General features: G+C 64.2%; 97 protein-coding genes, 1 tRNA gene and 7 pseudogenes (1 of these 105 running past the window's edge). 54 read left to right on the top strand and 51 right to left on the bottom strand.

Features of this window, described 5'->3' with window-relative positions:
* Positions 1 to 264: 264 nt before the first annotated feature.
* The 7 genes and pseudogenes from ACFSQT_RS13900 to ACFSQT_RS13870 all read right to left on the bottom strand — a co-directional run.
* Positions 265 to 513, bottom strand: coding sequence for a DUF680 domain-containing protein (locus ACFSQT_RS13900; RefSeq protein ID WP_111548716.1), 249 nt, complete (start codon positions 511 to 513; stop codon positions 265 to 267).
* Between the two features lie 210 nt (positions 514 to 723).
* Positions 724 to 1,367, bottom strand: a pseudogene (locus ACFSQT_RS13895) (TetR/AcrR family transcriptional regulator).
* Positions 1,368 to 1,551: 184 nt separating this feature from the next.
* On the bottom strand, positions 1,552 to 1,764 hold the full coding sequence (locus ACFSQT_RS13890; protein WP_379019447.1) for an SDR family oxidoreductase: 213 nt from the start codon (positions 1,762 to 1,764) through the stop codon (positions 1,552 to 1,554).
* Positions 1,765 to 1,792: 28 nt separating this feature from the next.
* Positions 1,793 to 1,891 (bottom strand): annotated as a pseudogene (locus ACFSQT_RS13885) (oxidoreductase); the annotation flags it as partial.
* 125 nt (positions 1,892 to 2,016) lie between these two features.
* Positions 2,017 to 2,136, bottom strand: a pseudogene (locus tag ACFSQT_RS13880) (oxidoreductase); the annotation flags it as partial.
* Positions 2,137 to 2,233: 97 nt separating this feature from the next.
* A pseudogene (locus ACFSQT_RS13875) lies at positions 2,234 to 3,265 on the bottom strand (phosphotransferase family protein).
* Positions 3,262 to 3,422 (bottom strand): annotated as a pseudogene (locus ACFSQT_RS13870) (MaoC family dehydratase); the annotation flags it as partial. The pseudogenes ACFSQT_RS13875 and ACFSQT_RS13870, both read right to left, overlap by 4 nt.
* On the opposite strand from ACFSQT_RS13870, the pseudogene ACFSQT_RS13865 reads away from it, so the two are divergent.
* Positions 3,421 to 3,816: pseudogene (locus ACFSQT_RS13865) on the top strand (ATP-binding cassette domain-containing protein); the annotation flags it as partial. The pseudogenes ACFSQT_RS13870 and ACFSQT_RS13865 overlap by 2 nt on opposite strands.
* Positions 3,817 to 3,945: 129 nt before the next feature.
* Here ACFSQT_RS13865 and ACFSQT_RS13860 read toward each other — a convergent pair.
* Both ACFSQT_RS13860 and pncA read right to left on the bottom strand, forming a co-directional pair.
* Positions 3,946 to 5,355, bottom strand: coding sequence for a sodium:proton antiporter (locus ACFSQT_RS13860; RefSeq protein ID WP_379019446.1), 1,410 nt, complete (start codon positions 5,353 to 5,355; stop codon positions 3,946 to 3,948).
* Between the two features lie 49 nt (positions 5,356 to 5,404).
* The gene (gene pncA / locus ACFSQT_RS13855) at positions 5,405 to 6,019 is read right to left on the bottom strand and encodes a bifunctional nicotinamidase/pyrazinamidase (protein ID WP_379019416.1); all 615 of its coding nucleotides are present in this window, start codon (positions 6,017 to 6,019) and stop codon (positions 5,405 to 5,407) included.
* Between the two features lie 364 nt (positions 6,020 to 6,383).
* Between pncA and ACFSQT_RS13850 the strand changes: the two genes are divergently transcribed.
* The 6 genes from ACFSQT_RS13850 to ACFSQT_RS13825 are packed head-to-tail and all read left to right on the top strand — an operon-like array spanning position 6,384 to position 13,667.
* On the top strand, positions 6,384 to 7,247 hold the full coding sequence (locus tag ACFSQT_RS13850; protein ID WP_379019414.1) for an FAD binding domain-containing protein: 864 nt from the start codon (positions 6,384 to 6,386) through the stop codon (positions 7,245 to 7,247).
* Complete coding sequence (locus ACFSQT_RS13845; protein WP_379019412.1) at positions 7,244 to 10,219, top strand: molybdopterin-dependent oxidoreductase; 2,976 nt, start codon at positions 7,244 to 7,246, stop codon at positions 10,217 to 10,219. Before ACFSQT_RS13850 ends, ACFSQT_RS13845 begins: the two co-directional genes overlap by 4 nt.
* Positions 10,216 to 11,751, top strand: a complete 1,536-nt coding sequence (locus tag ACFSQT_RS13840; RefSeq protein ID WP_379019410.1) for a 6-hydroxynicotinate reductase — start codon at positions 10,216 to 10,218, stop codon at positions 11,749 to 11,751. The genes ACFSQT_RS13845 and ACFSQT_RS13840 overlap by 4 nt, the downstream gene beginning before the upstream one ends.
* Positions 11,751 to 12,632 (top strand): UPF0280 family protein, encoded by an 882-nt coding sequence (locus ACFSQT_RS13835; RefSeq protein ID WP_379019408.1) that lies wholly within the window; start codon positions 11,751 to 11,753, stop codon positions 12,630 to 12,632. Before ACFSQT_RS13840 ends, ACFSQT_RS13835 begins: the two co-directional genes overlap by 1 nt.
* Positions 12,625 to 13,209 (top strand): amino acid synthesis family protein, encoded by a 585-nt coding sequence (locus ACFSQT_RS13830; RefSeq protein ID WP_379019406.1) that lies wholly within the window; start codon positions 12,625 to 12,627, stop codon positions 13,207 to 13,209. The genes ACFSQT_RS13835 and ACFSQT_RS13830 overlap by 8 nt, the downstream gene beginning before the upstream one ends.
* Positions 13,206 to 13,667, top strand: coding sequence for a MarR family winged helix-turn-helix transcriptional regulator (locus tag ACFSQT_RS13825; RefSeq protein WP_379019404.1), 462 nt, complete (start codon positions 13,206 to 13,208; stop codon positions 13,665 to 13,667). Before ACFSQT_RS13830 ends, ACFSQT_RS13825 begins: the two co-directional genes overlap by 4 nt.
* Positions 13,668 to 13,737: 70 nt before the next feature.
* On the opposite strand, the gene ACFSQT_RS13820 is transcribed toward ACFSQT_RS13825, so the two are convergent.
* From ACFSQT_RS13820 to ACFSQT_RS13800, 5 genes are all read right to left on the bottom strand, one after another.
* Positions 13,738 to 14,532 carry an inositol monophosphatase family protein gene (locus ACFSQT_RS13820; RefSeq protein WP_379019402.1) on the bottom strand — a complete coding sequence of 265 codons (795 nt, stop codon included), beginning with the start codon at positions 14,530 to 14,532 and terminating at the stop codon, positions 13,738 to 13,740.
* 89 nt (positions 14,533 to 14,621) lie between these two features.
* The gene (locus ACFSQT_RS13815; RefSeq protein WP_379019400.1) at positions 14,622 to 15,623 is read right to left on the bottom strand and encodes an LLM class flavin-dependent oxidoreductase; all 1,002 of its coding nucleotides are present in this window, start codon (positions 15,621 to 15,623) and stop codon (positions 14,622 to 14,624) included.
* The gene (locus ACFSQT_RS13810; RefSeq protein ID WP_379019398.1) at positions 15,620 to 16,453 is read right to left on the bottom strand and encodes an arylamine N-acetyltransferase family protein; all 834 of its coding nucleotides are present in this window, start codon (positions 16,451 to 16,453) and stop codon (positions 15,620 to 15,622) included. Before ACFSQT_RS13810 ends, ACFSQT_RS13815 begins: the two co-directional genes overlap by 4 nt.
* Before the next feature lie 61 nt (positions 16,454 to 16,514).
* A complete protein-coding gene (locus tag ACFSQT_RS13805) occupies positions 16,515 to 17,684 on the bottom strand; it encodes an AI-2E family transporter (RefSeq protein WP_379019396.1) in 1,170 nt (389 codons plus the stop codon).
* 124 nt (positions 17,685 to 17,808) lie between these two features.
* On the bottom strand, positions 17,809 to 18,864 hold the full coding sequence (locus tag ACFSQT_RS13800; RefSeq protein ID WP_379019394.1) for an LLM class flavin-dependent oxidoreductase: 1,056 nt from the start codon (positions 18,862 to 18,864) through the stop codon (positions 17,809 to 17,811).
* Positions 18,865 to 19,179: 315 nt separating this feature from the next.
* On the opposite strand from ACFSQT_RS13800, the gene ACFSQT_RS13795 reads away from it, so the two are divergent.
* Positions 19,180 to 19,608: a DUF6481 family protein gene (locus ACFSQT_RS13795; RefSeq protein ID WP_379019392.1), complete on the top strand. Its 429-nt coding sequence runs from the start codon at positions 19,180 to 19,182 to the stop codon at positions 19,606 to 19,608.
* 139 nt (positions 19,609 to 19,747) lie between these two features.
* Here the strand turns inward: ACFSQT_RS13795 and sugE are convergent, their stop codons facing one another.
* Both sugE and ACFSQT_RS13785 read right to left on the bottom strand, forming a co-directional pair.
* Entirely contained in the window at positions 19,748 to 20,062 is a 315-nt protein-coding gene (gene sugE / locus ACFSQT_RS13790) for a quaternary ammonium compound efflux SMR transporter SugE (protein WP_379019390.1), read from the bottom strand.
* Between the two features lie 207 nt (positions 20,063 to 20,269).
* Positions 20,270 to 20,395 (bottom strand): hypothetical protein, encoded by a 126-nt coding sequence (locus tag ACFSQT_RS13785; RefSeq protein ID WP_013528464.1) that lies wholly within the window; start codon positions 20,393 to 20,395, stop codon positions 20,270 to 20,272.
* A gap of 211 nt (positions 20,396 to 20,606) precedes the next feature.
* On the opposite strand from ACFSQT_RS13785, the gene ACFSQT_RS13780 reads away from it, so the two are divergent.
* The 3 genes from ACFSQT_RS13780 to ACFSQT_RS13770 all read left to right on the top strand — a co-directional run bounded on the left by ACFSQT_RS13780 (position 20,607) and on the right by ACFSQT_RS13770 (position 22,941).
* Positions 20,607 to 21,416: a transglutaminase-like domain-containing protein gene (locus ACFSQT_RS13780; protein ID WP_379019388.1), complete on the top strand. Its 810-nt coding sequence runs from the start codon at positions 20,607 to 20,609 to the stop codon at positions 21,414 to 21,416.
* A 117-nt stretch (positions 21,417 to 21,533) separates the two neighbouring features.
* Positions 21,534 to 22,508 (top strand): cation diffusion facilitator family transporter, encoded by a 975-nt coding sequence (locus tag ACFSQT_RS13775; RefSeq protein ID WP_379019386.1) that lies wholly within the window; start codon positions 21,534 to 21,536, stop codon positions 22,506 to 22,508.
* Positions 22,509 to 22,536: 28 nt separating this feature from the next.
* Positions 22,537 to 22,941, top strand: a complete 405-nt coding sequence (locus tag ACFSQT_RS13770) for a GFA family protein (protein WP_379019384.1) — start codon at positions 22,537 to 22,539, stop codon at positions 22,939 to 22,941.
* A gap of 7 nt (positions 22,942 to 22,948) precedes the next feature.
* Here the strand turns inward: ACFSQT_RS13770 and ACFSQT_RS13765 are convergent, their stop codons facing one another.
* The gene (locus ACFSQT_RS13765) at positions 22,949 to 24,220 is read right to left on the bottom strand and encodes a DNA recombination protein RmuC (protein ID WP_379019382.1); all 1,272 of its coding nucleotides are present in this window, start codon (positions 24,218 to 24,220) and stop codon (positions 22,949 to 22,951) included.
* Between the two features lie 103 nt (positions 24,221 to 24,323).
* Here ACFSQT_RS13765 and def point away from each other — a divergent pair, with 103 nt between their 5' ends.
* The 4 genes from def to truA all read left to right on the top strand — a co-directional run bounded on the left by def (position 24,324) and on the right by truA (position 27,335).
* Positions 24,324 to 24,854, top strand: a complete 531-nt coding sequence (gene def, locus ACFSQT_RS13760; RefSeq protein WP_379019380.1) for a peptide deformylase — start codon at positions 24,324 to 24,326, stop codon at positions 24,852 to 24,854.
* Positions 24,855 to 24,859: 5 nt separating this feature from the next.
* Positions 24,860 to 25,813 (top strand): methionyl-tRNA formyltransferase, encoded by a 954-nt coding sequence (fmt, locus tag ACFSQT_RS13755; protein WP_379019378.1) that lies wholly within the window; start codon positions 24,860 to 24,862, stop codon positions 25,811 to 25,813.
* On the top strand, positions 25,810 to 26,319 hold the full coding sequence (locus ACFSQT_RS13750; protein WP_379019376.1) for a GNAT family N-acetyltransferase: 510 nt from the start codon (positions 25,810 to 25,812) through the stop codon (positions 26,317 to 26,319). Before fmt ends, ACFSQT_RS13750 begins: the two co-directional genes overlap by 4 nt.
* Before the next feature lie 233 nt (positions 26,320 to 26,552).
* Complete coding sequence (truA, locus tag ACFSQT_RS13745; protein WP_379019374.1) at positions 26,553 to 27,335, top strand: tRNA pseudouridine(38-40) synthase TruA; 783 nt, start codon at positions 26,553 to 26,555, stop codon at positions 27,333 to 27,335.
* A 38-nt stretch (positions 27,336 to 27,373) separates the two neighbouring features.
* On the opposite strand, the gene ACFSQT_RS13740 is transcribed toward truA, so the two are convergent.
* Positions 27,374 to 28,006 (bottom strand): transporter, encoded by a 633-nt coding sequence (locus ACFSQT_RS13740; RefSeq protein ID WP_379019372.1) that lies wholly within the window; start codon positions 28,004 to 28,006, stop codon positions 27,374 to 27,376.
* A 2-nt stretch (positions 28,007 to 28,008) separates the two neighbouring features.
* Positions 28,009 to 29,202: a succinyl-diaminopimelate desuccinylase gene (gene dapE, locus ACFSQT_RS13735; protein WP_379019370.1), complete on the bottom strand. Its 1,194-nt coding sequence runs from the start codon at positions 29,200 to 29,202 to the stop codon at positions 28,009 to 28,011.
* A 116-nt stretch (positions 29,203 to 29,318) separates the two neighbouring features.
* Here dapE and ACFSQT_RS13730 point away from each other — a divergent pair, with 116 nt between their 5' ends.
* On the top strand, positions 29,319 to 30,362 hold the full coding sequence (locus tag ACFSQT_RS13730; protein ID WP_379019368.1) for a 2-dehydropantoate 2-reductase: 1,044 nt from the start codon (positions 29,319 to 29,321) through the stop codon (positions 30,360 to 30,362).
* Here ACFSQT_RS13730 and ACFSQT_RS13725 read toward each other — a convergent pair.
* The 4 genes from ACFSQT_RS13725 to dapD form a co-directional block, all read right to left on the bottom strand.
* Positions 30,262 to 31,038: a hypothetical protein gene (locus ACFSQT_RS13725; protein WP_379019366.1), complete on the bottom strand. Its 777-nt coding sequence runs from the start codon at positions 31,036 to 31,038 to the stop codon at positions 30,262 to 30,264. The genes ACFSQT_RS13730 and ACFSQT_RS13725 overlap by 101 nt on opposite strands.
* A 13-nt stretch (positions 31,039 to 31,051) precedes the next feature.
* Complete coding sequence (locus ACFSQT_RS13720; protein WP_379019364.1) at positions 31,052 to 31,429, bottom strand: DUF805 domain-containing protein; 378 nt, start codon at positions 31,427 to 31,429, stop codon at positions 31,052 to 31,054.
* Positions 31,422 to 31,784, bottom strand: coding sequence for a DUF805 domain-containing protein (locus ACFSQT_RS13715; RefSeq protein WP_379019362.1), 363 nt, complete (start codon positions 31,782 to 31,784; stop codon positions 31,422 to 31,424). The genes ACFSQT_RS13720 and ACFSQT_RS13715 overlap by 8 nt, the downstream gene beginning before the upstream one ends.
* A gap of 72 nt (positions 31,785 to 31,856) precedes the next feature.
* On the bottom strand, positions 31,857 to 32,711 hold the full coding sequence (gene dapD, locus ACFSQT_RS13710) for a 2,3,4,5-tetrahydropyridine-2,6-dicarboxylate N-succinyltransferase (RefSeq protein ID WP_379019360.1): 855 nt from the start codon (positions 32,709 to 32,711) through the stop codon (positions 31,857 to 31,859).
* A gap of 228 nt (positions 32,712 to 32,939) precedes the next feature.
* Here dapD and ACFSQT_RS13705 point away from each other — a divergent pair, with 228 nt between their 5' ends.
* Positions 32,940 to 33,785, top strand: a complete 846-nt coding sequence (locus ACFSQT_RS13705; RefSeq protein ID WP_379019358.1) for an LOG family protein — start codon at positions 32,940 to 32,942, stop codon at positions 33,783 to 33,785.
* A gap of 90 nt (positions 33,786 to 33,875) precedes the next feature.
* Here ACFSQT_RS13705 and ACFSQT_RS13700 read toward each other — a convergent pair whose 3' ends face one another.
* A complete protein-coding gene (locus ACFSQT_RS13700) occupies positions 33,876 to 34,580 on the bottom strand; it encodes a pyrimidine 5'-nucleotidase (RefSeq protein WP_379019356.1) in 705 nt (234 codons plus the stop codon).
* A gap of 161 nt (positions 34,581 to 34,741) precedes the next feature.
* On the opposite strand from ACFSQT_RS13700, the gene ACFSQT_RS13695 reads away from it, so the two are divergent.
* The 3 genes from ACFSQT_RS13695 to ACFSQT_RS13685 all read left to right on the top strand — a co-directional run bounded on the left by ACFSQT_RS13695 (position 34,742) and on the right by ACFSQT_RS13685 (position 37,372).
* Positions 34,742 to 35,503 (top strand): GGDEF domain-containing protein, encoded by a 762-nt coding sequence (locus tag ACFSQT_RS13695; protein WP_379019354.1) that lies wholly within the window; start codon positions 34,742 to 34,744, stop codon positions 35,501 to 35,503.
* 232 nt (positions 35,504 to 35,735) lie between these two features.
* Positions 35,736 to 35,936, top strand: coding sequence for a hypothetical protein (locus ACFSQT_RS13690; RefSeq protein WP_379019352.1), 201 nt, complete (start codon positions 35,736 to 35,738; stop codon positions 35,934 to 35,936).
* The gene (locus ACFSQT_RS13685) at positions 35,933 to 37,372 is read left to right on the top strand and encodes a GMC oxidoreductase (RefSeq protein WP_379019350.1); all 1,440 of its coding nucleotides are present in this window, start codon (positions 35,933 to 35,935) and stop codon (positions 37,370 to 37,372) included. Before ACFSQT_RS13690 ends, ACFSQT_RS13685 begins: the two co-directional genes overlap by 4 nt.
* Positions 37,373 to 37,432: 60 nt before the next feature.
* Here ACFSQT_RS13685 and ACFSQT_RS13680 read toward each other — a convergent pair whose 3' ends face one another.
* Positions 37,433 to 37,600 (bottom strand): hypothetical protein, encoded by a 168-nt coding sequence (locus ACFSQT_RS13680; RefSeq protein WP_379019348.1) that lies wholly within the window; start codon positions 37,598 to 37,600, stop codon positions 37,433 to 37,435.
* A 94-nt stretch (positions 37,601 to 37,694) separates the two neighbouring features.
* Between ACFSQT_RS13680 and ACFSQT_RS13675 the strand changes: the two genes are divergently transcribed.
* Positions 37,695 to 38,192, top strand: a complete 498-nt coding sequence (locus tag ACFSQT_RS13675) for a MarR family winged helix-turn-helix transcriptional regulator (RefSeq protein ID WP_379019346.1) — start codon at positions 37,695 to 37,697, stop codon at positions 38,190 to 38,192.
* A gap of 48 nt (positions 38,193 to 38,240) precedes the next feature.
* On the opposite strand, the gene ACFSQT_RS13670 is transcribed toward ACFSQT_RS13675, so the two are convergent.
* Positions 38,241 to 38,873 (bottom strand): TetR/AcrR family transcriptional regulator, encoded by a 633-nt coding sequence (locus tag ACFSQT_RS13670; RefSeq protein WP_379019444.1) that lies wholly within the window; start codon positions 38,871 to 38,873, stop codon positions 38,241 to 38,243.
* A gap of 101 nt (positions 38,874 to 38,974) precedes the next feature.
* Here ACFSQT_RS13670 and ACFSQT_RS13665 point away from each other — a divergent pair, with 101 nt between their 5' ends.
* Positions 38,975 to 39,379, top strand: coding sequence for a VOC family protein (locus tag ACFSQT_RS13665; RefSeq protein ID WP_038651191.1), 405 nt, complete (start codon positions 38,975 to 38,977; stop codon positions 39,377 to 39,379).
* Positions 39,380 to 39,492: 113 nt separating this feature from the next.
* On the opposite strand, the gene phhA is transcribed toward ACFSQT_RS13665, so the two are convergent.
* The gene (gene phhA, locus ACFSQT_RS13660) at positions 39,493 to 40,329 is read right to left on the bottom strand and encodes a phenylalanine 4-monooxygenase (RefSeq protein ID WP_379019344.1); all 837 of its coding nucleotides are present in this window, start codon (positions 40,327 to 40,329) and stop codon (positions 39,493 to 39,495) included.
* Between the two features lie 138 nt (positions 40,330 to 40,467).
* On the opposite strand from phhA, the gene ACFSQT_RS13655 reads away from it, so the two are divergent.
* The 4 genes from ACFSQT_RS13655 to ACFSQT_RS13640 all read left to right on the top strand — a co-directional run bounded on the left by ACFSQT_RS13655 (position 40,468) and on the right by ACFSQT_RS13640 (position 43,834).
* Positions 40,468 to 40,944, top strand: a complete 477-nt coding sequence (locus tag ACFSQT_RS13655; protein WP_379019342.1) for an Lrp/AsnC family transcriptional regulator — start codon at positions 40,468 to 40,470, stop codon at positions 40,942 to 40,944.
* 116 nt (positions 40,945 to 41,060) lie between these two features.
* The gene (gene bchE / locus ACFSQT_RS13650) at positions 41,061 to 42,674 is read left to right on the top strand and encodes a magnesium-protoporphyrin IX monomethyl ester anaerobic oxidative cyclase (protein ID WP_379019340.1); all 1,614 of its coding nucleotides are present in this window, start codon (positions 41,061 to 41,063) and stop codon (positions 42,672 to 42,674) included.
* A gap of 35 nt (positions 42,675 to 42,709) precedes the next feature.
* The gene (locus ACFSQT_RS13645) at positions 42,710 to 43,168 is read left to right on the top strand and encodes a RidA family protein (protein WP_379019338.1); all 459 of its coding nucleotides are present in this window, start codon (positions 42,710 to 42,712) and stop codon (positions 43,166 to 43,168) included.
* A 267-nt stretch (positions 43,169 to 43,435) separates the two neighbouring features.
* Positions 43,436 to 43,834 (top strand): RidA family protein, encoded by a 399-nt coding sequence (locus tag ACFSQT_RS13640; protein ID WP_379019336.1) that lies wholly within the window; start codon positions 43,436 to 43,438, stop codon positions 43,832 to 43,834.
* Between the two features lie 22 nt (positions 43,835 to 43,856).
* On the opposite strand, the gene argB is transcribed toward ACFSQT_RS13640, so the two are convergent.
* Positions 43,857 to 44,750 carry an acetylglutamate kinase gene (gene argB / locus ACFSQT_RS13635; protein WP_112559011.1) on the bottom strand — a complete coding sequence of 298 codons (894 nt, stop codon included), beginning with the start codon at positions 44,748 to 44,750 and terminating at the stop codon, positions 43,857 to 43,859.
* A 218-nt stretch (positions 44,751 to 44,968) separates the two neighbouring features.
* Positions 44,969 to 46,465 carry an amidase gene (locus ACFSQT_RS13630; protein ID WP_379019333.1) on the bottom strand — a complete coding sequence of 499 codons (1,497 nt, stop codon included), beginning with the start codon at positions 46,463 to 46,465 and terminating at the stop codon, positions 44,969 to 44,971.
* Positions 46,466 to 46,617: 152 nt separating this feature from the next.
* On the opposite strand from ACFSQT_RS13630, the gene ACFSQT_RS13625 reads away from it, so the two are divergent.
* The 4 genes from ACFSQT_RS13625 to msrB all read left to right on the top strand — a co-directional run bounded on the left by ACFSQT_RS13625 (position 46,618) and on the right by msrB (position 49,367).
* Positions 46,618 to 47,157 carry a sigma-70 family RNA polymerase sigma factor gene (locus ACFSQT_RS13625; protein WP_379019331.1) on the top strand — a complete coding sequence of 180 codons (540 nt, stop codon included), beginning with the start codon at positions 46,618 to 46,620 and terminating at the stop codon, positions 47,155 to 47,157.
* Positions 47,154 to 47,882, top strand: a complete 729-nt coding sequence (locus tag ACFSQT_RS13620; protein ID WP_379019442.1) for an anti-sigma factor — start codon at positions 47,154 to 47,156, stop codon at positions 47,880 to 47,882. The genes ACFSQT_RS13625 and ACFSQT_RS13620 overlap by 4 nt, the downstream gene beginning before the upstream one ends.
* A 215-nt stretch (positions 47,883 to 48,097) precedes the next feature.
* A complete protein-coding gene (locus ACFSQT_RS13615) occupies positions 48,098 to 48,655 on the top strand; it encodes a fasciclin domain-containing protein (protein ID WP_379019329.1) in 558 nt (185 codons plus the stop codon).
* 208 nt (positions 48,656 to 48,863) lie between these two features.
* Positions 48,864 to 49,367 carry a peptide-methionine (R)-S-oxide reductase MsrB gene (msrB, locus tag ACFSQT_RS13610; RefSeq protein WP_379019327.1) on the top strand — a complete coding sequence of 168 codons (504 nt, stop codon included), beginning with the start codon at positions 48,864 to 48,866 and terminating at the stop codon, positions 49,365 to 49,367.
* Between the two features lie 123 nt (positions 49,368 to 49,490).
* On the opposite strand, the gene ACFSQT_RS13605 is transcribed toward msrB, so the two are convergent.
* Positions 49,491 to 51,086 carry a DHA2 family efflux MFS transporter permease subunit gene (locus ACFSQT_RS13605; protein ID WP_379019325.1) on the bottom strand — a complete coding sequence of 532 codons (1,596 nt, stop codon included), beginning with the start codon at positions 51,084 to 51,086 and terminating at the stop codon, positions 49,491 to 49,493.
* A 22-nt stretch (positions 51,087 to 51,108) separates the two neighbouring features.
* Positions 51,109 to 52,293 carry an HlyD family secretion protein gene (locus ACFSQT_RS13600; RefSeq protein ID WP_379019323.1) on the bottom strand — a complete coding sequence of 395 codons (1,185 nt, stop codon included), beginning with the start codon at positions 52,291 to 52,293 and terminating at the stop codon, positions 51,109 to 51,111.
* Between the two features lie 127 nt (positions 52,294 to 52,420).
* Between ACFSQT_RS13600 and ACFSQT_RS13595 the strand changes: the two genes are divergently transcribed.
* Positions 52,421 to 53,155, top strand: coding sequence for a TetR/AcrR family transcriptional regulator (locus ACFSQT_RS13595; RefSeq protein WP_379019321.1), 735 nt, complete (start codon positions 52,421 to 52,423; stop codon positions 53,153 to 53,155).
* On the opposite strand, the gene yihA is transcribed toward ACFSQT_RS13595, so the two are convergent.
* The 6 genes from yihA to rpmH form a co-directional block, all read right to left on the bottom strand.
* A complete protein-coding gene (gene yihA, locus ACFSQT_RS13590; protein WP_379019319.1) occupies positions 53,152 to 53,811 on the bottom strand; it encodes a ribosome biogenesis GTP-binding protein YihA/YsxC in 660 nt (219 codons plus the stop codon). The genes ACFSQT_RS13595 and yihA overlap by 4 nt on opposite strands.
* Positions 53,808 to 54,446, bottom strand: coding sequence for a CatB-related O-acetyltransferase (locus tag ACFSQT_RS13585; protein ID WP_379019317.1), 639 nt, complete (start codon positions 54,444 to 54,446; stop codon positions 53,808 to 53,810). Before ACFSQT_RS13585 ends, yihA begins: the two co-directional genes overlap by 4 nt.
* 358 nt (positions 54,447 to 54,804) lie before the next feature.
* Positions 54,805 to 55,365, bottom strand: a complete 561-nt coding sequence (locus tag ACFSQT_RS13580; protein WP_379019315.1) for a fasciclin domain-containing protein — start codon at positions 55,363 to 55,365, stop codon at positions 54,805 to 54,807.
* A gap of 181 nt (positions 55,366 to 55,546) precedes the next feature.
* Complete coding sequence (gene yidC / locus ACFSQT_RS13575; protein WP_379019313.1) at positions 55,547 to 57,361, bottom strand: membrane protein insertase YidC; 1,815 nt, start codon at positions 57,359 to 57,361, stop codon at positions 55,547 to 55,549.
* 14 nt (positions 57,362 to 57,375) lie between these two features.
* Positions 57,376 to 57,729: a ribonuclease P protein component gene (gene rnpA / locus ACFSQT_RS13570; protein ID WP_111545239.1), complete on the bottom strand. Its 354-nt coding sequence runs from the start codon at positions 57,727 to 57,729 to the stop codon at positions 57,376 to 57,378.
* A gap of 16 nt (positions 57,730 to 57,745) precedes the next feature.
* A complete protein-coding gene (gene rpmH, locus ACFSQT_RS13565; protein WP_008833937.1) occupies positions 57,746 to 57,880 on the bottom strand; it encodes a 50S ribosomal protein L34 in 135 nt (44 codons plus the stop codon).
* A gap of 279 nt (positions 57,881 to 58,159) precedes the next feature.
* On the opposite strand from rpmH, the gene ACFSQT_RS13560 reads away from it, so the two are divergent.
* Both ACFSQT_RS13560 and ACFSQT_RS13555 read left to right on the top strand, forming a co-directional pair.
* Entirely contained in the window at positions 58,160 to 59,650 is a 1,491-nt protein-coding gene (locus tag ACFSQT_RS13560) for an ATP-binding protein (RefSeq protein WP_379019311.1), read from the top strand.
* A gap of 323 nt (positions 59,651 to 59,973) precedes the next feature.
* Positions 59,974 to 60,050 (top strand) — tRNA-Arg (locus ACFSQT_RS13555).
* 78 nt (positions 60,051 to 60,128) lie between these two features.
* Here the strand turns inward: ACFSQT_RS13555 and ACFSQT_RS13550 are convergent.
* A complete protein-coding gene (locus tag ACFSQT_RS13550) occupies positions 60,129 to 60,608 on the bottom strand; it encodes a hypothetical protein (protein WP_379019309.1) in 480 nt (159 codons plus the stop codon).
* A gap of 695 nt (positions 60,609 to 61,303) precedes the next feature.
* On the opposite strand from ACFSQT_RS13550, the gene ACFSQT_RS13545 reads away from it, so the two are divergent.
* Positions 61,304 to 61,453: a hypothetical protein gene (locus ACFSQT_RS13545; protein ID WP_379019307.1), complete on the top strand. Its 150-nt coding sequence runs from the start codon at positions 61,304 to 61,306 to the stop codon at positions 61,451 to 61,453.
* Positions 61,454 to 62,718: 1,265 nt separating this feature from the next.
* Here the strand turns inward: ACFSQT_RS13545 and ACFSQT_RS39820 are convergent.
* Together ACFSQT_RS39820 and ACFSQT_RS13535 are read right to left on the bottom strand one after the other, a co-directional pair.
* Positions 62,719 to 63,393: pseudogene (locus ACFSQT_RS39820) on the bottom strand (hypothetical protein); the annotation flags it as partial.
* 1,563 nt (positions 63,394 to 64,956) lie between these two features.
* Positions 64,957 to 67,818: an ATP-binding protein gene (locus ACFSQT_RS13535; protein WP_379019303.1), complete on the bottom strand. Its 2,862-nt coding sequence runs from the start codon at positions 67,816 to 67,818 to the stop codon at positions 64,957 to 64,959.
* A gap of 407 nt (positions 67,819 to 68,225) precedes the next feature.
* On the opposite strand from ACFSQT_RS13535, the gene ACFSQT_RS13530 reads away from it, so the two are divergent.
* The 4 genes from ACFSQT_RS13530 (at position 68,226) to ACFSQT_RS13515 (ending at position 70,918) form a co-directional block, all read left to right on the top strand.
* Positions 68,226 to 68,642: an organic hydroperoxide resistance protein gene (locus tag ACFSQT_RS13530; protein ID WP_379019440.1), complete on the top strand. Its 417-nt coding sequence runs from the start codon at positions 68,226 to 68,228 to the stop codon at positions 68,640 to 68,642.
* A 61-nt stretch (positions 68,643 to 68,703) separates the two neighbouring features.
* A complete protein-coding gene (locus tag ACFSQT_RS13525; protein WP_379019301.1) occupies positions 68,704 to 69,765 on the top strand; it encodes an alpha/beta fold hydrolase in 1,062 nt (353 codons plus the stop codon).
* Positions 69,766 to 69,833: 68 nt separating this feature from the next.
* Entirely contained in the window at positions 69,834 to 70,052 is a 219-nt protein-coding gene (locus ACFSQT_RS13520) for a hypothetical protein (RefSeq protein ID WP_379019299.1), read from the top strand.
* A gap of 74 nt (positions 70,053 to 70,126) precedes the next feature.
* Complete coding sequence (locus tag ACFSQT_RS13515; protein WP_379019297.1) at positions 70,127 to 70,918, top strand: alpha/beta fold hydrolase; 792 nt, start codon at positions 70,127 to 70,129, stop codon at positions 70,916 to 70,918.
* A gap of 236 nt (positions 70,919 to 71,154) precedes the next feature.
* On the opposite strand, the gene ACFSQT_RS13510 is transcribed toward ACFSQT_RS13515, so the two are convergent.
* Positions 71,155 to 71,565, bottom strand: a complete 411-nt coding sequence (locus tag ACFSQT_RS13510; protein WP_379019295.1) for a hypothetical protein — start codon at positions 71,563 to 71,565, stop codon at positions 71,155 to 71,157.
* Here ACFSQT_RS13510 and ACFSQT_RS13505 point away from each other — a divergent pair.
* Entirely contained in the window at positions 71,558 to 72,322 is a 765-nt protein-coding gene (locus ACFSQT_RS13505; RefSeq protein WP_379019293.1) for an SDR family oxidoreductase, read from the top strand. The two genes, ACFSQT_RS13510 and ACFSQT_RS13505, sit on opposite strands and share 8 nt — an antisense overlap.
* A 69-nt stretch (positions 72,323 to 72,391) precedes the next feature.
* Here the strand turns inward: ACFSQT_RS13505 and ACFSQT_RS13500 are convergent, their stop codons facing one another.
* Entirely contained in the window at positions 72,392 to 73,093 is a 702-nt protein-coding gene (locus tag ACFSQT_RS13500) for a GntR family transcriptional regulator (RefSeq protein WP_379019291.1), read from the bottom strand.
* 228 nt (positions 73,094 to 73,321) lie between these two features.
* Here ACFSQT_RS13500 and ACFSQT_RS13495 point away from each other — a divergent pair, with 228 nt between their 5' ends.
* The 7 genes from ACFSQT_RS13495 to ACFSQT_RS13465 all read left to right on the top strand — a co-directional run bounded on the left by ACFSQT_RS13495 (position 73,322) and on the right by ACFSQT_RS13465 (position 81,471).
* On the top strand, positions 73,322 to 74,362 hold the full coding sequence (locus ACFSQT_RS13495) for an ABC transporter substrate-binding protein (RefSeq protein WP_379019289.1): 1,041 nt from the start codon (positions 73,322 to 73,324) through the stop codon (positions 74,360 to 74,362).
* Positions 74,363 to 74,445: 83 nt separating this feature from the next.
* Positions 74,446 to 75,531: an ABC transporter ATP-binding protein gene (locus ACFSQT_RS13490; protein WP_379019438.1), complete on the top strand. Its 1,086-nt coding sequence runs from the start codon at positions 74,446 to 74,448 to the stop codon at positions 75,529 to 75,531.
* Positions 75,528 to 76,439, top strand: a complete 912-nt coding sequence (locus ACFSQT_RS13485; RefSeq protein WP_379019287.1) for an ABC transporter permease — start codon at positions 75,528 to 75,530, stop codon at positions 76,437 to 76,439. Before ACFSQT_RS13490 ends, ACFSQT_RS13485 begins: the two co-directional genes overlap by 4 nt.
* Positions 76,436 to 77,236, top strand: coding sequence for an ABC transporter permease (locus ACFSQT_RS13480; protein ID WP_379019285.1), 801 nt, complete (start codon positions 76,436 to 76,438; stop codon positions 77,234 to 77,236). Before ACFSQT_RS13485 ends, ACFSQT_RS13480 begins: the two co-directional genes overlap by 4 nt.
* Before the next feature lie 48 nt (positions 77,237 to 77,284).
* Positions 77,285 to 78,871: a gamma-glutamyltransferase gene (gene ggt / locus ACFSQT_RS13475; protein WP_379019283.1), complete on the top strand. Its 1,587-nt coding sequence runs from the start codon at positions 77,285 to 77,287 to the stop codon at positions 78,869 to 78,871.
* 90 nt (positions 78,872 to 78,961) lie between these two features.
* Positions 78,962 to 80,488 (top strand): acyl--CoA ligase, encoded by a 1,527-nt coding sequence (locus tag ACFSQT_RS13470; protein WP_379019281.1) that lies wholly within the window; start codon positions 78,962 to 78,964, stop codon positions 80,486 to 80,488.
* Positions 80,489 to 80,490: 2 nt separating this feature from the next.
* Positions 80,491 to 81,471: a 2-dehydropantoate 2-reductase gene (locus ACFSQT_RS13465; RefSeq protein ID WP_379019279.1), complete on the top strand. Its 981-nt coding sequence runs from the start codon at positions 80,491 to 80,493 to the stop codon at positions 81,469 to 81,471.
* A gap of 134 nt (positions 81,472 to 81,605) precedes the next feature.
* Here ACFSQT_RS13465 and ACFSQT_RS13460 read toward each other — a convergent pair whose 3' ends face one another.
* Together ACFSQT_RS13460 and ACFSQT_RS13455 are read right to left on the bottom strand one after the other, a co-directional pair.
* On the bottom strand, positions 81,606 to 82,094 hold the full coding sequence (locus ACFSQT_RS13460; RefSeq protein WP_379019277.1) for a hypothetical protein: 489 nt from the start codon (positions 82,092 to 82,094) through the stop codon (positions 81,606 to 81,608).
* Between the two features lie 203 nt (positions 82,095 to 82,297).
* Positions 82,298 to 83,167 (bottom strand): helix-turn-helix domain-containing protein, encoded by an 870-nt coding sequence (locus tag ACFSQT_RS13455; protein ID WP_379019275.1) that lies wholly within the window; start codon positions 83,165 to 83,167, stop codon positions 82,298 to 82,300.
* 93 nt (positions 83,168 to 83,260) lie between these two features.
* On the opposite strand from ACFSQT_RS13455, the gene ACFSQT_RS13450 reads away from it, so the two are divergent.
* Positions 83,261 to 84,805, top strand: coding sequence for a 4-hydroxyphenylacetate 3-hydroxylase N-terminal domain-containing protein (locus tag ACFSQT_RS13450; protein WP_379019273.1), 1,545 nt, complete (start codon positions 83,261 to 83,263; stop codon positions 84,803 to 84,805).
* A gap of 6 nt (positions 84,806 to 84,811) precedes the next feature.
* The gene (locus ACFSQT_RS13445; RefSeq protein ID WP_379019271.1) at positions 84,812 to 85,321 is read left to right on the top strand and encodes a flavin reductase; all 510 of its coding nucleotides are present in this window, start codon (positions 84,812 to 84,814) and stop codon (positions 85,319 to 85,321) included.
* Positions 85,322 to 85,647: 326 nt separating this feature from the next.
* On the opposite strand, the gene hpaR is transcribed toward ACFSQT_RS13445, so the two are convergent.
* Positions 85,648 to 86,043, bottom strand: a complete 396-nt coding sequence (gene hpaR, locus ACFSQT_RS13440) for a homoprotocatechuate degradation operon regulator HpaR (protein ID WP_379019436.1) — start codon at positions 86,041 to 86,043, stop codon at positions 85,648 to 85,650.
* Between the two features lie 213 nt (positions 86,044 to 86,256).
* Between hpaR and ACFSQT_RS13435 the strand changes: the two genes are divergently transcribed.
* From ACFSQT_RS13435 to hpaH, 5 genes are all read left to right on the top strand, one after another.
* Positions 86,257 to 86,643, top strand: coding sequence for a 5-carboxymethyl-2-hydroxymuconate Delta-isomerase (locus ACFSQT_RS13435; RefSeq protein ID WP_379019269.1), 387 nt, complete (start codon positions 86,257 to 86,259; stop codon positions 86,641 to 86,643).
* A gap of 11 nt (positions 86,644 to 86,654) precedes the next feature.
* On the top strand, positions 86,655 to 88,172 hold the full coding sequence (gene hpaE / locus ACFSQT_RS13430) for a 5-carboxymethyl-2-hydroxymuconate semialdehyde dehydrogenase (RefSeq protein ID WP_379019267.1): 1,518 nt from the start codon (positions 86,655 to 86,657) through the stop codon (positions 88,170 to 88,172).
* A 14-nt stretch (positions 88,173 to 88,186) separates the two neighbouring features.
* Positions 88,187 to 89,167 carry a 3,4-dihydroxyphenylacetate 2,3-dioxygenase gene (gene hpaD / locus ACFSQT_RS13425; protein ID WP_379019265.1) on the top strand — a complete coding sequence of 327 codons (981 nt, stop codon included), beginning with the start codon at positions 88,187 to 88,189 and terminating at the stop codon, positions 89,165 to 89,167.
* Positions 89,168 to 89,399: 232 nt separating this feature from the next.
* Complete coding sequence (locus ACFSQT_RS13420) at positions 89,400 to 90,272, top strand: fumarylacetoacetate hydrolase family protein (RefSeq protein WP_379019263.1); 873 nt, start codon at positions 89,400 to 89,402, stop codon at positions 90,270 to 90,272.
* Positions 90,269 to 91,075, top strand: a complete 807-nt coding sequence (gene hpaH, locus ACFSQT_RS13415) for a 2-oxo-hept-4-ene-1,7-dioate hydratase (protein ID WP_379019261.1) — start codon at positions 90,269 to 90,271, stop codon at positions 91,073 to 91,075. The genes ACFSQT_RS13420 and hpaH overlap by 4 nt, the downstream gene beginning before the upstream one ends.
* A 48-nt stretch (positions 91,076 to 91,123) precedes the next feature.
* Here the strand turns inward: hpaH and ACFSQT_RS13410 are convergent, their stop codons facing one another.
* From ACFSQT_RS13410 to ACFSQT_RS13385, 6 genes are read right to left on the bottom strand one after another with little or no spacing between them, the layout of a single operon-like run.
* Positions 91,124 to 92,158: a phosphotransferase enzyme family protein gene (locus ACFSQT_RS13410; RefSeq protein WP_379019259.1), complete on the bottom strand. Its 1,035-nt coding sequence runs from the start codon at positions 92,156 to 92,158 to the stop codon at positions 91,124 to 91,126.
* Positions 92,155 to 93,462: an aminotransferase class III-fold pyridoxal phosphate-dependent enzyme gene (locus ACFSQT_RS13405; RefSeq protein WP_379019257.1), complete on the bottom strand. Its 1,308-nt coding sequence runs from the start codon at positions 93,460 to 93,462 to the stop codon at positions 92,155 to 92,157. The genes ACFSQT_RS13410 and ACFSQT_RS13405 overlap by 4 nt, the downstream gene beginning before the upstream one ends.
* Before the next feature lie 35 nt (positions 93,463 to 93,497).
* Positions 93,498 to 94,847 carry an aminotransferase class III-fold pyridoxal phosphate-dependent enzyme gene (locus tag ACFSQT_RS13400; protein WP_379019255.1) on the bottom strand — a complete coding sequence of 450 codons (1,350 nt, stop codon included), beginning with the start codon at positions 94,845 to 94,847 and terminating at the stop codon, positions 93,498 to 93,500.
* A 19-nt stretch (positions 94,848 to 94,866) separates the two neighbouring features.
* Positions 94,867 to 95,535, bottom strand: coding sequence for an HAD family hydrolase (locus ACFSQT_RS13395; protein WP_379019253.1), 669 nt, complete (start codon positions 95,533 to 95,535; stop codon positions 94,867 to 94,869).
* Entirely contained in the window at positions 95,532 to 96,818 is a 1,287-nt protein-coding gene (locus ACFSQT_RS13390) for a Tm-1-like ATP-binding domain-containing protein (RefSeq protein ID WP_379019251.1), read from the bottom strand. The genes ACFSQT_RS13395 and ACFSQT_RS13390 overlap by 4 nt, the downstream gene beginning before the upstream one ends.
* Positions 96,818 to 97,588, bottom strand: a complete 771-nt coding sequence (locus ACFSQT_RS13385; RefSeq protein WP_379019434.1) for an IclR family transcriptional regulator — start codon at positions 97,586 to 97,588, stop codon at positions 96,818 to 96,820. Before ACFSQT_RS13385 ends, ACFSQT_RS13390 begins: the two co-directional genes overlap by 1 nt.
* A gap of 162 nt (positions 97,589 to 97,750) precedes the next feature.
* Between ACFSQT_RS13385 and ACFSQT_RS13380 the strand changes: the two genes are divergently transcribed.
* On the top strand, positions 97,751 to 99,055 hold the 5' portion of the coding sequence (locus ACFSQT_RS13380) for an APC family permease (RefSeq protein WP_379019249.1). The gene runs 144 nt beyond the window's last position; the window shows 1,305 of its 1,449 coding nt (coding positions 1–1,305); its start codon is at positions 97,751 to 97,753; the stop codon falls past the right edge of the window.

Below are 99,055 nucleotides of genomic sequence, written 5' to 3'. Positions count from 1 at the left end.
GATCGTCCAGAAAGGGCTGCGCCTGCATGCCGATGGCGACAAGGGTCTGAGCTGATGGGGGCCTGAGCTGATGGGGGCCTGAGCTGATGGGCCAACCCCACGCCGGCTTCTGATGCTTCGGCGCCAGCGGCATTGCCGGGCTACGCGTCAGCGTTCGCCTGGCCAGTTCGGTGCCGCCAACCGAGGCGGCGTCGCTTAAACAGAAATGCTCGCCAAGCCGGCTTGCGAATCGCGCCGGCCTCGGCTTGTGATCGTCAGCGGATATCAGAACGTGCTGGGCACAATCCACGGATTGATGCTGATGCCGAGCCGCGGGCCCTTGCCTTCAGCGGTGTTTTCCGTGGAGCCCTTCTTCTCGACCGAGCCGGTCGAGGCGCAATCGAGCTTCACATGGGTCCTGGTGTCGACGCAGGTCGCAGCAGGTGCCTGCTTGACCGGCTGGGTGGCGCTGGCGGCGAAGGCCGAGCCCGAAAGTGCCAGCACGGCGGCGAGGGTGAGGAGTGTCTTTTTCATCGTCAGTCTCCGTTTTTCGACCGTTGAATTTTTTCCGTACATGTACGATACGGTGTACATATACGTCCCGGAGATGCCGAGGTTCAAGACAGAAAAACGTACATGTACGACAAATTTTATTGAACTTTTATTGAATGCCGAAAATCGCGGCGTTCTGACACAGCCGAGCGTCGCAGCGGTCGATCTTGGTGATTTGTGAAGGGGTGCCGCTCAGCAGTTGACCGGCGTCTCGGTCAGCGGCGGCACATTCTGCGTGCTGAGCGTGGCAAGCGTGAAATCGCACATCCGCTTCACGAAGGCCTGCGGGTCGCCGAAGGGATAGAACGGAAAGGTGATCAGCAGTGAGATCGTGCCGTGGCCGACCGCCCACAGCATGGTGGCGATGGCGCGCGGATCGCCCTGCAACTTGCCGGCGGCGACGCAGGCCTCGACCCTGCTGATCAGCGCCTTCATCGCCGGGTTGCTCTCTTCCATGTTGTCGAGCTCCTGCCGTCCGGCAGTTGGGTCTTTTCGGTCATGAACACGGTGCGGTATTCGTTGGGATTGCCGAGCCCGAAGGCGGCATATTCCGTCATGACCGCCTGCAACGCCTCGATCGGATCGTCGGATGGATGCTCCTCGATGCGTCGGGCAAGCGTCTCGAACGCATCCTCGGCCAGCGCAAACAGGATGTCCTGCTTGTCGGCGAAGTAGGAATAGACCGACATCGGTGCGTAGCCGACCCGCTTGGCCAATTTGCGGATGGTCAAGCCTTCATAGCCTTCTTCCTGGACGAGCTTGTGCGCGGCCTGGACCAGCTCGGAGCGCAGTTCGGCCTTTTGTTTCTCGCGGCGTTTCTGGACGCTCGGCGGCAAGATCTCGTGCCTTCGTTTGGTTGGTGCGTGGCTAATTATATACGCTGTACGAAAACGAACAAGGGCGCGACAGGTTCCCAAGCGGCATGCATCAGATCGCACTGATCCCCCGTCGATGGCCAGCGCGTGGCCGGTCATGAAGGAGTTTGCCGGATCGGCGGCGAACAGGATGGCGGTGGTGACTTCATCGACTTCGGCCACCCGCTTCATCGGCACGCCGCGTGTCAGCTCGGCCCAACGCCTCTGCTTCCGGCGCGCCGGAGTTGCGCACGAAGCTGTCGACCATGGCTGTTCTGGTGTGGGCGGGGCAGATGGCGTTGATGCGCAGGCCCTTGGTGGCGTATTCGACCGCCGCCGAGCGGGTCAAGCCGATGGACGCCGTGCTTGGCGGCGGCATAGACCGAGAGCTTCGGTGCGCCGGACAGGCCGGCGGCCGAGGCGATGTTGACGATGGCGCCGCCCTTGCCGGTCGCGTTGAACTGCCGCTCCATCTGCGGGATCTGATGCTTCGTCGCATAGAACACGCCGAGCAGATCGACCTCCAGGACGCGGCGCGCCTCGTCCGACGCGACCTGCGGCAAGCGCACGAAGCTCTGGACGATGCGGCATTGTTGATGGCGACATCCAGCCGGCCGAATTTTTCGACCGCCAGCCTGACCAGATCCTCGGACAGTTTTTCGTCGGCGATGTTGCCTGCCAGGATCGCCGCTTCGGCCTGCAGCGTGCCGGCAAGGTCGGCCAGCGCCCTTTCGTCGATGTCCGACAGCACAGCCGCGCGCCGTCAGTGGCAAAGCCTTTCGCCGCACCCCGGCCAAGCCCGCCGGTCGCACCGGTGATCAGCACGGTTGCTCCCTCAAAACGGCCCATCACGCCTCCTCGTCGATCAATTTCGCGGCGAGATGCGAAAGCAGCTTCACCGCCTCGCCATAGGTTTTTGGCCTTTTCGGGATTGGAAGCGTTGCCGTCCAGCGCCCGCTTGAACACCCCCTGGCAGATCGCCGCCAGCCGGAAGAAGGAGAAGGCCAGGAAGAAGGTCCAGTTACCAATGCTGGTGAGCCCGCGCCGCCGGCAATAGGCGGCGACATAGGCGTCTTCGGAGGGCAGGCCGAGCGCGCGACGGTCGATGCCGCCCAGGCCGCGAAAACCCGAGGCGTGCGGCAGGCGCCATTGCATGCATTGATAGGCAGGTCGGCAAAGGGATGGCCGAGCGTCGACAATTCCCAGTCGAGCACCGCCAGCACCTCTGGCTGACGCAGCGCAAAGATCAGATTGTCCAGCCGGTATCGCCATGCACCAGCGAGGACGCGGCCGTCATCGGCCGGCCTATGCGTCTCCAGCCAGGCAATCAGCCGGTCCATATCGGCGACGGTGCCGGTTTCCGAGGCGCGGTACTGGCTGGTCCAGCGCGCCAGCTGGCGCTCGAAATAATTGCCCGGCCGGCCGAAATCGCTAAGACCCGCGGCCTCGACATCGACGTCGTGGAGGGCCGCAAGCGTTGCGTTCGTGGCATGGTAGATGGCGGCGCGTTCTTCGTTGTCGCGGGCCTCCGGCAGCGCCGGGTCCCAGAAGATGCGGCCGTCGAGGAAATCCATGACGTAGAACATGCGGCCGATCGGCGAATCCTCCGCCGACAGGTGCAGCATCCGCGGCACGGGCACCGCGGTGCCGGCAAGCGCGCTCATCACGGTGAATTCGCGGTCGACCTGATGCGCCGATTTCAGCAATTGCCCGGGCGGCTTGGCGCGCAACACGTAGCGGCCGCTTTGCGCGGTCAAAGGTAAGTCGGGTTCGATTGGCCCGATTTGAATTTTTCGATGGAGAGAAGCCCGGAAAAGTCCGGATTTCGCCTCGAGGTAGGGCGCGAGCGCTATCTGGTCGAGGACGTTCGGGTCGCTCATGCCGTCTCGGGCTGGCGCTCGATCAAGGTCAGCGTCAGCCAGCGCGCGGTCAGCGCCGGTTTCTTCGAACCCTCGATCTCGATCGTCACGTGATGGGCCGTCTCACCCAGCCCGAGGGCCGGACCTTGACGTCGGCCAGCACGAAACGGGTGCGGATGGCGCGCGGCAAGGGCAAGGCCGTGCGGGACAATGTCCTCGACCTTTTTCCATTGCTGCGCCAGCGGCTCAGGCAACGCTCCGGCACTCTGTCCGGCGGCGAGCAGCAGATGCTGGCCATGGCGCGCGCGCTTTGCCTGGAACCTGAGGTGCTGCTGCTCGACGAGCCGACCGAGGGGCTGATGCCGTCGATGATCGCCAATATCCGCGAGACGGTGTCGACGCTGCGCGACATGGGCGTCTCGACCATTTTGGTCGAACAGCGCGTCGATGCGGTGCTGTCCGTCGCAGACCGTGTTTGCTTCATAGAGAACGGCCGCAACCGAGAGACGGTCGATGTCGAGCAATTGCGCGCGGATCCGTCGGCGGTGCGGCGGTATGTGGGGGTCGGGTGAGGATTACCCTCCCCCTTGTGGGGGGTCGCTGCGAAGCAGCGGGGTGGGGGTGCGGCACCGACCCCCACCCGGACCTACGGTCCGACCTCCCCACAAGGGGGAGGTAAGGGCTCGGCGCGCTTCGCCCGCTCACCCGAAGAACAAGAACCCCGCAACCAGGAATGTCGGGATCAGCACCGCTCCCGACCACGCCATATAGCCGAAGAAGCCCGGCATCTTGACGCCGCGATGCCTGGCAATGGCATAGACCATGAAGTTGGGCGCATTGCCGATATAGGTGTTGGCGCCCATGAACACCGCACCGGCCGAGATCGCCGCCAGCGTCGAGGCGGCTTCCGCCATCAGATGCCGTGGGTCGCCGCCGGCGAGTTCGAAGAACACCAGATAGGTCGGCGCGTTGTCGAGGAAAGACGACAGCGCGCCCGTCAGCCAGAAATAAGCGAGGTCGTCGGGCGTGCCTTGCGCCGTGGTGACGAGCGCAACCAGTGGCGCCAGCGCACCGTCGTGGCCGGCTCTCAGAATGGCGACCACCGGCACGATGCAGATGAAGATGCCGGCAAACAGTTTCGCCACTTCCGATATCGGCCCCCAGTTGAAGCCGTTCGCCGCGCGGTACTCCTTGCGTGAGACGGCCAGCGAAACGAAGGCGAGCGCCATGATGATGGCGTCTCGCGCCAGGTTCTGCAGCTCGAGGCTGACGCCGAGGACCGAAAAGCTGACACCCGGCTTCCAGGTCGCCGACAGCAGGATGGCGCCAATGACGCCGGCCAGCAGCGGAATGTTGGGCAGGCCACGCAGGCGGACCGTCTTGTCCGGCGTCGGGTCCTTGATCTTCGGCGCACCGCTTTCGCGGCGATGCAGGATGATGTCGATCGCCAGGAAGACGATCAGCACCACCGCGCTGACGAACAGCGTCTCGCGCCAGAGGTTCGTCGTCGTCCAGAAGAAATCGACGCCGCGCAGGAAGCCGACGAACAGCGGCGGGTCACCGAGCGGCGTCAGCGAGCCGCCGATGTTGGAGACCAGGAAAATGAAGAAGATGACGACATGGGCATTGAAAGGCCTGGCGTCGTTGGCGCGCAGGATCGGCCGGATCAGGATCATCGAGGCGCCGGTCGTGCCGATGAGCGAGGCCAGCAACGCCCCGACCAGCAGCAGTCCGGCATTGACCAGCGGCGTGCCATGGATGTTGCCGGCAAGCAGGATGCCGCCCGAAATGGTGAACAGCGCGAACAGCAGGATGATGAACGACATGTATTCGGTGAGCACGGTATGCAGCACCGCCTCGGTCGCCAGTGGGACACCGAAGGCCAATGCCAGCGGTACGATCACCAGCGCCGCCCAAAGGGCCGCGATCTTGCCGTAATGGTGCTCCCAGACATGGTGGAAGAGCAGCGGACCCGTGGCGATCGACAAAAGCAGGCCGGCAAAGGGCAGCACCCACCACAGCGACATCGAGGCGCCGGGCAGACCGTGTTCCTCCGCCGCCGAGGCTTGTTCCGGAAACAGCATCGCGACGGCGATCGCAGCACCCGCGATCACCCCCGTCGCAACCGGCGAAAACCCCCTCGAATGCCCCACAGCCGGTTCAGTCCGACAAATGGTCTTCGAGCGTCACGCCGGCATCGCGCATGCGCCGCAGCATTGTCTCGAGTGAACCGTTGAGATCGATGCCACGGCAGGCATCGAGCCGGACGGTGGTTTTGAAGCCGTGCTTGACGGCGTCCAGCGCCGAAAAGGCGACGCAGAAATCGGTCGCCAGCCCGACCAGGGTCAGCGTGTCGATGCCACGCTCCCGGAGATAGGCGGCAAGCCCGGTCGGCGTCGTCCGGTCGTTCTCGAAAAAGGCCGAGTAGCTGTCGATGGCCGGCCGAAACCCCTTGCGGATGACGAGCTCCGCCTTGGTCCAGGCGAGGCCGGAATGGAAATCCGAGCCCAGGCTGCCCTGGATACAATGGTCCGGCCACAAAGTCTGCGGGCCGTAGGGCATGTCGATCATCGTGAACGGCTGCGAGCCCGGATGGCTGGAGGCAAAACTCGAATGGCCGGCGGGATGCCAGTCCTGTGTCAGCACGACATGATCGGCATGCCGGATCAGGTCGTTGACCAGCGGCACGATCTCGTCGCCGCCGGCAACCGCCAGCGCGCCGCCCGGACAAAAGTCGTTCTGCAGGTCGATGACAACAAGCGCTTCGTCGGCCATGGGCTTTCCTCTTCTGTATGCAAGGCTCCGGTGGAAAATGCCGCTGACGCGACCGGACGCAGAAACTCGACCAGATGGCCTGCGGCGTCAACCTCTACAGCGCCGCGCGTCCTCTTGGACGCGCAAAGGACGCTGTAGCACTTTGATTTTGCGCATGATCCTTTTCCGAAAATCGTTTCCGATTTTCGGGGTCATGCGCTGGCCGTATAACAAATGCGTGCCGGCCGGGCTGCCGCAAACTCCGGCTTTGACAATTCCTGCCGTCTTGATATCATTTGCATACGAATGAATTTCGTCCAGCGCCGACGCTGGCAGGTCTTTCGGAATACCGGTTTCTGGAAGGCCCCATTTGGGAAGGCAAAGCGTGATCCGTTACGCGAAACCCACCTCTGTCGACGAAGCGCTCGCTTTGCTTGGCGAGGGCGCATGGCGCATCCTTGCCGGCGGCACCGATTTCTATCCGGCGCAAGGCAGCAAGCCCTTCCGCGACAATGTTCTCGACATCAACGGCCTGGCGGCGCTGCGGGGCATGGCCGAGACGGATGACCACTTCGTCATCGGCGCGCGCACGACCTGGACCGACATTATCCGTCATTCCTTGCCGCCGGCCTTCGATGCGCTGAAACAGGCGGCGCGTGAGGTCGGCTCGGCGCAGATCCAGAACGTCGCCTCGGTTGCCGGCAATCTCTGCAACGCCTCGCCGGCCGCCGACGGCGTGCCGGCCCTGCTCGTGCTCGATGCCGAGGTCGAATTGCGCTCAGTGGCGGCGACGCGTCATCTGCCGCTGCAGGACTTCATTCTCGGCAATCGCCGCACCGCCCTGCTGACCGGCGAGATGGTCACGGCTATCCGCGTGCCGAAGCATGCGGCCCAAGGCACATCGGCTTTCGTCAAGCTCGGCGCACGGCGCTATCTCGTCATTTCCATTGCCATGGTGGCGGCGCGTCTGGTCGTCGAGAACGACATCGTTATGGAAGCGGCGGTGGCCGCCGGCTCCTGCTCGGTGGTGGCCAGGCGCCTTGCCGGCGTCGAGGCCGCCTTGCGCGGCCTGCCCGCCAGCGAGGCGCTCGCCAATGCGGTGCTGGCCGCGCCGATGGATGAGCTGTCGCCGATCGCCGATGTGCGCGGTAGCGCCGAATACCGGCTCGATGCGGTGCGCGAGATCGTTGCCCGCGCCGTGCTCCAGGCCTGCGAGCCGGTGAATGACCACGAGGTGGCAGCGGCATGAGCCAGGTCTCGCCCGACATGCGTGAAGCTCTGTCCGATCCGGGTGGCGTTCAGCCTCGCCTCGGCCCCGAGCGGGCGGAGATCGCCTTCGAAGTGAATGGTGCCGCCATCTCGGTCAACGTGCCGCCGCTGCGCCGGCTGTCCTCCGTGCTGCGCGACGAATTGCTGCTGACCGGCACCAAGGTCGGCTGCGACGCCGGCGACTGCGGCGCCTGCACGGTGCTGGTCGACGGCGATCCCGTCTGCGCCTGCCTGATGTCGGTGGCCTCCGCGGCTGGTACGTCGGTGACAACAGTCGAAGGGCTCGCCAATGGCCGGCTGTCGGCGCTGCAGGCCTCGTTCCTCGACCATGGCGCCGCACAGTGCGGCATCTGCACGCCCGGCCTGCTGGTTGCCGCAACCGCTCTGCTCGACAAGAAACCCAATCCGACTGAGACCGAGGTGCAGGATGCGCTCGGCGGCATCCTGTGCCGTTGCACCGGCTACCGGAAGATCATCGCGGCGGTGATGGATGCAGGGCGGTTCGAACCATCAACTGACGGCGCCGCCCCTCATCCGCCTGCCGGCACCTTCTCCCCGTACAGTGACGGGGAGAAGGGAAGCGCACCAACGCTGGCGACCCCCTCTCCCCGTCCCTTACGGGGAGAGGGTAAGGGTGAGGGGCAGCACCTACGCCGTTCGTTGGATCTCGGCTTTGATCGCAGAATGCCAATCTCGGGCAATGCGGTGGGCTCTTCGCCCGTTCGGCTCGACGGCGTGCCGAAAGTCACCGGCGATGAAAAATTCGGCGGCGATTCCTTCCCCGCCGATGCGCTGGCCGTCTTGGTGGTGCGCTCGCCGCACTATCATGCCGAGTTCGTCTTTGGCGATCTCGCTGCCTGGACGAGGAAACATCCCGGTATCGCCGGCGTCTTCACGGCTGCCGACATTCCGGGAAAGAACTGTTTCGGCGTCATCGGCCCGTTCGCCGACCAGCCGGCGCTGGCGGAAGGCTTTGTTCGCCTTCGCGGCGAGGCGGTGGCGCTGGTCGCCGGCGAGCGCGAGGCCATCCTCGATCTCGACCTGTCGGATTTTCCGGTTCGCTGGAGCGAGCTGCCGCATATTCTGCAGCCTTGCGACGCGCAGGCCAGCGGCGCCAGGCTGATCCATGATAACCGCCCGGCGAACCTACTCACCTCCGGCTTTGTCGAGCGCGGCGATCCCGAGGCGGCCCTTGCCGGCGCTGCCATCACCGTGTCCGGCACCATCGACACCTCCTATGTCGAGCACGCCTATATCGAGCCGGAAGCCGGCCATGCCTATATGGATGGCGACACGCTGGTCGTCGTCGCCTGCACCCAGGCGCCTTATATGGACCGCGACGACACCGCGAAGGTGCTCGGTCTTGCCGTCGACAAGGTGCGCATCGTGCCGACTGCGACCGGCGGCGGCTTCGGCTCCAAGCTCGACGTTTCGCTGCAGCCGCTGATCGGCCTTGTGGCGCTGAAGACCGGACGGCCTGCGGCGCTCGCCTACACGCGCAACGAATCGATGATGTCGACCACCAAGCGCCATCCGGCCGAGATGAAGGCGACCATCGGCGCCGATGCCGACGGCCATGTCACCGGCATGATCTTTGCCGGCGATTTCAACACCGGCGCCTATGCCAGCTGGGGGCCGACGGTCGCCAACCGCGTGCCGGTGCACGCTTCCGGCCCGTATGCGACGCCGAGTTATCGGGCCGAGGGTCGCGCCATCCATACAAATGGGCCGATCTCCGGCGCCTTCCGTGGCTTCGGCGTGCCGCAGGCGACGATCATGCAAGAGACGCTCTATGACGAACTGGCCGGCAAGCTGGGCATGGACCGGCTCGATTTTCGGCTGAAGAACTGCCTTCGGAACGGATCCGAAACGGTTACCGGACAGCGGCTGGACTCCGGCGTCGGCATTGCCGAGTGCCTGGAATCCTTGCGGCCGCATTGGGCGCGCGCGAAGACTGACGCGGATGCATTCAACAGCACCAGCAGGGATAGAAGGCGCGGCGTCGGCGTCGCTTCCTGCTGGTATGGCTGCGGCAACACCTCGCTGCCCAATCCGTCGACCATCCGCGTCGGCATCGCCGCTTGCGGCGACATCATCCTGCATCAGGGCGCGGTCGATATCGGCCAGGGTTCGAACACGGTCATCACCCAGATCTGCGCCGACGCGCTCGGCCTGCCGCTGGAGAAATTCCGGCTGAAGAGCGCCGATACGGCCATCACCCCCGATGCCGGCAAGACCTCGGCCTCGCGCCAGACTTTCGTGACCGGCAAGGCGGCCGAAAAGGCCGGCCGCGCCTTGCGTGAGAAGATCCTGCGCTTTGCCAATGTTTCGGAGAAGGCATCCCTGCAGCTGGATGGCTCGGCGATCGTCATCCGCGAAGGCGAGGCCACGCGCCACATCGATCTCGCCGCATTGGACGTCGATGCCGAAGGCTTCGTCTTCCGCGCCGAGGAAAGCTACGATCCGCCGACGCTGCCCCTCGATACCAAGGGGCAGGGCAAGCCCTATGCGGTCTACGGCTATGGCGCGCAGATCGCCGAGCTCGAGGTCGACCTCAAGCTCGGCACGGTGAAGCTGATCAAAATCACCGCGGCACATGATGTCGGCAAGGCGATCAATCCGCTGCTGGTCGAAGGCCAGATCGAAGGCGGCATCGCGCAAGGCATCGGCATGGCGCTGATGGAAGAGTATATCCCTGGCCGCACCGAGAATTTGCACGACTATCTGATCCCGACCATTGGCGACGTGCCGCCGATCGAGACCATATTGATCGAAGTTCCGGATCCGGAAGGACCGTTCGGGGCCAAGGGCCTGGGCGAGCATGTGCTGATCCCGACGGCGCCGGCGATCCTCAACGCCATCCGCCACGCCACCGGCGTCCTGGTCACCAAGATCCCGGCGACGCCAACGCGCATCCGCGCCGCCATTCGCGAGAAGGAGGCACGCGCATGAGCGAGCTCGCCGAACGCTTCGAGACGCATGATCCCGGCGAAAAGCAGGTGGCGGAGAAGATCCGCTGCGATGCCTGTCCGGTGATGTGCTACATCGCCGATGGCCGCACCGGCGCCTGCGACCGCTACGGCAATGTCGGCGGCCGGATCGTGCGCATGGACCCGCTGACCATCCTCGACCATGCGGCGGAGACCGGCCTGGCCATGGTGCCGTTCGTCGCCGGGGGTGAGGCATGGGATGGCGAGCTGGTCAACACCGGCCGCCGCTTCGTCACGGCCATCGGTGCGGGCACCACCTATCCCGATTACAAGCCGGCCCCGTTCATCGTCAGCCAGGAGGTCGAGGGCGTCGATCTCGTCACGGTCGTGACCGAGGGCATCTTCTCCTACTGCGGCGTCAAGGTGAAGATCGACACCGATCGTCATATCGGACCCGAGACGGCTGTCGTGCGGTCGCAAGGCGAGGCGATCGGCCATGTCACGACGGGCGAATACGGCTCGCAGATGCTGTCGCTGGGCGGCGTGCATCACCTGACCGGCGGCTCGAAGTCGGAAGGCCGCGCCACTTGCGATGCGCTGCTCAATCTGTGCAACCGCAAGCCGGTGGAACTCAGCATCGACGGCGGCGCCACCGTCATCGTCGAAGCCGGCAAACCACCGGTTATCGACGGCAAGATCGAGCATCGCATGCGTGTCGGCTGCGGTTCGGCCACCATCGGCATGTTCGCCACGCAATGGCGCGGGCTGGTCGACGAGGTGGTAGTCGTCGACGACCACATCACCGGCGTCGTTTCCGAGCATCAGGCCGGCAAGGTGCTGGGCTGGCAGGACACGGGCATCAAGATCATCGGCCGCCGGTCGACGCCGGGCCGCTATTTCAAGGTGTCCGAGCCCGGCCTCGGCTGGGGCGGCACCAGCATATCCGACCCGCTGTCGATCCTTGGCGAGTGGAACGCCAAGAAGGGCGCGCGGCCCGGCCTGTCGCTGCTGATGGTTTCGACCACCGGCGAGCAGTTCGCCTATTACGAACTCGATGACGAACTGAGACCGGTGCAGAAACCCTTCCCGGAGCGGCTGCAAAAATCCGTCGGGCTGATCGAGGACAATTGCGAGCCGGCGCTGTGCACCGTGCTGTTCATCGGCGGCGCCGGTGGTTCGCTGCGCGCCGGCGTCACCGAGAACCCGGTCAACTTGACCCGTTCCGTGCAAGGCCTGACCACCTATGTGACGGTCGGCGGCGCGCCGGTCTATGTCTGGCCGGGCGGCGGCATCACGCTGATGGTCGATGTCACGCGGGTGCCGGAAGGCGCCTTCGGCTATGTGCCGACCCCGGCCCTGGTGGCGCCGATCGAGTTCACCCTGCGCCGCGACGACTACATCCGGCTTGGCGGCTACGAGGCCGAAATCCGCAGCGTCGAGGATATCGTCGCCAAGGGCGGCGAGTATCTCAATCCGCGCCGCGGCACGGGTGCCGCGGCCGGCAATCCATGGCCGCCGCTGGCACAATTGCACCGTGCGAACGGGGCCAGGTGATGTCTGGCCCGCAAGTGCATTGGCTGCAGGACGGCAAACGGCTGCATCTCAACCACGGGCCGATCGACCTGATCGTCGAGGCTTTTGGCGAGACTGGCGAATGCCGCCAGGCCTACGGGCAGGCGGTGGCGCGCTTTCAGACGATCCTGCCCGAGCTGGTCGAGGAATTGCCTGAATTGCGCCGCCCGGCCGCGCCGCGGCCACGCGCATTCGGCGGCCCGACGGCTCGACGCATGGAAGCTGCGGTTGTGCCGCTGGCGGAAAAATTCATCACGCCTATGGCCGCCGTCGCCGGTTCGGTAGCCGACGAAATTCTTGCGGCCTTGCTTGCCGGGCGGACGCTTGAGCGCGCCTATGTCAACAATGGCGGCGACAGCGCGCTCCATCTCGGCGCCGGCCAGTCGATGAGGCTTGCCATCGCCGGCACTGGACACGGTCTGGCCGACCGCATCGTCATCCGTGCCGGGGATGGCGTGCGCGGCGTCGCCACCAGCGGCTGGCGCGGACGCTCGTTTTCGCTTGGGATTGCCGACGCCGTCACCGTGCTGGCGCGAACTGGCGCCGAAGCCGATGCCGCCGCGACGCTGATCGCCAATGCCGTCGACCTGGCCGGCCATCCGGCCATCCGGCGCATACCGGCACGCGATCTGGCGCCGGACAGCGACCTTGGCGGCCGGCTGGTGACGCAGGAGGTCGGCCGGCTTTCTCCATCGGAAATCGCCACGGCGCTGGACGGCGGACTTGCCGTCGCCGAAGATTTCCACTGCCGGGGATTGATTGCCGCATCGGCGCTGTTCCTTGCCGGCCAGACCCGCATCTGTGGTTCCATGGCGCTTGCCGCGCCCAACAAGAGTCCTGGGAAGGAAGTAGCGCATGCCTGAGTTTCCGATCCGCAAGATCGCGGTGCTGACCGAAGAGATCTTTCACGAGGGCGGGCCGGTGGCCAAGGTGCCGCGCCGGCGCGCCGCCGCTCTTGCCGTGGTCAAGAACCCGTTCGCCGGGCGCTATGTCGAGGAGTTGCAGAGCGCCATGGATGATCTGAAGCCGCTCGGCCTGCTGCTCGCCGACCGGCTGATCGCGGCACTCGGCGGCGATGCCAAACAGATCGATGGTTACGGCAAGGGCGCCATTGTCGGCACATCAGGCGAGCTTGAGCATGGCGCGCTGTGGCATGTGCCCGGCGGATACGCCATGCGCGAACGGCTTGGCGACGCCAAGGCGATCGTGCCGTCGGCCAAGAAGGTCGGCGCCTTCGGCTCGCGGCTCGACGTGCCGCTCGGCCACATCAATGCCGCCTATGTGCGCAGCCATTTCGACGCCATGGAAGTCGGCATCAGCGACGGCCCGCGCCCCGACGAGATCCTGTTCTGCCTCGCCATGGCCTGCGGCCCGCGCGTGCACGACCGCATGGGCGGGCTGGCGGCCGGGGATATCAAGGCCTGGGACGGGTTGCGGTGAGCGCCGAGGACAATCTGCTGAAGCTGGTCGAGGCCGAAGAGCCTGACGAAAACGACTATCGCCTGCAGGAGCAGGTCGGGTTCATCCTGCGCAAGGCGCACCAGCGCCATGTCTCGATCTTCGCCGCCCATATCGCCGATCTGACGCCGCCGCAATTCGCGGCGCTGGCCAAGCTGCGCGATGTCGGCGAGACCTCGCAGAACCAGCTCGGCACGCTCATCGCCATGGACGCGGCGACGGTGAAGGGCGTCATCGACCGATTGAAGGCGCGCGGCCTGGTCGAGCTTTCCAAGCATGAGGTCGACAAGAGGCGGCTGCTGGTCAACCTGACGGCCGAAGGCCGCGATGCGGTCGAACGCCTGATCCCGCTGGCCCGCGATATCACCCAGGAAACGCTGGCGCCGCTCTTGGCCAAGGAGATCGCCACCTTCATGAAGCTCCTGGCCAAACTGGCTTGATCGCGACTTGGCAATTCGCGGCTTTTGGAATCGAAGGACGTGAAGGACCGTCATGACGAAGGTGGCAGGGTCAGAGCTTGAACGCCTCCGAACTGAGCTCCCGCAGCTTCGAAAAAACTCCCTTGCCGCCTGATATCACCAGCGTTCCATTTTGCAGCACCGTCTTCGGATCCGGCTTGACAATCGTGCCACCAGCTTCCTCGACCAACAGCATGCCGGCCAGGCAATCCCAGGCGTTCATGTGCTCCTCGACATAGCCAAGCAGCCTGCCGGCGGCGACATAGGCGAGCATCAAGGCGCCGGACGCGTTGCGGAAGAAGACACCGCCCTCGGCCAGGATCATGCTAACCAGCACAGCGACATTTTCGGTGTCGGCGCGGTTTGAAAATCCGGTCCCGACGGACCCTTCTTCCAGGCTGGTCGCCGCACTGGTCCTGATCGGCCTGCCGTTGACGAAGGCGCCGCCGCCGAGCCGGCCGTGAAACGTCTCGCCGGTCGACGGCTCGTGGATCACGCCTACCACGGTCTCGCCATGCAGGGCGCAAGCGATCACCACGCACCAGGCCGGAATGCCGCGCACGAAATTGGCGGTGCCGTCGATGGGATCGATCACCCAGACATAGCCTGTCGAGCCGGCGACCGAGGCGTGTTCCTCGCCGACAATGCCGTCCCGAGGATAGGCGGCGGCAATGGCGGCGCGGATGAACAACTCGACTTCGCGGTCTGCTTGCGAGACCAGATCCTGATGGCCCTTGCTCTCGATGGTCAGGCTGTCGAGGTCGCGGAAATATTTCAGGCCGAGCTCGCCCGCCCGCCGCGCCAGATCGATGGCAAATTGCAAGCGGGTGTCATGGTCATTTTTCACGGGGGGAGCTCGATGTTGCGGAAGGGGGCCCCGCCCTTAGCAGAAGCGGACCACACCTTCCAAGCCGGGAGTGTCGTACCCCAAGACCATCAGGCCGCCTGCGACAACGATTTGTGGGCCTCGGCCAGGATCTCGAACGACCGCACGCGGACCGCATGGTCGAAGATCTGCGCGGTGACCATCAGCTCGTCGGCGCCGGTGCGGCGCACGAACGCATCGATCCCTTGCCGGACCGTTTCCGGGGACCCGACGACGGCGCAGGACAGTGCCTGGCCAAGCATGGTCTTTGCCATAGGGTCGAGGTCGCGGTCATAGTTCTCCACCGGCGGCGGCAGCCGACCGGGCCGGCCGGTGCGCAGATTGACGAAGGCCTGCTGCAGCGAGGTGAACAGCAGCCTTGCCTCCGCATCGGTGGGCGCGGCAAAGACGTTGAGGCCAAGCATGACATGCGGCTTGTCGAGCTGTTCCGACGGCTGGAAGCGCGAGCGGTAAATGTCCAGCGCGTGGTCGAGTTCCGCCGGCGCGAAATGCGAGGCGAACGCGTAGGGCAGGCCGAGCATGGCGGCGAGCTGCGCGCCGTAGAGGCTGGAGCCGAGGATCCAGACCGGCACGTTCTGGCCTTCACCGGGCACGGCGCGGATGCGCTGGCCTTCCTCTGCCGGCTGGAAATAGCCCATCAGCTCGACGACATCCTGCGGGAAATTGTCGGCGCCGGCCTCGAGGTTGCGGCGCAAGGCGCGCGCCGTGCCCATGTCGGTGCCGGGAGCCCGGCCGAGGCCGAGATCGATGCGGCCCGGGTGCAGGGCGGCCAGCGTGCCGAACTGCTCGGCAATGACCAGCGGCGAATGGTTGGGCAGCATGATGCCGCCGGCGCCGACGCGAATGGTCCTGGTGCCGCCGGCGACATGGGCGATGACGACCGCGGTGGCCGCGCTGGCGATGCCCGGCATGTTGTGATGCTCGGCCAACCAGTAGCGCTTGTAGCCCAATCGCTCGGCATGACGGGCAAGATCGAGCGAGTTGGCCAGCGACTGCGAGGCATCGCTGCCTTCGACGATCGGCGACAGGTCGAGAACGGAAAGGTCTGTCATGCGTTGGTCTCCACGATTTTCTTCTCGCGCACCCTGGCCTCGAAGGCGGCGCGGTCGGCAATGACGATGCCGAGCTGGCTTTCCAGCGTGTCGGCGAGTTCGGCCGCCGTCGCGATCTCCCGCTGCTCGGTGCGGCCGCCGGTGTGGTGGATCGACAGCCGGTTGCCGCGCAGCGCGCAGCGCCGGTCGGGCATGGCGCGCGCCGCGATGACGGAGGAGAGGAAATGCGATATCGGGTTGGTCGACACGAAGTAGTTGGTGACGGAATAGTCGACTTCGTAATGCGGCTGCAGGTCGAAGCGGTAAAGGCTCCGCCAGTCGCCGCCGATGGCGGGCTGCAATCGAAAATGATCGTCCGTCTCGACGATACGGAAGGTCTCGTGCGGGGTCGTTTGTTCGCGGCCCGGCTCGAGCAGCAGCGGTGCGGTCAGGGTCAGGCCGCCGAAACCGACATCGGCGATGTGGGTGCGGCCGCCGAGCTCGACGCGCAGCAGCATGTGGCTGCGCGCGGTGATGGCGTCCTCGCGCTGACCCCAAAGGACCCGCGCGGCAAGGCCGCCGACCTGAAAACCAAGCGACTTCAGCGCATGCATGAAGATGAGATTGTGCTCGAAACAATAGCCGCCGCGACCGTCGGCGATGATCTTTTCCTGCAATGAGGCGAGGTCGAGCCGAACCGGCTTGCCGAGGAACGGATCGATGTTCTCGAAGGGGATGGCCTGCGGATGCAGGAGATGCAGCGCCTTGAGCGTGTCCAGCGAAGCATCCCGCGAACCGGCGTAGCCGATGCGAGCGAGATAGACGTCGAGGTCGAAGAGGGCATCGCTCATGGGAAGGCACCGGGAATTGAGTGCCGGATATAGGCATTCGATCCGGCCGCCGCAAAGCCGATTATGCGGGAGCCTTGCCGCCCTCCTCGGCGGGTTCTTCCTCCACCACCGCGGTATGCTGCGCGGCGAGGAAATTGCCGACATGGCTCAGTCCGTCGAAATGATCGCAGAACACCTTGATGACGACCAGCAGCGGCACCGCCATCAGCGCACCGACGAAGCCCCACAGCCACGACCAGAAGGCGATGGCGATCAAGATCGCGACGGCGTTGATCTCCAGGCGCCGGCCGACCACCATCGGCGTCACGAACTGGCCTTCGACGACGTCGCACAGCAGCACGAAGGCTGGCGCCAGCAGCGCGTAGGAGATGGTGTCGAAGCTGATCAGCGCCATGATCGAGACAAGCACGATGGTCAGCAGCGCGCCGACATAGGGCAGGAAGTTGAGCAGCGCCGCGGCCACCCCCCAGACCAGCGGGTTGGGCATGCCGAGCGCCCACAGACCAAGGCCGATGACCGTGCCGAGGCCGGCATTGATGATGGTGACGGTGAGCAGATAGTGCGAGATTTCGCGCTCGACATCATAGACGACGCGCAGCGCCCGCTTCTTTTCGCTGAGGCTGGCGAAGGACTGGATGATCTTCTCGTAGAACATCGTGCCGGAGGCGAGCAGGAACAGCGACAGCACGAAGATGATGGTGAGGCTGGTTCCCGCCGACAGGATGTTGCTGGCCGCCGACGACAGGATGCCTGACTGGGCGACCGCCACCTTCTGGATGCCAGGCTCCTGCGAGGTTGCGGTCAGCTGCTCGATCTGGTGCGAGACCTGCATGACCTTTTCGAGTGGACGCCGCAATTGCGCCAGCCGTTCGGTCAGCTGCTGGCCGATCGACGAGGTGTTGTTGATGAGGTCGATGACCGGGCCGCTGAGCAGGTAGCCGGCACTGGCGAAAATGCAGATCGACAACAGCACCAGAAGGGTCGCCGACACCACTTCGGGAATGCCGCGCTTGCGCAGCAGCCGCACGATCGGCGTCAGCGTCAGCGCCAGCAGAAAAGCCAGGATCACCGGCATGAAGAAGGCGCGGGCGAAGTAAAGCGCGTAGATGGTCATGAACAGGAAGATGCCGATGAGCAGCGAACGCACCAGATGTATATCCGCGCGGGTCTCGATGCGCGGATCTGGCCCATCAGCAGCGCCTGCACCCAAGGCAGCGGGTTCGGTTTTCATGGTCACCCCGCGAGCCGCCGCCTCCGCGATCGGCAATTGCCTGGATGAAACGCGGAGTTCCGGGCGCAGGTTCCATGAGCCGGCTTCGGGAACGGGGCAGAATTGCGTGCGCCGGCCCGGTTGCTCAGGGCGCTGCCAGTGCCGGCGCGGATTTCGCCGTTTCCTTGCGCACGATCGGCGCCACGCGGGTGCCGTAGAGTTCGATCGCCTTCATGATCTTGGCATGCGGCATGGTGCCGATCGCCATCTGCAGCAGGAAGCGGTCATTGCCGAAGATCCTGTGCTGGGCGACGATCTTTTCGGCCACCTGCTCGGGATTGCCGACGAACAGAGCGCCATTCGGGCCACGCGACTGGTCGAAATGCACCCGCGATGTCGGACCCCAGCCGCGCTCGCGGCCGATGCGGTTCATCACTTCGGCCTGCGGGCCGTAGAAATCGTCGGCCGCCTGCTCCGTGGTTTCGGCGATGAAGCCGTGCACATTGATGCTGGTGGCAAGGCCCGACGGATCGCTGCCGGCGCGCTTGGCGGCCTCACGGTAGAGATCGAACAGCGGCGCGAAACGCGCCGGTTCGCCGCCAATGATGGCGAGCGCCAGCGGCAGTCCAAGCGCGCCGGCGCGAGCCGCCGACTGCGGCGTGCCGCCGATGGCGATCCACACCGGCAGCCTGTCCTGGAGCGGCCTGGGGTAGACACCGCGATCGTTGATCGGCGCCCGCAGATTGCCGGACCAGGTGACCTTCACCTGATCGCGGATGGCAAGCAGCAGGTCGAGCTTTTCGGCGAACAGCTCGTCATAGTCCTCCAGATTGTAGCCGAACAGCGGGAAGGATTCGATGAACGAACCGCGCCCGGCCATGATCTCGGCACGGCCGCCCGACAGAAGATCAAGCGTGGCGAACTGCTGGAAGACGCGCACCGGATCGTCCGAGGACAGCACTGTGACCGCGCTGGTCAGTTTGATGCGCTTCGAGCGTTCGGCGGCCGCGGCGAGCGCCACGGCCGGAGCGGAAGCGGCATAATCGGGCCGGTGATGCTCGCCGAGACCGAAGACGTCGAGGCCGACCTGGTCGGCCAGTTCGACCTCTTCGATCAGGTTGCGCAGCCGCTCATGCGGGCCGATGGCGCCCGGGCCCGGCTGCGGGCTGACGTCGGCGAAGGTGTAGAGACCGAGTTCCATTCGAATGTCATCCTGGTGTTGGCGTTTCGGGCTAGAGCAATTCCAGGAAAAGTGTGAAACGGTTTTCCGTCCGGAATTGCGTCAAAACAGAGAGAAAGAGCGGTTCACCGTTTCGGTGAGCCGCTCAAGAGGTAGCCATCGACCCGCCTCGCCGCCAGAGGGGCGGACGGTGAACAGTGCATGTCGGTTTCGGCCGAAAGGGCGTCTCCCGACTGCAACAAACCGGAAATTCATGGCTGGCATGCTGTTTTGGCGCTTGAACTCTCGGCATTCGCGCGTATGTAAGCCTCGCGAATTGACTTCAGGGAAGTGGACTTGGCTATCTACAGGGAAAAAGACATTTTCGAGCGGCGCAATGCCGCAAACGAGGCAAAGAAGGCGCTTCTGGAGCGCTTCAAGTCAAAGCCGGCAGCAGACGATCCGACGGTGCTGGCACGACAGGCCGAACGCAAGGCAATCCTCGAGGCGCGCCAGATACGCGAGGCCGAGAAGGCCAGGCTGAAGCAGGAAAAGCTGGCACGCGAGGCGGTCGAGAAGGCCGAGCGCGAGGCAGCGGCCGAAGCGGCACGCGTCGCGGCCGAAGAGGCGGCGCAGGCTGAAGCCAAGATTCGGGAAGCCGAAGAAAACGAGCGCATCGCCCGTTTGCTGGCCGACGAAGCCGAACGCAAGGCCAAGCGCGACGCGCGCTATGCGGCGCGCAAGCAGCGCACGGGCAGGACGCCTCCGGGCTTCTCCGCCCGCTAGCCTCAAGGCTACGGAAGCATCCGCTTCGAAGATCAGGGTCGCCTTGCAGCGGCCCTGAACGTGCTTGTCCAAAAGTGGCCCGGTTTTGGCAGGACGATTGCCTGGATCCGTTCAAACGCGACGCGCTTTAGCGGTATGATCAGGCGGCGAACTTAAGTCCCATGATGCCGCAGACGATGAGCGCGATGCAGGCCAGCCTGATCGCGGTGGCCGGCTCGCCGAGCAGCCAGATGCCGAGCAGCGCCGTGCCGACGGTGCCGATGCCGGTCCATACCGCATAGGCGGTACCGACGGGCAGCGTCTTCAGCGCCAGGCCGAGCAAGGCGAGGCTGACGATCATCGAGGCGACGGTCAGCACGGTCGGCACCAGCTTCGAGAAGCCGTCCGTGTATTTGAGGCCGATTGCCCAGCCGATCTCGAACAGGCCGGCAAAAAACAGGAGAATCCACGACATAGACGACGCTCCGTCAGAGCATCGGACCGAATTCGGCTTTCGGTATCCGATGCTCAATCAAACAATGGCGGGTCGTCCCGGCCGGATTTTCGGGGAAAGTGCGAGGTCGTCCCCGCCCCGCCAGTATAGGAATTGCGAGCGTTCGATCAACGGCGGCCGGCAACAATGTCGCCGGTCGCAGTCCGTCCCGAAGCGGTTTGACCGGACCTACTTGTCCTTGAGCTTCATCGCCTTGACCGGCGGCGCCTTCAGGGCCGGAGCCGGGGCGGGCTTCTTGGCGTCCTTCTTCGGCTTGCGGGCTTCCTTGCCTGCCTTCATCGCACCTTTAGCCATGATTCGTTCCTCCGATTGCGGGAAGCGAAGTGAACCAAGAGAAATGCCCGACTGCAAGAGGCCAGCGCCTGTCGCCGCCGCCAGCCGGCCGGTTTCAACCGGTTTCTAATTTGCTCGTAAACCATGGCGGTCCGTGCCATGGTTGTCTTCGCACTGCAGCATCGGCCGGCTTTTCGCCGCGCCATGAACAGGCAGGCCGGTCAGGACGACAATGCGAATCCACATCGGCTGCGAGATGAGCTTCGACTTTCCACAGGAAACGCCGCTGATCGCGATGCTGAATGTCCACTATTCGCGCGCCTCCGACCTTGAGCGGCCGGACTTTTTGACCTCCAACCCGCCGGTGCCGATCGAAAGCTATCGCGACAGTTTCGGCAACTGGTGCAACCGGTTCGTCGCGCCGCCCGGGCGTTTCACGTTCGGCACCGACGCGGTGATCCGCGATCCCGGCACTTTCGAGATGGGCGACCTGATGGCCTGGCAGCACGAGGTGCGCGACCTGCCGGCGGACACGCTCTTGTTTCTGCTGCCCAGCCGCTTTTGCGAAAGCGACCTCTTGGCGAACGAAGCGTGGCGGCTGTTCGGCCACACGCCGCTTGGCATCCCGCGTGTGCAGGCGGTCTGCGATTTCGTCCACAATCATATCGTCTTCAACTACGGCAATGCGCGACCGACGCGCACCGCGGCGGAGGCCTATCGCGAACAGAGCGGTGTGTGCCGCGACTTCGCGCATCTGGCTGTCACCTTCTGCCGGGCGCTCAACATCCCGACCCGCTACTGCACCGGCTACATCAGCGACATCGGCATGCCAAAGCCGTGGTCGAGCATGGATTTCGCCGCCTGGATGGAAGTCTATCTTGGCGGCCGCTGGCATGTCTTCGACCCGCGCAACAATGCGCCGCGCATCGGCCGCATCCTGATCGCCTCCGGCCGTGACGCGGCCGACGTCCCGCTGACCCACATTTTCGGGCCGGGCACGCTTGCCGGCTTCAAGGTGTGGACCGGCGAGATCGTCGAATAGTCCGCCCATCCTTTGACGACCGACCTCCCGAACGAGCCGACAGTTCGCGGGTCGTGAAGCCTGTGGAGCTTTGGCGGCCTGGCCGTTAGACTGGGCGCCCTGAACGAGGACAACACCATGGCCGGGCATGGCGGCTCAAAAAGGGTGATCTACGCCGCGCTCGCCGGCAATCTCGCCATCGCGCTGACCAAATTCGCCGCCGCCGCCTTCACCGGCAGTTCGGCGATGCTGTCGGAAGGCGTGCACTCGCTGGTCGATACCGGCAATGGCGGCCTGCTGCTCTACGGGATGCACCGCGCCGCCCGCCCCGCCGATCGGACGCATCCGCTCGGTCACGGCCGCGAGCTCTATTTCTGGAGTTTCATAGTCGCCCTTCTGGTCTTCGCGCTGGGCGCCGGCGTCTCCCTCTACGAGGGCGTGATCCACATCATGGCGCCGGAGCCGGTCGTCAACGTGAAGGTGAACTACATCGTTCTCGGCCTGTCCTTCGTGTTCGAGGGCAGTTCCTGGCTGGTGGCGCTGAAGGAGTTCCGCCGAGAGAAGGGCAAGCAGGGCTGGCTGCAGGCCGTGCAGTCGAGCAAGGACCCGAGCGTCTACACCGTGCTGTTCGAGGACAGTGCCGCCCTGCTCGGCCTGATCGTCGCCTTCGCCGGCATCCTGGCGGCGGAGCTGCTGCAAATGCCGGAACTCGACGGCGCCGCCTCGATCGGCATTGGGCTGATCCTCGGCGCGACGGCGGTCTTCCTGGCCCGCGAAAGCAAGGGCCTGCTGATCGGCGAAGCCGCACTGCCCGAGGTGCAGAGACAAGTGCTGGCGATCGTCCAGCAGGATCCGGCGGTGCAGCGGGCGAACGGTGTTCTGACCGTCCACATTGGGCCGCGCGAGATCGTCGCGGGTCTCAGCATCGAGTTCGAGGATCACCTGAAGGCGCCAGAGATCGAAGCGTGTGTCGAGCGCCTGGAGGCTCGGCTGAAGAAAGAGATGCCCGAGATCACGCGGTTGTTCGTCAAGCCGCAGACGACCGGGACCTGGGAACGGCGGCGCAAGATAGTTGAAGCCGCGTCAGGAGACGAGCCGGATCGGGCCGGTTAGAATGCCGGCGAAGCAAGGAGAAACAAAGATGAAAATCGACGGCGGCTGCCATTGCGGGGCCATCACCTACGAAGCCGAGGTCGACCCGGAAAAGACCTCGATCTGCCACTGCACGGATTGCCAGAAACTGACCGGCACGGCCTTTCGGGTGACTGTTCCGACGCCGGAGGATCATTACCGGATCACCAAGGGTACGCCGAAAATCTATATCAAGACCGGGGCGAGCGGCGCCAAGCGCGCCCAGGCTTTTTGCGGGGACTGCGGTTCGCACCTCTACGCCACGTCGGTCGGAGATGGTCCAAAGGTCTATGGGATTCGAGCGGGAACCGCGCGGCAACGCGAGGATTTGATCCCGACACAGCAGAAATGGCACCGCTCGGCGCTGCATTGGCTGCCGGAATTCCAGGGCATGGCGACCGTGGAGGAGCAGTAGCCGGCGTTCAGTCGTCGCCTTCGACAACCCTCAACCTGAGCTGTCCGGTTTTCGAATCGGCAACGCGGGCGCCGGCTTCGACCTTCGCAGCGGCAGGCCGTGATGCGTCGTCGGGGCCGGCATCGCCGTCGGGCTGGGCGCCGAACTCCAGCGCCTCGATCTTCTGGCCGCGCTTGGTCACCTTCGACGTCGAGACGAGGATGTCGTCGATGTCCTTGGCCGACTGGCCGAAATGAACCTGCAGCTTGCGCACCCGCTCGTCGACACGCGCAACATCCTCCATCAGCCGGATGACCTCGCCCTGGATCAGATGCGCCTGTTCGCGCATGCGGGCGTCCTTGAGGATGGCCTGGATGACCTGGATCGACAGCATCAGCAGCGACGGCGAGACGATGACGACGCGGGCGCGGTGCGCCTTGTGGACGATGGCCTCGAAATTCTCGTGGATCTCGGCGAACACCGATTCCGACGGCACGAACATGAAGGCGGTGTCCTGCGTCTCGCCCTGGATCAGGTATTTTTCCGATATATCGCGGACATGGATCTCGATGTCGCGGCGAAAGGCCTGGGCGGCGATTTTCTGCAGATCGGCGCCATCGGCGGCGCGGATGGCGTTCCAGGCTTCCAGCGGAAATTTGGCATCGATGGCAAGCGACGGCGCGCCGTTCGGCATCTTCACCAGGCAGTCGGGCCGGCTGCCGTTCGACAGCGTCGCCTGGAACTCGTAGGCGCCATGCGGCAGGCCGTCGGCAACGATCGCTTCCATGCGCGACTGGCCGAAGGCGCCGCGCGTCTGCTTGTTGGAGAGGATCGCCTGCAGCTGCACGACCTGGCCGGCGAGCGACTGGATGTTGCCTTGCGCGGTGTCGATGACTGCCAGCCGCTCCTGCAATTTGGCCAGGCTCTCATGCGTCGATTTGGTCTGCTCGGTCATGGTCTGGCCGATGCGGCCGGTCATGGCGTCGAGGCGCTGGCCGATCGACTGCGTCAGCTCCGCCTGCCGTGCCCCGAACACTTCGGCAATGGCGCCCATGCGGCCCTGCATCTCGGCCTGGCTTTGCAAGATGCCGGCCATCCGCGCCTCGGCGTCGCGGGCATGATCGGCGGCCTCGGCGGCGGCGGCGGCGCGCGCCTTGGCCGACCGCCACAGCGCGATGACCAGCGCCAGGAACAGGCCAAGAAACAGCAACGCGCCGAAAGCCAGCGCGTGGCCGAGCGTGATCGTGGAAGCGCCAAGCCGGGCGACAGGCTCCGAAAGGATAGTGCTTAGATCATTCATGTGGACAGCATAGCCGATTCGGTTCGCCGGCACAGATCAAAACGTGAACGCTGACAAAGCGTACCGGTTGACGCTTTTCGCTGGAGGTCTTAGGTGGAACGCCATGCCGATCAAGCCGCTCATCATCCTTCCCGACCCCACCCTGCGCCAGGTTTCCAAGCCGGTGGAGCGCGTCGACGGGCCTTTGCGCAAACTGGCCGACGACATGCTGGCGACCATGTATGACGCGCCCGGCATAGGGCTGGCGGCGATCCAGATCGGCGAACCCTTGCGCATGCTGGTGATTGACCTGGCCAAGGAAGACGAGACACCGGCGCCGCATGTCTTCATCAACCCGGAGATCCTGGAGAGCGCCGACGCGCGCTCCGTCTACGAGGAAGGCTGCCTGTCGATCCCGGACTACTACGCCGAGGTCGAACGTCCGGCCGCCGTGCGGGTCAAATATCTCGACCGCGACGGCAAGCTGCAGGAGATCGAGGCCGAGGGCTTGATGGCGACCTGCCTGCAGCACGAGATCGACCACCTCAATGGTGTCTTGTTCATCGATCACATCTCGAAGCTGAAGCGCGACATGGTGGTGAAAAAGTTCAAGAAGCTCGCCAGGGACAAGGCGCCGGGCAAGATGGTGGGATAGGGGAAATGCCCCTTCGCGTCATCTTCATGGGCACGCCGGAGTTTTCGGTGCCGACGCTGCGCGCCATCGCCGAGGCCGGACAAGAGATCGCCGCCGTCTATACCCAGCCGCCGCGCGCGGCCGGACGACGCGGGCTGGAGCTGACGCCGTCGCCGGTGCAGCGCGAGGCGGAGCGGCTGGGCATCGAGACGCGCACACCGGTATCGCTCAAAGGCGAGGCCGAGCAGGCCGCTTTCCGCGCCTTGCAGGCCGATGTCGCCGTGGTCGTCGCTTATGGCTTGCTGTTGCCGAAGGCGGTTCTGGAGGCGCCCCGGCTTGGCTGCATCAACGGCCATGCCTCGCTTCTGCCACGCTGGCGTGGTGCCGCGCCCATCCAGCGCGCGATCATGGCCGGGGACAGCGAAACCGGCATGATGGTGATGCGCATGGAAGAGGGCCTGGACACCGGCCCGGTGGCAATGGTTGAAAAATGCGCCATCGGACCCGATATGACAGCCGGCGATCTGCATGATCGGTTGATGAGTGTCGGTGCTAGCCTGATGGTGGAAGCGCTGGCGCGACTGGAAAGGAACACCCTGACATTTACCCGCCAAGCGGCGGAAGGGGTGACCTACGCCAAGAAAATCGATAAATCCGAGACTCGCGTGGACTGGACTCGCTCGGCGAGCGAAGTGCACAATAGCATTCGCGGCCTGTCGCCGTTTCCCGGCGCCTGGTCCGAGATAGGAATTGGCGGCCGCCCGGAGCGGCTGAAACTGCTTCGCTCGACGCTATCCGAAGGCCTGTCGCTTTCGGAGGATTTGGGCGAGTCGGGAGGAATTCTCGATGACCGGCTGACGGTCGCCTGCGGGGCAGGCGCGATCAGTCTGGTCGAAGTTCAACGGGCGGGCGGAAAGCCCGCTGCCGCGTCGGAGTTCCTGCGCGGGGCCAAGATCGAAAGAGGAATGAAATTCTCATGAGCATGATGTCGATACGCGCGGCGACGCCGCGGGATCGCGAGGCCATCCGCCTCGTCGAGGAACACGCTTTCGGCCAGCAGGCGGAGGCCGGACTGGTCGACGCGCTGGTGACCGGCGGCGACGCCGTTGCCGAACTGGTGGCGGAAGAAGACGGCCAGGTGGTCGGCCACATCCTGTTTTCCCGGCTGTTCGTCCAGAGCGGCGGCAAGAACTTTCCGGCCGTGGCGCTCGCGCCGCTGGCGGTGGAGCCTTCGTTCCATGGCAGCGGCATCGGCGGCGCGCTGATCCGCGAGGCGCATATCCGCCTCAAGGACGCCGGCGAGACGCTGGCCGTGGTGCTGGGTGACCCGGCCTATTACAGCCGTTTCGGCTACAGCCATGCACGCGCCGAAAAGTTCGAGAGCGAGTACCAAAGCGAGGCACTGCAGGCGCTGGCCTGGGGCGACGCCCCGGAAGCCGGCAGGCTGGTCTACGCTTCGGCTTTCGGCTCGGCCCTCGCCGCGTAAGCGGCAACAGCCCTAAAGCGCGTCGCGTTCGAACGGATTCAGGCGACGCGCTTTAGGTTATTGGTTCATGCATGCCGTCTCGCAAAACCGAGGCCACTTTTGCGCGACATGCATTGGGAGCCGGATGATTTCAGGTCGAATCGCCCTGAAATCCGAATTCGGCTCTAACTCAAAGAGATAGAGCATGACGTCGTCCGAAACCCGCTTCACACTTTTCGGCGTCACGCTCTAGCATGCCGCGGTTTCGCCTCGACATCGAATATGACGGCAGCCTGTTTGCCGGCTGGCAGCACCAGGCGGACCAGCCTTCGGTGCAGCAGGCGATCGAGCAGGCTATCGTAAAATTCTGTGGCGAGGAGGTCAGGTTGCGCGCCGCCGGCCGCACCGATGCCGGCGTGCATGCGACCGCCCAGGTGGCGCATGTCGACCTCACCAAGGCGTGGCCGGGCGACAAGGTGCGTGATGCCGTCAACGCGCATCTGCAGATGGCCGGCGCGCACATCGCGGTCCTCAAGGCGACGGTCGTCTCCGATGCCTTCGACGCGCGCTTCTCGGCCACCGGCCGCCACTATCTCTACCGCATCCTCAACCGCCGCGCGCCGGCCGCGCTCGACAAGGGCAAGGTGTGGTGGGTGCCGAAGCGGCTCGACGCCGTCGCCATGCACGAGGCGGCAAAAATCCTGCTCGGACGGCATGACTTCACCACCTTCCGCTCGACCCAGTGCCAGGCCAACAGCCCGATCAGGACGCTGGAGCGGCTCGACGTGAGCCGGGAGGGCGACCTGATCGAGGTGAGGGCTTCGGCGCGCTCGTTCCTGCACAATCAGGTTCGCTCGATGGTCGGCTCCCTGAAGCGCGTCGGCGAAGGCGGCTGGACCGCTGCCGACCTGAAAGCGGCGCTCCAGGCGCACGACCGCGCCGCCTGCGGCCAGGTGGCGCCGCCCGATGGGCTGTTTCTCATTGGCGTCGATTATCCAGGCGGCGTCGATTATCCGGGCGTCGACAATCTGGGATAGAGCCCAAGAAGGCTCTATCCGGGATAGAGCCCAGAAGGCTATCCGGCGACGAGCCCGGAAAGGCTTTGAGGCCCGACATCGTCCGGCACGGTGATGCCGAGCAGCGTCTGCAGGCCGAACAGCACCAATAGCGAGGCTATGAACATGCCGACGAACACGGCGGTGCCGACGGCTGCGCCCTTGCCGATGGTGGCGTTGGTCATGCGCCAGGTCAGCACCATCGACAGGGCAAACAACAACAGCGACACAAGGCTCGAAACCTGGCTTGCGGACGACAGGAAAAGCCTGATCAGCGCCGAGGGCAGCATCAGCCAGGCGGTGATGGCCGAAGCCCAGTTGCTGGCAACGACATAGTGGACGAAGCGGCCGCCAATGCCGGCGCGCGGCGCGACCAGGGCCAAGGCGATGAGCGGCAGCACCCAGGAGCCGATATCGACCGTCGCCAGGCGCGCCAGCATGCTGAGGCGCCCGGCGAAGGCGTTGGGATCGCCGATCTCGTTGGCGATGCCGACCCAGCTGACGATCAGCGCCGGCGCTGCAACGACAATGGCGAAAAAGGAATTCCAGAAACCGTCAGCCGACAGGTCGAGCAGGCGCAGGCCATCGACCTTGCCGAGCATCAGCCGCCAGGCACCCGTCAGCGAAGCTTGGGTTTCGTCCGCCGAAAGCATGCTCAGCCCTGTCCGAACCAGTCTTCGATGAAACGCTGGTAGATTTGCGTCAGCGTTTCAAGATCGGCAATGGCGACGCGCTCGTCGACCATGTGCATGGTCTTGCCGATCAGCCCGAACTCGACCACCGGGCAATAGTCCTTGATGAAGCGCGCGTCCGAGGTGCCGCCCGAGGTCGACAGCGTCGGCTCCTTGCCGACCGCCGACTTGATCGAGCCGCGCAGCGTTTCGATCAGTCTGTCGTCGCGGGTCAGGAAGACATGGCTCGGCCGGTCGCGCCAGACGAGGTCGTAGTCGACCGGCGTCTTCTTGCCCTGCCGGTACTTCTTGCGCCTGGCCGCCTGATCCAGGCGGTTGTGGATCTCGGCCTGGACGGTCTCTGCCGTCCAGGTGTCGTTGAAGCGGATGTTGAAGGTCGCGGTCGCCTTGGCCGCAATGACATTGGTGGCCGGATTGCCGACATCGATGGAAGTCACCTCCAGATTGGTCGGCTGGAAATCCCTGGTTCCCTTGTCGAAGACAGGATGCAGCAAGGCGTCGACCAGGCTCATCAGCCCGCGCACCGGATTGTCGGCAAGCTGCGGGTAGGCAACGTGGCCCTGGCGACCGTTGACGGTGATGGCGCCGGACATCGAGCCGCGGCGGCCGATCTTGATCATGTCGCCAAGCGCGTGCGGGTTGGTCGGTTCGCCGACGATCGAGGCATCCCATTTCTCACCCCGGGAAGCCGCCCATTCGAGCAGCTTGACCGTGCCGTTGATGGCCGGCCCTTCCTCGTCGCCGGTGATCAGCAGCGAGACCGAGCCTTTTGGACCGCCATTGTTCTCGACATGGCGCGCCACGGCGGCGATGAAACAGGCAATGCCGCCCTTCATGTCGACGGCGCCACGGCCGTACATCTCGCCATTGGCGATCTCGGCGCCGAACGGCGGATGCGTCCAGGCGGCTTCGTCGCCGACCGGCACCACGTCGGTATGGCCGGCGAACATCAGGTGCGGGCCGTTGCCCGACCGGCGCGCATAGAGGTTTTCGATATCGGGCGTGCCATCTTCGGAAAACACCGGCCGGTCGACCAGGAAGCCAAGCGGCTTCAGCATCGTCTCCAGCGCGGTCAGCGCGCCGCCTTCGGCGGGCGTCACCGAAGCACAACGGATAAGGGCGGCGAGGTTTTCGGCGGGATCGGTCGGCAGCGTCATGGCAAAAGCGATAGTCGAAAGCGGAGGGCCTGTCACGGCCAGACATAGGGGCCAGTGATGGCGCCGACATTATGGTTTTCATGTCGTATAGTTGCGGGCCGGTGCGGAGCGACGGGATGGCAAACGCGGACAAGAGGATCGTCATTGCCGGCGCCGGCAGCATCGGCTGCTATGCCGGCGGCTGCCTGGCGCTCGCCGGGCGCCGGGTGACCCTTTTGGTCCGGCCGCGCATCGAGGCGGCGCTGCGGCAGCGCGGATTGCGGGTCAGCGACCTCCAGGGCCGCGACCGCTCGATCGCGCCGGAGGCGCTTCTCGTCAGCGCCGATCCGACTGTCGCCCTGCCGCAGGCGGATGTGATCCTGGTCACGGTCAAGAGCGGCGCGACGCAGGATATGGCCGCGCTCATCCAGGCTCACGCCCGCCCCGGTGCGGTGGTGGTCAGCCTGCAGAACGGCGTCGACAATGCCGACAGGCTGCGTGCCGGGCTCGACGGCCGAACGGTGCTGGCCGGCATGGTGCCGTTCAATGTGGTGCAGTCTCCGGACGGCGCGCTGCCGCTCCACGTGCATCGCGCCAGCGACGGCAAGGTGATGATCGAGGACGGCGACGCCGGCTTGGTCAGCCTGCTCGCCGTCGAAGGGTTTGCGGTCGAAGCGCATGGCGACATGAAGGCCGTGCTGTGGGGCAAGCTGCTGATGAATTTGAACAACGCGCTGGTGGCGCTGTCGGGCCTGCCGCTGGCGACCGAACTCGCCGACCGTCGCTGGCGACTGATCCTGGCTGGCCAGATCGACGAGGCGCTGAACGCGATGAAAGCGTCCGGCATCGAGCCGGCGCGGATCGGCGGCTTGCGGCCGGCGCTGCTGCCGAAGGTGCTCAGGCTACCGGACTGGCTGTTCAGGCTCCTGGCGCGGCGCATGCTGGCGATCGACCCGCAGGCGCGCTCGTCGATGTGGGACGACCTGCAGCGCGGCCGGCCGACGGAGATCGGCGAGTTGCAAGGGGCGGTGCTCGGCCTCGCCGAAAAAACCGGTACGCCGGCGCCTCTGCTTAAAAAGGTTACCGCCTTGGTGCGCGCGGCGGAAGCGGAGCGGTTTGGCTCGCCGGGCCTGGCGCCGGAGCAGGTTGTTGCGCCGCCGGATGGGCCTCGATCAGCGTGATCTTCTGCCAGATCTTCCGCGACAGGTTGGACGCCAGGTTCTCGACGTCGTTGACGCCGTCGATGACCACGTCGTCATTGACCGACTGCGCGAACAGTGCTGCGATCTTGCCGGTGATCGACAGCATTTCGGAGCAATAGTCGAGGTAGCGCGCCAGGTCGGCGGCATTGGTGATGCGGGCCGGCGAGTGCGAGGTCGGCTTGAAATTGGCCGAGAGGGCCGCCGGATCCTTGGTCAGCTGGTGCATGTCGATGACATGGATCAGCGACCGCAGGCCGTGCAGCTGGCGAAACACCTGCTTGCGCTTGATGCGCTCCTCGGTGCGGACCAGCGCCAGGAAGCCGAGCACGGCGAGGATCATCATGTTGATCGTGGCTTCGATGCCTTGCACCGACTGCACCGCGTCGTCGGCCTGGGAGATGTGGATGAGCGGCAGGATGGTGCCGACGAACAGGAAGACCAGCGCGCCGGCGACAACGGCGGCGACGATGAGCCCGCGCAGCCACCAGATCGGCGCTTCGAGCGCCTTGGCAGCCTTGGCCAGATCGCGCGACAGCGACACCAGTTCGGCGGCGACGCCGCGCAGTCCGGCCTCGGGAAAACGCTCGGCGACGCGGCCCTCCAGCCGTTCGGCGGTGTCGATGATCAGTTTCGGATCAAGCGTGCGGTAGCGCATGTCCGATCGGCCCTCAGGGTTGCGCCGGCTCGTTGGTGCGCCGGCCATAGCGGTTGGGCCCAGGCTGCCCTGGAAACAGGCACAACACAAGGAAGGCGACGATCGAGACCACCGGCACGAACAGGATCAGCGCGGCAATGCCGGGCTTGTCGAGGTCGTGCAGCCGCTTCACCGCCAGCGCGATGTTCGACCATAGCGACGCGATGAAGGCGATGAAGAAGATGAACGACCACATGTTGCTCTCGGCCGAGCCTTCCGGCACCAGCGTGAAGCGGTAGAGCGGAAAGGCCTGTATGATGGCGACGAGCAAGCCGCCAAGAAAATAGGCCGCGCGACTGACGCGGCCCGAGGTTTTGAAGAAAAGCCAGGTGAGATCTGATCTGTCAGGCAAGCGGGTCCGGTCCATATTGATTGGCACCCTTGGTGCCTTCGAGAATGCCGCATTCCACCAGAAACCAGATCGCGCCGATGAAAGGCACCAGCATGATCAGGCTCCACCAGCCCGACTTGCCGCGATCATGCCAGCGCTTGGCGTAGACTGCGAGTGCGAAATAGATCGAGGCCAGCGCGGCGAGGATGCCGACGATACCGATCTGGCCGCCGCTGGCGGTGGTGATGCGTGTGCCCAGGATCGCATCGATAATGAAGGCAACGATGCCAATGACGATGAAGACCCCGATCGCGGCCCAGAATTTGGCACGATTGATGCGACCGTCGAAACTCGTCAGCAGATATTTCCAGTCCATGTCACCCCTCCATGTTGAACCAGCGCGACCGATTGTCGCGCCGGCGGAAGGTGCGCTCGCTTTGCGCAAAGATCAATCGCGCAGCAATTCGTTGATCGAGGTCTTGGACCGGGTCCTGGCGTCGACGCGCTTGACGATGACGGCGCAGTAGAGGCCTGGGCCAGGCTCGTTGTTCGGAAAAGGCTTGCCAGGCAGCGAACCGGCGACAACGACGGAATTCGGCGGCACTTCGCCGTAGAAGACTTCGCCGGTGGCGCGGTCGACGATCTTGGTCGACTGGCCGATGAAGACGCCCATGCCGAGCACCGAGCCTTCGCGTACGATGCAGCCCTCGACCACTTCCGAGCGCGCGCCGATGAAGCAATTGTCCTCGATGATGGTGGGACCGGCCTGCATCGGCTCCAGCACGCCGCCGATGCCGACGCCGCCCGACAGATGCACATTCTTGCCGATCTGGGCGCAGGAGCCGACCGAGGCCCAGGTGTCGACCATGGTGCCTGAGTCGACATAGGCGCCGACGTTGACGAAGGACGGCATCAGCACGGCGCCCGGCGCGACATAGGCCGAACGGCGCACGATCGACGACGGCACGGCGCGGAAGCCGGCCTTCTCGAAGTCGACGGCGCTCCAGCCGTCGAACTTCGACGGCACCTTGTCCCACCACACGGCTTGGCCGGGACCGCCCTTGATGATCTCCATCGGGTTGAGCCGGAAGGACAACAGCACGGCCTTCTTCAGCCACTGGTTGACATGCCACTTGCCGTCGGCCTGCCGCTCGGCGACGCGGGCGGTGCCGCGGTCGAGCAGGTCGAGCGCCGACTGGATGGCGTCGCGCGTTTCGCCGCGGGTCGCCGTCGAAATCGTGTCGCGTTCCTCGAAGGCCTTCTCGATGGTCTTTTCGAGGCTCGCCAGATCGGGCTTCGACATGAATTCGCTCCATTACCAAGCTGTTAAGGGGCTGCGCCTTAACCTGTTTTGAAAGTCGCGCGGACCCCTGGCAGGCTTTGCCTGCCTGGGTCTTTGCATGTAGCAGGTTCTTGTCGCAAAACCGCCGGACACTTTTGCGGAACCTGCTTATGTTAAGGCTCAATGAGGGTCAATCGCGGCTGCGCCATGGGACGGCGCAAGTGAAGAATCTGGACGGGTAAGGCAATTATGACTCCTATGGAAAAGGCGGGGTGGACGCCGCTGCCGCATTCGGACGAGGATCTGGAGCGGTCGAAGAGCGTGCCGGACACGCCGCAGACGCGTGCCGAGACATACCGGCTGGCGTGGAACGATCCCGAGTTCATGACGCGGCGCGAATTGCGCGCGGTCAGGCTGCAGCTCGAACTCCTGAAACCGGAGATGATCCTGGCCGAACGCGGCATCCGTTCGACGGTGATCCTGTTCGGCGGCGCTCGTCTGCCGGAGCCCGGCGGCGTGGCCTGGGCGGCCAAGAACGAGACGCAGAGGAAGAACCTCGAGAAAAACAGCAAATATTACGAGGAGGCGCGCAAGTTCGCCCGCCTCTGCTCACAGCAGTCGGCGGCTTCCTACTACCGCGAATATGTCGTGGTGACCGGCGGCGGGCCTGGCGTGATGGAAGCGGGAAATCGCGGCGCCGACGACGTCGGCGCGCCGTCGATCGGCCTCAACATCGTGTTGCCGCACGAGCAGGCGCCGAACGCCTATGTGACGCCGGAGCTCTGCTTCAACTTCCACTATTTCGCCATTCGCAAGATGCATTTCGTCATGCGCGCCAAGGCGGTGGCGGTGTTTCCCGGCGGCTTCGGCACGATGGACGAGTTCTTCGAGACGCTGACCCTGATCCAGACCGGACGCATGGAGCGCGTGCCGGTGATCCTGTTCGGCAAATCCTTCTGGAAACGGGCGATCGATCTCGATTTCCTCGCCGAACAGGGCACGATCAGCCCCGGCGACCAGGACATCATCGATTTCGTCGACACCGCCGACGAGGCCTGGGGGATCGTCAGCCGTTTCTACAAGTTAGGGGAGTAGGGGTGTAGGCAGTAGGCAGTAGGCAGTAGGCAGTAGGAGAATAGGGCGTTGCAGCCTCGTTCCAGATCAATTCCTCTACTCCCTACTCCCCTACTCCCTTGCAACAATCGCCGTCAGGAAGCCGGCGAGGTCGTCGGTGACGAAATCGACATCGTCCTCGTTGGCCGGGTCGCGCTCCCAGATCTCGGAAAAGGTCGGCTCGAAATTGCGTGGCACCACGAGCACCGTGGTCATGCCCAGCGACTTGGGCACCGAAAGGTTGCGGGCAAGGTCCTCGAACATCACCGCATTGTGGCCGGTGACCGCATGGAGTTCGGCGAACTTCTCGTAGGTCTGGCGCGCCGGTTTGGGATTGAGCCCGGCGGCGACGATATCGAAGATGTCGTCGAAATGGTCGAGAATGCCGAGCTGGCGCGCGGTGCGTTCGGCGTGCCTGCGATCGCCGTTGGTGAAGATGAACTTGCGGCCGGGAAGCTGGCGGATGGCGGTGCCGAGAACGGGGTCGGGCACCAGCCATGAATAATCGATGTCGTGCACCTTCTCGAGGAAGTCATCGGGGTCGATGCCGTGGCGCGTCATCAGCCCATTCAACGTCGTGCCATATTCCAGATAGAGCTGCTTCTGCAGCTTGCGTGCTTCCTCGCGCGGCAGCGCCAGCAGTTCGCCGATATAGGCGGTCATCTTGACGTCGATCTGCGAGAACAGATTCGAATGATGCGGATAGAGCGTGTTGTCGAGGTCGAACACCCAGTCGGTGACATGGGCGAAGCGGGCGGGGTCAGGGAGCGTGGTCATGCGCTCCTTATGGCATGAAACGGATATTCCGGAAGAGACTTTATCCACAACTTATGCGGGTCGAAAGTGGCTGAAATGGCGTCACGATTCAAATTTTAGGCATCCGGGAAAGGTGGCCTTCAGGGCTTGCTGGCAGAGAGATAAACCTGTGGGAGCCCGTGATGAACAGCATAATCTTGAGATCCGCCGCCGTTGCTTTTGCCTCTGTCGCGGCCTCTCTCCTGCTGACCCTGATCATCGTTCCGGCGATGGGATTTCCGGTCAACCGCACGATCTGGCTCACCTCCACGCTGTGTCCGCTGGTCCTCGCATGGGCCGCCAGCGCAAGCACTTTCTGGCAAAGCGACAGGCTGAAAAGCGCGCATCGCGACCTCGCCCGGGCCCATGCCCAGCTCGCCGCCGCGCATCGCCGCCTGGCGGACAAGGCGAGCCGCGACGACATGACCGGCATGCTCAACCGGGAAAACTTCTTTGCCGCGCTCGACGGTTCCCGTCGCAAGTCCGATCGCGGCGCGCTGCTGATCATCGACGCCGACCACTTCAAGACGATCAACGACAATTTTGGCCACCTGACCGGCGATGACGCGCTGCTTTTGATCGCCGGCGCGATCGAGCGCGGCGTGCGCGGCGGCGATGTGCTCGGCCGCATCGGCGGCGAGGAATTCGGCGCCTTCCTGATCGGCGCCACCGAGCAGGAGGCCAAGCGCGTCGCCGAGCGCATTCGCCGCGAGGTTGAGCTGATCCGCTTCCGGCCGGTCGACGAGCGGACCGTTCCGCTCACGGTCAGCATCGGCGGGACCGTCTGTGGCGAGGATATCAGCCTGTCGGACCTGATGCGCGCCGCCGACCGGCGCCTCTACCAGGCCAAGCACCGGGGGCGCAATCTGACGATCCTCGATACGGACATTTCCGCGGCGGCGTGATCAGGCGGCCGATGCGTCGGCATCCGGCCCGTTAAGGAAATTCTAACCCTGTTTGCACTCCGTTGCGCCGTTTACCCGGTTTTCGCAGCTTTGCGGCTAGCGTGGCACAATACTGGCTTCTGCGGCGATGCATGTGTCGTTTCGGGACCTGTCGTTCCGGGATCTGTCGTCCCGGGATCTGTCGATCCGGGAATACCATGCGAAGCCGAGGCCCTCACCCGAGAGACCAGTCATGAGTTTCTTCATCAAGAAAATGTCCCGCCGCACGATCGTGCAGGCGCTGATCGCACTGCCTGCCCTGTCCTTGTTCCGCAAGCTGCCTGACGCCGGTGCCTCCCACGCCGATTCATCCCGAGCCGATCCAACCCGGGCCGACCCCAACGAGATCGTCGAGGTCAATGGCTGGATCCTGAAGCGGAGCGATCTGGCATGATCTTCGACAGCTATGTGGCGTTTGGCGCCGCGAATTTCACCGCCAAGGTCTGCATCCTCGGCTCCGGCCCGGCCGGCACCACCATTGCCCGCAAGCTCGGCGCTGCCGGCATTCCGGTCGTGGTGCTGGAGGCGGGCTCGCGTGAATTCAGCGACGAGTCGCAGGATTTCTACCGTGGCACCACGGTCGGCGATTTCTATTTCGATCTCGACGTCACCCGGCTGCGGTTCATGGGTGGCAGTTCGAACCACTGGGCAGGCTGGTGCCGCGTGCTCGACAAACAGGATTTCGAGCCGAAGGCCTGGGCACCCGACACGGGCTGGCCGATCCGCCGCCCCGATATCGAACCCTATCTGCCGGAAGTGCACGATATCCTCGACCTTCCTGATTTCCGGTCGGATGTGCCGGTCTCCGACGACATTCGCTGGGTGCAGCTGATCAAGAGCCCGGCGGTGCGCTTCGGCGAAAAATTCGCCGACGAACTCGACAAGAGCAGCAACATCGCGGTCGTGCTCAACACCTACGCCACCGAACTAACCGGCGACGGCAGAAGGGTGACCGGTGCCAGGCTGTGGTCGAACGGGCGGGATGCCGGTTCCTTCAGCGCGGACTATTTCATTGTCTGCACCGGCGGACTGGAGAATTCGCGCCTGCTTCTGTGGTCGAACCAGCGCTCGAACGGCGGCGTCGTGCCGAATGCAACAGCGCTTGGCCGCTACTGGATGGAGCATCCGACCTTCGAGGGCGGCAATGCCATCCTGGCCGACTATGGCGAATTCGAGGTCGATGCCGTCAACGAGGCCTTCTTCTCGCCGACGCTTGCCGCCATGGAGCGCCTGCAGATCATGAATTTTGGCATCAGGCTGATCGAAACGCCGTATCCGGGCGTCAAGAGCCTGATCGCCGACCTCGCCTGCACGGCGCCGAGCATGGCTGAATGGATGTCATTCAAGCTCAGCCAGAATCTGCGCTGCGCGGCCCAGCTCTATGTTGCCTGGGAACAGGCGCCGCTGGCCTCCAACCAGATCGAACTGTCGAAAACCGATGTCGACCATGCCGGTGTGCCGCGCATCGAGCTGCACTGGAAGAAATCGGAACTGGAACGCCGCACCCTCCTCGAAGGGCTCAGGCTGTTCGGCGCGACGCTGATCGAGAAGAATCTCGGCCGGGTGCGCATTGCCGACTGGATCACCAATGGCGGCGACTACCCGACCAATGACGAGACGGCGGGCCATCACCATATGGGCGGCACGCGCATGGGCACCGACTTCACCAAGAGCGTTGTCGATGCCAACTGCAAGGTGCATGGCATGGACAATCTCTATGTCGGCGGCTCCTCGGTGTTCTGCACATCGGGCGAATGCAATCCGACGACGACGATCACCGCGCTGGCCTGCCGGCTGGGTGACCATCTGAGCAAGGTGGTCACCGTCTGACATTCCACGGTAGCCGGCGCCAGTGATGGCGCCGGCAGATGCGCGGCATCATGCTCCAACTCAGAAGCCGTAGACGGCGATGCGCACCAGCACCGCCGCGGCGGCCAGCGCCACGAGCAGAATGCCGAGGCCGATGGGGGATCCCCTGCCATACCATTCCATTGCCAGCTTGGCATATTTGAACTCTTCCTCGTGCGAGAGAGGGCCACGCTGTTGAATCAAGCTCATTTTTCACTCCATGGCAGCGGTTGGCTCTTGCCTTGTGGGCGCTGCAACCGCATATTGTTGAGATAGTCTAAATGTTAGACAGATTGATAGTTAGATGATCGAAATAAATTCGTCAAGCGGGAATCGCGCCGAAATGACGACGGCCATCGGCCTTGCCATCATGCAATGGCAGGATGCGACGCAGGCCTATGACGAAGCGGTGGGAGTGAAGCTTGGGCTGAACATGGCCGAGCGCCATTGCATCGGGCTGCTCCATGGCGGCCCGCAATCGGCCGGCGCGATCGCCGCCGCGACCGGGCTGACGCCGGCCGCGGTGACCGCGCTGATCGACCGGCTGGAGGCGCGCGGCCTGTTGACGCGCACACGCAGTCTCGAGGACCGGCGCAAGGTGGTGATAGAGGCGACCGAGGCCACGAGGGACCTGTCGGCGCGCTATTACGGCACCATTGCGCGGGAAGGCGAAAAGGTTATCGCCAGCTTCAGCGACACGGAGCTCGCGACCATATCGCGCTTCGTCAATGCCGCACTCGACCTGCAGCGCGACCAGCTGGCGCGACTGAAGGCCGAGAGTTCGGACATCCCCGGGCGATAGGGTGCGATGTGTTGGCGGCGTTACTGCGAATGTCGGCAGGGACCGAGACTATTTCGGCTTGACCCCATAGGCGACAAGAAACGCCTCCACCGAGGCATCCGCGTGCCGTTCCAGCTCGGCCTTGGAGCGCCGGTTGCTTCCAGTGAACATGGCTTCATTCATGGGGATCCAAAGAAGCATTCCAAAAAGATGGCTGGCTGCCAGATGGGGATCACTGGTTTGTATCAGCCCTCGATTGGTGAGCTTTTGAAAGCAGGTCGCCGTCGAGGCAAGCATGCGCTCAAAACCTTTTTCGTACCAACTGCGGCCAAGCTGCGGCATTCGATCCGCATTGGCGATGATCAAGCGCCGCAGCTTCAACAACTCTTCATCCATGAGAACCGCTATCAGACGTCGGGCAAGCTGCTGCAGGCCGCCTTCCATGAATTTCGCCTCTGAAAGCAGCGTCGTCACGGACTCGATGATGTCGTTGACCTGGGTAGCGGTTGACAGAACGACTTCGCCGAACAGCGTCTCCTTGTCGGTGAAATGCTTGTAGACGGTCTGCTTGGAGGCCCCCGCCCTGGTGGCGATTTCCTCCATGCTGGTCCCGTCATAACCCTTGCTGATGAACGCCGCCGTGGCCGCCTGGATGATTTCACGATCCTTGCGTGCCGATCTGGTCTCTCCGTCGATTTTCATGGCGCCCTCCCAACCAGTACTAGACGGTACCGTTCCCATATGATAGCCATAAACGGTACTGGACTGACTAGTACCTGTCAACGAAGGCAAGGCTTAGACCGATGACCAAGATGATCTTTATAAATCTGCCGGTGCGCGATCTGCAGGCAGCGACCAACTTCTATCTCGCGATCGGGGGCACGCTGAATCCGCAGTTCTCGAACGACCAGGCCAGCTCGATCATGTTCTCCGACTCGATTGGAGTGATGTTGCTGACGCACCAGCATTACGGCCAGTTCACAACGCGCCAGATCGGCGACGCCAGGCGCGACAGCCAGATGCTGATCGCACTCACCGCCGGCAGCAAGGACGAGGTCAATGCCACAATCGAGAAGGGCGTGGCGGCCGGCGGCCGCGCCGATCCCAACCCCGCGCAGGACCTCGGTTTCATGTTCAACCGCCACATCGAAGACCCCGACGGCAACGTCTGGGAGTTCCTGTGGATGAACCCCGCCGCCATGCAATAGAGTGTAGGGATCAAAGCGTCCAAAGCGCGTCGCGTTGACACGGATTCATGCGACGCGCTTTGTGTTTGTTTCATGCATGTCGTTCCCGGGCGGAAACAATTCTCCTGGATTTGCTAGACCGTCGCCGGATCGAGCGCCGGCTGGCCCTTGTGGCGGGCGACGATCGCTTCGAAATCGGCGGTCTGGAAGGCATCGCGCAAGGCGTCAAAGGACGGCAGCACGAAATAGGCGCGCTGGAACTTGTCGATCTCGTAACCGGTCCGCATCACCGTTTCGAGGTCGAAGGGCACGTGGTGGGCGTCCTTGCCTTCGACGGCGAACTGCAGTTCTGTGAACGACGACATCAGGCCGGCGCCAAAGGCTTTCAACGGCTGGCCGCTCTCCTGCATCAGGCCATATTCGACCGTGTACCAGTAGAGCCGGGTGATCATCTCGTCGCCGCCCAGCGCAATGATGTCGCCGGCCTTGCGACCGTACATCTGCATGAAGTCGGCGAACACCGGCTGCGACAGCACCGGCACATGGCCGAAGAAATCATGGAACATGTCGGGTTCGACGATGTAGTCGAGTTCTTGCCTGGTCCGCAGCCAGTTGGTGACCGGGAAGCGGCGGTTGGCGAGATGGTCGAAGAAGGGTGCCGCGGGAATGAGACCCGGCACGGCGACGATCTCCCAGCCGGTCAGCTTGCGCAGCTTGGCGCTGACGTCCTCGAAATCGGGGATGCGGTCGAGCAGGCCAAGCTTCTCGACACCGTCGAGATAGGAATGGTGGGCGAGCTTGCGCGTCAGTTTGGTCTGGCGGTCGCACAGCGTGCGCCACACCGCCTGCTCCTCGGCGCTGTAATCGTAACCCTGCGCCACGGTGAAATCGGCACGGCAGACCGAGTAGTCGCCGCGCAATCCTTGCGCCGCGCAGTCGCGGGCATATTCGGCAACGCTCATCGTCGTCATGGTTTTTCTCCCTGCAAATCATGAAAGGCGAACGTGCCGTAGGTTAACCGGGTTTGCCGAGGCAAATTCGTTTTGATGATGGCTCGAACGCGATATTCGAGATAACATTCACTCAGGAACTGCATAAGTGGAGTGAAAATGCCTCAATTCGACGATTTCGAGATCAAGATGCTCGATGTCCTGCAACGCGACGGACGCAAGCCGGTCTCCGAGCTGGCACAAGAGATCGGCCTGTCGACGACGCCGTGCGCGCGGCGTTTCGAGGTGCTGCAGGATGCCGGCATCATCAAGGGCTTTGCCGCGGTGATCAGCCGCCGGGCGGTCGGCCTGATGGTCGAGGTGTTCATCCAGGTTCGCCTCGTCAGCCACAGCGACGGCTCGCCCGAAAGCTTCATCGCCGCCGTGCAGCGCATGGACGAGGTGTCGTCGTGCTGGACGATGACCGGCGACCACGATTTCCTGCTGCATGTCATGGTGCCGTCGGTCGACGAGCTCAACGCCTTCGTCATGCACCGGCTGATGCGGCTCGACGGCGTGCGCGACGTCCACACCCAGCTCGTGCTGCAGAATATCAAGGGTCCCGGCCACGTGCCGCTCGCGCATCTGCGGCGGTGATGGTGCCTGCCTTGCGCATTCTTACGGAGAAGCTGCACGCAAACTGCTGAAACGGGCCAATCGGGCGTCCATATCGCCGGCCAGCATCCGCGGACCATCAGCCCGAGAGGTCCGCCATGAAAATCGTCCTGATCAATCCACCGCACACCGCCATCGGCAGCCGTGTCCCGGACGACCACCTGCCGCCGCTTGGCCTGCTGGCGCTGGGCGGCCCGCTGATCGATGCCGGCCATCAGGTGCGGCTCGTCGACGCCGAGTTCGGGCCGCTGCCGCTCGACATGGTTGTGCGCGACGCGCTCGACGATCACCCCGATTTCGTCCTGATCGGCCATTCCGGCTCGACCTCGGCGCACCCGACCGCCTTGCTTATCGCGCGCATGATCAAGCAGCGCGAGCCGTCGACCATCATCATCTATGGCGGCGTGTTTCCGACCTATCACTGGCGCGACATCCTGACTGACACGGACGTCTTCGACTTCATCGTGCGCGGCGAGGGCGAGGCGACCGTCGTGGCGCTGGTCGAGGCGCTGGAAATGCACCAGGTGCCGGCAAGCGTGGCCGGCATCGCCTTTCGCGACGATCTGCGCCGCCCCTTCGCCACGCAGGCGGCCATGACCATCGCCGATCTCGACGCCTACCGTGTCGGCTGGGAGCTGATCGACCACCGCCGCTACGGCTACTGGGGCGGCAAGCGTGCCGTGGTCATGCAGTTTTCGCGCGGCTGCCCGCATCTGTGCAACTATTGCGGCCAGCGCGGCTTCTGGACCCGCTGGCGGCATCGCGATCCCGTAAAATTCGCCAAGGAGATCGCCTGGCTGCATCGCGAGCACGGCGTCGAGCTGATCAATCTTGCCGACGAGAACCCGACTGTTTCGAAGAAAGCCTGGCGCGCCTTTCTCGACGCCCTGATCGCCGAGAGCGTGCCGGTGCTGATCGTCGGCTCGACCCGCGCCGATGACATCGTGCGCGATGCCGACATCCTGCATCTCTACCGCAAGGCCGGCGTCATCCGCTGGCTGCTCGGCATGGAAAACACCGACGAACAGACGCTGCAACTGATCCGCAAGGGCGGCAGCACCTCATCCGACCGCGAGGCGATAAGGCTGCTGCGCCTCAACGGCATCCTGTCGATGGCGACCTGGGTGGCCGGCTTCGAGGATGAGGGCTTTCGCGACCTGTGGCGCGGCTTTCGCCAGCTCATCGCCTACGATCCCGACCAGATCCAGGCGCTCTATGTGACGCCGCATCGCTGGACGCCATTCTTCAGGATCGCGCGGGATCGCAAGGTGATCCAGAAGGATGCCCGCCTGTGGGACTACAAGCACCAGGTCCTGCAGATGACCCGGCTGAAGCCGTGGATGCTGTTCTTCAGCGTCAAGCTGATCGAACTGGCGGTACAGTCGCGGCCGAAGGCGCTGGCGCGCATCCTGTTCCACAAGGACCCCGAGCAGCGGCATTCGATGCGCTGGTACACGCAGATGGGGCGCCGAGTCTGGTTCCGCGAGGTCTGGGGATTCCTGGCCCGCGACGGCCGGGTGAAAGACGGCCCGACGCTTGCCGAGTTCTGGGGCGCGCCGCAGGACGCCGAGGAGGAATCGATGACCGTTCGCCGCCCGGCGCGCCGGGTGGGCGGCGCTGGCCGTGGCGCAGCCGCCACGCCTGCCTTCGATGCTGGATCGATCGAAATGAACACGCGCGTTCGTCCTGGCCGGCGGCGGGCAGCGCGCTAGCTTCTTCGAAGCGGGCCTGCCGGCAGGAGGAAGAGATGGAGCTTGTTACACATAGAAAGATGAAAGGCGGCCGGCCGATGCCCTGGGGGAAGGGCACCGTCGTGTCGGGCGCCAGGGGCTACGTCTTTCTCGCCGGCAATACGGGTACTGCCGACAACTATGATCCGTCGACCGGCAAGGGTGGCGCCGTTGGCGACGCGGCGACGCAATGGCGCTCCATCCTAACGACCATCAAATCGGATCTGGAAGAGCTCGGCAGCTCGCTCGACCATCTCGTCAAAATCACGCAGTACGTCAAAGGACCGTTTCCGGATGGCGGCGCCCTGAGCTCGCCCAATTTCCGGCTGGACGTGATGGACGAATTCTTCGCCGAGCACTGCCCGAAGCATTGCAGCTACAACAACCCGCCGCCATCGGAGGTGATCGGGGTTGCCGCACTGGCACATCCCGATCTCGTCATCGAGATCGTGGCGGTTGCCGCCCTGCCGGACTGAGCCCGGGCGCGCGGCAAGCCGATCGAGCCGCGGTGCGGTCGCGGCCGATGGCACTGGCGCGCAGGTATCCCGAGCAGCACCATTCGCATCCGCCAAATGGCCGGGCGGTTTCCCGCGAAGCGGAGTTTGTCCTGGCCGGCAATCTCCAAGAACATACGCAGCGTATGTGTATTGACATACGGACCGTATGAACCCACATCGTATATACGGGGCGTATGTCAATGGCTGCCTCGACCTGTGGCTGCCATGTTTGAATGGAGTGAAACAATGACCAAACGCGACGCGATATTCCCGGCCGGCCGGCAAGCTCTCTACGAGATCAACCGCTATTCGGCGGCGATCCGCTCAGGTGACTTGCTGTTCGTGTCGGGGCAAGTCGGCAGCCGCGAGGATGGATCGCCCGAACCTGTATTCGAAAGGCAGGTCGAGCTTGCCTTCGACAATCTCGCGGCGGTGCTGAAGGCCGCCGGCTGTACGTTCGACGACATCGTCGACGTGACCACGTTTCACACCGATCCCGCCGTGCAGTGGCCGGCGATAGACGCCGTTCGGCTCAAGGTACTCGGCGAACCGCCCTACACAAACTGGACCGCCGTGGGTGTGAACTGGCTGGCTGGCTTCGACTTTGAAATAAAGGTGATCGCGCGCCTTCCTCAATCCGGCTGATCGGCCGGCAGGGCAGCCAAGCTCAGGGCACGATCAGCGTGCCGGCGCCGTGTTCGGTGAACAGTTCAAGCAGCACCGAATGCGGCGTCTTGCCGTTGAGGATGACGACGCCTTCGACGCCGCGCTCGATCGCTTCGATGCAGGTCTCGACCTTGGGGATCATGCCGCCCGAGACCGTGCCGTCCTTGATCAGCGCCTTGGCCTCGGCCACGGTCAGTTCGTCGATCAGCTTCTTGTTCTTGTCGAGCACGCCGGGCACGTCGGTCAGGAACAGCAGGCGCGTCGCCTGGCAGGCGCCGGCAATGGCGCCGGCGAAAGTGTCGGCGTTGATGTTGTAGGTGTGGCCGTCGCGGCCGGGCGCCACCGGCGCCAGCACGGGGATCATTTCGGAACGCGCCAGGAGATCGAGCAAGGTGCGGTCGACCTCGACCGGCTCGCCGACGAAGCCGAGATCGAGCACGCGCTCGATGTTGGAGTCCGGATCGATCATCGTCTTGCGCGCCTTTTCGGCAAAGACCATGTTGCCGTCCTTGCCGCACAGGCCGATCGCCCATTCGCCCTCGGCGTTGATCAGCGCCACGATCTCCTTGTTGATCGAGCCGGCCAGCACCATCTCGACGATCTCGACCGTCTTCTGGTCGGTGACGCGCAGGCCGCCCTCGAACTTCGATTCGATGCCCATCTTGGCCAGCATGGCGCCGATCTGCGGGCCGCCGCCATGGACGACGATCGGGTTGACGCCCGATTGCTTCAACAGCGCGATGTCGCGCGCGAAGGCCTTGCCGAGTTCGATATCGCCCATGGCGTGGCCGCCATATTTCACCACGACCGTTTTGTGCTCGTAGCGCTGCATGTAAGGCAGCGCCCGCGAAAGCAGGGCTGCCTGCATTTCGGCGGTGGCGGTTATCTCCGTCATCGGTGTGGTTCCCGGCTTCTGGTTTTGTGCATGTCGTCATCCCAAAACCGCTGGATACTTTTGGGCGACATGCACTTGGTTTTGTGCATGCCGTGTCCCAAAACCGCTGGGCACTTTTGGGCGACATCCACTTGGAAAGAACGGCGGCGTCTTAGCGGGAATTGGCGCCAGCCGCAAATGGCTTTGCTGTCATATTCGAGCCCCTCACGACCTCGTCATCATGACGGCACCCTCAGCGGCGCCCTGCGGCCCAGCCAACCCGAGATCTTCTCCATCTGCGCGGCAAGCGACAGCAGCGTCTCCTCGTCGCCCGGCCGGCCCGCCGCCTGGATGCCGAGCGGCAGGCCGGCGTCGGTGACATGGACGGGCAGCGCGATCGACGGCTGGCCGCTGACATTCTGGATCGCCGGCCAATGGGTGAACCAGAGGCTCTTGTCCATCAGCTGGCCGAAGAATGATTTCAACTTCAGCAACGGCGTCAGGTGAAGCTTGTCGAGCAGGTTCTCGATGAGTTCGTCGGCGCCTTTCGGGTCCATGGCGCCGCAGGCGAGCGGCGGGTGGGCGATGATCGGCATCAGCACGGCATCATACTGCGCGGTCTCCGCGATCAGCTGCCGTGAGGCTGCATGCAGCCGTTGCAGGCCGGCATAGGTCTCGCCGGCCGACACGAGTTCGCCGAAGCGGGCGAGCACGCGCGTCGCGCGCTCGATGTCGCCCAAAACGGAACGGCCGACACGCAGCGCTTCGGCCCGCATCGTGCCGGCGACGGCCGAGGCCACGCCGCTGGCAAAATCGGCCATGAAATCGCGCCCGATAAAGGGCAGGTCGATGTCCTCGACCGTATGGCCGCCCTCGCGGGCGAGCGCCACCGCCGTGTCGAGCGCAACAAGCGTCTCGGCCGAGACCGGCAGGCCAAGCGGCGATTTGCGGTACACGGCCAGCCTGAGCTTGCCGGGATCGCGCGCGGCTGCAGCAGTGAAGCTGCCTTTGGGCGGCGGCGCGGCATAGGGCGACAACAGGTCGGGACCGTGGGTGAGGTCGAGCAGCAGCGCGCAGTCGCGCACCGAGCGGGTGAGCGCATGGTCGACGACCATGCCGTACCAGCTCTCGCTCACCAATGGCGTCAGCGGTATGCGGCCGCGCGACGTCTTGAGGCCGACAAGCCCGGTGCAGGCGGCAGGCACCCGGATCGAGCCGCCGCCATCCGAGGCATGCGCCACCGGCACGACGCCGGCAGCGACCAGCGCCGCGGCACCTCCCGACGAGCCGCCGCTGGTATGGCCGGTGTTCCACGGATTGCGGGTGATGCCGAAGGCCTTGGATTCGGTCATCAGCCGAAGCCCGTGTTCCGGCGATGTCGAGGTGACGATGGGAATGAGCCCGGCGGCGAGGTAGCGGTCGGTCAGCACCGAATTGACGTCGGCCAGCCATGCCGGAATGCGGCTGCCGCCATGCGTCGGCACGCCCTCGATGGCGATGCCGAGATCCTTGATGGCAAAGGGAATGCCGGCCAGCGGCAGCGAGCGGTCGACGGTCTTCGCCCGGGCCCGCGCGGCGTCATAGAGCGGCTCGGCCGTGGCATTGATGTCGGAACGGGTGGCCTCGGCGCGAGCGATCGCCGCTTCGGTCAGCTCGACCGGTGAAACCTCGCCCTTGCGGACCAGATCGGCGAGGCCGGTTGCGTCCTGCGCCCACAGTGTCTGTTCAACCGACATGCGCGTTCCCCCCAACATGGGAAGGCAAGCTAGCCAGTGGCGATTTCATTGGCAATCGATGGACAAGGCCGGGCAGGTAATACGGCAAGGTTTGGCGTGCAAAAGGCCATTTCCGTCGTTGCAAATACATTGCAATCGCCTAATTTGCCTGCATGACGCCGCAGGACATCACCAAGTTGATTGTCCGGACTTCGATGAAGGATCGGGCAGCGTTCGATCTGCTCTACCGGCAGACCAGCTCGAAACTTTTCGGCGTCTGCCTTCGTGTATTGAACGACCGGGGAGATACTGAAGAAGCTCTACAGGAGGTCTTCGTCAAGATATGGACGAAGGCGGATCGTTTTGCCGTCTCCGATCTGAGCCCGATCTCCTGGCTGGTGGCGATCGCGCGCAACCACGCGATCGATCGCGTCAGAGCGCGACGCAAGCCCGCTGTCGATATCGACGCCGCGCTCGATGTGGCCGATCCGGCGCCAGGGCCCGAAGCGATGGTGGTGGCGGGCGGTGAATCCGAACGCATCCATCATTGTCTCGATGAGCTGGAAAAGGACCGGGCGGCGGCCGTTCGGGGCGCCTATCTCAAGGGCGAGAGCTATGCCGAACTGGCGGAACGCCACGGCGTGCCGTTGAACACGATGCGGACCTGGCTGCGCCGCAGCCTGTTGAAACTCAGAGAATGTCTGGAAAGATGACGCTGGCAGAGGATAACGGACCGGAACGTGGAGGCGACGACCTGCTCGCCGCCGAATACGTTCTCGGCGTGCTGTCGGCGGACGAGCGGCAGATCGCGTCCAGGCGCATCGAAGCGGAGACCGGGTTCGCCCGTCTTGTCGACGGTTGGGAGGTCTCTCTCTCGCCGCTCAACGCCGGCTACCCGGAAATCGAACCGCCGGCTTCGGTCAAGGCTGCTGTCGATCGCCGCCTGTTCGCATCCACCGCGACTGTCACCCCGCCCGCCGAATCGCGCGGTGGCCTATGGTCCAGCCTGGCCTTCTGGCGTGGCCTCGCTGCTGCGGCGGTCGCCGCGCTGGCGATCTATATCGCCGTGCCCAGCCTCAACCCGCCGGTCGCGCCGCCGCAGGCGCGCCTTGTCGCCTCGCTGGCCGCCGATGGCAGCGATGTCAAATTTCTCGCCGTCTACGACGCCGCGCAGCACGAGGTCGGCCTGTCGCATGTCTCCGGCGAGCGCGCCGCCGGCAAGGACTTCGAGCTGTGGATGATCGAGGGCAAGAATCCGCCGGTCTCGATGGGCGTCATACCGGCCGGCGCGACAGCGCATATTGCCGTCTCGCCGGCAGCCCGGCAGAAGCTCGCCCAGGGCGCGGTGCTCGCCGTCAGCCTCGAGCCGGCGGGCGGGTCGCCGACCGGCCAGCCGACCGGACCGGTGGTCGCGGCAGGCGATCTGAAGAGCATCTGACCGGCTTCCGGCCGGCACCAGAAGACCGGCAGTCTATCTTCCTCCGCGCATGTCTAGTCGCACCTATGAGCTGGCAAAACGCTTCGCGTGAAAATTCTCTCGGTGGCACGGATAAAATTAAAAAATCCAGATACTCCTGAAACTCTCGCATGTGCGTCGCGTATCTCCTCGCGTCCCCAAGGATGGGAAGAGAAAAACCCGAGGAGTTTGACATCATGCGTAAATACGCCACCCTTTTGCTTACCAGCGCGATCGCTGTTTCCGCTCTTGCCACCGCGGCCTATGCCGAAAACCCGATGGTTGGCGGCGCCGCCATGTATGCCCAGAAGAACATCGTCGAGAACGCCGTCAACTCGAAGGACCACACGACGCTGGTCGCCGCCGTCAAGGCAGCCGGCCTGGTCGAGACGCTGCAAAGCGCCGGTCCGTTCACCGTGTTCGCGCCGACCAACGAGGCCTTTGCGGCGCTGCCGGCCGGCACGGTCGAGACGCTGCTCAAGCCCGAGAACAAGGACAAGCTCACCAAGATCCTGACCTGCCATGTCATCGGCGCCAAGGCGATGGGGGCGGACGTGGCCGCGATGGCCAAGGCTGACGGCGGGGCCCACAAGGTCAAGACGGTCGGCGGCTGCGAGCTCTCGCTCAAGGCCGACGGCGGCAAGGTCACCGTCACCGACGAGAACGGCAATGTCGCCAATGTAACGATCGCCGATGTCGAGCAGTCCAATGGCGTCATCCACGTCATCGACAAGGTTCTGTTGCCGAAGATGTAACAAAGGGCTTGCCGCCGACGAAGTCGCAGCAAGGGCTCTTCGTCGATTGCATGGTCTGGCTCCCGCGACCGGCAATTGACCCGCGCACTCCGCGCCGTCCACGTTCAGATGTGGAACGGCGCGAGGTGTCGTTTGAGGCCCCCGTCACCGGCTTTTGATTTCCGCGTGGCGGCAGAGTTTGGCAAAGAGACAACAGGAGGAACCGGTCATGAACCGTCGCGACTTTCTTTGGAGCGGTGCCGCCGCCATCGGCGTCGTCGGGGCGGCCGCAACGATGCTGCGCATGGGCAACCCGCAGCCCGCCCAGGCGGCCGAAAAGTTCGAGGTCACCAAGACTGAGGCCGAGTGGAAAGCCATCCTGTCGCCGGCCGCCTTCGACGTGCTGCGCAAGCAAGGCACGGAATATCCCGGCACCAGCCCGCTGCTCAACGAACACCGCAAGGGCATTTTCGCTTGTGCCGGCTGCGACCTGCCGGTCTATCCGTCCGAGACGAAGTTCGATTCCGGCACCGGCTGGCCGAGCTTCTGGCAAGAGATTCCCAAGGCCATCGGCAAGACTGTGGACAGGTCGCTGGGCATGACCCGCACCGAGGTGCATTGCCGCCGTTGCGGCGGCCATCTCGGCCATGTCTTCGACGACGGCCCGGCGCCGACCGGCCTGCGGCACTGCATCAACGGCGTGGCGCTGAGCTTCAAGCCCGCTACGGCCTGACAAGAACCTATCGGCATCGGCATAACGAAAAACTCCGGGCTTGCGGCCCGGAGTTTTTTGCGCGGTCAGGCATTTCGGGCGTGGACTGGAGGAGCTTCCCGAAACGGATGTCCACGTTTGATGTCAGTGGCCGCCGCCCCCAGCGGCGGCAGGCGCGGCCGGCTTATTGATCAGCATGGTGAACAGGCCGAGCGTCGCAAACAGCACCGTCAGCATGTAGAACACGTCCATGAAGGACAGCAGCGCGGCCTGCTGCTGCACCATGCCCGACAGCTTGGAGATGGCAGCACTTGCCGCGTCGAGGCCGGTGGTCTGCTCGAAATTGAGCGTCATGTTCTGCAGCTTTTGCTGTGCGGCGGCACTGCCCCACTGCACGTGCTCGGAGAGCCTTGCGTAGTGGAACGCGTTGCGGTCGATCAGCACGGTGTTGATGATGGCCAGACCGACGGCGCCGCCGAGGTTGCGGGTGAGATTGAACAGGCCGGACGCATTCTTCAGCCGGTCGGGCGGCAAGGTGCCGAGCGCGATGTTGTTGATCGGCACCATGCACAGCATCATCGAACAGCCGCGCAGGATCTGCGGGATGAGCAGTTCGTAAAAATCCCAGTCGGCGGTCAGATGCGTCATCCACCACGTTCCGGTGGCGAAGCCGAAGAAGCCGATCATCATCATCAGGCGCGGGTCCATCTTGCTCGACAGGATGCCCGAGACCGGTGCGGTGAAGAACATGGCCAGACCGCTGACGAACAGCGCCTCGCCGATCATCATCGAATCGTAGCCGCGGATGCGTCCGAGGAACACCGGATAGAGATAGGTCAGGCCGTAGAGGCCGATGCCGATGACGAAGGAGAACAGCGAGCCGAACGCAAAGTTGACGTTGCTGAACGCCTTCAGGTCGACGATCGGCTCCTCGGCGGTGAACGCACGCCAGAAGAACAGCACGCCGCCAACGGTCATGACAATGGCGCAGATGAACACGGCCTGATCCTGCAGCCAGTCATTGTTGGGGCCTTCCTCGAGCACATATTCCATGCATCCCAGGAGGGCCGCCATGCCGGCGAGGCCCCACCAGTCGAACTTGCTGAACAGCTTGAGATTGGGCTTGTCGAAGTCGATCAGCGTCCAGGCCGCCGTCGTCACCAGGATGCCGGGCACGACGTTGATGAGGAACAGCCAATGCCAGGACATGGCATGGCTGATATAGCCGCCGACGGTCGGGCCGATGGTCGGCGCCAGTGTCGCCACCAGGCCGATCATCGGCGAGACCACGGCGCGGCGCGACGGCGGGAAAATGGTGAAGGCAGCGGCAAAGACGCTCGGGATCATGCCGCCGCCGATAAAACCCTGGACGGCACGGTAGACGATCATCTGGTCGATGTTGGTGGCGGTCGCGGCCAGCGCGCTGGCCGCGGTAAAGCCGGCCGCCGAGATCGTGAACAGCACGCGTGTCGACAGCATCCGGCTGAGGAAACCCGACAGCGGGATCATCACCACCTCGGCGATCAGATAGGCGGTCTGCACCCACGGGATCTCGTCGGAGCTGGCGCTCAGGCCGGCCTGGATCTCGGCCAGCGAGGCCGAGACGATCTGGATGTCGAGGATAGCCATGAACATGCCGAACACCATCGCCAGGAAGGCGATGACGCGCCGCGTCGAGATGGTGTCGGGCACGGCCGGCCTCGCCGGCGGCGCTCCTGCTGTCAGGGTTGCGGTGGCCATGGTATTGCTCCCCGGCGGCCGCTCAGTTCGAGGCCGTGGGCGCGGTGCGGCTGTCGACGGCAACGACGACGCTCAAGCCGGCGCGCAGCTTGCCGCTCTTCAGCACGTCGGCCGGCACATCGATGCGAACCGGAACGCGCTGCACGACCTTGGTGAAGTTGCCGGTGGCATTTTCAGGCGGCAGCAGCGAGAACACGGCACCTGAAGCCGGCGCCAGCGACGAGACGGTTCCCTCGAAATCCTGGCCATCGGTCGCGTCGACCGAGATCTTGACCTTCTCGCCGGGAACCAGGCGGGCAAGCTGTGTCTCCTTGAAGTTGGCGACGATGTAGAGCTTGTCCATCGGCACGATGACGGCGAGCTTCTGGCCGGGGCTGACGAGATCGCCCTGCTCGACCGAGCGATTGCCGACGACGCCGTCATAAGGCGCCTTGAGCACGGTGAAGGAGAGATCCCGCGCGGCCTTGTCCCGGCTGAGCTGCAAGGAGGCAAGCGTGCTCGCCGATTCGGCGCGCTGCGCCTGCAGCACGCCGATATTGGCCTGTGCCGCCGCAATCTGCGCGTCGGCACCGACAAGGGCGGCATTGGCCTGTTGGACCGCGGTCTGGGCATCGTCCAGCTGTGCCTGCGTGCCGACATGCGTCTTGAGCAGTTGCGAGGCGCGCGCCGCGACCTTGGCCGCGTTGTCGGCCGCGGCCTGGTCGGCGACCTTCTGCGCCTGCGCCTGCTGCAGCGAGGCGCGCGCTGCTTCGGTCTGGGCGTCGATACGGTCGAGCGTCTTGCTCAATGTGGCGATCTGCGCCTCGGCCTGGGCCACGGCGATCTTGTAGTCGCCATCATCGACGACGAGCAGCGGATCGCCAGCCTTGACCTTTTGGTTCTCGCTCACCTTGACCTGACCGACATAGCCAGAAATCTTGGGCGAGATGAACGCCATGTCGGCCTGGACATAGGCGTCGTCCGTTGAGACCATGAAGCGGCCGGTCGTCCAGTAGTTGTATCCGTACCAGGCGCCGGCGCTCAGCAGGGCAACGCCGATGATCGGCAGCAGCAAGGACCGCACCGAGCGCTTCTTCTTGGCCGGAGCCTCTGCCGGCGGTGGCGCCACGGCAGGCAGGACGGGCACTTCCGGTGCTTCCGTCGCCGGCGCGACCTTGGCGTTGGGGAAAGGACGGACTTCTGCGGTGGTTGGCGCGCTTGAGGACATGACAACTCTCTAAAATAATGATACTGAACCGTTCGGTTCGATCTGGGCGTTGACATAGCGCGTAAGGAGGACCATATCAAGTGCAATCGAACCGATTGGTTCGAATTATTTTCGAGGTGTGACTTTCATGGCCGAGACTCCGCCCAACGTCGAAACCGACCCGTGCGGCGACCTGCTGGACAGCCTGCGCCGTGGCCGCCCGGCAGCGGGGCAGGACCCGGTCAAGCGCAGCCAGATCATCGAAGGCGCTCGTCGTGTCTTCATCGACAAGGGCTTCGAAGCGGCGTCGATGAACGACATCACGCGCGAGGCCGGGGTCTCCAAAGGCACGATCTACGTCTATTTCGCCAACAAGGAAGAGCTGTTCGAAGCGCTGATCGAGGAAGAGCGCGGCACGATCTTCAAGAACATGTACGACGTGCTTGATAACGCCGACGACCTGCGTGAAACGCTGGTGAAGTTCGGCAAGGTGCTTGCCCTCAAGATCACGTCGGCCAAGGTCATCCAGGCGCAGCGCACGGTGATCGGGGCGTCCGACAGGATTCCCGAGCTTGGCGCGCGTTTTTACGAGCGCGGCCCGAAACGCGGCCATGACAGGCTGATGGTCTTTCTCAATGCCGCCATCGAGCGCGGCCTGCTGCGGATCGACGATGTCGATCTTGCCGCCTATCAGTTCACCGACCTGTGCCTGGCCGGTCTTTTCCGTCAGTGCATCTTCTCCTACCGCACCAAAGCCCCGAGCCAGGATGAAATCGACCACGTCGTCAGCTCGGGGGTCGGCGTGTTCCTGAAGGCCTACGGCACCGAACGCCTTGCCGCGGAAGAAAGCCACCAGACGATTGCAATCGAGGCCAGGCCCTAGCCCCCATTGGCGGCAAGCACGATGGCGGCCTGCAATTCCTCAAGACCCTCGGCCTTTTCCGACGACGTCGCCAGGACGAATGGAAACGCCGCCGGCCGCTTCTTGATCTTTGCCAGCGTCTCCTCGATCAGCCGAGGCACACCGGCAGCCTTGATCTTGTCGGTCTTGGTCAGCACGATCTGGTAGGAGACCGCCGCCTTGTCGAGCAGCGACAGCACTTCGTCGTCCTTGGCCTTGATGCCATGGCGGGCGTCGATCAGCACATAGACGCGCTTCAGCGTGACGCGGCCCTTGAGATAGTCGAAGACCAGCTTGGTCCACTCGTCGACCTTCTCCTTCGGCGCGGTGGCATAGCCGTAGCCCGGCATGTCGACCAGCGCCAAGGGCGGCAGGTCGGCGCCCTCGCCGGAAAATCCGTCCGGCACGAAATAGTTGAGCTCCTGCGTGCGCCCCGGCGTGTTGGAGGTGCGCGCCAGCCCCTTCTGGTTGACCAGCGCATTGATCAGCGACGACTTGCCGACATTCGAGCGGCCGGCAAAAGCGATTTCCGGCGGCCCTTCCGGCGGCAGGAACTTCATTGCCGGCACGCCGCGGATGAATATCCACCCACGCGTAAACAGTTCGGTGCCGATCGCGGTGTTGTTCAGAGCGTTCAAGCTGCTGCCTCCAGAAGAGAAATATCGGCACCCCTGATAGCATCGAGGTTGCGGCTGATCTTGTCCACCGGCCAATCCCACCACGCCACCGCCAGCAGCCGCCTGATCGTCCTGTCGTCGAAACGCATCTTCACCAATTTGGCCGGGTTGCCGGCGACGATCGCATAGGGCGACACGTCGTGCGTCACCACCGATTTCGCGGCAATGAAGGCGCCATGGCCGATCGTCACGCCGGGCAGGATCACCGCCTCCATGCCGATCCAGACATCGTTGCCGAGCACGGTGTCGCCGCGCACTTCCTTCGACCAGGTCGCCGGGTCAAAACCCTTTTCCCAGCCATGGCCGAAAATATTGAACGGATAGGTCGAAAAGCCGGACATGGCGTGGTTGGCGCCGTTCATGATGAAGCGCGCGCCCTCGGCGATGGCGCAGAACCTGCCGATGATGAGCTTGTCACCAATGAACGGATAATGATGCAGGACGCATTTCTCGGCGAATTTGTCCGGCCCGTCCGGGTCGTCATAATAGGTGTAGTCGCCGATCTCGATGTTCGGCGCGCTCACCAGTCCCTTCAGGAAGCCGACGCGGGTATGCATCGGGATCGGGTGCTTGATGTTGGGGTTGGGTCCGTCCATGTCGAGGTCCGTCGAATAATTGCCCGCCAGGCGTCAGGCGGGCATGCGCCGTTCAAGATAGCGTGACCCGCCCTATAGCACCAATCGGCTGACGAGCGAGCCTTCCATGGCGGCGTGCTCATTTGCCGCCGCGGCAGGTCACGATCGGATCGTATAGCGCGCTGTCGAAACCGCCAACCTGGTCGCCGGTGACGTTCGACGCTCCCGGACTGTGAAGCCAAAATGAAACCGGGGTCCTGCAACGGATCTGCAGGCCCCGGTCGTGCCGAGACGGCTCCCCCAAACTCGACCTCGCATGAGGTTGAAAAAAGCGGCGTTCCAGAAAGCCGACGGAACAGCTGCCTTCTTCCGCGGGCCGTTACTTCGGCAACAGCACCTTGTTGACGACATCGATGACGCCGTTCGACTGGTTGACGTCGGCGATCGTCACCCTGGCCTCGCCGCCGGACTCGTCAATGATGTAGAGCTTGCCCTTCTTGACCTCGGCGGTCAGCGTGTCGCCGGAAACGGTCTTCATCTCATACTTGCCGCCCATCGCCTTGGCCTTGGCCATCATATCCTTGCCGGAGATCTTGCCGGCCACGACATGCGCTGTCAGCACCTTGGTGAGCTGGTCCTTGTTCTCGGGCTTGAGCAGCGTGTCGATTGTGCCCTTGGGCAGTGCCGCAAACGCTTCGTTGGTCGGCGCAAAGACGGTGAACGGACCGGCGCCCTGCAGCGTGTCGACCAGGCCGGCGGCCTTGACGGCGGCGACCAGCGTCGTGTGGTCCTTCGAGTTGACGGCGTTCTCGATGATGTTCTTGGTGGCATACATCGGCGCGCCGCCAACATTAGGGTTCTTGGCATAGGCGGGGGCGACGATCGTCGCGCCAGCGACGAGTGCGGAAAGGGCGATGATCCTGAATGACGGCAAACGCATGTGTTCTTCCTCCGGTGAGGGCTGATCGGAATTGATAGCCTTTGGAATGCACACGCAGTCACGCCCCGCGACCGCTTTCAGTTTCGTCGATCACGGGAACGTGAACCGAGCTCAGGCCAAATGGAAAAGCCCCGGACCAGCCGGGGCTTTGACAGAGAGTTTCGACGGAAAGAGAGGCCTGCTATTCCGCCGGTGACGGTTTCTTCCGGAACAGCGCGACCAGGTTGTCCCATAGCTCGATCTTGGCGCCCTGGCGCTTCATGATCACGCCCTGCTGGAGGATCGACAGCGTGTTGTTCCAGGCCCAGTAGATGACCAGACCGGCCGGGAAACCCGCCATCATGAAGGTGAAGATGACCGGCATCCAGGTGAAGATCGCGGCCTGCGTCGGGTCCGGCGGCGTCGGGTTCATGCGCATCTGCAGGAACATGGTGACGCCCATGATCAGCGGCCAGACGCCGATCATCAGCATGTGCGGCAGGGTGAGCGGAATGAGGCCGAACAGATTGAAGATCGAGGTCGGATCGGGTGCCGCCAGGTCCTGGATCCAGCCGAAGAACGGCGCGTGGCGCATCTCGATGGTGATGTAGAGCACCTTGTAGAGCGAGAAGAAGACCGGGATCTGCAACGCCACCGGCCAGCAGCCGGCCAGCGGATTGATCTTCTCGGTCTTGTACAGCTCCATCATCGCCTGCTGCTGCTTCATCTTGTCGTCCGCGTATTTCTCGCGGATCTCGAGCATCTTGGGCTGCACCTTCTTCATGTTCGCCATCGACGCGTAGGACTTGTTGGCGAGTGGGAAGAAGATGGCCTTGACGATGACGGTGGTGGCGAGGATCGCCAGGCCGAAATTGCCGAAGAATTTGTAGAGCGTGTCGATCAGCCAGAACATCGGCTTGGTGATGAAGTGGAACCAGCCCCAGTCGATCAAGAGGTCGAACCGCTTGATGTGGCGGTCTTCCGCATAGGCGTTGATCTTGCCGACCTCCTTGGCGCCGGCGAAGATTTCGCTCTCCAGCGTCGCCGACTGACCTGCATCGACGGTGATCGGGTCGGTCAGGAAGTCGGACTGATAGCGATGGCGGCCGTCCTCGAAAAAGGCATAGCGCGGCTGGAACGGCTGCTTCTCGGTCGGCACCAGCGTCACCGCCCAGTATTTGTCGGTGATGCCGAGCCAGCCGTCGGTCGACTTGCCCGGCATCGCCTGCTTGTCCTTTTCGATGGACGCGTATTTGTGTTCCTGCAGGCCTTCGGTGCCGGTGAAGCCGATCAGGCCCTCATGCAGCACATAGGTGCTGGCGACGGCCGGCTTGTCGAACCGGGTGACACGGCCGTAATTGGACAGGGAGACGGCAGCCGCGCCCGAATTCTGGATCGTATCGGAAACCGTGAACATGTAGTTGGTGTCGACGGAAAAGGTGCGCTTGAAGGTCAGGCCCTTGTCGTTCGAATAGGTCAGCGTCACCGGCGTCGTCGGCGTCAGCGTCGCATTGCCATCGACGGCCCAGACCGTCTCGGGACCGGGCACCGCGCCGGTCTTGTCGTTGCCGACAAAGCCGATCTCGGCATAATAGCCCGTGGGCAGCGCGGCCGGGTTGAGCAGGCTGATCTCGGGCGAATTCTTGTCGACCGTCTCGGTGTAGTGCTTGAGCTTGAGGTCGTCGAGACGGGCGCCGGTCAGGTTGATCGAGCCCTCGAGGCTCGGCGTGTCGATCTTGACGCGCTTGGTCGTCTCCAGAGCCTGTTCGCGGCTGGCCGGCGTCACGGCGTCGGCGTTCGGCGTGCTCGGAATGGCGCCCGGCGTCGCGGGCGTCCCGGTACCGGCGCCGGGATTGGCGGCGTCGGCGGCCTTCTTCTGCTCCTCGACGCGCTGCTGTTCGATGCGGGCCGCCTCGCGCTGGGCTTCGCTGCGCGGCAAGACATAGAAATATTGCCACACCGCCAGGATCAGCACCGACAGCGCGATGGTGATGAAGAAGTTCCGGTTGTTTTCCATCGAAAGCCTTTGGCCTATCGTGTTCCGCGCAATCGGCGGGAGAGTTCGGCCTTCAACTGGCCGAACGGAATGGTCAGCACATCTTCGCGCCCGACGATGACATAGTCATTGCCAGGCGCCATGTCACTTGCCGCATGCGTACGGACGGCTTCTCGCAGCCGCCGGCGGACGCGGTTGCGGACAACCGCGTTGCCGACCTTCTTGGTGACGGTATAGCCGACACGCGGCGACAGGCCGTCGCCGCGGTCGAGAACCTCAACGAGAAAAAGCCGCCCGCGTCGCTTTTCACCACGACGGACGGCCAGGAATTCGGCGCGCTTCAGAAGCCGCTTGGGATTTGGTCCCACTGGCTTGCCGGATGCGGGCAACGATCTCGTCTTCCGTTCAGGCGCTGAGCCGCTTGCGACCGCGGTTGCGGCGAGCTGCGACGACGCCGCGACCACCCTTGGTGGCCATGCGGGCACGGAAGCCGTGCCGACGTTTGCGGACGAGTTTAGACGGTTGGTAGGTACGCTTCATTTGTTTTAATACCGCGGGGTGCGGCCCTTCTTGATTCTGTCACTGTGTAACAGGAGCTTTGCCGGGCCGGTTTTGGCGCGATCGAAACCGCGCCGGGACGAATGGCCCGAGCGTGAGCGGGCTTATAGAAAGAAGGGTTTTGGAAGTCAATCCGGCGTCGTCAGCCCGAAGCCGGTCGTCGTTCAGGCAGGTTTATGTGCCCGACGAAGGATGAAATTGGCAAAAAAGCCGTAATCGCCTAATCTGCGTTGATCAAGTGATTGTGAAGACACAAGCCGCATGAGCGAAACCATACGAGCGGAGGAAGGGACCGGTACCCCGGCGCCAGCCGCCGTGCGCACCGTGCCGCTGTCGCGCGGCCTGTCGACCAAGTTGCTGCTGCTCACCATCGTTTTCGTGCTGCTGGCCGAGGTGCTGATCTTCCTGCCCTGGATCGCCAGCTACCGGCTGAACTGGCTGAAGGAGCGGCTGAGCACGGCGGCGGCGGTGTCGATCGTGCTGGTGCAGGGTGAATCCACCTCGCTGTCGCGTACGGCCCAGAACGACGTGCTGATGGCGATCGGCGCCAAGGCGATCGCGGTGCGGGACGGCGGCGTTTCGCGGCTGCTGGTGGTGGCCGAGATGCCGCCGCAGGTCGACGAACACATCGACATCGCCTCGATCGGCATGATCAAGGGCATGACCGGCGCGCTCGACACGCTGTTTTTCGGCGGCAAGCGGATGCTGCGCGTCTTCGGCCCGGTCGGCGACAGCGACAAGGAGTTCGAGCTGATCATGCCGGACAACAGTCTGCGCAATGCCATGCTGCGATATTCGCGCAATGTCGCCTTCGTCTCGCTGCTGATCTCGCTGTTCACCGCAATGCTGGTCTATGCCGCGATCGACCTGATCATGATCGGGCCGATCCGGACGATGACGCGCTCGATGCTGTCCTTCTCCGAAGCGCCTGACGACCCCGGGCGCATCATCCATCCCGCCGCCCGCGCCGACGAGATCGGCGTCGCCGAGCGCGAGCTGTCGCAGATGCAGGAGCGGCTGCAAAAGATGCTCTCCGAGCAGAAGCACCTTGCCGACCTTGGCCTTGCGGTCTCGAAGATCAACCATGACATGCGCAACATCCTGGCCTCGGCGCAGCTGATGTCGGACCGCCTGCGCCAGGTCAAGGACCCGACGGTGCAGGCCTTCGCACCGAAGCTGCTGCGCGCGCTCGACCGCGCCGTCTCCTACTCCGAAGGCGTGCTTCACTACGGCCGCACCCAGGAGCCGCCGCCTTCGCGCCGCAGGCTGCGGCTGCGCCAACTGGTCGAGGACGTGCACGGCCTGCTCGACATCGACCAGGGCATCGAGTTCGTCAATGCGATCGAGCCGGCCTTCGAGGTGGATGCCGATTCCGAACAATTGTTCCGCGTGCTCACCAATCTGTGCCGCAATTCGGTGCAGGCCATGGCCGCAGACAAAGAAAGCGCGCTGGTCCGGCGGCTGGCGGTTTCGGCCGTGCGGCTGGGCAGCGTCAGCCGCATCGTCGTCACCGACACCGGCCCCGGCCTGCCGCCCAAGGCGCGGGAAAACCTGTTCGCGGCCTTTCGCGGCTCGGCCCGCAGCGGCGGCACCGGCCTTGGCCTGGCGATCGCGCACGAACTGATCCGGGCCCATGGCGGCACGGTGGAGCTGGTCGAAAGCATTGGCGGGCGCACCACGTTCGCGGTCACCATCCCCGACCAGCCGGTCCGGCTCGACCAGGCCCGCAACGGCCTGCGCCGCCCGGCCTGATGGGTCGGGCGCTTTTTCGTCCCCCGACGAACTCCCTTTCCAGTCCAGCCTTTTTCTTCCCAGGAACATGCAGCCAGAAAGTGGCTCCGGCTTGGGAGGACGACATGCATGGAAGGCGCGTCGTCTGAATCCGCCCAGACACGATGCGCGTGGGTTGCTTTGAAGCGCTGGGAAACGGGCTGCCATTGCCGGATGACGCACCTGCGACAAAACTTTTGCCGGATCGGCTTGCTTTTCCGAAATTCAGTCGTTAGGGAACACGTCTCGTCGCGGCCGGTCGTTCACGATCGGCTCGCGGGGTCATGGAAGACATGGCCTGTTGCGCGCCCGTAGCTCAGCTGGATAGAGCACCAGACTACGAATCTGGGGGTCAGGAGTTCGAATCTCTTCGGGCGCGCCAAATAAATCGACATGTTAGCTGAATCGCGCAAAAGTGCGCGCAGGTCGAACTCGTCAAAGAACCGTCGGCACTGGCGCGTTATTGCGCCGTGCAACTGCCCGGCAGTCTTGGATAGAAGCATTCCGTCTCGACCCCATCCTGGGCGTGGCTTGCGTTGTCGGGCTCGACCTTGGTGTTGAGGAAACGCGTTGCGAAGTCGCCCGTTGCGGGAAATTCGGTCGGCGTCGGACGCGCCGCCTGTCCCTGGTCCTGCGCCTTGAAGCCGGCCGGAAGTTTGAACGAGAAGCCGAAACATCCGGCCGCCGGGCAATCGAGATCCTTGACCGCCCAAGCCCGGCAAACCGCGTCCGCTTCCTTGGCCAGCGCCGGATCGGCCACGAGCAACGGATCCTTGCCTGGATCCGCGGCCGCGAGTTTCGAACCGCAGGTTCCGTCCGCCTGCCAGCCGCAAAAGGTCGCCGGGCCGCAGAGGCCGTTCTCCGGTCCCCGCGGATCGAGTTCGGACAGGCCGTTGAAATTGGTCTCGACAGTCAGCACGCCGTTGGAGACGCCTTTCACGGTGAACCACTTCGCCTCGGACGGGGGGGGCCGGAGCGAACATGATAGGCGCGGTCGCCAGGCTTGCGCGCACGGGCTTCACCGTTGCCGTGTCAAAGCCATCGCCGACATAGATCTGGTAAGTCTGGGCCGTGGTCGGCTTGGCATAGAGGAAGAACATGTAATAGGTCTGATCGGGGGCGAAGACATTCACGTCCCGCGTCTGCCGCATCTCCGTATATTTCTCCGTGTTCTGTGTGTCCTTGGAGATCGACGTATCGACGTAGTAGAGCCCGTCGTTCACCGTCAGCGTCTCGCGCTGGTACATGTTCTGGCCACCCATGCGCATGAAAGGCCAGCGGCACGCGGCCGTATTGGCGTTTCCGGCGCAGCCATTGGTCTGCCAATGGCCCAGTTCGGCGGCTGTCAGATACTGTCGGAAAAGCGGCACGCCATAGCATGCCCCGTTCGAGCACTCGCTCGACCATTCGCCTCCCTGGCCGAGATCGTGCGAGTCTCCGCAGCGGCCGAACGGCTGACCTTGATCGGGCGGCGGATTCTGCGAGCATTCCGGCGCGATCACGGTCGCCACATAGTCATAAGGGCTCGTCTTCGCGGTCGAGGGCGCCGGAGCCGGCGGCGGCGGCTTTTGCGGACACACCAGCGAGGGACTGACCCTCAGGTTCGATTTGCATTCCGAGGTTTCGAGCCTGGCGTTGAAATATTGGTCCTCGTTGATCGAGATCGTTTCCCCGCCGGGCTTCGAGCTCACGAGCCCGGTCAGCGAACCATCGTCGTCGGTGAGTTCCGTCTGCCGGTCGATCCCGCTCCAGCCGTCGAACATGGTCGACGTCGACGTGCAGTAGAAATTCGTCACCGCGTTCGGGCCCGTGGTCGCCGTGAGATAAGTGCCTCCCTGGCCGAAATCCTGTTTCCCCGTCACGCCATTAGGCGCCTGGAACAGGGGATCGAATACGAAATGACGGATGTCGACGTTGCTGAAATACAGGTTCGTCGAATGAAAGGCGGGCGGATAGAAGAAGCCGTTGTTCTGCTTCCAGGCGATGGCCGCGTTCGGCAGATAGCATTGGCCGTTCGCCGGATCCTTCGTCACGCCCGCGACGACGCCCGAGCCGTACATGCAGCCCGGATCAGTACCCGATCCGGTCACGGCACAGTTTGATTTCGTGATGTCGAGGAAGGCGTTGGAATCCTGATAGGCGGGACCATCGTAGATGTTGAAGAGGCGCTGGCCCACGTCGAAATTGACCAGCGGTATGGAAATACCATCCTTCGCGCTGAGGCAATAGTTGCTCGGCGCCATGCCGGCCTCTTGCCAGTCGCAACGCAACTTCGAACTGGCGTTGAACGGCCCGGCGTCCAGCGCATAGGAATGGGCGTCGTCCTGCGGCTGGGAATGACCGATGAAAACGCTTTTGCGCGCGAGAGCCCAATAGCCCCGGATCACGGACGCATGCGTGTAATCGCCGCCGGTGATGAAGGTCAGGCCGCCGTTCTGAACGTCCGACAGCACGCTGTTGGCGACGAGATACCACTGGTTGCGCAGCCAGATGGCCGCGGCATTGTGCTGGGCCCAGTGGAACATCGAGGTGAACTTGTCGATGACGGTCACCGCGCAATGTTCGGTGTGGCTCGGATCGCAGAAGGCGACGCCGTCGCAGTCATAGGTTCCGTCGTCGTTCCTGTTGCACGCGGTTGCGTGCCGATTTCCGCCGACCGCATGCGGATAGTAGTGATCCTCCGCTTCATTGTCGTTCGGATCGGGCGCGAGACTGCGGACCGCGACGAGGAGGTTGGTGGGCGCGCTCGCCCGCGCGGGGTTCGCCGGAGTGCCGTGCGAAGGCGTGACGACGCCCGAGCAAGCCGGCGCGTCGCCGGTGGTCTGGAAGGACATCATCGTCGAGGTGGCGAAATTGCCGACAAAGGCCTTGAGCGGCGTCGCGCCCCGAAAACCGCCGTCCTTTTGCAGGCCGGCATAGCCGGACCACTTCATGTGGCGGTGATCGGGGCTGTTGTCCGACGTCATCACGTCCGGCATGTCGCTGTTCCAGGCCGGAACGAACCAGTAGGCCGATCCGCAGGCCGTGGCGCCGGCCGCCATATTGCCGATGAACTCGTTCCAGCCGTTTGCGATCCAGAACACGGTGGGATAAGCGGAATCGGTCAGGAAGGGGAATTCCGCGACGCGCTTGGTGTCTTCATTGGCGGCGAGGATGCCCGGGATCAACCGCGGATTTTGAGCATTGGCCACCGCGGCGCGGGCGAGGATGCCGAGATTGCCGTAAAACTTGTTGTCGGTCTCGGTGCCGTCCTCGAGATAGAAGCCATGGCCGATCGACTTGTACCCGACATTGCCGGCAAGCAGGACGCCCTGCGTGGAGTGAAGCACGATCCAGCGGGTCATCGATTCGTTGATCGACGAATCCTGCACGAAGGTTCCCGCCGGGGTCTGGCGGGCCATGTGGAAATGGACCGGATAGTGCGCCATCCGTCCACCCTGCCCGAGCTGCTGGAATTCGACTCCCTTGACGTGAACCGCCTTGAACCCCTGCCGGAACACGACTTGACCGCCGAGCGAATAACACGGGCCTTTCTGGTCTTGGGCGACACAAGGGTTCTCTGGGGTCGAGTTCGGAAATTCGTCGCCCGGCGCGTCGCCTCCGGAGACGATCCGGATGCTGCGGTTCAGGATGGCGACGGCGGCTCGGGTCTCGACGCCGTTCTTGACGAGATCGGGGTCGAGATCGAGTCGCCCCTGCGACAGCGCCAGCCTATCGGTGAGCATGTAGCGCTCGCCGTTGTGAGGCCAGGCAGCGCCGTGATCGACCCGGATCTTCTCGAGCCACTGTCCGGCGGGACCGTCGCCCGTGCTGGCCGCCTCGACAACGAAGGTTTCGGAATGACCGGGCAGATAATCGGTCGTCGTCACGACGATCTGATCGCCGGCTTCGACATGCAGGTTCTCCGGATGGTCGTTGCTCGGGCCCGCGACGACGAGCGGATCGTTCGACCCCGCGCCGCCGCCTGCCGCAACCGATCCTTCCAGCCGGGTCCAACTCGGATGCGTCAGTTGCGGATTGGAGCAGCCGAGCGAGTTGCAGGAGCCTTTCGCGCCCCAGAGCTCGAGGCTTCCGCCATAGGAGACGGCGAGGACCTTGTAGCCGAAATACCCGACTTGCTTGCCCTTGTCGTCGCAGGGCGCCTCGCCCGACCAGACCGAGCCGTCGGAGCATTTGCCGTCGCCGTGCAGCGGCCCGTAGCGGTAGAAGAAGTCCGGGACGTCGCCCGGCAGAACAAGCTTCGTCTTGCCATTGTCGCTCCAGACGGAGGCGGGAATGCCGCACGGGCCGGTCTCGGAATTCTCGACCGTCCGGCACAGGGCACCGAGTGCCGGACCCGTCGTGTTCCTGTCGGCGCCATAGAGATGGATCGTCAGGACGCCGCCATAGATCCCGTAGGGTTGTCTCGATGACCCGGCGACGACCGTCCCGCCATTCTCGACGAGCATCGATTGAGCCCAGAAGTGGGTGGCCGTGGGTTTAACCACCTGATCGAGTTCGTCGAAGACGAGCCGCCCCTTGTCCAGAACGTTTACGTCGGCGAAGATGTATGTCTGGTTGGGTTTGACGTGGCATTCGCCGTCGACCAGAAGGTCGGGCGGACTGTTCAGCGCGCCCGAGGCCGGCAGAAATCCGCTCGAGCATGTGACCGGAGTGCCCTGCTGACCCTGCCCCGCGATTTCGGCCGGCAAAGCTGGCGAGAGTGAAAGTGCGAGGAACAAAAGGGCGCCGAAAGAGCGGCATAGGCGCAGGGCCGCCCCGTTGCCTCTATGGTTGATATGCATCGCGCATCCACCCTTCCTGATTGTTGGTCGCAGTGAATTTCCGAGTCAAGAATATCGTTCGCCTCTCGCGAGGTGAATGACTTTCACGCGAAGCAGGTCAATTTCACTCAGAACAGACTGGGTCTCGCCGCGCTCCGCATTCATTTGGCAATTGAGTATATCGTGTACCAATTACAGAAAAACGCAAACAAGAAAGTGATCGAATTGTGTTACGTGGCTGTGACGATCACCAGCCTGGTCGCGCGGTCAAGTTGGTGATCGTCGCCGGCCTGCTATCCGCGGAGAGCCGTTGGATCAACGCCCAGAACATCGAAGTCGCGGGCGGCTACAATCTGACACAAAGGAGAGCACCATGCTGGACCACGTCTCTCCTATCGGTCAGCAACATCGATCGTTCGATCGCCTTCTAGGAGAAGGCGCCGGCGCCCCCGAGAGGTCAGGAGTTCGAAGCTCTTCGGGCGCGCCAAGTTTCCAAGGATTGCGGGCGCATGTTGCTAGTCTAGCCTAGTTCAGCGTTGCCAGCATGCGCGCTGCTGACTGCAGGTCTTCTGTCTCCAAGCCCTCCCCAAATCGCGCGAAAATTGGCTGGAGAAGTGCTCGGGCGGCCTCGTGTCGTCCGCGAGCGGACAGCAGGGAAGCAAGGTCGACTGCGGTCCGCAACTCCCATGCTCGCGCGCCCTGACGATCGCTGAGCTCCAACGACCGCCGAAAACAGAGTTCTGCTTCTTCGTCGGCGCCCGGTTGCGAGGCCGCGAGAACAAGGTTGCCCTTCACACGCAGCAGTTCCGGCATGTAGCAAAGATCGCCATTTGCCTCGACCTGCTGGATCGTCTCCTCGGTCAGTGAAAGCGCTTCCACGGATCGGCCTGTCGCCGCGAGGCCCTGAACGAACGAGATGTTGAGCGGCGTGGTGAGCAGTTCGTAGGGGGCGGCGTGAAGCTCGGCAAGACAGGATCGAAGGCTTTCGACACCGCTGCTTGCATTGCCTCGACGAGTGGCGAGTTCCCCTTTGAAGGCGCGAGCCAGGGCGAGATAGGGTCCGAGGGCATGAGATTCGGCGCGGGTGAAAAGACGATCGATATATTCCTCCGCACGCTTTAGGTCTCCGACCCAGAGCAGCACGGAAATCGCCCAGATAAGTGCTATGGAGAGCGTCAGGGGATGGTTTAGGACTTCCGCTTCCTCGACCGTCAGCTGCGCGCGCAATACGGCCAGATCCGGATGGCCTTGCAGCCAGAGCGTCCTTGCCAGAATTGACCCGGCCAGAATCCTTCCGTCGAAGCCAAGATAGTTCGTCGTGGTCCGGTCGGAGCGCGGTCCGTATCGCAGCGCCGCTTCGAGCGCGGTCTGGGCACGCCCGAGCTCCCCGCAGAGATGAAGTGAGATCCCCATCAGGGAGTGCGCCAAAGTGGTGGAAACAGTGTCCTCAAGGGTTCCGGCGATGACGGAACAGCGATCCGCATGGTGCAACGCAGCCCTGAATTCTCCCCTGCGCAGGTAGAACTGCTGCAACGGGCCGAGAATCTGAAGCTGATCGCGCGCGTCGCCACGCCGGTCTGCAATGGCAAGGCTTCTGTTCAAGGCCACGCGCGCCGCGTCTTTTCCGCCACGGGTGTACATCAGGGACACCCCCAAGGCGGCCTGTAGACGCATCTCGTCCGATCCGCCGCCAGTAGCGTCGTCGAGGGCAAGGACCGCCCGCGCCGTCCAGCGATGACATTCGGTGAGCAAAGACATCGACAGAAAAACAGGAGCCGCCCCGGCGGCCAGGCGGATGCCGACTTCAGTGTTCCCGCCGGGCCCGAAGCACCAGTCCAGAGCCGCTCGCACATTGGCCAGGCCCGCCAGGTGAAGCGACCGTTGCGCGGCGCTCGACAAGGTAGGCCACTCTTCTCCCGTTTCCTCCAGCCAGCGCAGGTAATGGGTCGCGTGACGTTCTGCCAGGCCCGCGAGCTCGGCATCGTCGACGTCGAGGTGGAGGGCGTAGGCCCGCGTCGTGTCGAGCAGCCGGTAACGCATCGTTGCTCCGGCAGGCCTTGCCGCCACCATCGACTTGGCAACAAGACTATCGACAGCGCCAAACACGAGAGCGTCGTCGACGGTTGCGCTCGTCGCGACTTCCAGAGCGGCCTCAATCGAAAAATGGCTAACGAATACCGCGAGCCGACGAAGCAGATGGCGCTCGAACTCGGATAGTAGTCCGTAGCTCCAGTCCAAAGTGGCCTGGAGGGTCTTCTGCCGCGGCGGCGCGGTACGTTGCCCCGCCCACAACAGCGTCAGCCGTTCGTCGAGAAGTTCCGCGGTTTTCTGCAGGCCGTAGCTCGCAACCCGTCCAGCCGCCAGTTCGATCGCGAGCGGCACGCCGTCGAGTTTGCGGCAGATGCCAGCCACGGTGGCGGCATCCGTATCTTGGAGGTCGAGCAAAGCACCGCTCGCCGCGGTGCGTTCCAGGAACAGCTGGGTCGCCGGGAAGCTATGCGCCATGGAAGCGGTGAGTTCCAGATCGTCGGGCGCGCATGCAAGCGGCGCCAGCTTGTAGACGTACTCGCCTTCGACCTGAAGAGGCTCGCGGCTCGTTGCCAGCAGGTGAGCTTGCGGTGCAGAAGCGAAGATGCGGGCCGCCAGGTCTGCCGCTGCGTCGATGACATGCTCACAGGTGTCGAAGATCAGAAGGATTCGCTTGTCCGCAAGATAGGCGATCAGACTGGACGTCGCGTCGTCGGACTGAAGTGATAGCCCCAGCATCGAGGCTACGGTCGGCGCAACCAGCCTGGGATCACTCAGCGCCCCGAGGTCGACGAAATGCACAGCTCCCGCGAATGCCTCGACTAGATCATGGCCTACCGCCACTGCAACAGTGGTCTTGCCAACACCGCCTGTGCCAACGATCGTGACGAAACGCGTGCCGGCCAGTTGAGTCGAAAGTGCGACGGTGTCATCAGTCCGGCCGACCATCCGGATCAGGCGGCTTGGCAGATTGGCCTGTGGATAGCTGGCGACGACCTCCCTTTGAACATTGTTTTGACTACCCGATCGCGAGACCGGTGCCACAAAGCAGTAGCCCCGTCCCGTCAGGGTGGCGATATAGCGCGCGCCGTCCTTGCCGTCGCCTAACGCCTTTCTGAGGTTGGCGATGTGAAACCGCAAACTGCCTTCTTCGACGGTGACGTCGGGCCAGACGTGAGCCAGCAGATCCTTCTTGCTGACGATCTCGTTGGGACGCGCAGCCAAAGCTGCCAGTATATCGAAAGAGCGCGCGCCTAGATTGACAGGCACCCCTTGCCGCAGCAGCAGCCTTTCGCCCGCCGCCAACGTGAAGGGACCAAACGATATCCTGTCGCTCGTCTGCGCAGCTGGCAATATCATGATGTCATTCTTTCATTGCATCCTCATTGCTGGGCAAATTCTTGCTTCCAGGTCCAGGACCTATGTCGCAGAAAGTCCCATTTCGTCGCTCCGGAGCGACGATTTGAGGCAGGACGTGATAGCAGCCAAGGCCAGTTCCAAGTGTGCGGTCACTGGCGAGCGCTAACACCGCATCACAGTGCATAACGGGTGCTCCTGCCGATCCTTCTCTACGTGTCGAAGCAGCAAGAACTTCTGCTGACGGGCCCATGGAAAATGATCATCCCTGCACTGTCGTTATCGCTGATGCCGCGAAACTTGCGTCGGCCGCAAGCCCTTCAGTGTGCTTGCGCGCTCGTCGATAGCGAAAGTACGCGCCAATTTTCCCATCGATCTTCGAAGTGCCTTTTGCAAGGAACACCCAAATCATGACTCAATCTGAAAAGCTATTGTATACGGCCAAAGTTCGCACCACGGGCGGCAGGGATGGCACGTCGCGCAGTTCCGACGGCCGACTGGACATCAGGCTCTCCACGCCCGGCGGCCCAGGCGGCGGCACCAATCCGGAGCAGCTGTTTGCGGCCGGTTGGTCAGCCTGCTTCGAGGGCGCGATGGCAATCGCTGCCCGCAAGATGAACATCATACTGCCAGCTAGTCTCGTGATCGATGCGGAAGTGGATCTGAACGTTGCCGACGGCGCCTTCTTCCTCGGCACGCGCCTCAATGTGAGCGTGCCGGGGCTCGACCGCGACATTGCCCAGGCTGTTGTGGATGCAGCGCATCAGACTTGCCCCTACTCGAAGGCTACGCGCGGCAACATCGAAGTCGCAATCAACCTGATCTAGCCCACCGATCACTTTGATCGATCGGCGAGACGCATTCCCGTCACAACAAAGCGGTGCACCAATGAACACATTCGAAACCCCGGAAAAAATCGACCATCATCGTCGTCGCCTCTTCGGCGTCGCTGCCGCAACGGTCGCCGCAGCGCAACTCGGTGCGATCGGGATAGCGGAGGCGCAAGGCGTCGCGACGGAAACAACCGCTTCCCGCACGCTGAAGCCACGGACCTCGTTCTCCTCAATGAAGCAGATCGACGCCGGTGTGCTGAGCGTCGGATATGCCGACGACGGTCCTGCGGATGGCCCCCCGCTCATCCTTCTGCATGGATGGCCCTATGACATTTACAGCTATGTCGATGTCGCGCCGCTGCTTGCAGACGCGGGGTACCGGGTCATCGTGCCATATCTGCGCGGTTACGGCACGACGAGGTTCCTGTCGGACGCAACGCCAAGAAACGGTCAGCAGGCGGCGCTTGCGTCCGATATCGTCGCCTTGATGGATGCGCTGAACATCCAGAAAGCGGTGGTCGCCGGCTACGACTGGGGCGGGCGGACGGCCAACATTATCGCCGCGCTCTGGCCTGAGCGCTGCAAGGCCATGGTGTCGGTCAGCGGCTATCTCATCGGCAGTCAGGCGTTGAACCAGGCGCCGCTGCCGCCGAAGGCCGAATTGCAATGGTGGTATCAATATTACTTCGCCACTGAACGGGGGCGAGCGGGTTATGAGAAATACACTCGGGATTTCACCCGCCTTATCTGGGAACTTGCCTCGCCGAAATGGGCTTTCGACGACGCCACCTTCGAACGCTCCGCTGCCGCATTCGACAATCCCGACCACGTCGCCATATCGATCCACAACTATCGCTGGCGACTCGGTCTGGCGCCGGGCGAGCCGAAATATGATGCTTTGGAAAAGAAGCTGGCGGCGTTTCCGACGATTGATCTGCCGACGATTACGATGGAAGGCGACGCAAACGGCGCGCCGCATCCCGATCCGGCAAAATACGCCAAGAAGTTCTCCGGCAAATACGAACACAGACTGATCTCGGGCGGCATCGGCCACAACCTGCCGCAGGAGGCCCCGCAGGCCTTTGCGCAGGCGGTCATCGACGTCGACAAGTTCTGACGAGCTGTCAGGCTTTCCGATGAAACCTCTCCACTTCCTGCCATGTGTGTGCGATCGTTGCGTTATCCGTGTTCGCAGCGATGGCCGGAGCAAATGGCTATGCGAAGCCGCAGGCTGCGTCGCCGATTTATGGCGTCACGATCCCCGAGGGATATCGGCAATGGGAACTGATCGCGCCGGCTGAGGAAGCAGAACCCCTGAACGAGCTTGCGGGAGTCCTCGGGTTGAGCATCTCGACGGGCTTTCCGCAGGAGGACGGCCGCAGGTTCAGCCCAGGAACCCTCTGAAATGTCCCCTTTTTAGCATTGCGTCCACCGCAACAAAGACCACACCGATCGAAACCGTTGAAAGGATATATGAGATGAAAAGACTGCTGGTAGGATTGGCATTCGCCATGGCGGTATTCAGCAACGCTTACGCGGGGGCCGAAAAGCCCGCTATCCTTAAGCCCACTATTGTTCTGGTTCATGGTGCGTTCGCCGACGCGTCGAGCTGGAACGGCGTCGTCAAAATCCTCGAGAAGGACGGCTATCCTGTTGTGGCTGCCGCCAATCCCTTGCGGGGCGTCGCCAATGACGCGCAATACGTTGCCGATATTGTGTCCGGCATTGGATCGCCTGTCGTTCTGGTCGGGCATTCCTATGGCGGATCGGTCATCAGCGAAACCGCCGACCCCCACTCCAATGTCAAAGCGCTGGTCTATGTTGCGGCGTTTGCGCCGGACGTCGGCGAGACGGCCGCCGGGCTCGCGGGCAAGTTTCCAGGCAGCACGCTTGCGCCCACTCTTGCTCCGCCCGTTCCGCTATCAGGCGGAGGGAAGGATCTCTACATCCGGCAGGACAAGTTCCACGACCAGTTCGCGGCAGACGTTTCCGGCCCTGAGGCAAAACTGATGGCCGCCACGCAGCGACCCATCACGGAAGCGGCGCTGAACGAGACCCAGACTGCGGCGGCATGGAAGACCGTACCGTCATGGTTCATCTACGGCGACGAGGACAAGAACATCCCGGCGCAAGCTTCCGCCTTCATGGCCGCACGGGCTCACTCGCGGGATACCGTCGTGATCAAAGGCGCCTCGCATGTGGCGATGGTCTCGAACCCCGGACCTGTCGCGCGGCTGATCGAGAAGGCGGCTAGGGAGGCATCGCGATGAAAGCCGTCGTAGTGAACCGACGGGGCGGACCGGACGTCATTGAGTTTGTGGAGGCGTTCGAGCCAGTACCAGGACTGACATCGGGTCGTTGCCGAATGTCCGCTTCAGCCACTGTGTGTTTCGAAAGCGGACCGACAGATTTCGGCGCAAATCGGGCCGCACTACGCTGGACGCAAGGAGCGGCTTTCTTTCCCGGTCATCCTGAAAGCTGACAGTCCGCGTCAGATGGCTCTCGCCTATTGCCTGCGACGCCTGGTCGAGGAGGCAAGATAACCCGTCGCAAGCATCATCACGGCGACCGCGATACCGGCGCTGATCACGCCTGCCGGCGTTATCCTGGCACTGCCTTGCAAGGTAACATGCTTGCCCAAGCGCAGGTCGAAAACCGACTTGATTTCCTCAGGATGTGAAGGGATCGCGGGCGAAGCTTCTTCCTCGACAACTGACATTTGAGCCTCCGGTTCGAATCTGCCGTTCGCGCAGTGGCTGGCGACCGGTGCGCCAACATTCTGTGCAATGGCCGAACCTGTCAGAACTGATAGGTGCCAAAATAACACAGCAGTACCAGTTTCATCTCCTCCGGCGCGCCAAATCCATTCATAGACTATGGTGCGTTGATTGCGATCAACGGAGCCTGATTTGACCATATCCCCTGCCAGCATCAAGCGTGCGCTGATCACCGGGGCCGGCGCGGCCGACGGCATCGGCTTTGCCATTACCCGGCAACTCGGCCATGCCGGCCATGCCGTTGTCCTCACCGGCGCCAGCGCGCGGGTGCTCGATCGCGCCGCCGAGCTTCGTGCGGAGGGCATCGATGCCGCTGCCGCGGTCGCCGACCTCACCATCGCCGCCGATGTCGAGCGGCTGCGGGCTGATGTCGGCGCGGTCGATATCCTGGTCAACAATGCCGGCATGGGCTCGCTGGCATCGCCATCGGTCGACAAGGCGTTCCTCGCCATGACCGAGGCCGACTGGGACCGAGGGATCGACGTCAGCCTGAAGACCGCGTTTCTGGTCACCCGGGCGTTTCTGCCAGCGATGGTCGAAGCGGGCTACGGGCGCATCGTCAACGTGGCGTCGGTCACCGGGCCGCTGGTGTCTTTCGAAGGCACATCAGCCTATTCCGCCGCCAAAGCCGGCATGGTCGGCCTGACGCGCACGCTGGCGCTCGAAGTGGCAAGACACGGCATCACTGCCAACGCCGTGGCCCCCGGCTGGATCGAAACGGGTTCGTCGAGCGAGATGGAGCGAACCGCGGCCCTGCATACGCCGCCGGCGCGGGCCGGGCGGCCGGATGAAGTCGCCGCGGCGGTGATGTTCCTGGCGTCGGAAGGCGCCAGCTATGTCAATGGCGCCGTGCTGGTGGTCGACGGCGGCAACAGCCTCCAGGAGCGCAAGGGCTGAAGGCCCAAAGGCGCTTGTCATCAGGGCTGAGTTGGCGGCAGGCGGCGGTGTTCAGGCCTCCCGGCCCGCTCAAGACGCCTTGGCCAGGAAACTCTGGTAGTCCGACTTGGCCTGCAGCAGGCGCAGCACATTGTCGCGCGACCCGCGCACATGGGCGCGCGCCAGGGTGCCGGCGCGGCTGGCGTCGCCGGCGCAGATCGCATCGACGATCTCGGCATGCTCGTCGCGGGCGATCTTCCATTCGTCCAGCCACAACAGCTCCGTCCAGACATAGTGCTGGCACTTGTCGAGGATGCCGCACAGCATGCCGTGCAGCATGACATTGCCGCTGATCTCAGCAATGACGCGATGCAGGTCGATGCCGACCTCGAGCTCCTGGAATTTTTCCCTCGTGGTGCGATCCGGAATGGCGGCCAGCCGCTCGCATTCGGCCAGCATGGCGCGCAGCCGCGCCTTGTCCTGTTCGGTCGCCGCGGCCGCGGCCAGCTCCGTCGCATGGCCGTCGAGCAGTTCGCGGATCTCGAAGGCCTCGCGGAACATGCTGATGTCGAACTCGGTGACGACATAGCCCTGGCGCGGCCTGCCGGTGACCAGGCCATCGCGTTCGAGCCGGTTGAAGGCCTCGCGCACCGGCGTGCGGCTGACATTCAGCTTCGCGGCGATGTCGTTTTCGGTGACGCGCGAGCCCGGCTGAATCTGGCCGGTCACGATCATCGCCTTGAGCGAGGAATAGACCGAGTCGCGCAGCGTATTTTTGGTTTCCTTGGCCAAGGTTCCGTCCCCAGTTCTCCGGTCTTCCAGCCGGAACACACAAAGCTGTAGTCGCAGTCGGCGCAATTTGCCACGCCCCGGCGAAGCCGTCCCCCACCGCCTTGACCGGATCGAAATTCGATCACGCGGCCGGTGTTGACATCATCGATCGCTAGGTTACACTCAAAATTGTATACAAGATAGCATGCGAAATCAAAAACAATGGGAACACCGGTTGGAGAGCCGAAAATGAACATGACCAGAAACGTTAGCGTTGTCGCGGTTGCCGCCCTCATGGCGTCGCTCGCGGCCCCCGCCATGGCGGGCGATACCATCACCGTCGCCTCATGGGGCGGCACCTACCAGGAGGCGGAGACCAAGGCGTTCTTCAAGCCGACCGCCGACGCGCTCGGCATCACCATCAAGGAAGACACCACCAACGGCCTCGACGACGTGCGGCTGCAGGTGAGCGGCAATGCCGTCAAATGGGACATCACCGAGCTGGGCGCCGACGAATGCGCGCGCGGCTCGAAGGAAGGCCTGTTCGAAAAGCTCGACTACGGCATCATCGACAAGAGCGGCATCAACCCGAAGCTGGTCCATGACGACTGGGTCGGCATTTCCTACACCTCGGTCGTGCTCATCTACCGGACCGATGTCTTCGGCGACAAGGGCCCGAAGACCTGGGCCGATTTCTGGAACGTGGAAAAATTTCCGGGACGGCGCGCGCTGAGCGGCAGCCAGGCGACCGAGACGCTGAGCGTCGCCGCGCTCGCCGAGGGCATCCCGATCGACAAGGTCTATCCGGTCGATATCGACGGCGCGTTGAAATCGGTCGACAAGATCCGCGGCCATGTCGACGCCTGGTGGACCTCCGGCGCCCAGGCCATGCAGCTGGTGAAGGATGGCGAAGTCGACATGGCGAGCATCTGGAACGGCCGCGCCGGCACCCTTAAGAAGTCAGGCGCGCCGGTCAGCTTCTCGTTCGACCAGGGTGTTCTCACCGCCGACTGCATGGTGATCCCCAAAGGCGCCAAGAACAAGGAAGCCGCGATGAAGGCGCTGGCGATGTTCGTCAGCCCGCAATTGCAGGCCAATCTGCCGCTCTATGTCGACAACGGCCCGGTGAACGAGAAGGCGTTCCAGACCGGCAAGATCCCGCAGGAGAGGATCAAGGACATCAATTCGGCGCCCGAAAACGTCAAGAAGCAGGTGCTGCAGGATGCCGAGTTCTGGCGCGACACTCTGGTGGAAGCGACGGAAAAGTTCAACAATCTGGTCCAGCAATAGGCTGCGACCGGAACTCAAAATCACGGCAGGGCGGCGCAACCGCTCGCCCTGCTTCTGCCGCCCCTGCCCAGGAGACGATGATCTTGTCCATTGCGCCATCCGCGCTGCCGATCGGCATGCGCCGGATCGAGAAACGATTTGGCAGCGTAGCGGTGCTGCGCGACCTCAACCTCGATGTCGAGGCCGGTGAGTTCCTGACGCTGCTGGGGCCTTCCGGCTCCGGAAAGACGACGCTGCTGATGATCCTGGCCGGTTTTGTGCGGGCCAATGGCGGCTCGATCAAGGTCGGTGACGACGAGATCATCACGACGCCGCCGCACAGGCGCAACATCGGCATGGTGTTCCAGAACTATGCGCTGTTTCCGCATATGAACGTCTTCCACAACATCGCCTTTCCGCTGAAGCAGCGCGGCGTCGCGGTCGCCGAGACGGCCGAGCGCGTCGCGAAGGCGCTGGATCTGGTCAAGCTGCAGGGCCTGGGCGAGCGCCGGGTCGACCAGCTCTCCGGCGGCCAGCGCCAGCGCGTGGCGCTGGCGCGCGCCATCGTCTTCGAGCCGCGCATCGTGCTGATGGACGAGCCCTTGTCGGCGCTCGACAAGGGCCTGCGCGAGCACATGCAGATCGAGCTGCGCGCCTTGCATCGCCGGCTCGGCATGACCACGGTCTATGTCACGCATGACCAGCGCGAAGCCATCACCATGTCGGACCGCATCGCGGTGATGAACGGCGGCCGCATCGAACAGCTCGACCGGCCCGAAATCCTCTACGCCACGCCAAAGACGCGGTTTGTAGCCGGCTTCATCGGTGAATCGAACTTTCTTCCGGTCGAATGCCGCAATGGTTCGGTCTGGTATGAGGACCGGCGGATCCATACCGCGGCGCCGGCGCCGGCGGCGGGCCAGCACCTGATGGTGGTGCGGCCGGAAAAGCTGCGGCTGCTCGCAAACGCCGAGCCGGCAAGCGGCGTCAATGTGCTCAATGCGACGCTCAGTGACATCATCTACCAGGGCGACAGCTTCGTCTGCTACGCGACGCTGCGCGACGGCCGCCAGCTGACGTTGCGCGACTATTGCCGCAGCGACGTGCTGGCCAGAATGCCCGCGCCCGGCCAGCCGATCAGCCTCGGCCTCGATGCGCAGGATACCATCCTGGTGGCATCAGACGGATGAACGCGCAATCCGCCTTCCCCGAACCTGCCGGCGATCTGAACGCGCAGTCGCTGCGCGCCGACGCGCGGCGCGAGTCGCTGCGGCTGCTGGCGTTGCTGTCGCCAAGCCTGTTCCTGGTCTTCGCCATCATCGTCGTGCCGATCGGCTGGCTGTTCTGGCTGTCGCTGTTCGACGAGGCCGGCACTTTCAGCGCGGCCAATTATGCGCGCTTCTTCGAGCAGGCCTCCTACATCAAGACCTTCGTCACCACCTTCAAGGTCGCTTTCATCGTCACAGGCGCCTGCGTCCTGCTCGGCTATCCCCTCGCCTACATGCTGTCGCAACTGCCGCGCCGGGCGGCGTCGATCTGCCTGATCTTCGTCATCCTGCCGTTCTGGACATCGGTTCTGGTGCGCACCTATGCCTGGCTGGTGATCCTGCAGCGCAAGGGCCTGATCAACAGCTGGCTGATCGACCTCGGCGTCATCAGCCAGCCGCTGTCGCTGGCCAACAACCTGTCGGGTGTCGTCATCGGCATGACGCACATATTGCTGCCATTCCTGGTGTTGCCGCTCTATGCCTCGATGAAGACCATCGATGGCGACTGCCTGCGCGCCGGGATGAACCTCGGCGCCGGCCCGGTCGCCACCTTCCGGCAGATCTTCTTTCCGCTGTCGCTGCCCGGCCTCGCCTCGGGCGTTGTCATCGTCTTCGTGCTGTGCCTGGGGTTCTTCGTCACGCCGGCGCTGATGGGCGGCGGCAAGGTGGTCATGTGGGCGATGCGCATGGAGCAGACCACCAGCCTCTATTCCAACTGGGGAGCCGGAGCGGCCCTTGGCGTGGTGCTGCTGGTGGTCACGCTGGCGCTTCTCGGCCTGTTCCAATGGCTGCTCGGCGCGCGCGCCACCGGTGTTTGGAGTTCGCGATGAGTGGAGATATCGGCCTGCCGATCTCGCACCGGCAACGTCTGTGGCTCTATGCGCTCAGCGGCCTCGTGCTTCTGTTCCTGATCGCGCCGTCGATCATCATCGTCATCATGTCGTTTTCGGATTCGACGCTGCTGCAATTCCCGCCGCAGCAATGGTCGCTGCGCTGGTACCAGACCTATTTCCAGTCGCTGGAGTGGCGCGACGCCACCATCGTCTCGGTCAAGGTGGCGATCATGACGACCTTGGTGGCGACGCCGCTCGGCACCGTCGCCGCCTATGCGATCAATCGGGGCACGCTGCGCTTCAACTGCACCATCAACGCGCTGCTGACGGCATCGCTGATCGTTCCGGTGATCCTGATCGGCATCGGCACCTTCTTCCTCTATGCGCGGATCGGGCTCAACAACACGCTGACCGGCCTGGTCATCGCGCACACGGTGCAGGCCTTGCCGCTGGTGGTGCTGACCGTGCTGTCGGGGCTTCGCTCCTACGACATGAACCAGGAACGCGTGGCGCGCAGCCTCGGTGCCGGGCGCGTCGCCGCGTTCTGGCAGGTGACGATGCCGCAAATCCGCTTCTCGATCGTCTCCGGCGCGCTGTTCGCCTTCATCACCTCCTTCGACGAAGTGGTGGTTTCGCTGTTCATATCGGGCGGCGAGACGACGACATTGACGCGCCGCATGTTCAATGCGCTGCGCGACCAGATCGACCCGACGATCGCCGCCATCTCGACCTGCCTGATCGTGCTGTCGGTCGTGCTGTTGTCGGTTGGGCAGATGTTCGGGCGGCGGCATTGATTTCGAGTGACCAATTCGCTTCAAGTGACCATGGGATACCCAGACAGAATGCGTGATTTCCAGTTTCCCGGCCGCTCGCCGGTTCGTGCCACGGAAGCGGTTGCCGCCACGTCGCACCCGCTTTCGACGCTTGCCGCGATCGACATGCTGCGCTCCGGCGGCAATGCCATGGATGCCGCGGTCTGCGCCGCCGCCGTGCAGGCGGTGGTCGAGCCGCAATCGACCGGCATCGGCGGCGATTGTTTCGTGCTCTACTGCCCGGCGGGACAAGGCGACGTGCTGGCCTTCAATGGCTCCGGCCGGGCGCCTGCCAAAGCGACGGTCGACTGGTATCTGGAAAAGGGCTTCGACCGCATCCCGCTGCAGGGCCCGCATGCGGTCACCGTGCCTGGTGCCGTCGATGCATGGACCCGATTGCTGGAGGACCATGGCCGCAAAGGCCTTGCCGATGCGCTGGCGCCGGCCATCCATTATGCCGAAAACGGTTATGTCGTGCATGACCGCGTCGCCTTCGACTGGGCCGAACCGGAAACCGACCTGTCGGCCGACGAGCATGCCGCGCGCATCTTCCTGCCGGGCGGCAAAGCGCCGAAGGCCGGTGACGTCCACCGGCAACCGGAACTGGCGGCCACCTTGCGGATCATCGCCAGGCAGGGCCGCGCCGGATTCTATGAAGGCGCCGTCGCCGACGATATCGTCAGCCGGCTCAATGCACTGGGTGGGCTTCATTCGCTCGAGGATTTCGCCGCGACCAAAGGCGACTATGTGGCGCCGGTCAGCACCTCCTATGGCGGCCACGACATTCACCAGATGCCGCCGAACAACCAGGGGCTGACGGCACTTTTGATGCTGAATGTGCTGTCGGGTTTCAAGCTCGGCGGGCTCGACCCCAATGGCGCCGAGCGCCTGCATCTGGAGATCGAGGCGGGACGGCTGGCCTATCGCGACCGCGACCGCTTCGTCGGCGACCAGGAGCATGTCCCGGTGCCGGTGAAGCAGCTTCTGTCCGCCGCCTATGCCGACCGGCTGCATGCCGAAATCGACCGCGAGCGCGCCATGATGCACCTGCCACGCCTCGACCTGCCCGGCAGCGACACGGTCTACATCTCCATTGTCGACCGCGACCGCAACGCGGTCTCCTTCATCAACTCGACCTATTATTCGTTCGGCAGCGGCGTCGTCGGCCCGAAGAGCGGCGTCGTGCTGCAGAACCGCGGCACGAGCTTCCGCCTCGACCCCGCGCACCCGAACGCGATCGCGCCCGGCAAGCGGCCGATGCACACGATCATGCCCGGCATGGCGACGAAGAACGGCCGCGTGGTGATGCCGTTCGGCGTGATGGGCGGCGGCTACCAGCCGTTCGGGCATGTCCACCTGCTGACCAACATGATCGACTTCGGCATGGACCCGCAACAGGCGCTGGATGCGCCCAGGGTGTTCTACAATGATGATATCGTGGAGGCCGAACGCAGCGTTTCCGCCGAGGCGGTCGAGGGCCTGCGCCGGCGCGGCCATCGCATCGCCGAACCGCATCACCCGCTGGGCGGCGGGCAAGCGGTGCTGATCGACTGGGAGAAGGGAACGCTGACCGGCGCCTCCGATCCGCGCAAGGACGGTTTGGCGCTTGGCTACTGAAGCGATCCGTTGTCCAATGGCGTATCCACATCGAGGCAAGCCCATCAGCCGAGCTTCCGCCAGTAGTCGTTCGAAATCCAGTCGGTGATCATGACCAATATTGCAAATCCCACAGAGCTTTCCCGCCGCCTCGTTGCAGGGGCGGATGATGCGCCGGCGATTTCGGCACCGGACAGGGCGACGCTCACGCATGGCGGGTTGCGCAGCCTGATCGCCACCACGGCCGCCGCGCTGCATGCGCGCGGCATCGGCCGGGGCGACAGGGTGGCTATCGTGCTGCCCAACGGTCCGGAGATGGCCACCGCCTTCGTCGCCGTGGCCGCGGCCGCCTCGACGGCGCCGCTCAATCCTGCCTACCGCGCGGACGAGCTCGATTTCTACCTGACCGACATCGGTGCCAAGGCGATCCTCGTTGCGCAGGACGAGACCGGACCGGCGGTGACGGTGGCCGAGCGGCTCGGCATCGGCGTGCTCCGGCTTGTCGCTTTGCCCGAGGCACCGGCCGGAAGTTTTACGATCGAGGGCGCGGCGATTGGGCCGCCGGCCGCGCCCGACATGGCGCGGGACGGCGACATCGCGCTGTTACTGCACACGTCCGGCACCACGTCGCGGCCCAAGCTGGTGCCGCTCAGCCATGCCAACATCGCGGCCTCGGCCGCCCATATCGGCGCGACGCTCGGCCTGATGGCCGATGACCGCTGCCTCAACATCATGCCGCTGTTCCACATCCACGGCCTGATCGCGGCCGTGCTCTCCTCATTGGCCGCCGGCGGCAGCATCTACTGCACGCCGGGCTTCAACGCGCTGCGCTTCTTCCAGTGGCTGAGCGAGGCGCGGCCGAGCTGGTACACGGCGGTGCCGACGATGCACCAGGCGATCCTGCCCAGGGCGGCACGCAACGCCGAGGCGCTGGCGGCAGCGCGTCTGCGCTTCATCCGCTCGTCCTCGGCATCGCTGCCGGCGCAGGTGATGGCCGAGCTGGAGGCGACCTTCGGCTGCCCGGTGATCGAATCCTACGGGATGACCGAGGCGGCGCACCAGATGGCGTCGAACCGGCTGCCGCCGGGCCAGCGCAAGCCGGGCAGCGTCGGTGCCTCCGCCGGACCGGAGGTGGCGGTGATGGCGCCGGACGGCCGATTGCTGAAAGCCGGCGAGACCGGCGAGATCGTCATTCGCGGACCCAATGTGACGGCAGGCTACGAGAAAAACCCGGACGCCAACGCCACGGCGTTCGCGCATGGCTGGTTCCACACCGGCGACCAGGGCGTGCTGGACGAGGACGGCTATTTGCGCGTTACCGGCCGGCTCAAGGAGATCATCAACCGCGGCGGCGAAAAGATCTCGCCGCTCGAGGTCGACGACGTGCTGATGGACCATCCGGCGGTGGCGCAGGTCGTCACCTTCGCCATGCCGCATGACAAGCTTGGCGAGGAGGTCGCGGCGGCAGTGGTGCTGCGCGAAGGCATGGCCGCCACCGAGGGTGATATCCGCGTCTATGCCGCGACGCGGCTCGCCGACTTCAAGGTGCCGCGCAAGGTCCTGATCCTGGACGAGATCCCCAAGGGCGCGACCGGCAAGCTGCAGCGCATCGGGCTTGCCGCCAAACTCGGACTTTGACGATGAAAATCACCATCTTCGGCGCCGGCGCGATCGGCGGCTATCTCGCCGCCAAGCTCGCCATGGCCGGCCGGACCGAGCTTTCGATCGTCGCGCGCGGCGCGCACCTGGAAGCGATCAAGGCAAATGGCCTGCGCCTGATCGAGGACTGCCAGGAATCGGTGGCTACTGTCCGGGCCGCCGCCAGGGCCGAAGAGCTTGGCGCCCAGGACTATGTGGTGCTGGCGCTGAAGGCGCATTCCCTCACCCCCGCGCTTGACCAGATCGCGCCGCTGCTTGGGCAGCACACCGCCGTCGTCACCATGCAGAACGGCGTTCCGTGGTGGTATTTCCATGACGTCGGCGGGCCGCTCGAAGGCACCAGGTTGAACGCGGTCGATCCCGGCGGCGCGATCTGGGAGCGGATCGGGCCACAGCGCGTCATCGGCTCGGTGGTCTACCCCGCCGTCGAAGTCGACGCGCCCGGCCTCATCCGTCATGTCGAGGGCAAACGCTTCTCGCTTGGCGAACCCTCGGGCGAGCGCAGCGAACGGGTCACGCGTCTGGCCGACGAGATGGTCAAGGCAGGCTTGCAGGTGCCGGTCCGCGACGACATCCGAAGCGAAATCTGGGTCAAGCTGTGGGGCAATCTCTCCTTCAACCCGATCTCGGCACTGACCGGCAGCACGCTGGCGGCGATCGTCGCCGATGAGGCGACCCGCACGCTTGCCCGCACCATGATGCTGGAGGCGCAGGCGATCGGTGAAAGCCTCGGCGTGCGCTTCCCGATCGCGGTCGACCGGCGCATCAAGGGCGCCGGCGATGTCGGAGAGCACAAGACCTCGATGCTGCAGGACCTGGAGCGGGGCCGGCCGATGGAGATCGACGCGCTGGTGAGCGCCGTGCAGGAACTTGGCCGGCTGACGGACAAGCCGACGCCCACCATCGATGCCGTGCTGGCGCTGGTGCGCCGGCTGGCGATCGAGCGCGGCTGCTATTCCTGAGCCGGACCGCCGCCGCCGCTGCAGGGCCAGCAGGGCCGACCATCCCCCAAAATGACAATACCCCGCAGCCAGCGCCCGGTGGGGCGAGGCATAGCCGCGTGCAACACCACTGCCTGCCATCGCTGTCTCGCCAGCTACCTGGCCGCCGGCCTTTGACTGCGTTGGCGGGCATAGGCAACACAGGCGTCCACCGTGCTGATGCAAAGCGCGTCGCGACTGTTCGGCAAATTGTTGTCGCCGGCGTAGGCAACTTCGGCGACGCGGCCATCGACCATGCGAATTTGCGTGTCGCAATAACCGCCGGGAGCGACATTGACGGAGCCGCCGACCGCCGGGATAGCGCCTACCGCCAGGGTTGGGACGACGACGCTGAGATTGCCGCGCTGAACGACGCGCTTATAGGTCCAGATCTGGCCCGATCGCCCAGTGTCCGCGGTGGCGGTTGGAAACCCCGCGCACATCCGAACGTCGGCTTCGCTGAGGCCGACCAACTCCTTGCGAGCCGCCGCCACGGTGGGGTCAACCTTGGCGATGCGCGACGTATCGTCGGGAATGACGCAGGAACACAAAACGCCGACGAAAAGAACTGGAAGGGCAAGCTTTCGAATACAGGAAAATGTCATACCGATTTGTCGGATTAGCGTGGTGCCCGCCGCTCCTTTTACCTAGGCAAACAGGCGAACGGATCAACCCGCGCAACTTCACGAAAAAGTGGCCATGGCTGCATCATGGCGGGCGACTGGCAGCCCAGCGCCGTGGCGCAAGCAGGCTCGCGCCGGGCGCTAGCCGCAAACAGGATGCGGGCCGTAAGGTCCGCATCCTCCGATCAATGCCCCTGCAACTGCTTGCGGCGCCAGGCGGCGGGCGCTTCGCCGACCCGGGCGCGGAAGACCCTTGAGAAATAGGCCGGATCGTCGAAGCCGATCTCGTAGGCGATGTCCTCGACCGTGCGCACTGTGAACAGCAGCAGCCGCTTGGCTTCCAGCAGCCGCCGCTCGCTGACCACCCGCTTGACGCCGCTGCCCAGCACGGCGCGGGCAGCCTTGTCGAGCAGATGCGGCGTCGTGGCCAGCGTCTCGACGTAGCGGTCGACCGGCCAGCTGTCGCGGAAATGCATATCGACGAGCCGACGCAGGCCGAGCGCCAGCGAAGCCTCGGAAGAGACCATGGAGTCCTTCACCTCAGGGCCGAGGCGGGCGATGTGGGAGAGCGCGACGGCAATCAGCGCCGGCAGGACCTTGTCGTTGCCGGCTGGCGCCTCGGCGTATTCGGCGGCGATCATCTCCAGCACCGCCGCCAGCCTTTTCCACGCGGCATGCCCCGGCAGGCCATCGGCAAAGACCGGCCTGTCCAGCGGCAGCAGGCTGTGACCGGCAATGGCGGCCAGGGCATCATCGGCGACGGACACGACAATCGCGTCGGTGCCGGGCCCGATCGAGAAGCCATGCACGACATTGCTCGGCACGAAGCTGACGGCGGGTGCCGAAAAGTCCCAGGACCGGTCCTCGATACGGTAGGTGCCGGAGCCGCCGGTCCAGAAGGTGATCTGGCCCATCTGCGGATGCTTGTGCGCGGCGACCTGGCCAAGATGGATATTGCTGCGCGCAAGCACCGTCTCGACATGCAGGAAACCGACATCGAGCGGCCGCACCGGCTCGCCGTAGACGAAGAAGTCGGGGATGGAATTCTGGCTCATGGCGCCGGAAAAAGTCCAATCGGTTTTGCCGTTCCGTCCATAACCGATCCCTGGCCCAGGCGCTACAGTTGTCGCCGCAAGAGGAGGAACATCATGCGGTCAGAAGACTTCCGAGCCGACAAGGGGCGCCCGTTCACCGGAGCCGAGTATCTGGAGAGCCTGCGCGACGACCGCGAGGTCTATATCAACGGTGAACGCATAGCCGACGTCACCACGCACCCGGCGATGCGCAATTCGGCGCGGTCTCTGGCGCGCCTCTATGACGCCCTGCATGACGCCAGGCGGGGCGATGCGCTGACCTCGCCGACCGACACCGGCTCGGGCGGCTACACCCACAAATATTTTCGCGTTGCCAAGTCCTCCGCCGAGCTTGTCGCCCAGCAGACGGCGATCGCCCAGTGGTCACGCATGTCCTATGGCTGGATGGGACGCACGCCCGACTACAAGGCGGCGCTGATGAACACGCTCGGCGCCAATGCCGACTGGTATGGGCCGTTCAAGGACAACGCGCTGTCGTGGCACAGCAGAGCCCAGGAAGCGGCGCTGTTCATGAACCACGCCATCGTCAACCCGCCGATCGACCGCCACAAGCCGGCCGAACAGGTGAAGGACGTCTTCGTCCACATCACCAAGGAGACCGATGCCGGCATCTATGTGTCCGGTGCCAAGGTGGTGGCGACGTCCTCGGCGCTGACCCACTATAATTTCCTGGCACAAGGCTCGGCGACGGTGACCGAGGATCCGTCGCTGTCGGTGATGTTCATCGTGCCGATGAATGCGCCGGGGATAAAGATGTTCTGCCGCGTCTCCTACGAGCAGACGGCCAACACGGTGGCGGCACCCTTCGACTATCCGCTGTCCTCGCGCTTCGACGAGAACGACGCGATCCTGGTGCTCGACAATGTCTTCATCCCCTGGGAGGACGTGCTGGTGCTGCGCGACGCGCAAAAGATCCTGTCGTTCCACCCGGCCTCCGGCTTCATGCACGGCTATTGTTTCCAGGGCTGCACGCGTTTCGCCGTCAAGCTCGACTTCCTCGCCGGCCTGCTGGCCAAGGCGCTGCGCGCCACCGGCGGCGACGCCTTCCGCGGCAACCAGGCAGCGCTGGGCGAGGTCATCGCGCTGCGGCACATGTTCTGGAGCTTTTCCAATGCCATGGCCTACAACCCGATCCCGTGGGCGAACGGCGCGGTGCTACCGAATCTCGAAGCGGCGCTTGCCTACCGGACCTTCATGTCGGAAGCCTATCCGCGCGTCATCGACACCGTGCGCCGGGTGATCGCGTCGGGGCTGATCTACCTGCCGTCGTCGGTGCGCGACTTCAACAATCCCGAGATCGACAAGTATCTCGCGCAATATGTGCGCGGCTCCAACGACATGGGCCATATCGAGCGCATCAAGATCATGAAGCTGTTGTGGGACGCGACCGGCACCGAGTTCGGCGGCCGCCACGCGCTCTACGAGCTCAACTATGCCGGGGCGCCGGAAGAGGTGCGGCTGCAGGTGCTGAAGGGCGCCGAACGCGGCGGCCGGCTGAAGGCGATGGAAGAGCTGGTCGACACCTGCATGGCCGACTATGACGAGGATGGCTGGACCGGCGATACCTGGTTCAATCCGCTTGCTTCGCCGGCTGAGTGAAACCAGATGGCCACGCAGATTTCGAAAGCCGATTTCCGCGACGCCATGGCGAGGGTCTGCGCGCCGGTCAACATCGTCACCACCGACGGTCCGGCGGGACGCGGCGGCTTCACCGCCACCGCCATGTGCAGCGTCTCCGACGAACCGCCGACGCTGCTGGTGTGCATGAACGGGCGTTCGGCGCAGGCGACCATGTTCCTGTCCAACCGGCGCTTCTGCGTCAACGTGCTGACGCATGACCACATGCATCTGGCGGGAAAGTTCGCCGGGGCCACCAGGGACATGGAAGCCCGCTACTCGGCGGCGCGCTGGCAGACGCTGACCTCCGGCACGCCGGCGCTGTCGGATGCGATCGTCAATTTCGATTGCGAGATCGAGGATGTGCATGTCGTCGGCACGCACAATGTCATGATCGGACGCGTCATCGACGTCAGGCACGGCAGCGGCGGTTCGGCGCTGCTCTATGTCGACCGCAACTATACGCAGCCGACGCGGCTTGGCAGCTTTGGCGGGTGAAGGCGGATCTGGTGTCGTTGCACAAACATTCGGGATTGGCCGAAGCCTCCCCGACTTCGTCATCCCTGGGCGAAGCAGGAGCGAAGCTCCGTCGCGGAGACCCTGGGATCCATGCCGGGACCTCGACCGAAGAATGCAGCGGAGCAGAATTCTGCACCGTGGCGGCGCTCAGGAGTCCCGGCATGGATCCTCGGGTCTGCGCCGCGTCGCTTCGCTCCTTGCTCCGCCCGTGGATGACGAAGTGATGGGCGTTGCGGCTAATCGCAAAGGCGGTCGGCTAACGCAAGCGACCATGGAAAGTTCTGCTGCGACGAACCGGAGAGCGGTCAGCTCTCGCCGTCGATCAGCGTCTCCAGCAGGTCGAGCAATTGCTCAAGCCGCTCATGCCCGAAGCGCTGTTCGATCTCGTCATAGATGACGCGCCGCTCGGGCGAGAGGGCATCGATCAGGGCGGAACCGGCCGGAGCTATGGTCAGCACGACGCGGCGGCCATCGCCCTCAGCCTTGTTGCGGGTGATGAACCGGCGCCCCTCGAGTGCCTTGATGATGCGCGTCAGGCTGGGCGGCAACACCGATGCGCGATCGGCAAGCTCCGTCGCCTCGACCGGGCCGGTCTCGCTCAGCACGCGCAGCACGCGCCATTGCTGTTCGGTCACGTCATGCGCCGCGAGCATCGGCCGAAACCGCGCCATCACCGCTTCGCGGGCGTGCAGCAGCGCCATTGGCAGGGAACGACGGGTGTTTTCAGGCAGCAAGAAGAAGTGTCCACTATTTGCGGTTGGCAGCAGGCTTTCGGCCCAGCATCGGCGGCGCCAAAACCCGACCTTTCCATCCCGTATCGTCGCACCAAGCCCGATGCAAGACTTGACTTCACGGGTGCCGCATGTAATTAACGCGTTAACTACAACAATGCAGTAATCCAGGAACGAAACGCGGTGCCTCACTTCTCCATCGAGTATTCGGCAAATCTCGATGCCAGGGTCGACATCGGCGAGTTGTGCGCGCTGGTGTTGCGCACCGTGCTGGACACCGGGCTGTTCGAGACCGGTGCCGTGCGGGTGCGGGCTTTTCGCGCCGAGGCCTACGCCGTGGCCGACAGGCTGCCGGAAAATGCCTTCCTCGACATGTCGTTTCGCATCGGAATCGGGCGCAGCGCGGAGGAGAAGAAGCGCACCGGCGAAGCCGTCTTCTCCGCGGTGAGCGAACACCTTGCCGCGCTGTTCGAGACGCCGCATTTCGCCCTGTCGCTTGAGATCCGGGAAATCGACCCGGTGCTGAGCTGGAAGAAAAACGCAATCCACCCGCGGCTGCGCGGCAAGTGACGGAAGCTGATATGTCCGATCTCGAAGGCAATCTGAAGAAGGCCGAGGCCTATCTGGCTCGCTTCAAGCGCGACGGCGTGTTGAACCAGATCGGCGGCGAAGCGGTGCCCGCACTCGACGGCGCGACGTTCGAAACGCTGTCGCCGGTCGACCTCAAGCCGCTGGCGAGCGTCGCGCGCGGCGGTGCCGCCGACATCGACCGCGCCGCCAGGGCGGCGAAGGCGGCGTTTCCGGCCTGGGCAGCGATGCCGGGCGAGGCGCGCAAGAAACTCTTGCACAAAATAGCCGACGCGATCGAGGCGCGCGCCGAGGAGATCGCCTTCGTCGAATGCATGGACACCGGCCAGGCGCTGAAGTTCATGGCCAAGGCGGCGTTGCGGGGTGCCGAGAATTTCCGCTTCTTCGCCGACCGTGCGCCCGAGGCACGCGACGGCGAGACGCTGCGCACCACAGGCCAGGTCAATATGACCACACGGGTGCCGATCGGCCCGGTCGGCGTGATCACGCCGTGGAACACGCCGTTCATGCTGTCGACCTGGAAGATCGCGCCGGCGCTAGCCTCCGGCTGCACCGTGGTTCATAAGCCGGCTGAGTTCTCGCCGCTGACCGCCCGCCTGCTGGTCGAGATCGCTGAAGAGGCCGGGCTGCCGAAAGGCGTCTGGAACCTGGTCAACGGCCTCGGCGAGGACGCCGGCAAGGCGCTGACCGAGCATCCTGATATCAAGGCGATCGGCTTCGTCGGCGAAAGCCGCACCGGCTCGATGATCATGCGCCAAGGTGCCGACACACTGAAGCGCGTGCATTTCGAGCTCGGCGGCAAGAACCCGGTGATCGTCTTTGCCGACGCCGATCTCGAGCGCGCGGCGGACGCCGCCGTTTTCATGATCTATTCGCTGAACGGAGAGCGCTGCACCTCGTCGTCACGCCTGCTGGTCGAGGCCTCGGTCTATGAAGGCTTCACCGCCAAGGTCGCCGAAAGGGCAAATCGCATTGTCGTCGGCCACCCGCTCGATCCGAAAACGGTGGTTGGGCCGCTGATCCATCCGGTGCATGAGAAGAAGGTGCTGTCCTATATCGACATCGGCAAATCGGAGGGCGCGACGCTCGCCGCCGGCGGCGGCAAGGTCGACGGGCCGGGCGGCGGCTGCTATGTCGGCCCGACCCTGTTCACCAACGTCTCCAACGGCATGCGCATCGCGCAGGAGGAGATATTCGGGCCGGTGCTGAGCGCCATTCCGTTCGCCGACGAGACCGAAGCGCTGGCATTGGCCAACGACACGCAGTACGGCCTGACCGGCTATCTCTGGACGTCGGACGTCATCAGGGCTTTCCGCTTCACCGATGCGCTGGACGCCGGCATGATCTGGGTCAATTCCGAGAATGTGCGCCATTTGCCGACCCCATTCGGCGGCGTCAAGAATTCCGGCATCGGCCGCGACGGCGGCGACCATTCCTTCGACTTCTACATGGAGACGAAGAACATAGCCTTCGCCACGACCGCGCATGCGATCCAGAAACTCGGCGGCTGATCAGAGGAAATCAAATGCCCTTGCCCAAGCCCAATCTCTACCCTGAGTTCAACATCGTGCGGCTCAGCCATGTCGAGCTGGCGGTGACCGACCTCGCCAGGTCGCGCGCCTTCTATGTCGACACGCTCGGCCTGCAGGTCACCGACGAGACGTCAGACAGCATCTATCTCAGGGCGCTGGAGGAGCGCGGGCACCATTGCATCGTGCTGAAGAAGGCTGGCGCGGCCGAAGCGCACGATCTCGGCTTCAAGCTGTTTTCCGAGGAGGATCTCGACAAGGCCGAGCACTTCTTCAACGGCAAAGGCCTGCCGGTGGAATGGGTCGAGCGGCCCTACCAGTCGCGCACCTTCCGCACCCGCGATCCGCACGGCATTCCGCTCGAATTCTATGCTGAGATGGAGCGGCTGCCGCCGATCCACCAGAAATACGCGCTCTATCACGGCGTCAAGCCGCTGCGCATCGACCACTTCAACTGCTTTTCGCCGAATGTCGACGAATCCGTCGCCTTCTACAACGAGCTCGGCTTCCGCGTCACCGAATACACCGAGGATGCCAGCAGCGGAAAGCTGTGGGCGGCGTGGACGCACCGCAAGGGCGGCGTCCACGACATCGCCTTCACTAATGGCATCGGACCGCGCCTGCACCACGTCGCCTTCTGGGTGCCGACGCCGCTCAACATCATCGACCTGCTCGACCTGATGGCGACGACCGGCTACCTCCCGAACATCGAACGCGGCCCCGGCCGGCACGGCATCTCCAACGCTTTCTTCCTCTACGTCCGCGACCCGGACAACCATCGCATCGAGATCTACTGCTCGGACTACCAGACGGTCGATCCGGATCTCGAGCCGATCAAATGGGACCTCAAGGACCCGCAGCGCCAGACGCTGTGGGGCGCGCCGGCGCCCAAAAGCTGGTTCGAGGAGGGTAGCGCATTTGCCGGGGTTGCGGCGCGTCAGCCGGATCTGACAGCTTCGCCGATCATCGCGCCTTGATGAGATTTGATCGATGACGGCATTCCTTCGCGCCCCCCTCTGTCCTGCCGGACATCTCCCCCACGAGGGGGGAGATTGGACTTCATCTCCGCCTTCGCCAATCTCCAACGCTGCAAGAAGAGCGCCATCCGTCCGAGCTGCCAATCTCCCCCCGTGTAGGGGAGATGTCCGGCAGGACAGAGGGGGGGCGCCGTAAAGCTCCAGGCCAGCAGAAGCCGACCGGCGGTGCAGCATGACCCCGCCACGATTGGCCACCTTCATCGTCGGCGGCAAGGCGCGCTATGGCGCGATCACCGGCAAGGGCGTCGTCGACCTGTCGGCCCGCCATGGCCAGTGGCCGACGCTACGCGAAGTGATCGAAGCCGGCGCCTTGCGGCGGCTGGCGGAAGAGGCGGACGCCTTTGCCGCCGATTTTCCGCTCGACGCCATCGCCTATGACATCCCGATCCCGTCACCGGAAAAGATCATCTGCGTCGGCGTCAACTATCCCGACCGCAACGAGGAGTACAAGGACGGCCAGGCAGCCCCCTCGAACCCGTCGCTGTTCATCCGCTTTCCCCGCTCCTTCGTCGGCCACGGCGCGCCGCTGGTGCGGCCTCCGGAATCACCGCAGCTCGACTATGAGGGCGAGATCGTCATCGTCATCGGCAAGGCCGGCCGGCGCATCGCGCAAGCCGACGCGCTCGGCCACATCGCGGCGCTGTCGCTGTGCAACGAGGGCACCATCCGCGACTGGGTGCGGCATGCCAAGTTCAACGTCACGCAAGGCAAGAATTTCGACCGCAGCGGCTCGATCGGCCCCTGGCTGGTGCCGTTCACCGATGAGGCGCAGATTGCCGACATCGCACTGACCACCCGCGTCAATGGCGAGCTGCGCCAACAGGACCGCACCAGCCGGATGATCTTCTCGTTCCGCAAGATTATCGCCTACATCTCGACCTTCACCACGCTGGTGCCCGGCGACGTCATCGTCACCGGCACGCCAACCGGTGCCGGCGCCCGCTTCGAACCGCCGATCTGGCTGAAGCCGGGCGATGTGATCGAGGTCGAGGCCGAAGGCATTGGCCTGCTGCGAAACGGCGTCGTCGACGAGGGAGCCCAATGACCCCGGAGCAAGTGGAAGACGCCGCGGCGCGGCTGTTCGAGGCCGAGCGCTCGCGCCGCCAGATCCGCCTGCTCAGCCTCGACTTCCCCGAGGCGACGATGGAGGACGCCTATCGCGTGCAGGCGGCGCTGGTGAGACGCAAGATCGCTGCCGGGCTGAAGCCGAAGGGCTGGAAGATCGGCCTGACCTCCAAGGCGATGCAATATGCGCTGGCCATCGACACGCCGGATTCGGGCGTGCTGTTCGACGACATGTTCTTCAACGATGGCGCGACGGTTCCGGCCGGCCGCTTCATCCAGCCGCGTGTCGAGGCCGAGATCGCCTTCGTCATGAAGGCGCCGTTGAAGGGTCCCGGCGTGACCATCTTCGACGTGCTCGACGCCACCGACTACATCACCCCGGCGCTCGAAATCCTCGACACGCGCATCGAGCGCGTCAATGCGGAGACGAAGAAAGCGCGCACCTTCTTCGACACGATTTCCGACAATGCCGCCAATGCCGGCATCGTCATCGGCGGCAGGCCGCAGCGGCCCGAGGAGGCCGACATGCGCTGGATCGGCGCCATCGTCTCACGCAACGCCGAGGTCGAGGAGACCGGGCTTGGCGCCGGCGTGCTCAACCATCCGGCGATGGGCGTTGCCTGGCTGGCCGACAGGCTCGCCCGCTACGGCCTGTCGATCGCGGCCGGCGAGGTGGTGCTGTCGGGATCCTTCGTGCGCCCCGTCGAGGCGCGGCCCGGCGACACCATCGTCGCCGATTTCGGCAGTTCGGGCACGGTCAGCATTCACTTCGCCTCGTTTTGACACAATTCCCAAGGGAAAGCGCTATGCGCTTTTCCCGGGAAAACCGCGTCACGCTTTTCCTGGGATTGCTTTGAGATAGGCAATCACCACATCGGCTGCGATGGCCGACATGCGCATGCCGACGTCCCTGGTGATGTCGCCTTCGACACGGCTCTGCACCCATCCGAGAAGAGCGAAGGCACGCAATGCCGAAAACAGCGGCAATGCGGCGATGTCCCGCGGCGTCAGCTCGCGTACCTGCCGATAGCCGTCGAGCAGGGCGGTCTCGATCAGCGGATAGGTCGCCTCCTCGCGGTTCTGATAGAGGGCGACGGCAAGGTCGTACATGTGCCAGCCATAGCCGCAATCGTCGAAGTCGATGATGCGGATCCCGCCCTCATGCACGAGCACATTCTCGCGCACCAGATCGGCGTGGATGATGCCGAAATTGCGGGTGCTGCGTTCATGCCCCGACAGCGCCATCATGGCCTTTTCGCGCGCCTGGAAAACCAACGCGCGGCGGGAGCCGTCGAGGAAGGGAGAGGTCTCGAAACGGCCCCAGGTCGGGTTCGGGCCGAAGAAGCCGTCGAAATCCCAGGCATGGCGGGTGAAGCCGGCGGGCGGCGTCCAGGCGGCGGCGACATTGTGCATATGGGCGATGGTTCGCCCGATCGCCGTGAAGACCCGTGTTGCCTGCTCGGGCGTATAGTCGAGCGGCACGCCTCGCGCCCCGACGGCGCGGCCTTCAAGCCAGGAGAGACAATCGACCTGGCGCGGCGGCGCCGATGTGCCGGTGCCGACCGGCACGAACAGATCGCCGCTCAGCGCGGCAATGGGGGACGGCGTGGCGACCCCCGCCGATTGCAGGAAGGCCATCCATTGCAGTTCCGAGCGCAGCGCGGCGTCGGAATGGTAGCCGGCCCGGTGGATGCGCATGGCCGTCGGTTGTCCATTGGGCAGACGGACCCGGAACACGGCATTCTCGCGGTATTTCAGCAGCTCGGGCTGACCGTCGCTGACGCCCCAATATGCGAGCGCGCGTCGCGCCAGTTTGGTGACGGTGGCGGCGTCCTCCGGTTCAGGCGACGTGGAAACAGCGTTCACGCCGGCACTCCACCGACTTCGTCAAGCACCTCGTCGAGCACGCCGATCAGGAAGGCGGCATTGTCGCGGGAAAACGGCATCGGCGGGCGGATCTTCAGCACATTGCCGTGGATGCCGGTCTTGCCCATCAGCACGCCACGATGGCGCATCCGGTTGGCGACTTGCTCGGCAATGCCGGGCGCCGGCTCGCGCGTCTCGCGGTCGTGAACCAGCTCGGCGCCGAAGAACAGTCCCGCGCCCCTGACTTCGCCGATGCATTCGTGGCGATCGGCCAGCGGGCGCAACAGCCCGAGCGCATAGGCGCCGACGTCGCGTGCGTTGGCGATGAGGTTCTCCTGTTCCAGAACATCGAGAACGGCATTGGCCACCACGCAGGAAACCGGGTTGCCACCAAACGTGTTGAAGTAGCGGAAGGCGTTGCGGAAGGTCGCCAAAAGGTCGCTGGTGGTGACCACGGCGGCGACCGGGTGACCGTTGCCCATCGGCTTGCCCATGGTGACGATGTCGGGAATGAAGCCGGCGCGCTGATGGCCCCAGAAATGGCTGCCGGTGCGACCGAAGCCGGGCTGCACCTCGTCGGCGATGACCAGGCCGCCGGCTTCGCGCACCGCCGCCACGGCATCATCGAAAAATCCAGCGGGAAGCGCCGGGAAGCCTTCATTGGCGAGCAGCGGACACAGGATGATGCCGGACAGGCCGATGCCGTCCTGCTCGAGCAAGGCGATGGCTTCGCGCACCGCGTCGCCAAAAGCCTTGCCGTTGGCCATTGCGTCCGGATGGCGATAGCTGTCGGGCGCCGGCACCAGCCTGACGTGGCGGGCGCGGCCGCCGACCGGCGGCATGCGCGTGCTGAGCTGCGAAACGGCGGAAGTGTTGCCGTGATAGGTGGCGTCGGTGGCGATGATGCCCATGCGGCCGGTGGCGGCCTGCGCCATGCGCAGCGCGATGTCGTTGGCCTCGCTGCCGGTGCAGGTCAGGATGGCGGTGGACAGGCTGGCATCGAAGGTCGCGGTCAGCCGCTCGACATAGTCGAGGATGGCGGTGTGCAGGTAACGCGTGTGGGTGTTGAGCAGGCTTGCCTGCCGGCACAGGGCCTCGACCACATGCGGGTGGCAGTGGCCGACATGCGCGACATTGTTGTAGGCATCGAGATATTTGCGGCCGTCGGCATCGTAGAGCCAGACGCCTTCGCCGCGCACCAGATGCACGGGCTCGTCATAGAACAATTGCGATTTCGCGCCGAGCAGGCGGGAACGTCGGCCAACCAGCGCCTCCCCGGCCATCTTTTCCTGCGAATAAGCCATTTGCGTACCGAAACTCCGTTGTGTCCGCTGCCCGGTCAGACCTTCGAAAGGCCAGCATCCAGCGCTTCGCCGATCTTCGCGACGTCGGCGGCACTGATGATGAGCGGCGGCGACAGGATGATGTTGTTGCCGGAGACGCGCAGCATGACGCCGGCTTCGTAAGCCGCCTCCGAAACCACGGCCATGGTCTTCTTGTCGGTGGGCTTCTTGGTGGCCCGATCCGAGACCAGTTCGACAGCAGCCATCAGGCCCTTGTACCTGACATCGCCGACGATCGCATGCCTGGCCTTCAGCCCTTCCAGCACGACTGCCAATTCGATGCCCCGCGCGGCCGCGTTCTCGTCCAGGCGAAGCCGCTTGGTTTCGGCAAGCGCCGCCAGCCCCGCGGCGCAGCCGACCGGATGGCCGGAATAGGTATAGCCATGGCCGATCGAGCCGAAACTGGTCTTGTCGGCTTCGAAGACGTCGGCAACCTTTCCGCCAATCAAAGTGGCGCCGAGCGGGAAATAGCCCGAGGTGATCGCCTTGGCGATGGTCATGAAATCCGGCTTCACGCCCGACAGCCTGGAGCCCGACCATGCGCCCGAGCGGCCAAAACCGGTCACCACCTCATCGGCGATCAGCAGCATCTCGTGGCGGTCGCAAATGTCGCGCACCAGCGGCATGAAGCTCTCATGCGGAACGATGACGCCGCCGGCGCCGAGAACCGGCTCCATGATGAAAGCGGCGATCGTGTCGCCGCCCTGGAAGGCGATCTCGTCCTCCAGCGCCTTGGCGCATAGTTTCGCCAGCCGCGCCGGGTCGGTCTCGTCGAACGGGTTGCGGAAGGTCCACGGTGCCGGGATGTGGAAGACGCCCGGCAGCAGCGGCTCGTAGTTGCGGCGGAAATTGGCGTTGCCGTTGACCGACGCGCCGCCGAAATGCGTGCCGTGGTAGCCCTTCTTCAGCGCCAGGAACTTGGTGCGGTCGCCCTGGCCGCGGATCTTCCAGTATTGCCTGGCCAGCCGCAGCGCCGTCTCGACCGAGTCAGAGCCGCCCGAGGTGAAGAACGTCCGCACCATCCCTTCCGGCTCGAACCATTCGCTGAGCTCGTAGGCGAGCTCGATCGACGGCCCCGTCGAAGTGCCGCGAAAGCCGGAATAGTAGGGCAGCGCGCCGAGCTGGTCGGCGATCGCCTTTTTGATCGGATCGCAGCTGTAACCGAGATTGACGTTCCACAGGCCGCCGACGGCATCGAGCACGCTCCTGCCGTCGATGTCGGTGACGGTGACGCCCTCGCCCTTCATGATGATCTTCGGCGGATTGGCCCGCATCTCAGCCGGATGCGCCATCGGGTGCCAGATCGGCTTGGCGTTAGTCTCGGTGAGGAAATTGATGTCGCGCATGGCAGGCTCCGCAAATGGTCTAGGCAGCTGGGACGAGGTCGAAATGGCCGAGGGCTTCGGCATAGGAAAGTGCTGGCCGGGCCACGTCGAAATGAACCGTGCGCATGCCGGCGGCACGACCGCCATCGACATTGCGCAGTTGGTCGTCGACGAAGACACAAGCCTCGGCAGGCAGGCCTAACGCCTCGGTGACGAAGGCATAGGCGCGAGGGTCGGGCTTGAGGATGCCGGTATAGGTGGCGTCGACTATGGCGTCGAACAGGCCGAGCAGCGGCAGCCGCCGGCGGAAGTCGGCGCCGTAGAAGAGGTCGAGCTCGTTGGACAGGATCGCGAGGCGAAAGCCCGCCGCATGCACGGCGCGGATGGCGCTGTCGGCCTCTGGCCGCACCACCTTTTCCGGCTCCGCGCCCCGCGCGCGCTGGACAAAGGTTTCCATGGCCTGCCAGTCCTCGCCGACGAGCCGGCCGACCTCGCTTGTGCGTGTGCGCCAGTAGTCGCGCTCGCTGATCTCGTCGGCCTGCATCGAGCGCCACAGCGGATCGCTGTCGGGGTCGAACGGCCCACGCCATTGCAGCGTTCCCTCGATGAGGCCGAGCGCCTGTTCGGTCAAGGCATGCGTCTCGAACAGCGTCCGGGTGACGACGCCGCCGAAATCAAGGACCAACGCCCGGGCCGGCAGAGCGCTCACGCGGCGTCTCCCTTGGCCGGTTTGCCGCGCGGCACAATGCCTTCCTCGACCCAGCGGTCGAAGATTTCGAGCGCCTTGCCGGCGAAGTCGTCGCTGTTGATGTGGGCGTCGATTTCGTGGAACTCGACGCTGGTGGGTATGGCCTTGCGCATTTCATCGACGAAGGCGGCAAGGGCTTCGGGCTCATACAGCGGCTCGCCCCGCGTGTCCCACTCCTGGATGCCGCCGGACGGCAGGATGAAGGCGGAGCGCCCCTTCGCGGCGCCGAGCTTGGCGGCAATGGTTCTGGCGACCTGCCGGCGATCGTCGGCATCGACCGTGACCGAGCCGATCAGCCGGTTGTGGGCATGGAAAGGGCGCTGCGAAAACTTAGCCGGCAAATCCTGCCAGGTCGGCAGATCGACCATGTCGACCGCGCCGGGCGCGGCGATCTGCGGAATGCCGCGGGCGCCGGCATTCTCCAGCCGGTCGGCGCCGGAACTGACGACGGAGCAGGCGAGATGATTGGTGATTTCCTGCAGGCTGAAGTCGAAGACCGCACAGAAGTGGCCCTGTCCGGCGATCGACTCGAAGGCGCGGCCGCCCATTCCGGTGGTGTGGAAGACAGCGACGTCATAGCCGCGTCGTTCCAGCGCCGGCTTCAGCGTCTTCATGTAGCGCAGGCAGCTGCTGCCGAGCGAGGTCATGCCGATGGTTGGGCCGGTGGCGGGAGCCGAGGCACGCGACGCCAGCATGATCCTGGCCGCGCCGACGACCGCGCCGCAGGCCTGCGACAGAACCGCCTTGCAGATGCTGTTGAGGCCATAAAGCCCACCGGCCCAGAGGATCATCATCAGGTCGGGGGCGACGCGCTCGGGCGGGATGAGATGCGAGTAGGCGATGGTCGAGACGACGAATTTCGGCACGCCGAGCGGCAGGCAAAGCGCCACGTCGAGCGCAAGGTCTGTTCCCATCGAGCCGCCAATGGCGATGAAGCCGTCGATCTCGCCGCTTTGGTGAAGCTTGCGCGCCAGCTGCACGGCGCCGCCGGCCATCAGCGTCATGGCGGTGTTTTCGTCCCCACTTGCGACGATCTCGGCGATGGTCACGTCCACGGCGCGGGCGACGGCATGCTTGTCGTGATCCGGGCTGTAGGGCGGATCACCCAGCACGCTGACATCCATCATCACCGCGCGGCCGCCCGATGCCTCGATGCACTGTTTCATGAACAAGAGCTCTTCGGCCTTGGTGTCACCCGTGCCGATGACCAGGATGCTGGGCACTGTCGCCGTCTCCGCGGACATCACGCCTGCCTCCTCAGGGTTTGCAGGTTCTCGCCATTGAGGCGCATCGAAATCTCCTGTGCCGCGGCCATCACTGCAAGTCCTCGCTCTTCTATTGCGGCTGCCGTCGTCCTGGCCTTTGGCGCGGCCACCGCGATGGTGCCAAGTGCAAAGCCGTCCGCCGCGCGGATCGCCGCCGCGACGCTGATCACGCCCTCCTCAAAACCCTGATCGCAAATCGAATAGCCGCGATCACGCGTCTCGCCGATGGAGCCGGAAATAGCCGCCGGTTCGATGAGCGTGTGTGCCGTGAAGGCATTGAGGGAGCCCGTCAGGCACGCCTTGACGGTCTCGTCGCGGGCGAAGGCCAGATAGGCGATGCCGGATGCGGTGGAGTGCAAGGGCAGAAGCTGGCCGATATCGACGTTGACCCGGTTTGCCCGGGCCGGATGTTCGACATGGACGGTGACCAGCGCATCGGCGCCGAATTCCGACAGGTGCACGGTCTCGGCCGTCGACATCGCCAGGTCCCGTACCAGGGGAACCGCGGTCTGCAAGAAGGGAAAGCGCGCCTCGCGGATGCGCGCCAGCCGCGACAGGCCGGCGCCGAGGCGATAGTGCCGGGTGGCGGCATCCTGCTCGACAAAGCCATGGCCGGTCAACGCGACCAGCAGCCGCCGCGTCGTCGCCTTGTCGAAGCCCGAGCGGCGCGCCAGGTCGGACAGTCCGAGCTCGGGCTCGTCGACGGTGAACAGCTCCAGAAGTGAAATCGCCTTGCCGACCGTACCCAGCTCAACCTCCCAGTCCATTCAGGAGCAATCAATTAACGTGTGAATTAACTTGACAGGCATCGGCTTTGTTTGCAAGTCTATATTCAAAATAATGGTTCAAATAATGAACCGACATCTAGAGCGCGTGGAACAGGCCGATCGGCCGGTAAACAGGAGGGACCAATGTCAGCAATTTCGGAGCAGGCGCCAGCCAACAGGCTGCGCAAGAACAGTCTTGGTGTCGGCGCCATCACCTTCATGGTGATTTCGGCGGCGGCCCCGCTTACGGCAGTCGCCGGCGGCACGCCGCTGGGCATGCTGATGGGCAATGGCGCCGGATTTGCCGGCACCTATCTGATCGTCACCGTCCTGCTGCTCTTGTTCGCGGTCGGCTATGTGACGATGTCGCGCCATGTCGGCAATGCCGGCGCCTTCTACGCCTATGCGGCGCGCGGGCTCGGCGGCCTGGCCGGCGGCGCCACGGCGCTGATCGCGATCCTGTCCTACAATGCCATGCAGATCGGCGTCATGGGCCTGCTCGGTGCGGCCACCGCCGGATTGTTCGCCGGCTGGGGCATCGACCTGCCCTGGTGGGTGTGGAGCTTCATCGCCATCGCGCTCGTCGCCGTGCTCGGCTACCGGCAGGTCGACCTGTCGGCCAAGATCCTGACGGTGCTGGTGCTGTGCGAATATCTGGTGGTGCTGATCCTCGACATCGCCATCCTCAAGACCGGCGGCGATAGCGGGCTGTCGGCGGCACCGTTCAGCTGGAGCCAGATCACATCGGGCGCGCCGGCCATTGCCATCCTGTTCTGCTTCGCCGCCTTCATCGGTTTCGAGGCGACGACCATCTATGCGGAGGAAGCCCGCGACCCCGAGGTCACGGTTCCCCGCGCCACCTATTTCTCCGTCCTGCTGATCGGCGTCTTCTACATGCTCACGGCATGGCTGATGGCGGTCGGCACCGGTGTCGACAAGCTGCTGCCGACCCTGCAAGGGCTGCAGGATCCGACGACTTTCCTGTTCGGCCTGTCCGACCGCTACGCCGGAACGATGCTGTCGCAGGCGATGAGCATCCTGTTCGTGTCCAGCCTGTTTGCCGGCGTGCTGGCGTTCCACAATGCGGTTGCGCGCTATATCTATGTCTCGGGCCGCGAGAAGCTTCTGCCGCAGACGATCGGCGTGACGCATTCGGCGCACCAGAGCCCGCATGTCGCCTCGGTCATCCAGAGCGTGCTTGCGGCAATCGTCGTCGGGCTGTTCGCCGTGCTCGGCCTCGATCCGGTGCTGGCCCTGTTCTCGTGGCTGACCAATGTCGCGACACTTGGCGTCATCGTCATGATGGCGGTGGCTTCGCTCGCCGTGGTGATGTTCTTCCGGGCCAATCCGGCTGCGCAGGAGAACGCGCTGAAAACTACCATCCTGCCTGGGCTAACCTTCATCGCCTTCGTCGTCATCATCTACCTGATCGTCATCAATTTCGGCGGC

Origin of the sequence: Mesorhizobium calcicola, assembly GCF_042682105.1 — a bacterium.
GTDB classification, from domain to species: Bacteria; Pseudomonadota; Alphaproteobacteria; order Rhizobiales; family Rhizobiaceae; genus Mesorhizobium; species Mesorhizobium calcicola.
This window is presented reverse-complemented; position numbering and strand designations above follow the sequence as displayed.

What these genes read in the sequence shown, in the direction of transcription:
- ACFSQT_RS13600 (WP_379019323.1), bottom strand. Translation starts at nt 52,293, where the DNA reads ATGTCCTCAAGCGCGCCAACCACCGCAGAAGTCCGTCCTTTCCCCAAC.
- ACFSQT_RS13445 (WP_379019271.1), top strand. Translation starts at nt 84,812, where the DNA reads ATGGCCACGCAGATTTCGAAAGCCGATTTCCGCGACGCCATGGCGAGG.
- argB (WP_112559011.1), bottom strand. Translation starts at nt 44,750, where the DNA reads ATGACGGAGATAACCGCCACCGCCGAAATGCAGGCAGCCCTGCTTTCG.
- ACFSQT_RS13615 (WP_379019329.1), top strand. Translation starts at nt 48,098, where the DNA reads ATGCGTAAATACGCCACCCTTTTGCTTACCAGCGCGATCGCTGTTTCC.
- def (WP_379019380.1), top strand. Translation starts at nt 24,324, where the DNA reads ATGCCGATCAAGCCGCTCATCATCCTTCCCGACCCCACCCTGCGCCAG.
- ACFSQT_RS13515 (WP_379019297.1), top strand. Translation starts at nt 70,127, where the DNA reads ATGAAAAGACTGCTGGTAGGATTGGCATTCGCCATGGCGGTATTCAGC.
- fmt (WP_379019378.1), top strand. Translation starts at nt 24,860, where the DNA reads ATGCCCCTTCGCGTCATCTTCATGGGCACGCCGGAGTTTTCGGTGCCG.
- ACFSQT_RS13485 (WP_379019287.1), top strand. Translation starts at nt 75,528, where the DNA reads ATGAACGCGCAATCCGCCTTCCCCGAACCTGCCGGCGATCTGAACGCG.
- ACFSQT_RS13470 (WP_379019281.1), top strand. Translation starts at nt 78,962, where the DNA reads ATGACCAATATTGCAAATCCCACAGAGCTTTCCCGCCGCCTCGTTGCA.
- hpaR (WP_379019436.1), bottom strand. Translation starts at nt 86,043, where the DNA reads ATGGCGCTGCTGCACGCCCGCGAAGCGGTGATGGCGCGGTTTCGGCCG.
- ACFSQT_RS13460 (WP_379019277.1), bottom strand. Translation starts at nt 82,094, where the DNA reads ATGACATTTTCCTGTATTCGAAAGCTTGCCCTTCCAGTTCTTTTCGTC.
- ACFSQT_RS13690 (WP_379019352.1), top strand. Translation starts at nt 35,736, where the DNA reads ATGAGTTTCTTCATCAAGAAAATGTCCCGCCGCACGATCGTGCAGGCG.
- ACFSQT_RS13585 (WP_379019317.1), bottom strand. Translation starts at nt 54,446, where the DNA reads ATGGACGGACCCAACCCCAACATCAAGCACCCGATCCCGATGCATACC.
- ACFSQT_RS13525 (WP_379019301.1), top strand. Translation starts at nt 68,704, where the DNA reads ATGAACACATTCGAAACCCCGGAAAAAATCGACCATCATCGTCGTCGC.
- ACFSQT_RS13455 (WP_379019275.1), bottom strand. Translation starts at nt 83,167, where the DNA reads ATGAGCCAGAATTCCATCCCCGACTTCTTCGTCTACGGCGAGCCGGTG.
- ACFSQT_RS13535 (WP_379019303.1), bottom strand. Translation starts at nt 67,818, where the DNA reads ATGATATTGCCAGCTGCGCAGACGAGCGACAGGATATCGTTTGGTCCC.
- ACFSQT_RS13450 (WP_379019273.1), top strand. Translation starts at nt 83,261, where the DNA reads ATGCGGTCAGAAGACTTCCGAGCCGACAAGGGGCGCCCGTTCACCGGA.
- ACFSQT_RS13495 (WP_379019289.1), top strand. Translation starts at nt 73,322, where the DNA reads ATGAACATGACCAGAAACGTTAGCGTTGTCGCGGTTGCCGCCCTCATG.
- ACFSQT_RS13510 (WP_379019295.1), bottom strand. Translation starts at nt 71,565, where the DNA reads ATGGTCAAATCAGGCTCCGTTGATCGCAATCAACGCACCATAGTCTAT.
- ACFSQT_RS13775 (WP_379019386.1), top strand. Translation starts at nt 21,534, where the DNA reads ATGGCCGGGCATGGCGGCTCAAAAAGGGTGATCTACGCCGCGCTCGCC.
- ggt (WP_379019283.1), top strand. Translation starts at nt 77,285, where the DNA reads ATGCGTGATTTCCAGTTTCCCGGCCGCTCGCCGGTTCGTGCCACGGAA.
- ACFSQT_RS13740 (WP_379019372.1), bottom strand. Translation starts at nt 28,006, where the DNA reads ATGCTTTCGGCGGACGAAACCCAAGCTTCGCTGACGGGTGCCTGGCGG.
- ACFSQT_RS13695 (WP_379019354.1), top strand. Translation starts at nt 34,742, where the DNA reads ATGAACAGCATAATCTTGAGATCCGCCGCCGTTGCTTTTGCCTCTGTC.
- rpmH (WP_008833937.1), bottom strand. Translation starts at nt 57,880, where the DNA reads ATGAAGCGTACCTACCAACCGTCTAAACTCGTCCGCAAACGTCGGCAC.
- yidC (WP_379019313.1), bottom strand. Translation starts at nt 57,361, where the DNA reads ATGGAAAACAACCGGAACTTCTTCATCACCATCGCGCTGTCGGTGCTG.
- ACFSQT_RS13640 (WP_379019336.1), top strand. Translation starts at nt 43,436, where the DNA reads ATGACCAAACGCGACGCGATATTCCCGGCCGGCCGGCAAGCTCTCTAC.
- ACFSQT_RS13835 (WP_379019408.1), top strand. Translation starts at nt 11,751, where the DNA reads ATGTCTGGCCCGCAAGTGCATTGGCTGCAGGACGGCAAACGGCTGCAT.
- ACFSQT_RS13685 (WP_379019350.1), top strand. Translation starts at nt 35,933, where the DNA reads ATGATCTTCGACAGCTATGTGGCGTTTGGCGCCGCGAATTTCACCGCC.
- ACFSQT_RS13730 (WP_379019368.1), top strand. Translation starts at nt 29,319, where the DNA reads ATGGCAAACGCGGACAAGAGGATCGTCATTGCCGGCGCCGGCAGCATC.
- ACFSQT_RS13700 (WP_379019356.1), bottom strand. Translation starts at nt 34,580, where the DNA reads ATGACCACGCTCCCTGACCCCGCCCGCTTCGCCCATGTCACCGACTGG.
- ACFSQT_RS13655 (WP_379019342.1), top strand. Translation starts at nt 40,468, where the DNA reads ATGCCTCAATTCGACGATTTCGAGATCAAGATGCTCGATGTCCTGCAA.
- ACFSQT_RS13665 (WP_038651191.1), top strand. Translation starts at nt 38,975, where the DNA reads ATGACCAAGATGATCTTTATAAATCTGCCGGTGCGCGATCTGCAGGCA.
- ACFSQT_RS13420 (WP_379019263.1), top strand. Translation starts at nt 89,400, where the DNA reads ATGACCCCGCCACGATTGGCCACCTTCATCGTCGGCGGCAAGGCGCGC.
- ACFSQT_RS13765 (WP_379019382.1), bottom strand. Translation starts at nt 24,220, where the DNA reads ATGAATGATCTAAGCACTATCCTTTCGGAGCCTGTCGCCCGGCTTGGC.
- ACFSQT_RS13605 (WP_379019325.1), bottom strand. Translation starts at nt 51,086, where the DNA reads ATGGCCACCGCAACCCTGACAGCAGGAGCGCCGCCGGCGAGGCCGGCC.
- msrB (WP_379019327.1), top strand. Translation starts at nt 48,864, where the DNA reads ATGAACCGTCGCGACTTTCTTTGGAGCGGTGCCGCCGCCATCGGCGTC.
- ACFSQT_RS13725 (WP_379019366.1), bottom strand. Translation starts at nt 31,038, where the DNA reads ATGCGCTACCGCACGCTTGATCCGAAACTGATCATCGACACCGCCGAA.
- ACFSQT_RS13805 (WP_379019396.1), bottom strand. Translation starts at nt 17,684, where the DNA reads ATGAAAACCGAACCCGCTGCCTTGGGTGCAGGCGCTGCTGATGGGCCA.
- ACFSQT_RS13900 (WP_111548716.1), bottom strand. Translation starts at nt 513, where the DNA reads ATGAAAAAGACACTCCTCACCCTCGCCGCCGTGCTGGCACTTTCGGGC.
- ACFSQT_RS13390 (WP_379019251.1), bottom strand. Translation starts at nt 96,818, where the DNA reads ATGTCCGCGGAGACGGCGACAGTGCCCAGCATCCTGGTCATCGGCACG.
- ACFSQT_RS13630 (WP_379019333.1), bottom strand. Translation starts at nt 46,465, where the DNA reads ATGTCGGTTGAACAGACACTGTGGGCGCAGGACGCAACCGGCCTCGCC.
- dapE (WP_379019370.1), bottom strand. Translation starts at nt 29,202, where the DNA reads ATGACGCTGCCGACCGATCCCGCCGAAAACCTCGCCGCCCTTATCCGT.
- ACFSQT_RS13620 (WP_379019442.1), top strand. Translation starts at nt 47,154, where the DNA reads ATGACGCTGGCAGAGGATAACGGACCGGAACGTGGAGGCGACGACCTG.
- ACFSQT_RS13405 (WP_379019257.1), bottom strand. Translation starts at nt 93,462, where the DNA reads ATGGCTTATTCGCAGGAAAAGATGGCCGGGGAGGCGCTGGTTGGCCGA.
- ACFSQT_RS13580 (WP_379019315.1), bottom strand. Translation starts at nt 55,365, where the DNA reads ATGCGTTTGCCGTCATTCAGGATCATCGCCCTTTCCGCACTCGTCGCT.
- ACFSQT_RS13810 (WP_379019398.1), bottom strand. Translation starts at nt 16,453, where the DNA reads ATGAGCGATGCCCTCTTCGACCTCGACGTCTATCTCGCTCGCATCGGC.
- ACFSQT_RS13595 (WP_379019321.1), top strand. Translation starts at nt 52,421, where the DNA reads ATGGCCGAGACTCCGCCCAACGTCGAAACCGACCCGTGCGGCGACCTG.
- ACFSQT_RS13750 (WP_379019376.1), top strand. Translation starts at nt 25,810, where the DNA reads ATGAGCATGATGTCGATACGCGCGGCGACGCCGCGGGATCGCGAGGCC.
- phhA (WP_379019344.1), bottom strand. Translation starts at nt 40,329, where the DNA reads ATGACGACGATGAGCGTTGCCGAATATGCCCGCGACTGCGCGGCGCAA.
- ACFSQT_RS13625 (WP_379019331.1), top strand. Translation starts at nt 46,618, where the DNA reads ATGACGCCGCAGGACATCACCAAGTTGATTGTCCGGACTTCGATGAAG.
- ACFSQT_RS13815 (WP_379019400.1), bottom strand. Translation starts at nt 15,623, where the DNA reads ATGACAGACCTTTCCGTTCTCGACCTGTCGCCGATCGTCGAAGGCAGC.
- ACFSQT_RS13785 (WP_013528464.1), bottom strand. Translation starts at nt 20,395, where the DNA reads ATGGCTAAAGGTGCGATGAAGGCAGGCAAGGAAGCCCGCAAGCCGAAG.
- ACFSQT_RS13400 (WP_379019255.1), bottom strand. Translation starts at nt 94,847, where the DNA reads ATGCGCGACATCAATTTCCTCACCGAGACTAACGCCAAGCCGATCTGG.
- sugE (WP_379019390.1), bottom strand. Translation starts at nt 20,062, where the DNA reads ATGTCGTGGATTCTCCTGTTTTTTGCCGGCCTGTTCGAGATCGGCTGG.
- pncA (WP_379019416.1), bottom strand. Translation starts at nt 6,019, where the DNA reads ATGGCCGACGAAGCGCTTGTTGTCATCGACCTGCAGAACGACTTTTGT.
- hpaE (WP_379019267.1), top strand. Translation starts at nt 86,655, where the DNA reads ATGTCCGATCTCGAAGGCAATCTGAAGAAGGCCGAGGCCTATCTGGCT.
- ACFSQT_RS13645 (WP_379019338.1), top strand. Translation starts at nt 42,710, where the DNA reads ATGGAGCTTGTTACACATAGAAAGATGAAAGGCGGCCGGCCGATGCCC.
- dapD (WP_379019360.1), bottom strand. Translation starts at nt 32,711, where the DNA reads ATGTCGAAGCCCGATCTGGCGAGCCTCGAAAAGACCATCGAGAAGGCC.
- ACFSQT_RS13480 (WP_379019285.1), top strand. Translation starts at nt 76,436, where the DNA reads ATGAGTGGAGATATCGGCCTGCCGATCTCGCACCGGCAACGTCTGTGG.
- ACFSQT_RS13530 (WP_379019440.1), top strand. Translation starts at nt 68,226, where the DNA reads ATGACTCAATCTGAAAAGCTATTGTATACGGCCAAAGTTCGCACCACG.
- ACFSQT_RS13800 (WP_379019394.1), bottom strand. Translation starts at nt 18,864, where the DNA reads ATGGAACTCGGTCTCTACACCTTCGCCGACGTCAGCCCGCAGCCGGGC.
- ACFSQT_RS13845 (WP_379019412.1), top strand. Translation starts at nt 7,244, where the DNA reads ATGAGCCAGGTCTCGCCCGACATGCGTGAAGCTCTGTCCGATCCGGGT.
- ACFSQT_RS13715 (WP_379019362.1), bottom strand. Translation starts at nt 31,784, where the DNA reads ATGGACTGGAAATATCTGCTGACGAGTTTCGACGGTCGCATCAATCGT.
- ACFSQT_RS13675 (WP_379019346.1), top strand. Translation starts at nt 37,695, where the DNA reads ATGATCGAAATAAATTCGTCAAGCGGGAATCGCGCCGAAATGACGACG.
- hpaH (WP_379019261.1), top strand. Translation starts at nt 90,269, where the DNA reads ATGACCCCGGAGCAAGTGGAAGACGCCGCGGCGCGGCTGTTCGAGGCC.
- bchE (WP_379019340.1), top strand. Translation starts at nt 41,061, where the DNA reads ATGAAAATCGTCCTGATCAATCCACCGCACACCGCCATCGGCAGCCGT.
- ACFSQT_RS13670 (WP_379019444.1), bottom strand. Translation starts at nt 38,873, where the DNA reads ATGAAAATCGACGGAGAGACCAGATCGGCACGCAAGGATCGTGAAATC.
- ACFSQT_RS13780 (WP_379019388.1), top strand. Translation starts at nt 20,607, where the DNA reads ATGCGAATCCACATCGGCTGCGAGATGAGCTTCGACTTTCCACAGGAA.
- ACFSQT_RS13465 (WP_379019279.1), top strand. Translation starts at nt 80,491, where the DNA reads ATGAAAATCACCATCTTCGGCGCCGGCGCGATCGGCGGCTATCTCGCC.
- hpaD (WP_379019265.1), top strand. Translation starts at nt 88,187, where the DNA reads ATGCCCTTGCCCAAGCCCAATCTCTACCCTGAGTTCAACATCGTGCGG.
- ACFSQT_RS13560 (WP_379019311.1), top strand. Translation starts at nt 58,160, where the DNA reads ATGAGCGAAACCATACGAGCGGAGGAAGGGACCGGTACCCCGGCGCCA.
- ACFSQT_RS13680 (WP_379019348.1), bottom strand. Translation starts at nt 37,600, where the DNA reads ATGAGCTTGATTCAACAGCGTGGCCCTCTCTCGCACGAGGAAGAGTTC.
- truA (WP_379019374.1), top strand. Translation starts at nt 26,553, where the DNA reads ATGCCGCGGTTTCGCCTCGACATCGAATATGACGGCAGCCTGTTTGCC.
- ACFSQT_RS13840 (WP_379019410.1), top strand. Translation starts at nt 10,216, where the DNA reads ATGAGCGAGCTCGCCGAACGCTTCGAGACGCATGATCCCGGCGAAAAG.
- ACFSQT_RS13770 (WP_379019384.1), top strand. Translation starts at nt 22,537, where the DNA reads ATGAAAATCGACGGCGGCTGCCATTGCGGGGCCATCACCTACGAAGCC.
- ACFSQT_RS13830 (WP_379019406.1), top strand. Translation starts at nt 12,625, where the DNA reads ATGCCTGAGTTTCCGATCCGCAAGATCGCGGTGCTGACCGAAGAGATC.
- ACFSQT_RS13890 (WP_379019447.1), bottom strand. Translation starts at nt 1,764, where the DNA reads ATGCCGCCGCCAAGCACGGCGTCCATCGGCTTGACCCGCTCGGCGGCG.
- ACFSQT_RS13705 (WP_379019358.1), top strand. Translation starts at nt 32,940, where the DNA reads ATGACTCCTATGGAAAAGGCGGGGTGGACGCCGCTGCCGCATTCGGAC.